Below are 113,158 nucleotides of genomic sequence, written 5' to 3'. Positions count from 1 at the left end.
GCATAGTATTACCGGGCGCCGCTGCCACGGGAGATCAGCGATGCGCCGCCGGTATCTACTGTGCATTCGCGACGACGCACGCCGACAGCTTGGACAGCGCGGAGCGGGCGGTCGAGATCGACAATTGATTACAATGCGCTCGGCATCGAGAATGACCTGCTCAACGAGCAGCTCGCGTGGGATGAGCGGCAGGATATGTTTGGGCATTGTTGGGTAAGGCTCCCTCTCTCTGGAGCCTCTGTGAAGCAACCAGATTCATGGTTCGTTCCCTGCCTGCGCCGAAATTGTGGGAGAACCCACATCTGAGGAAAGTTCGTTGCCCGTTGACACCGTCGCGGTGGGCCTTCGCCAGCATTGCCACCAGCGTTGCCGCGGTGACGAACTGGACCGAGTAGTTCTACCGGATCGCTTCGCGGTCCAAGGCTACCTTCAAGTGCGTCTTGCCGGTTCTAGGAGGCCCGAGGAACAGCGTCGTGTCGAAGTGCGCGATTCCAGCGGCACGTCACGAGTTCGCGGATCTGGCCAGGATTCGAGCGAAGGCTGAGCGTCGAACTCGAAGCGTCGATCTCGCGCACGAACGGGAACTGGGCAAGCTTGCTTGCAATGGAGATGCGGTGCTCGTCGCGACGCGCGATCTCTCGGGAGATAAAGAAGGCGAGCGCTTCGCGTAGGGTCATTTTCGAGCGCGCCGCTTCGTCGAGCAGCGTGTCGAGCTGGTCCCGGATCGCCGAGAGCTGGAGCCGGTCCAGCATCGCCAACCAGCGCCTCATGCTCCATCGCCGTCATCACCAGCCCCCCTCCGACCAGAGCCTCGTGCTAGGCGAGCGGTGCAGCAAGGCTGGCGACGGTATCGGCGGTGACGTCGCCGCACAGAAGGAGCCTGTGCCCACCAGACCCGCCATATGCGTCCGGTCGACGATCCGTTGCCGGCGCCCGTCGCACACAGGATGGTCGGCGACGACCTCGCCGACATGGCGTACGATGACTCGGCCGGCGAGAGCCACAACCTGGACGGTCTCTCCGGCCATGCGCCAGGGTACCGAGTAGCTGTGGGTGTCGAGGTCGATCGCACAGTCGGGCAGGACCTTGCGGATCAGGTCACGCGGCTGGCCGAACGGAGCACGGCCGCCGAGCGGCCGAAGGGCGCCGGCATCGTCGGCGATCCTTCACCACCACGTTGTCGAGCATCGCCTCGGCCAGCAGCTTCTTCAGCCTTGCATTCTCATCCTCGAGCGCGTGCAGCCGCCTGGCCTCGGGCACTTCCAGGCCGCCGAACTTGGCCTTATACTTGTAGAGGGTCGCCCGCTGATCCCATGGCGGCGGCATATCTTCGCCGACCGCCGTCGAAGGCAGCTGTGACTTTCTTCGTCTGACCGCTGGGAATCGAAATTAGCTTGAGATAACGCCGTGCATGGCGGATGTAGCACTTGGCATTTTCTGTCCCGGAGCAGGGACGGCTTAGATACCCAATTTCTTACGTTAGAACAGAGCTTTACGCTACTCCCGCCAACCCTTCAAATAACCCTGGACGCATAAAACGGGCTAGGAAACGTCGATCGTCATCGTTATATATATATTGGCATCGGTGCCTCCCATTTTCGCCTGATGATATGCCCGTGGCTCGTGGAGAACTCTCGCCGGCCGCATCCCCGACAGCCCCGCTACCGTATACGAACGGTAAAGACAAAGGCTTGATTTTGCTGCGTAGGGAGCCGATGGCAAGGCCCGATCCTAGCTCCTGAAACGTCCGGATTAAAGCGATGGGCTCTAACGTGCCGCGAATAGAATTTGGGCCTCCGGTCGTATATGTTGTGGATGATGATCGTGATTTTCGCGTTTCCGTTGTGACGCTTCTGTCCGCCGGAGGCGTGCAGGTGCGTCCGTTCGCGGAATCGCACGATCTACTCCGTGAGATCGACGAGCTCCCGCCTGGCTTCATACTCCTCGACATCCGGATGCCCTGTATTGGCGGCATTGATCTACTCGCTATGCTCCGCGAGCGCGATTGCCATTGGCCCGTCGCTATCATGACCGCGCACGGGGAGATTCCTCTTGCGGTTCAGGCAATGAGGCTCGGTGCGATAGATTTTCTGGAGAAGCCATTCACGGTCGAAGCCCTAGATGAAGTTCTTCGAGTCGCGTTCGAAAAGTTGCCGGATACTGTCGTTAAATCGCAACACAGAAAGGCAGGCCATCGTATTTTTTCATCATTAAGCCCCCGACAGAAGCAAGTATTTACCGGGGTTATAGAGGGGTTAACAAGTAAGGAGATGGCCATTCGATACGGCATCAGCTATAGAACCGTACAAAGCTACCGGATTGATATGATGAACAAGCTCGGTGCGAAAAATCTTGTTGATTTACTGGAAATAAACTATGCTATGCATGGTATGAACGCACGAAATTGATTTGACCCAACCGCCTTGAAGCCCCACTGAACTATTGGCGGCATATTAAAGAGCCCGGTCAATTAGCGTGCAGGAATGACGTTCGATGCAGGCTTGATGCGAGAAATTAAGTTCCACTGTCAAAACCCAATCTTCAGCTTGGTACGGCCGTCGTCAAGCCCCGCGGCCGAGGGCGGCATTCTCGCAAGGTCGACGCGCCTGGCAGCGTCAAAAGGCCGAACATGCCACTCATGCCTCTCGACGCGAGGAAAGCCTAAACGGTTCCCGGGCCACCCACGGATCGAAGCACCGGTTCGTTGCAGGTGTTGTCGCCTTACTGGAGGACTCTGGACAGTAGCAGGTAAAATGTCGAGTCGTAGCGACCGCTGGTGCGGACCTGCCCCGCAATAGGCTGATGGAAAAGGTGAGGTCGGCCTGGGTCAGAAGTTGCACTGACTAGGTTCGTTGGCCTCTGATCCTGCGCTTCAATAGCCTGGAGCGCGTCCGAGAACTGCCTTACCTTTGCGACACGAATTGTTTCAAGAGTTGCCCGGGGCGACATAGTTGGCGTGCTGCCATGACTCTACGGTAGTCACCATGCGGGGGCGCCTCGGTAAAACTTTGGTAAGGGGTGCGGCCTCACTCAAGTCGAGGCTGGCTTGGACCGGTGAGGTGGCGATGCGGACGATACCTAAAAGTGTGGAGCACGGGACACGCGGACCAATTAAGGCTCCTGATCGACGTCCAGCAGGCTACGGTGGCGCCGAATCGCGTTCCCGCGAGGCGCGCCTCGAAGTCGCTTTGCAAGGTCGCATGCAAACGGGCGAAAGCTGGGTGAACCTCTTGATATGCAATGTTTCCTCCCAAGGCCTCGGGGCACAATGCAGCGCGTCCCTTGAGCGGGGGCGCTATGTCGAGGTTCGCTGCGGCTCGCAGGTTTTGGTTGGCCGAGTCGTCTGGTGCGGCGGGGAACGGTTCGGCATCCGCACACGGGACATCATCGATGTGCCGCTTCTATTGGGGGAGCCGCCTCGGGCCGCCGCTAAACGCTCGAAGCCCGCTCGGGCACAGGCCCAGCCGCCAGGGCGGCGACCTGGAGAAAATTATCTAACGAATCGACATCTAGCGAGCGTGCTCCAATTTGCGTGGATCGCGAGCATAGCCCTGGCAGCCGCACTCTTTTTCGCCGACGAGGTACGCGGTCTCCTTGCTCGTCCGCTAGCATCCGCGGCAGCGGCGATGAACGGCGCCGCCCCGAACCCAACGCAAACTCTCTTCCTCCCCTCCTAGGATCGCGAGATTGGAATGCAACTACCTGGATCAGCAGAACTCAACGCCTGGATCGATTGCGCAGAGCCGGCGGGTCTGGAGGAGCTTGAACGCCTCGGTATAACCAATTTTCTGATATCGGCTCTGGAGGATGTGAAACTGGGAACGTGGCGGCTCGACAGGCTCACTGGCATAGCGACCTGGGACACTGTGACCAGCGTGATCGTTGGCGCGGAGGCGGTGCCTGTAACCTCCGGTGCTCTTTTGCCTGTTCATGAGGACGATCGAGAATGGTTGGCGGCGAGCATAGGGCGGAGCTTCGAAGAGGGGACGAACTATGACGCCGAGTTCCGCGCCGTGGGAACTGACGGGGATATCAGATGGCAGCGGAGTCTGGCGCGGCCGCTGTCGGCGAGCGAAGGTGAGGAAAGCTTTCTCGCCGGCATCGTTTTCGATGTCACCGGCCGCAAGCGTGCCCAAGGTGCCCTGGCCGAGAGCAAGCGCCAGCTGAGAGCAATTATCGACGCTCTTCCCGGCATTGTCTATCGCTGGGAGATCCAGCCACCCTGGCAGATGTCCTTGGTCAGCGAGGCGGCGATTTCGCTTACCGGCTATAGTCGGAGACACTTCGCTATGGGCCTAATCTCCTGGGAAGACGTTATCCATCCCGAAGACAGGCACCGTGCCATAGCCACCGTAGCCCGATCGGTCGCATCCAAGATACCCTACTCGCTTCGGTACCGCATCGTGCGTAGGACGGGCGAAATCCGGTGGGTCGAGGAGCGCGGCAAGGCGGCGTACAACGAAGGTGGAAAACCGCTTTGTCTCGAAGGTTTCATTGGAGACGTTCATGATCATGTATTGGCCGAGCAGCGCATTCGTGAGACCGAAGAGCGGTATCGACTGGCGACCAAGGCAACAATGGACCTAATCTGGGACTGGGACCTCGTCTCCGACCAGCTGATTTGGAACGAAGCGCTGCACACTTGTTTCGGGTACAAGGCGGAGATGGGGTCCACGGGGCGATGGTGGCAGGACAGGATTCATCCCGACGACCGGGACCGCATCGTCGCGGACGTTGAGGAGTTTTTTCGCAGCGGGTCCTCGCAATATGTGGGGGAGTATCGCTTTCAGCGGGCCGACGGGAGCTACGCGGAGATCTACTACCGTGGTTACCTCTTACGTGACCATGCCGGCGCGGCTGTTCGCATGGTAGGGGCGATGCAAGACCTCAGCGAACGCAAGAGTACTGAACGGCAACTGGTCTGGGCCGCGACCCGCGATCCGCTGACGCATCTACCTAATCGCTCCTTGTTCCAGCAATCACTCCAGGAAGCGCTGCAGGCATCAAAGCTTGAAGATGTGCAACTCGCGGTTTTGCTATTAGACTTAGACGACTTCAAGCAGGTCAACGACACACTAGGCCATGATGCTGGTGACGCTCTACTCAGGACATTTGCCGCCCGGCTGACCGACTGCGTATCGGATCAAGACCTTGTTGCCAGATTGGGCGGTGATGAGTTTGCCCTGATCTTGCACGACGTGATCGACGAACAGCAGCTCAAACTCCGTGCCAAACTGATTTTGAAGACGCTGAAACAGCCCTTTGTGCATGACGGAAGTATCCTGGATTTTCGCGTGAGCATTGGTTCTGCACTCTTTCCCGCCCATGGGTGCGAACCGCAAGAGTTGCTTAAGCATGCTGACATTGCCCTCAATGTTGCCAAAGGTTCGCATCGGGGCGATCTCGTAGTCTTCGAATCACAACACCGTGCAGACTTGCAAAAGCGCCTCTCCATGGTGGCGGCTGCAAGACGCGCGGTGCGGACCGATCAAATAATTCCCTACTATCAGCCGAAAGTCCGGCTCAAGGACGAATGCATATATGGGTTCGAAGCACTGCTCAGATGGAAACACGGCCGAGACGGTGCGGTTCACCTGCCGGGCAGTATTGCTGCAGCCTTTGATGATTTGGAAGTTGCCTGCGAGATCAGTGAGCGCATGATTGACCGCGTAATCAATGACGTACGTGGCTGGATGGATCGGGGAATTTCATTCGGACATGTGGCGATAAACGCTTCGGCAGCCGAGTTCCGTGGGGATCAGTTTGGCGAACGGCTCCTTGACCGTTTGCAGGCAGCCAAAGTGCCAACGAGCAAGATCCAGTTGGAAGTTACTGAAACGGTGTTTTTAGGGCGAGGCGCCGAATGTGTAGAGCGCGCCCTAAAGCTGCTGAGCGAAGAAGGCATTCGGATTGCGCTTGACGATTTTGGAACGGGCTATGCTTCGCTCCGTCATCTGAAACAGTTCCCAGTCGATGTCATCAAGATCGATCAGAGCTTTGTAGGAGGCATGGTCTCGGGGGGCGGCGACGCGGCCATCGTCGAAGCAGTTGTAAACCTCGGGCGCAGCTTGGACATCGAGGTTGTCGCAGAGGGTATCGAGAGCAAACTGCAAGAAGCAGTCCTGCTCTCCCTTGGATGCATATACGGACAAGGTTTCCTGTACTCCAAAGCATTACCAGCGAGCGGTGTTATTGACCTCGCGCAGTTCACGTCCGCTCCCAAGGTCAGCTTCGACAAAATGTCGACGTGCCCGCTTGGAAAGGCCAGGTGAACTGGCCGTCTCAGCATCTCCGCGAACAAGGCCGCTATCACACGCTTCATCGGCGCTAACCTTATTGAACAGTCCCACAAATGCTCCTCCCGACGGCATCAAGTCGGAAGCTAATGCTGGACCTGGACCACCAACCCCAAGCGCTTCGATACCTCCTCAACAAGGAAAATCCGTCGGAAAAACTATCATTGCAACTGGACCACTTCGCCCGTGTCACTTCCGGCGACGCCTATCGCGGCCCGCGCATTCACGACCTGCGCCACAGCTATGCGGTCGCCACGCTGCTGCGCTGGTATCGTGCCGGTGACGATGTCGAGCAGCGATTGCCTATCCTGTCGACCTATCTGGGGCACAGCCATACGAGCTGCACATACTGGTATCTCGGCCTGTCCCGAGCTGATGGGGCATGCTGCGCGGCGGCTCGATGCCCGGTGGGAGCAGGCGTCATGACCCGGTCCCCGCCCATTGCGCCGCTGATCGAGCGCTATTTTGCGCAGCGCCTCATGCATCAGCGCGGGGTCAGCCCGCACACCGTCGCCTCCTACCGCGACACGTTCCGGCTGCTGCTTTGCTTTGCCCAGCGCAGGCTCGGGAAGCCGCCTTCGGACCTCGATCTCGCCGATCTCGATGCCCCCTTCATCATCGCTTTCCTCGACGATCTCGAAGCGGACCGCGCGATCGGAACCTAGACCCGCGACCTCCGGCTCACCGCGATACGGGCCTTTTTCCGTTTTCTCGCCTTCGAGGAACCGGCAAGCAGTGGGCAGATACAGCGCATTCTCGCCATCCCCGGCAAGCTCACCAAGAAGCGTGAGGTCCATTTCCTGTCGCGCCCGGAGATCGACGCGATCCTCGCCGCACCAGACCGAACATGCTGGATCGGCCGCCGCGATCGTATGCTGCTGCTCTTCGCGATCCAGACGGGCCTGCGTCTTTCGGAGATTGCCAGCCTCGATCGCAGCGCCATCACGCTGGACACCGGCGCGCATGTCCGGTGCGTCGGCAAGGGCCGCAAGGAACGGTGCACCGCTCGCAGGTCAGGTTCGCGCGGCAATGCAGGGTTGGCTAAAGGAGCCCGCACGCAGCGGAGCATCAGCGCTGTTTCCAACCATCCACGGTGGCCGCCTCAGCCCCGATGCGATCCAGTATCTGCTCGCCAAGCACGTTCGGACGGCGCGCGCGCATTGCCCGTCGCTGCGCCACAAGCGGATATCGCCGCATGTCCTTCGGCATACCGCCGCGATGGAACAGCTCCAGGCGGGCGTCGATCTCTCGGTGATCGCGCTGCGGCTCGGGCATGAGTCGGTCCTGACGACGCAGACCTATCTCCATGCCCATATTGCGCTCAAGACCGCTGCACTCGCCAAGCTACAGCCGCATAATGGGAAGCGGCCGGCGCGGTTCGACCCGGAGGATCGGCTGCTGGCTTTCTCGATGCGCTCTAGCGGAGGGAACCTACATACTACGTTGGCCTGGACCTTGGCGCGTGGACTCGCCTCTGCTATCCTGTTGGAGCGCTGCGCAAAAGGCGGCGCCGGGGCGTGAGAACCCTGCCAGTGAAGCAACTCGGACACTTCGGTTTCCGGGGAGTCGTCGCGCATGTACAGGTCTTCGGACTAAAGGCGGCGGCGCATGTCACTGGCATGTTCTCACCCTCCGGCGGCTCCCGCGCCTAGCGTGCGGGAGTTCGGGACTGTTTCCGCATCCGTCTCGTCATCTTCCGCTTAACCGCATTGATGCGAACCGGAGGTGCCAATGGACAACCTTATCCCTGTCTCGCCACAAGGCAACCTGCCTCTCAGGCTGTCCCCGAGGGCTCATAATGGCGAGCTCGCGGCGTTATGGAGAATCTACGGTGGCGAGCCGTTCCACCTCTTGCGAACTCAGGAAGGGCGTGGCCTGAGCCGCGCTCGTTATCGACGCGCGCAAGAATTCCAGCGTTTGCTTGAACCCGGCGCACCGGGCGACTGGACCGACTTTCTCTACTTCACCGGCATCGTCGTCCAACTGGCTCTGTCATCGCATTTGCTTGACGTGGGCTTTTCCGACGCTTGGTGCGCCCGGCACATCGGACTCCATGTCGACAGATCCCTGGCCTATGCCAATGCCAGCGGCTTTGGCCGCAAATGCGACGAGACGGAACGCTTGGCCCAAGTCCTTTCACCCTACTGGAAATGGAACTGCCGACATCTGATCGACGGAACCCGACCTGACGATGGCGGCTTCACGCCGGACGACGTCAGGTCTCTCCTGCACGAACTGTTGGAGCATGTCGGTCAAGTAACCGGGCATGGACGTTCGCTTCGTCGAAAATGGTCATGACGCCCTCTTTCGGAACATCGTGCTCCTCTGGGCCATGAAACTATGCCGAGCCGAGCACCGCAAAGTTACCGGAATGCAGGGCCTTCGCGCGCCCACTCGGCATTGTGGGCCGCTCGGCATAATCCAAGCACTATCGGATCAGCGCGGAGGAACTGGCGTGGCTGGATGAGCGCGTCGAAATGCTGGGGCAGATCGTGCACGTCTCTACACCGGCGCGCGGGTGAGCGAAGTTCGAGACTTGCGCTGGGATTGGGTGCGGCCGCCACATCTCGCTTTGCCCGATAGCAAAACCGGCCCCAAAACCATCTGGCTGAACAGCCAGGCGCTGGCGATTTTGGAAGCGCAGCCCCGACACGAAAACTGCCCGTATGTATTCCCCAATGCGAGCGGGACCGCACCGCTCCGCCTGGACAACTGGTGGCCACATTTCAGGCGAATGTGTGCGCTGCCGGATTTGCGTATCCATGATTTGCGTCACAGTTTTGCGTCCGCCGCCATCATGGACAATGTTCCGTTGGCGACGATCGGCAAGCTTCTGGGGCATGTTCTGCCCGAGACGACCGCCAAGTATGCGCATCTCTCCGACGAGGTGATCGCCGACGCGGCAGTGAGAATCTCGGGCAACCTTGCTCAGGCGATAGGGCTGCGCCCATGACCGCCATTGCGTTAAAGCAGATCGTCACCGAGGCACTCGCGGAAGTTGGGGTCGATGTTGCCTCTATGCGGCTTCCTACGGGAAAGCCGCGCGAAACGACGTGGCTCGGCATCGAGCCTGGTTTTGGCGTTCGCCACTATGCCACCGGCCGCAACATCTACATCGTGCAGACGCGCATGGCGGGTCGGCTGCGCACCGTCACCATCGGCCCGGCGTCGGTCATAACGCGCCATCAGGCTACTGTCGTTGCACGGCGCGTACTGGCTTATGCGCGGGTCGGCCTCGATCCGGTGACCGAGCGCAAGCGTATCCGGAGTGCGCCCCGCTTCGACGACTTTCTTGAGGAATACTGGCAGCGCTGGTCGGGGCGCTGGAAGGCTTCGACCCTAGTGGCCAACGAGAAATACCGCAGGCTCTACCTCGATGATGCCTTTCCCGACATCTTCATCGATGCGCTGAACGAGGCGGACGTCACCAGATGGTTCGCAGACCTCAACAACCGGATGGGCCCTGGCGGAGCAAACCGGGTAGTCGCGATACTGAGCAGCCTGCTCAACAAGGCGGAGAGTTGGGGCTACCGCCTGGAAAACACCAATCCGTGCCGGGCCGTCCGTCCCAACCGCAAGCGCAAGTGCGAGCGGTTTTTGAGCCGCGCAGAACTGGAGCGGTTGGGCGAGGCGTTGGCTCGGGTGCGGTCGAGCGAAGACAAGGTGAGGCCGATCGCGGCGACGGCCATTGCCTTGCTGCTGCTGACGGGATGTCGGGCCGGTGAGATCACCAGCCTGCAATGGCAGGACTTACGGGGAAATCGATTGAAGTTAAGGGACAGCAAGACCGGCCCGCGCACGGTTTGGCTGGGGGACGAAGCGCGGGCGCTGATCGATGATCTCCCGAGGCTGAAGAACATTCCGTGGCTTTTCTGGAGCCCCCGCGTCACCGCGCCCTCGCTTGGCAATGCCGCAATTCTGATGAGCTTGAACCGAAGTTGACATCTCTACGAGCTCTTATGCTCTCCCCCATGGAGGTAAGCGGTCGGCGGATCGATGTCCCCCCTCGTATTTGGCTGCGCCTTTGCGGATAAAATTTCTGGTGAAGGTCGCCTCGTCGCTAATGCAATGTTGGCGGCCGAACATGCACTTTCTCAAGGAATTGCATGGCACGTTCACGAGCCGAGCCAGGACGAAGCAATTGACCGAGAAGTCTCGTTGCTTGGCGAACTGGATGAAGCGATTACCAAAGGCGATCTTCTTGCTCACTATCAACCGAAGCTCAACCTATAGACTGTGCAGATTTTGCAGCGTCGAGGCGTTAGTGCGCTGGCAACACGAAACACGGGGCCTGCTGCGCCCTGACCTCTTCATTCCACTCGCGGAACGTAATGACCGGATCGCGCGATTGACGCTCCACGTCCTACGGCAAACTATAGCAGATATCTCGAAATGGCAGTTAGCCGGACACAGCATAACGGCGGCGGTTAATGTGTCAGCCAAGCTGCTAACTTCGGAGGATTTTATTTCTCAGCTGCGCCTCATTGGCGCCGAAAGTATTATTGATCCTGTGATGCTGACCTTCGAGGTTACAGAATCCGCAGCTATGCACGATCCTCGAGCGGCGGGGGCCGCTCTGCGATCATTTCGTGATATGGGAATCGCTATTTCTATGGACGATTACGGAACGGGACAGCCTACGCTCACGTATCTTAAACAACTTCCCCTAGATGAACTTAAGATTGATCGAAGTTTCGTGCAGTTTGCTCACCGAAACCGGGCTGATGGCGTTTTGGTCCGCTCAACCGTTAATCTAGCACATGATCTGGGGCTAAAGGTGGTTGCAGAAGGTGTGGAAGATGCGGACTGTCTGGCTTTTCTACAAACGATTGCCTGCGATATGGCCCAGGGATATTACATCGGTCGACCTATGGAGACGGAAGATTTACAGCTTCTGTTAGGCCGGCCCTTCGTAATGGCGGCTTGAAAAAATCCGCTTGTCGCTCCGGGCTGACACTTGTGCCCGGACTAAAACGTCGGTCGCAAAGTCCGCGAACGGGCTCCAAGGAACGGTAAGAGGGTATTCCACTCGTCTGCGCGACATTGGCTAGAGTTAAAATATTTACCAAGTTAGTTCACTACCGTTAAAACACTTAGGCTCAATGATCGAGGCGGGAGAAATGTCATGACCGAAAGCTATGAAAAGAGACACAGGAGCCGGTCTCCGGTCGTGCTTGATGCACGCTGCCGAACCGATCGCGGCATTCGGGATTTTGTCGTCCTGGTTGATCTTACGACCGACGGCTGCTGTATCATGTCGAAACGACCTTTGTTGATCCAGGGTCAGACCGTCAACCTCCAACCCGAAACCCTGGCAGGATTTCGCGCCCAAGCCGTATGGACCCAAGACTGTCTAGCGGGCCTCAAATTCGAGATTCCACTCCACAGAGCGGTCTACGAACACATGGTCAGAACCTTTCCTAGTACGATCGATTGGAGCGGGTTCGGCGATGCCGTAACAGAAAATAGACAAAATTTGCTATCTTTGCCGGTTCGAAGGCAGTTACTTAACCGCATTCACCAGGCCGAACTAGAGAATTCAGCCCGCGAACACGCCCCTTCGCAACCCTATGCAAGAATTCAAAAATTGGCGTACCGGACCGGCATTAAAGTACAATCTACGAGCGAAAAAATTTTGCAGTTGTATCTTGGTTAGTGGACAGTTACATCGCGCAGCGATGGAACTCTACAAGCCGGCGTCGGCGGCTAGATTATTGCGCTCTGGCTTGCGCGCGATTACATCAAGGCGACCCGGGGCTAGGGTCAGAACCCGATCAGCCCGTTGAAGGCGGGCCGATTTCCTGATTCACGGCGCGCGTGAGGATAGAGTGGGTGAATGGCATTGTTCTGGTTGTTGGATGAGGCGTGGGCGGTGATCGAGCCGCATCTGCCGAAGAACCAGCCTGGAGCCGGCAGGTGGACGACCGCCGAGTGATTTCCGTCATTCCGCATTTGCTGAAGGTCGGCTGCCGCTGGTGTGATTGTCCGGCGGATTATGGCCTCTCGACGACCATCTACAACCGCTTCAATTGCTGGTCACGGCGGGGGTTCTGGTTGAAGCTGTTAGCCGCGTTAGTCGATGCAGGCGTGGTGACGAAGAGCACCGCGATCGACAGCACCTACATCAAAATCCAGCGCGCCGCATTTGGCGCAAACGTATGGCCCGCCCCGTCGGCAAGCGGTTTGCATCAGATGATCTAAGCAGTCTGCGAACGTATCCGGCATTTCGGCGCATTGCCGTTGGCCAAGATGGAGATCCGCGCGTCCTGGTCCTCAGAAAGGGGCCGGCATCGAAGTGCCATTTCGGGCCATAGGGTTCCAAGACACCGGTCGACTGTCAGGCCATCTTCTTCTCACCTCCTGCAGACATCATCCAGCGGATGCCAAGGGCATCGGCCGATCTCGTTCACGCCGCCAGCAATGTGGGTTCGAAGGTCCGTCCATGGCGTAGAAGTGCTCAGACGATCCGCGCCATTTTGGCCGCAAGAGCGACGACGACGGTGTTTTGTGCGCCCGCGAGAGCAGGCCGCGCACCCAGGCGCCCAGACGTGTGTCGCTCATGCTCATCGTCGGCAGCGACGAACGTGCACCCTGGATAAGGATCTTAGCAGGTATCGGCTGCCGCGTTTGTAATGCCGAGCACCCGAGGCTTGCCGCCGGTGGTGGCCTGACGCAGGACCAGGTCCAATCATGCAGCAAGATCGCGACCACGCGCAAAGGTCCGGGCATCGCCGACGGCAGCGACCAGTGCAGTCGCGTTGAGGGTGCCAATGCCGGGAATGGTCAGCAGGCGCTGCGTTCGCTCGTCGCACAGCGCTACTTGCGCGAACTCGGCGTCGAGGTCCGCAATCCTCTCGTCGAGCGCTACCCAGCGGGCGCGCATGTCGGTGACGAGCCGGTGAATACGAAACCCCAGAACGGGTTCTTCGGCTTCGAGCATCTCGCCGAGCGGAACCGCGAGCTTCGCACGCGCTTGCGCGACGATGTGCCCGCGCTCCAGCAGCAGACTCCTGATCTAATTCAGTGAGGTCCGCTCGCCGATGAGCTGGTCGCGAATCCGGTGCAGTGTCTGCATGTCCAGCTTCTCCTGGCTCTTCAGCTCCACGAACTGCATGGTCGGCCGTGTCGCCGTCTCTGCGATAGCTTCGGCGTCGCGATCGTCGTTCTTCTGGGCCTTCACGTATGGACGGACATATTCCGGCGACATCAACCGGACGGTTTGTCCATGCGCTGCCAGCGCACGGCCCATATGGTGAGCACCCAACAGGCCTCCATCGCCACAACGCCCCGCGCATTTCGAGGTCGTGAATGAAATTATGGTGCGAGGCGTCAGCGCCTCAACCGGATACAAGTGGATGCGCCCAGGTCGGCGCACGGCCGACCGGCGTACCATACTCGGCCTTCTTCCGCACGAAGGTGATCTGCGCCTCCGAAGACTTCGTCCTCTTCATCGCTTACTTCGTATCCTGGCCCTCCGATCATAACTGGAATTTTCCAGCTCAAAACGGCCCAGAATTCGGGATGCAGGTCACAATGCACCTGCGTTCGCTCGTACAGATTCCAGGATTGCTCAACCGCTCTATCGCTAACTTGATGGTGTTCAGCAGAGTGATCGCGGCGCGCAGCCTCTCTGGCAAATCTTTGAGCGAATGCGGCGAAGAAGCTTTATAATCGCCCTGCGCTCAGAGCGGCCGAGGGATCTGGCACGAGCTTCGTCGTACAGACGAGCAATCTGGGCAAGCTCGTGGACGAGCACCCGACTGTCCTATGACCCTTGGAAAAAGATAAGACGCTCAGAAACCAAAGTACCACTGAACGCCGCTGCGACCGGTCCAACCCCCATATCCGTTGTTCCATCCACCATAGTAGCCATCGTTGCGACGGTGCTGCCAGTAGTGCTCGCGATCCAACTGGCGGTGCTCCCGCGCATGCTCGCGGTCAAGCTGGCGGTGCAACTGGCGATGCTCCCATGGGCTTAGGCCTTCTTCGTGGGCCTCCCGGTGTACATCGTCGAGATAATCATGGTCAGCATCATGCTGGTCATCAAGCTGATCATGATCATAGTCGTGGGGGGGACTCATATTCGCCAGGATGCGCCAACGCAGGAGTGGCGATTCCGCCCACAAGCAGCGAACTGGTGATAATCATCATGCTAAGCCTGCGCATGTTCTTACTCCACTTTAGTCTTCGGACCTGGATAGCGCGATCAATTTGAACCGCCGCTGAATTGGGAAATTGTAATATGAATAGTTATTCACCCAAGCTCAGCTTGGCGAACACTGTGAAGCCCATCGGGTTGTTGCCATAGTAGGGATCCAGTGCAGCCGGCTTGGCGAATGCAGACACGGTTCCGCCCAGGGCCAGCCTCAACGGCGAGTCCGCAAAAGCCAGCCTATAGGCATAGCCGGCTTGGAACTTGGTTACGCGAAAAGTCTGGTCGTGGAGGGGATGACGAGGGTCCACGAACAGCTCGTCATTGGCGACATTTTCCATGCGGCCGAACAAGGTGTTATGGCGATCCACGTTCCAGTTCACCTCGCTCAACCAGGCTGTCAGCGCCCGGCCGGCCGACCGCTGCTTGGAGCTGAACGCAGCCATCGCCGAAACACCGCGGCCATTGTCGTAGTTGGCTGAGACGGTGGTGCGGTTCTCATTCTCGTTGGAGTGCAGTTCCTCTGGGCTCTTGAGGTGCCCATAGCTGGCCTGAAATGCCCAGGCCCGGGTAGGAGAAAAGGTCGCGCGAACGCTCCAACTGACGAGCTTTGGCGCTTCGATGTTCCAGCGAAATTCATCGGGCTCGCGACCGCGGAAGGCCGAACCTTCAAGCTGCCACTTGGGCGTCGAGATCCCTGCCGTCACCACCCCGTAAGTGATGTGAGTGCTATCGAACCAGTGGTGTGTGATCGGGGCTTCGGGATTATATCTTGCCGAGCCGCGGTGCATGAATGCGCTTGGGCCGAGGGCTGGTTCAGCGACGGGTCCGCCATAGACAAAAACTGTCGTGCCTTCCGCAATTTCTACGTCGAGGCGTGCCGCCAACTCCATGAACAAATCGTGCGGGTGTTGGCGGTCGACCAGCGGTTGACCGTAGGCGACCTCGCCAGTGGCGAAGAGGTTGGGGTAGCCATCGTGGCGCATTGCCGGCTCCAGGCTGCCCATGGCACGCAGCAGCAGGCGACCACCTTCAAAGGGATGCTCGTACTGAGCCATGCCCATGGACTGCGCATAGAGCTTGTCACCACCGCGCGGGCCGGTCTGATCAGTGAAGATGCCCCGAACGTAGCCGTGCAACATCAGGGAGTCGCCGCTGCCCAGGTCGAGATGGAGACCGTGGTTCATGGGCTCGTTGCCGGGCAGTCTTGCGGTGCCTGAGCCCTCAGCGAAGTCTCCGGGCATGGCCATATCGTGGGCCATCGCCGAATGGGCCATGGAGCTATGGTCCATTACCGCGCTCGCTGCCGACTGAGCTGAGCTTGGCTGGTCCATTGTCATCGGAGGCATTGCCATGCCGCTTGCATCTGGCGCTGGGGCCGCAGGAGAAGTCTGGGGTGGACTGGGCTCATTCTGCGGCGTCGATACCGGTGGCGGAGCCCCAGGCATCGCCATGTCGCCCATGGCATGCTGAGCCTTGGCGGGGGACCATGCAACCAGGGCGATAGTGGCACAGGCCGAGGCCAGGCGTGCTTGTGCAGTGGATTTAAGCAACATTCTTGCGGGTTCTCTTAGGGGCTATTGGGCAGCCGAGATTGGCGGTTCGAGGGTACCGAGCCAAGCGACCAAGCCAAAGATGGTTGCAGCGGCGGTCAGTTCGAGCACCAGGCTCAAGCGAAGTTGTGTTACCGCAGCTGGTCTCGGGCCGATAAGCGCGGCATGCTTTCGGCAGGAAGCCATAATGGCGGGGGAACTCGCCGAGCGTCCGGTTGTAGATGATGCGACCATCTTCATCCTCGCCGAGGACGGCCGTCTTCATGCGGTCGTAAGGGATTTCGCGCGGCACGCCGCCGATCGCCTCGAACGCCGCCCTGTGGCATGCCAATACGGTCTGCATCGTCTGGCGCTGAGCAAAGCGCCCCCAGATCAGCCGGGAGAAGCCCAGTACCATCGAGAACAGCCACACGATCTGAACGCTGTTCGGCGCGCTCGTAAATCGCACCCGGAACTGAGCGAAGTCGACCTGCGCCTGCTGCCCTTGCGGTGTCTCGAAGCGCACCGCAAAGGGGCTGCCGCCGCCTGCTGGTCGCAACGCGCGCACCGTGTCGCGCACGGTGCGACTAGCGCGGCGAGAAATGGCAAGTCAGTTTCACCGCTCTGGTCCCCGCCGCGTGTGTAACCACGTCGCGAACGGACCCTCATTCTGCCTGCGATTAATGTCAGACTGCGCGTCGCCTCGCGTCCATTTCGCCTCGACGATTGTCACCTCAATCGGTGGACCGAATGGCCTTAAACGACCTCTGTTCCCCCCCTTGGTGCACGCCGCTCATGCAGTGCTTCGTGCACGTTCAACGTTTTTTCAGCGCCTTCAAATGTCGAGAAATTTCGCATTGAGATCGCGCTCGAAGATAGGATGAGTTTCAGGCCTCCTGATGGCTATTTGGTCCCATATCCGGTCCAAAGCCAGAACATTGCCTGCCAGGCTGTCCAATGAGACAACATCTCCTGCGCGTGATCAGTTGCGCGCAAGTGCCTAACCGGAAAGCGAAAAACGAGCATTTTCGGCGGTTCAGGAGAAGCTCCGTGGATATAAAAATCGGCGGGATATTGACAGCACACCGTATGCACCGGTGGTGCGGGGCCTGGATAACCCTTTGCCAAGCAATATCGGGGATTTGAGCGGTCCTACTATCGCAAACATGGGGTTTGCGATCCAATGTCCACGCCGGATATATTATCGCAAACCTAATTGCAGCGAGTATTACGGCACAATGCGGCGATAAAAGCAGTCATAAGATCGCAAACGCCAGTCTTTTGGCGAACACGCCCGCTTGACAACTGGAGCCCTTCGGCTAGGTAGTTCGAACTCGCTTTTGCCTTGCGGAGTACCCGCCTCGACCCGCCCCTAGCGGTGAGGCAAATGGCTGTACTTTATTCACTGAAATTTCCGGAGGACGTTCTCGAACGTCTCACGGAATTCTCCGCCGGGACCGGCGTCACCAAGGCCGAGCACATTCGTGCGGCCGTGTTGCAATACCTCGATTTCCATGCGGGCAAGGCGGCGAACCTCCAGAGGCTCGCCGAGCTTAGCGAGTTCAACCAGCTCGTGCTCGACCAGCTGGTACGCCTGCAGTTTCCCGATCTGCGCGACAAGATTCTCGATGCCGTCGACGAGCGCATGGAGAAGTTCCATGGCAAATGAACAGGCCGGCAATCCGAGGCCACGCAATCCCAGGCCCTGGTCGGGGCACGGCGATGCCAAACGCAACGCCGGCCACTTCACCCGCGGCTCGCAGCTCATCGGTCATCAGTGGTCGATGTGGTTGCGGGGCGCGCGCGTACCATTCTTCGTCTGGGCCGGTCTATTCGCGCTCATCCTGTGGGCGCGCCTCACTGTCGTGCTCGACAATTACGAGTTCCAGATGATCAGCATGAAGGCGCTTGCCGGCGCCTGGGACTATATCGGGCTCTCGGATATGAAGCCCGTAAACGTGACGCTGAAGAGCGGCGCCGTGCTCCACACCTACATGGGTTACGTGCCCTATATTGCCGACGTCGAGATCGCGTGGGCCAAGCTCATCCGCTCGCTGATCGGCAGCTTCCTGTTCGCCTCTGCGCTGACCGGACCCTTCACATTGTGGTTCGTCAAATGGGCGCGTCATCGCGGCGAGGCGATCCTTGCCGATCACCACGAACGCGGCGTCGAACTCGTCGAGAGCGACGACCTCAGGCGCATGATCGAGCGCCACAATGCGGCGCGGCTGCGCGAGCGCGCGCATGACAATTGCCCTGATCTGAGCGTCACCGAAGCCAAGGCGCTACCGTGGCCCGACCGAAAGAAATACGGTCTCTTTCCCTCCTATTCGTTCGGCACGCTGCCCTTTCCGCTAGGACATGAGCAGAGCCATGCCATGGTCATCGGCACGACGGGTTCGGGCAAGACGACCGCGCTTCGCGGGCTCGTCAAACAGGCGTTCGAGCGCGGCGACAGCTGCGTCATTTTCGATCTAACCGGCCACTACATGGAGGCGTTCTACGAGCCTACACGCGACCACGTTCTCAACCTAAATGACGCCCGCTGCGAAACCTGGTCGGTCTTCAACGACTGCGACACGCAGAGCGAATTCGTCTCGGCGGCCTCCGCCCTGATCCCGCCCGAGCATGGTAGTGACGGCGGGTTCTGGGAGAAGGCGGCACGCATGCTCTTCGTCGAGATGTGCGTCAAATTGAAGGCGCAGGGGCTCGGCACCAACAAGGCGCTGTCCGACGAATTATTGAAAGCCAGCCTCAAGCGGATCTACGCACGGCTCAAGGGTACCGTCGCCGATCCGCTGACTTCTCCCGACGCGGCGCGGATGGCGCAGTCGATCCGCGCCGTGCTCAATGCCCACGGCGAGGCGCTGCGCTTCCTGCCCGAGAACGGCTCGCCGTTTTCGATCCGCGACTGGATCCGGCGTGAGGAAAAGGCGGGCTCGATCCTCTTCATCACGGCGCAATATGTGCATCTCGACATGACCCGTCCGCTGCTCACGCTGTGGATGAATATCGCCATCAATACGATGATGACGCTCAAGCACACGCGGACCTTGCGGACCTGGTTCGTGTTCGACGAACTCGGCGCGCTCCATCAGCTCCCAGCGCTCACGCGGGGCTTGCAAACCGCGCGCAGCTACGGCGGCGCTTTCGTGCTCGGCGTGCACAGTTTTGCCGGGCTACGCGAAGTCTACGGCGAGAACGGCGCGCGCAACATCATCAGCCTGACCGGCTCGAAGTTGATCCTCAGGACAAGCGACCGCGACACCGCAGAAGAGTGCTCGAAGCTCATCGGATTCCAGAAGGTGCGCACGATGGACGAGGCCTATTCCTATGGCGCCCACCAGACCCGCGATGCCTCGACCATCTCACCGACGACCAAGGAAGAGGCCCTGGTCATCGCCGACGACTTCACCAGCCTGATGAACCTCCACGGCTATGTCCGCTTCCCCGAGCGCTTTCCTTCGGCCCATATCAAGATGGACTACGTCCACTATCCGGTGATCGCCGAGGGGTTCGAGCCGGCCCCGCTGCCGCCGGTCGTTGCGCCTGGGTCCGGCGGTGATGGCGACGATGACGATGATGAGACCGCGGAGGAGGCGGGCGGCCGCGACGGTGCCGAGGCCAAGCTGCGCGAAGCCGACCTGCGTCTCGTCGACCTCGAGCAGGATGGCATCCTCTGGCGCCCGCGCGAGGAAGGAGCCTCCGAAGCCGAGCCGCGCATCGAGGAGGATCTTGCCCGACTCCCTGCAGGCAGCGAGCGGCCGGTAGCGACGCGAACCGACCGGCAGGATCCCCCGGCGAGGGCGGACGAGCTCCGTCAGGCCGATCGCGCCGGGCGGCCGCGTACCTCGCTGCGCGATAGCGGCGCCCTCGAAAACCAGCGTCGGCCTGGGTCCGACGCCGATCGCGAGCCCGCGCGGCAGAACGACCGCCCTGTTCAGGCCGGCACGAAGGCAGCGGCGAGGGAAGAGCGCTCCGGCGAACCAAGTTCTTCGGCCAAGCAGGTCCGGCGCGAGTTGCAGCTCGATTTTGGCGACGACGAACATCGCCGTGGGAGCGGGGCGGAGATCGACACCGAAACGCCCGATCTCGATGACGGCATGGACATCGAGCCGTGACCGTATCCATGGGCGCCGTCCGCTCGGCGGGCGGCGCCGCCAAATACTTCGCCTCGGACAATTACTACACCGCCCAGCAGTCCGAGGCGGCGTCCGAATGGTATGGCGGCGGCGCCGGCGAACTCGGGCTCGCGGGCGCGGTCGACCGTTCGGATTTCGAGAACCTGCTCGGCGGCAAGCTCCCCGGCGGTAAGCAGGTCGGCGAGGAGGAAAACCGCGCGCACGGCACCGACTTTACCTTCTCGATGCCGAAATCGGCATCGCTGCTTGCCTATGTTTCTGGCGACAAGCGCCTGCTCGCGGCCAACATGGCCGCGGTCAAGGAGACCATGGCCTGGGCTGAGGCGAACCTCGCGGAGGCCCGGATCAAGAAGGACGGCAAAGCCATCCCGATCCGCACGGGCAATCTCGTCTATGCGCTGTTCCCCCACGATACGAGCCGCTCGCTCGATCCGCAGGCGCATATCCATGCCGTCGTCGCCAACCTGACTCGGCTGCCCAAGCAGTTCCGCAATCCTGACCGATTGGGGGCAAATGGAGAGGTCATTCGCGACGATGGCTGGCGGGCATGGCACAATGGCGAGATGTGGAAGGCCAACGCCGTGCTGGCCGCGATCTATCATTCGGCCCTGCGTGATAAGATCGAGCAGCTCGGCTACACCACCCGCCTCGAGGGCAAGCATGGCGCCTTCGAGATCGTCGGCGTGAACCGCGAGGCGATCGATGGGTTCTCGAAGCGCCGCGAGGACATCAAGGCCAAGGCCGAAGCGCTCGGCATCAAGTCGCGCGAGGGCCTGCTCGAAGTCACATTGCGCACGCGCGATCCCAAGCTCGATGCCGGCGATCGCACGGCGCTTGGCGCGCGCTGGCGCGAAGAGGCCAAGTCCTACGACTACAATGGTGACAAGGTCTATGCCGCGTCGCTCGACCGTTCGCGCGAGCGGAGCGGCATGATCGAACGCGGCGCGATCGCTGTCGGCGCGGCCGTCGTTGATGCCCGGACGCGGCTCGTCGACTTCCTGCGCCGGCCGCATGACCCGCTCGTCGATCAGGGCCTCACCCGCATCACGCTGCTGCCTTCGACTGCGCGGACGCAATTCGCGGTTGCCAGCGCCATTCGTATTCTCGCCGAACGCGAAGCCGCATTTCGCAGCAATGACGTATTGAAGACCGCGCTCAATCTGGGCCTGAAGGGCGTGACCCATGAAAAGGTCGAGCGGCGCATGGCGCAGCTTGCCGAGAAGGGCGAACTGATCCCTGAAAAATCCGAACGCTACGACCGCGCGATCGATCTCGTCACCACGCGCGAAGCGCTGCGGCAGGAGCGGCGGATCCTGCTCGCGATGGATGCCGGCGTGGGGAAAGCGCGCCCCCCTGATGCCGGCCGATGTCGCGGGCGTCCGACTTCAGGAGCTCGCCGGGGAGCGGACGCTCAATCCCGAGCAACTGTCGGCGGCGATCCAGATGGTGTCGTCTGAGAATCGGATCGTGCTCGTGCAGGGTCGTGCCGGTGCGGGCAAATCGACGATGCTCCAGCCCGTCGCGAAAGCCGAGGCGCTCGATGCCGCGGCGCGGCTACTGGCGGTGGGCGGGAAGAAGGCCATGCTGCTCACCGCAGATATCAAAGGCGATGCGAAAGCGCTCGCGTTCCAGAACAAGATGGTCGCCGATCTGAAGGCTGACACGGGCCTTGAGGCGCTGACGGTGCACAGCTTCCTATTCCGCAACGAGAAGTTCCTGAGCGGCCAGGCTTCCGCCGGCGCGTTTGCCGCGCGCAAGGCCGAACTCCGGGGCACCTATCTCATCTTGGACGAGGCCTCGATGATCTCGAACGAGCAGATGGACAAGCTCACTGCCGTTGCCAATCTCATGGAGGTCGGCCGCCTCGCCATCGTCGGCGACCACAAGCAGCTTTCGGCGATCGAGGCCGGCAAATCCTTCGCGGTCATGCAGGCGCGGACTGCGCGTGACGAACTGCCGCTCACCACCGTCAACACCAACATGCGCCAGCAGACCCCGCTGATGCGCGCCGTCGCCGATCTCGCCGATGCGGGGCAGGTGCGCGCGGCGATCGAGCTCCTGGGCGAACGCGTGGTTCAGTCCGATGATCGGGTGCTCGATGCTGCCCAAGCCTGGCTGGCGCTTGTCCCGGAAGATCGGGCGACGACGACGCTATTGCCGTCGAGCCGGGAAGGGCGGGGCCGCGCCAACGAGATCATCCAGGATGGGCTAAGATCAGAAGGAACGCTCACCGGTGAGGGCCGCGTGCTTACGGTGCGTGAGCAAGTCAACGTTGCCCACGAGGAGCTGCGCTATGCGCATTTCTGGAAGGACGCGCGCATTCTTGAGGTAGGGGATTCCCGGAATGGCCTGGGCCTGGATCGTGGCGATTACCGGATCGAGCGCATCTACGCGAACGGTAGGATTGGTCTTCGCGATGATCGCGGCCGGCGGCACCGCATCGATCCGGCCAAGATCGATCCCACAAACCGGCGTGATGGCTTGCAGCTCAGCAACGACAAGTCCATTCGCGTCCATGATGGCGAGACGATCCGTTGGACCGCGAACGACCGAACCCGCGAGATGTGGAACGCGACAATTGCGCGCGTGGAGAAGGTCGAACGCGATGTCGTGATCGTTCGTCTCGCCAATGGCGACCAGCAGACCCTGAGCGCCGGCGACCCCATGCTCAAACGAATCGATCTGGCCTACGCAATCAACACCCACATGGCGCAGGGCATCACCAACGAGACGGTGTTCGCCGTCATGGGCGCGGCCGAGCGCAATCTGTCGAACGCGCGATCGTTTCTCGTGAACCTGACGCGGCAGAAGTCCGACGTGAGGCTCTTCACTGACGACGCGCACAAGCTCGCCCGGCAGCTGGAGAACAACCGCGGAAACAAGTCGTCCGCGCTCGAGACCGTCGGCGAACTGCGGGTTGAAGCTCTGTTGTCGGGGCGCGGCCAGGCCTTCCATCCCGGGCCGCTGCCTGACGATCTCGGAATGCCGGGAGACAAGCGCAATGATGATCCGCTGCGATCAAGCTCCGCGGCTTCGTTTTCGTATCAGGTCGCCGGCAAGGGTGCCGACCGCGCCGGAGCAGCAGACCGTGACCATGGTCGTAACGATCTTGGCCTGGGGCCGGATAGTAGGGGAGCGCCCACCGGGCCGAAGACGCCGTCGCGCGATCAGCCGGAGCTCGATCGCTCGAAAGGGCTTGAGCTTTAGCGCGGCGCGAGGCTCTCCGTTGTTAAAAGTCGTCGGGCGGGATTTCGTCGGGATAGAAGGCGTCGTCTGGATCTTCCTTGCGAAGTACTGCTTTGGGCGTTGGCTCGGGAAGGGTCAGCATTTCGCCTGGAAAGCCCACGCGGATGAGTGCGCCGCCATTGACCCTGGCCTGGAACACAGCACGGAAGTCCTCGCCGTCACGCAGTTTGGCGCAGATCCAACCGCACCGTTCTGCGCTGAGATAGCCGATCAGTATCCCGCGCAGGCTCACCGACGAGCAGCGCTACTTCATGTCGGAAGTCACGGTTAACCGGCTACCCGAAGCCCATGATCTGATCACCAGCCCGGGCTATGTCGTGATCAAGGCCGCCGATGAGTTCCACACCAAGGCCATCCGGCCGAACGAGATTTGGAAGACCGACTTCACCTACTTCAAGATCATCGGCTGAGCTGGATGTATCTGTCGACCCTTCTCGACAACTTCTCGCGCTACATTCATCGCCTGGAAGCTGTGCATCAACATGCGCGCTGAGGACGTGACCGACACGCTGGACCTTGTCCTGGCGGCTTACGGCTGCGCCAGCGGCACGGTGCTGCACAAGCCGCGGCTACTCAGCACCACGGCCCGGGTTACATCGCCGGCGAACTGGCCGAATAAATCGAGGCCGATAAGATGAGCCACGTCCGCGGCGCCCCGAGGCATCCCCAGACCCAGGGCAAGATCGAGCGCTGGCGCTAGACCCTCAAAAACTGCCTCCTGCTGGAAAGCTACTTCCTTCCCGGTGACCTCGAAGCCCCGATCGAGGCCTTCGTCGAGCACTACAACCACCAGCGCTACCACGAGAGCCTGGCCAATGTGACACCCGCCGACGCCTACTTCGGCAGCGCTCCGGCCATCATCCAAGAGCGCGAAAGGATCAAGCGACAAACCATCGAACATCGGTGCTTGCAGCACCGCAAGCTCGCCGCTTAACATCAACCTCAAGACGAGGCTCGAAATCCGCTAATCTACGCAGCGAGTTGGGCCAAATGTTCTGGCGACGGACATGCGATACCTGCTCGGCGATAAGGGCTATTACGCCGACAGCCTGCGCGATGCAGGTGCTACGCACGTGATCTCAGGACGCTGCAACCGTAAATGCGCCGTCCGCTACGACAAGCAGCGATACCGTGGGCGGCACCTCATCGAAAACGCCTTCTGGCTTCAAATGAATCCGAGCCTTCGTATAGATACACTTTAATAAAGCAGACGATCTCCGAAGTGGGGGCTTCTCAAATTACGCAATCAGCACATGTGCAATGGCGGTGCCCCAGCTATTGTAATGCATTATTGTCCCATTGTCGTATTCGTTAGAAATAAAGAAGGCATTGGCCATACTCGGATCAGCAACGGCTGTCGAATAATCGCCCCAACGGCTCACTGCCGAGTGGGAAGGGTCGACATAATAATGCGCACTGTTCTGATAATCCACGACGGACGAGGGATTCAAGTTAATGTCGACGATACCGCCTTGTGCCTTCCATACCGCATAGACATCCGCGGGCAGCATGTTCTTGCCACTCACATTGAAGTTCGCCAGCAGATCGCCATTGCCGTCGAGTGCAAGCGAGGCGTTAAACGTCGCGCTACCCGCAAGTTGGGCGGCGCTAAGGCCGGATACACCATGCGAGATGAGCGCATTCAGAGATACGGCTGAAACGAGTAACGGCGCGCTCGGATTCGTAACGTCGATCTTCACGAGCTCGTCGGTCGGTACGGTGCTTCCGGAGGTCGGCAGAACTTCCATGACAGCATAGACGACGTGGTTGGTTGCATCGAGGATCGCGCTGGTGATGCGACCGTCTCCCGCATCGAGTCTGCCGCTTGTTCCAGACTGGGCAACGGCATAGCCGGCCTGCGTCCCGTAATCCTGGATCAGAGCCGTTCCGCTCACCGTAACGCCCGATATATGATTGCCCGACTGGGTACCCGCTATCAGCGCACTTCCCGAAAAGGCGATCAGGCTAAGTGAGGCGTTCGAGCCATCGCTGCCGTAGGCAAGAAAGAACTGCGGTCCGCTGAGGCCGTGCTCAACGGTCGCCGGCTGGAATGAGAAGTCGTTCGGCCCTCCGAGCTGGTAGGAAAGCGTCGATGGCGTCCCTGTATTGGGCAGTGAATTGGCGACGAGGGTAAGCCAGTTCCCTTCGAAAGCGTCGGCGGAGGTAAACTGGTTGGAGTCGATGTATAGCCAGCCGCCGTTCTCGGCGATCAACGGCTGATCGGCAAATGTCGATCCTGCGCTGGACGTCTCGGTGGTCTCAATTTCGGTTCGCGTCCAGCCGCTCGAAAGGCTCGTAGGCGAGGCATTGGCAGATACTTCGTAGACGAGATAGCTCTGGCCGGTGCTGACATTGATTTCATCGATCGACGCGATGAAGCGCTGCGACCCTGAATCGAACAGAATCTTGGGATCCGTGTAAGAATAGCCCGATCGCGGGGTGCCGAAAAAAGCGGTCGCTGAAACGTAGTTGGTCGTACCCACGCCCTTTGAAAAGGTCGTCAACTCGACGGCTCCGTTTTCGGCAGACATCACGGATTGGGCGCCCAACAGGTTGATCGGCCCCGCCGCTAGCGCGTTATCGGGAGGATAGTAGCCGCCGCTCTGCGCGAACGTGATGCCGGTCCACTCGCTCGAATTGCTCGTGGACGTTCCGGCGCTAGCCTTGATCAGCGTTGGCGTAGTGGTGGTCGCCAGATCGCCGCCAAAGAGTGGACCGGTGCCTTGTAGGGCGCCTAGCAAGGCGACCTGCACGAGATCGCCCTCATCATCGGACGTAGAGAAACTTCCAAAGGCCGGATTGAATACGGAATCGCCCAGCGGGCTGACTTTTTTCGGTGTCGGCATGTTGTCCTTTCCCCACTTTGATCAAAGCAACTCATTGTGGGCGTGATCGCCAATGAGGTTCGATGATTGTATTGAATAAATGTCGAACAATTGCCAAAAATCATGAAAAAGATAGACATATAGGGGGTCGTAAGATGAGTATTGAAACTCGATTCTCGCAATGTTATATTCATCAAATCAGTTTTTGCCGCGAGGCTTGGGATATTTCGATAATCTGTTAATTTATTGTCGATGAGGGGCCTGTCATTGTGCGCATGCTCCCAATGTGCGCCCAAAAGACGCTCCGAATTCAGAATACCTTATCCTTTATCGGTCGTTGCATTGTTATTTCGCAAGATTCATGAACGCGCCGGAATGGCACAAACGCAAGTGGGGGCACTGCGTGAAAGGGAAGGAAGTATGATCGCGGTCTCTGGGGATGTGGGCTAACGCGGGAAAAGCGACGAGGTCGCCATGGGTGTAGCAACCCACTAATCACCAGGCGGCCACATGCCGACCTCGAGGAGAAGCGAGGGCCTTGTGAGGGAGCACCGGTTATCCCAACCTGCACTGGCGTTCCTGCCTGAAGCAGGTCGGGTGCCCGCGGTCCGCCGTCGTAAGTTGGCAGGAAAGGAACTGGATCTATGGCAGTCGGAGCGATGGCGCGTTGTTACGGTGGAGATCTCCACCGACTGGTGCGATGGGTCCGGCAACGATATCGTGCATGATGCAGCACCCCGCGCGCTAGTAGCGGCGCGGGGCCGCAGCTGTTCCCTATCTAGGAATTCAAAGATCAGACGCCGGCCGAGAGCGACTGGGATTGATCTTGGAGCATTCAGAGGGGCCGCAAGCCGCCTTGATCGGCTTTGGGGCCCGCCTCCGCGGCATCGACGTCGAGCTCGCTTGCCTACTCTTTGCTTATGGCATGCTGAGCTATTCAAAAACCCCGCCCGGACGTGCCAAGATGGAGGCGTTTTGAAGGCTCAAGTCAAGACGTCACGATATTGAAAGCATCCGTTCGCTTAGAGCCTTCACGTGCTACCTTTCGCGACGGCCGCAGGCGCGCTGCGTTATCAGAAACTTTTTGTCCCGCCCGGATGGGCAGCGCCTTCTTGGAAAATCAAAGTACAAAATCGCTCTTTGAAAGAGCAGCTATGTTATGTACGAGAATTTGAAAGTCGGGAGATCCGTCCCCGTTGACGTCACCCGACACCATGATCCCATCGCCGTAAGGCTTGGCTTGCAGCTCTCCACTGGAGTGGTGGAAGTCTTGCGCGCCAATTAGCTTGAATGCGTTATTTCCTCTGGCATTTATGTTTGCATCAATCGCGCTGAGGTCGATTTTATCTACGCCTCTTTCGAAACCAAAAATTTCATCAGAGTCATGTGCTTTTACGCTTTCATCGCGAAATATAAATTTATCGGCACCGGCATCCCCCCACATCTTGTCGTTGCCGACGCCGCCTTCAATAATGTCGTTTCCAGCACCGCCATGCAATTGATCGTCACCGGGACCACCCTTAAGCGTGTCGTTGCCGTCATCGCCAAAGAGGATATCATTTCCTGCACCGCCTTGGAGCACATCATTACCAGCCAGGCCGTGAAGCAGATCGCCAGAATCGTTCCCGAATATCTGATTGTCCAGCTCATTGCCGGAACCATTGAGCGCCGTGCCGACAAGGGTAAGTCGCTCGATATTTGCCCCTAAGGTGTAATCGATCGAAGAAAAGACCTGATCGAGCCCTTCACCCGACTTCTCGACCGCCAGGTCACCCGCACTTCGGATATAATACGTATCGTCGCCCGTGCCGCCGTTGAGCACTGCTCCACTGCCCTTCCCGTAAAGAATGTCATTGCCGGCACCGCCATAAATGATGTCAGCGTTCAGCGCTTGGGCGTCGAGGACGTCTGCTCCATCTGACCCGTAATAAACAACGGGCGCGTGGAGGGTGGTATCACTAAAAAGTGAAGTGCTTGCGCTTAGTGTCGGAATATTCAAAGAAAAGCCCAATTCAGCTGACATCACCGCTGTTGAACCATCGAAAAAAGCGGGCAGCGCGTGCGCTGCATACCAGTTAGACAGCACGTAGGCGCCACAATCGAGTGGCGCAGTTGCGAGCGAGTTATCAGGAGGTACCGCGTTGCCGTACGCGCCGGTGACGTAGGCTGTCGCCGAGTTACCCGCCACCGTCACCGGCGAGGAATCCATGCGCAAGAATGCCAGCATATCGGGATACCCGAGGACCGTGTTGTTTGTGATCGTTCCGCTCGTTGCCCCGGTGAGCATGATAGCATTCCACATCGTGCCGATCAGCAGATTGTCCGTGATCGACACATTCTGAAATGTCGTTCCTGCCTCGTCGGTAATGAAGATACCTTGGGCTGCATCACCAGTTCCCCGAGCCACCACGTTACCGGAGATCGAAATGTCGGTAGTTGGTCCGGCTTGGCCTGATGTGAAAATCTGGATTGCATCGGGATGATCACCGCTCTGCGGATGGAAGTCAGTGAAGAAGTTGTCAGATACGCTCAGGTGAGATGTGTTGGAGCTTTGAACGCCATCCGATTGCAAATCGTGAAATGCGTTACCAGAGACGATCACGCCATTACTATTGTAGGCAAATATGCCGTTTTGCAGCTCGGTAAATTCGCTATTGGTGACGCTAATACCGCTGCTGCCTCTGATGTAGAGTCCGAACATCTTCTCGCCGCCGGAGCCGAGAGCGGGGCCACTAACGCTGACATGGTCGAACGAGATATTGGAGGATCCGAGAACGCCGAAATCGTAAATCTTGCCGTCTGCCTGGCCAGCCAAGCCCAGATTGGTGAACGCAAGATTGCTGCTACCTTGGACATTTAGGCCTGTCAAAACAGCAGGATTGTTCGGGTCAGTCGAGGTGATCGTCACAGTGGACGAAAAATTAAGCCCGTCCAACCAAAGCGCCGAGTAGGTTCCGCTCGCCAGGCTGATGACGTCGCCGGCCTTTGCCGACACGGACGCTGCGGACAAGTCCGCACTGGTCGAAACGTAGAACACACTCATGCTGGAAAGCCCCTATGCCGTCGAGGGCCATAATCGGCTCAAATGATTAAGTTCGGGTGTCACGCGAAGGTTAGCAAAGTTAATACTTCGCGGCGACGCCTCGGTGGATGGGTCTCACCCAGACAGGGACGCGGCCGTCGGGCCGCCTTGTTGGCCCAAAAGCTTTGTCGCAGGCGGTGATGACACCTAGCGGCTCCTCAGACAGAATTGCACCGGCCGGCAAGGTGGCGTAGGGGCGGGTGGCCAGGTAGGCTTTCCGCTTCTTCCATTCATCGCCGGAGGTAATCCGCTTCGTTGTCATGATGTACGTCCACTGACGTGATGTGGTGGACGACCTCCGCACCAGCGTAGCTGTGCGATGATGTGGTCGTTGTAGGTCCACGTCTAGGAGTCGTTCCATGGAGCAGGAGGTTGTCACCGTCGGATTGGATCTGGCGAAGAGTGTGTTTCAGGTACACGCCATTGCCGCCGATGGCGCAGTGCTGATCCGGCGCAAGCTGCGCCGTTCCGAGGTTATCCGGTTTTTCGCTGAGCTATCCCCTTGCCTGGTTGGCATGGAAGCCTGCGCTTCAGCGCATCACTGGGCGCGCGAGTTGATGGCGATCGGGCATGAGGTGCGCCTGATGCCGCCGGCCTATGTTAAGCCGTACGTGAAGCGCGGGAAGACCGATGCGGCCGATGCCGAAGCAATCTGCGAAGCGGTTACCCGACCGACTATGCGCTTCGTCGCTGTGAAGTCGGTTGAGCAGCAAGCGGTCCTGATGCTTCACAAGAGTCGCGACTTGATGGTCCGGCAGCGCACCATGCTGATCAACGCACTTCGCGGCCACTTAGCTGAGTACGGGATCGTGACGGGTTTGGGGGCGGGCGGCGTAGCAGCTTCCCTGAAGGCCCTGAACGAAGAGCAGGACAGGTTTCCCGCTCACGCGCGTTCAGCCCTTCATGGCATTGCCGCTCAGTTGAGGGCGCTCGCCACCGAGATCGACCGCCTGGAAGCGCAGATCCTGGCATGGCATCGCAACGATGAGACCAGCCGGCGGCTGGCGACCATCCCGGGCATTGGCCCGATTACGGCCTCGGCCATTGCGGCAGCGGTCCCGACGCCTCTCTGTTCCGGTCAGGCCGGCAGTTCGCCGCCTGGCTGGGGCTCACACCTCGACCGCAAAGTTCAGGCGGCAAGGAGCGACTGGGCGGAATAACCAAGCAGGGCGACGGCTATCTTCGCCGGCTGCTCGTCGTCCGTGCGACAGCGGTGATGCGGATGGCGCGTAAGAACGCCGCTCGCCAACCGTGGATGGCGCGCCTGCTCGAGCGCAAGCCTACGAAGATCGCGACAGTGGCGCTCGCCAACAAAACGGCCCGGATCGCCTGGGCCGTGATGACGCGGAAGGAGGTCTACGCCGTTGCCGCAAAAGGAGATCCCGATCGCTCGATAGACGCGTGATGGGATGCGTTGGAGCAGCTCAGTAGTGATGACGAACCGGTCAGACCGGGGGTTGGTGAAACCCAGGGGGTCACAGCGCTTCGAGCGCGATGACGTGATTAGGGAGCCAGCCTGCGGACTTCATCAGGGCCAGCAGCCATGCGGTGCTGCGCGAACAGATCCCATGATTGGCGGCGCAAGCAGGTTAGGCTGCGCCATCTCAAGCAGTGGGAGTCCTTGTCATGCCGGAGTCGCGTATCGCCGAAACTCTCCATTACGATAGCACGCTTGTTTTCGCTATCGAACTGAGCAGCAAGTCTTGGGTGCTAGCAGCACAGGTGCCTGGCCTGCCTAGGACAAAGGCCAAGCGAACCATCGATCCGGACAAGATGGCGCTGCAGTCCGCGATCGATGGTTATCGAGACCGGCAATGACAGCTGGCGGCTCAGGAACCGGAGTTAAAAACCCTCCCCCCGGACCCCCCACCCGGCGGTTGACCCGGTGGGTCCACAGGAACCTCCCACGGCCGTCACCGCCAGCGCTTGGGGGGGGCGCGCGGCGCCGGCCGTGGGTCCCTCCTATGGACTACCGGGACAACCGCCCAGAACTCTCTAAGGGGGTCACTATTGCACGCTGATATGGGGTCCCGGATCGACGCCTATTTACAATCTGTCAGCCGCTACTTGACCAATAGTTGATCACGGTGGCATTTTCTGCCAAAGATCAGCTGTTTTACCTGGGCGCGATAGTCGGAAACCGCATCAAATATGAAGGCGAGAGTCACTGTGTGAGCGGCGATGCCGCGGCCATCAGGAAACCCATCCTTGGACTACTCGTCAGTCAGGTGGCTAAGCTTGGCCTGCTCGCTCCTCGCGCTCCGGCGCGCCTTCGCCTTCGCCTTCGCCTTCGTGGCGACAGCTTTCAGCCCCTTAGCTTTCAAGATCTCGCACCGGCAGGGAGCCCATAAATAAGAGGGCTTTTAGAATTGCGATCCCGGGATCTCCTTGGCCATATAACGCCGTGGCGCCGAACACGCCCCAGATATGGCTGAAAAAGACACTTCCGCCGAAGTCGAGGCAAGTCGGCTCAGCGCCAGCCAACGGCTTTGAGCCGAGTTTCTTCCGCTTTGGTAAGCGGTTCGCCCTTAATCCTTCGGTCTACCTCCGCCATTACCTGCGACGGTATCTCTCCGCTTGCCAGCTGGTACTCGGTGGGTGCCTTCTGCGCAGAGACGGCACTAACAATCACCGGCAAACGCCACTGTGCGCCCTCACGACAGCCAAGCCCGCTGAGACCTTGTGTTGTTCGGAATGTTCGGCAAATACCAGTCGCCGTCCGGAACGAGACGCCAATGAGGACAGCTCCCTGTTCTCCTGCTAATTGGTTTGACAGGCCCGTAGCTAGCACTCCGCTGGCCGTCACTTGCCCATCAGGCCCAGGGATCAATGATGTGTCCGGCATCAACAGCCTTTGTCCGACGAATATGCCGACCACGAGACTCGCGGCGAGCGCGGCAAAGCGGGCCGTCCACACGACTCCACGCCGTGCAGTGAGGTGAACAAAGCCAGGAATTACAGCAACACTGTCATTGCCCAGCCCGAGGCGTGCGATCAAAGTTTCATCGACACCTTCTTCGGGCGGCGGCCCATAAGCGGCCACAATTTGCCGAGCCATCCAGCGGTGGGAGGAGACGCGTTCGGCAAGCACCGGATCTTCTGCCAGCTTCGCCTCAAACGCGGCTACTGCTTCACCGTCCATGCACCCATCAACATATGCGATGACAGTTTCTTCCACAGGGTCGCTCATTACCGTGTTCCACCGCCTTGATAATGGCGAAGCAATGCCGCCCGGCCACGCGCGAGGCGGCTGGTCAACGTGCCTTCTGGGATTTCCAGAATGGAGGCTGCCTCAGTGTACGAGTAATGCCCGAGGAGTACGAGCTTTACAGCCATGCGCTGTTCGTCGGGCAGGGCGTCAACCCGAGCCTTGATTCTCGCCAGTTCCATTGCATCCAGCAGGGCATCAGCCGCGGCGCCCCGGTCGTCGATCTCGTCTGAATCGGGCAAACTCTCGACGAGCCGGCCCCAGCGGTTGCGAGTTCTGATTTCATCGATCCAAAGGTTCTTCATAATTCTGAAAATCCACAGGTCGAGCCGCGTACCCGGCACCCAACTGTCGCTTCGAGCAAGCGCCCGCTCGATGGTCATTTGCAGCAGATCGTCACTATCCTGATCATTTCTCGCAATGACCCAGGCCAGTCGGCGCAGACGCGGGAGCAAAGCAACAATTTGGCGTCTCACGTCGGACAATATCTGCTTCCTTGTGGAAGGAACGTCTGGGCCCGGTCGTTTATTCCTTTGAGGGCGCTGCTGCATCGAAAATATTTTGCTGATTATACAAGTTTGGCCGATGGGGATGGGATGAGAATGACAAGCGCTATGCGCCTGCCCATATTGCTGGCAATCCCGCTGATTGCCCAAGTCGCTTTTGCCGGGGTCGCTCAGGGGCAAGGGCGAGGCGTGCCCCGTGAGATACCCATGCCGCGGGACATGCCTATGCACGGCCCCCCCGAATGGGCTGGCAATGCATCAAGCCGTGCCGCAGCCGGCCAGGAACAGGTCGAAGCGGTCCAGAATCAACGATTGTCTAGGCAGCAGACTGATCGGGCTGCCACTATCGCCAAACAGGCGCCCGCAGATTTTGAGCTTGACCGTAACGGTGCGCTGGCTATCCGCGGCGAGGTTCTGAGCACCGGTCTGGATGCAGTTCGCCTGGCGCGGATTGAAAGAGCCGGGTTCTCTATCCTCCGGCAGAACGATGTGCCCGATTTCGGCATTTCGCTGACGGTCATCGAACATGAAGGTATGTCGGCGAAGCGGGCGCTGGAACGGCTACGCCGCATCGACCCTGGCGGGGACTATGATCTCAATCACGTGTTCTTCCAAAGCGGTTTGCGTGGCACGCCACAATCGACAACTCCAGCGGTTTCCGGGCCGAGCGAGTCTGGAACATCGTTGGTCGGACTGATCGACGCTGGTGTTGCAGGAACAGTAGAGTCCTGGCCGCGAATCCGCATCATGCGCCGAAATTTCGCGCCGAGTGAAAGCATCGCCAGCTTACACGGGACCGCTGTTGCCAGCCTGCTTGCGCGCAAGCCCGGACGAGTGACCATCTTCGCCGCCGATATCTTCGGCGCGGGTCCACGCGGCGGTACCACGGAACTGCTGGTGCGGGCTTTGGGTTGGATGGCAAGCCAGAAAGTGCCGGTCATCAATGTAAGCATGGTAGGCCCTGCCAACGGCCTGGTTGCGACAGTCACGGGCGTGATGATTGGCAAAGGGTTCACCATCGTCGCGCCGGTCGGCAATGATGGCGCCGCGGCTAGGCTGCTTTTCCCGGCTTCCTATCCAGGCGTAATCGCGGTTTCGGGAGCCGATGCGGATGGTCGGCTACTACCAGAGGCCAGCCGGGTGAAACGCGTTGATTTTGTCGGCCCCGGGATTGCAACAGTGCCCGACCTATCGGGACGGGCAACTATTGTCCGCGGAACCTCTTTCGCCGCCCCAGTCATCAGCCGGCAGATTGCGGACTATGTTCGGATGCCTGATCCCTTGTCAGCGCAGCAGGCAGTTTCCCGACTTTCGCAAACGGCTGTTCACCCCCGATTGGAAAGGCAATCGTTCGGTCATGGTTTGGTCGGAGTGGAGGCTTCCGCAAATCCGAAAAGATGAATCTGGGTGCGGAATGCTCGCCGGATAAACACCTTACCGCGAAAATTCCCTTGGACGAAAGTGTCTCCACCAGACGTTCTATGTCTGGTTCCGAGACATAGTAACCCAAGGAGAATGACGTGAACTCGGTCAGATATTTGTCAACTTCGCTGTGTTTCGCGGCTGGTGAGGCATCGCCTGCGGCCACACAGGTCGATTTCTCGGTTCAGCCGTGAATGGCTGCATTGCCGCGGTGAGCCCAAAAGTTGTATTCGAGGGGGACTTCGCAACCGTGAATAGCGAGGCCGCTCACCAGCTCGCCTCCCTTCACGGATCGATTCAGGACCTCGCTCGGTTGGGTCCTAGCACAATGCGCGAAGGCATCGCGCTTTTGGCGTGCTGCGAGCAACAGGTCAGGAAGCTGGCCTCAAGCCAAGGCGATATGGGAGGGCGCTGAAACGTGAAAACGCTTCAGCCGCGAGGCCTGTGATGCGTTGGAGCACAGTACAAATCTACGGAGTGACGGCCAATACACCGTTAACGATGGGGTCAGCGGGATGACAAGGCCGCGGCCTAACCTAAGTCAGCGCGGCAAGCGGTCTTCCGGCTTTCAACGCTGTTCACAATTGAACAGGTAATGGTTCGATTAGCGGGGCCGCGTCCGAGTTTTCGACAAGACGAGCTAAGAGCGTGATGGTTGACGCCGAATTAACCAAAAAACGATAAAAGGCAGTAAAATCATCGGGATGGAACTCCCTCCGTCAGACGTTCAATGTTTGGTTGAGAGACATCAATCATCCTAGGAGAGACACATGAACTCGATCAGATATCTGTCACCCGCCCTGCTTTTCGCAGGCGTCATGGCACCGCTCGCGATCGCGAAGGCAGCCGATCAGCCCTCGACGCACGGCATCGGCGCCGATGTATCGGTAATGGCCAGGGCGTCGGGTCATAAGGGCCTCGGAACCGAAGTGTCGGCCGAGGCCAAGGCTCAACACACCCAAGACTCTGATAGCGAAACGACGCATGTTGCGACGAGCACCGACGCCGCCGCGAACAGTGATCTCGCTTCAGAGAAGTCGGCGGTTGCGGATGCCGCGCTTGTTGCCAAGGCGCGCGGTGACAACCGCTCGATCAAGGATGGCACAGGCGCGGTAGCCGACCTGGTGGCAACCCGTTCGGCCGCCGCTGACGTTCGCCAAAACGGCGCTGATGCGCGCTCGACAGCGGCGGACGTTCGCGCATCTGTCTCGGATGCCAGTTCCAATGCTGCAGATGCCCGCACAACTGCGACAGATGCACGCACAGCAGCTGCTGAAGTTCGCGCGTCAGCCAGCGATGCTCGCACCGGTGCAGCCGACGTTCGGACCAATGCACAGGCCATCCGCGACGTGGTTGCGGCCGCACGTCCGGGTCGCGGCAATTAAAACAGAGAGATGATGTATTCCAGCTTTGTGGGTCTCGCGAAAGCGAGGCCCACACTGTTACGTGGGGGAAATATGAAGAAATCGATTTTGCTTGGCTTGGCCATGACTGCAGCCGCCTTCTACACCCCAGCATTTGCCGAAAGCGCTCCCAGCCTGAGTGCGACCACAGGTGTGGATTATTCGAGCGGCGACTACGGAACCGGCGCCAACACCGACATTTTGGTCGTGCCTTTCAGTCTTCGACTGAAGAAGGGCGACCTTCGCTTGACTGCGAGCGCGCCTTGGCTGCGCATTGACGGCTCGTCTGCCATTGTGGGCGGCGATGGGGCGATCATTGTTGATCCAAATGCCCCCCGCACCGTGCGCAGTGGCATTGGCGACGTCTCGCTCGGCGCAGCCTATATGATCCCGGAAACTGTTCTTGGTTTTGGGCTCGACCTTTCGGGACGAGTCAAGATTCCGACCGCCTCAAGGAGCAAAGGCCTCGGCACCGGCAAGGCGGACGTCGCAGTCAAGGCTGAGGTATCAAAAACCTTTGGCCCGATCACGCCGTTCGCCAGCGTCGGATATCGCGTGCTTGGTAAACCTACCGGATTGGTGTTGCACAATGCCTGGACCGCTTCGGCCGGCGCAAGTGTGGCGATAGGCCGCTCGGTGCTGATCGGCTCCTATGATTATCGCGAATCGACAAGCGCATTTTCTCGCGACAGCCATGAGGTGTTCGGTGCCTTCAATACTCCAGTTAGCAAAGCGCTCAACGTGACGCTCTATGGAACAGGGGGCCTGAGCAAAGGCGCAGCTGACTATGGTCTTGGCGCAATGCTGACGTACAAGTTGTTCTGAGCGGCGTGCGCCTTCGTCAGACTTGCATCGGGATGCTGAAAATGGCTGCTTACGCTTAGATCTTGGCCAACTACTGCCGCACGGCGAATTTCCTTTTCTGTTGCACTAGATCCGAAGCAACGCGGGCTTTGATTCATTCCCGAAGGCTGCTTCGGATTTTTCGTCATGGTCACGATCATGCTGTTGTGACCACGGAATAACGAATGGCGAAAAGTTGGTGTTTTTTGCCGAAATCTGCCTTTGCCATGCCGCTCGATATACTCGCGCGTTGCCTCCATGTGGGCGAAGTTGCACGCACTCGACCATCTTCAGGTGCATGAGCTCGCTGGTCGCATCGTCGATGTAGACGAGCAGCGTGCACTGCGGCCTGCGATCCTCAAACCATATGTGGACATCCGGTAATCGCGGCGCGCGATGAGTCGCTGATAGTGTCGCGGTCCGGGCGTGTTCGCCCGGTGGTGTGACCATCGGAGGCTATCATGATCCAGTATGTCGGTTTGGACGTGTCGCAGAAGATGACGGCGATCTGCGCCGTCGATGCGCAGGGGCAAAGGCTCTGGCGGGACCAGTGCGGCTCGACACCTGAGCAGATTGATGCGGCGGTGCGCCGTCGGGCCGGCATTGAAGCGCGTCTCGGCATCGAGACAGGTCCCATGACGCCGTGGCTGGTTCACGAGCTGCGCGGCCGCGGATTCGATATCGTGTGCCTCGATGCTCGCCATGCACGCGCTGCCCTCAAAATGCAGCTCAACAAAACGGACCAGAATGATGCCGAAGGACTGGCGCAGATCATGCGCACAGGCTGGTATCGATCGGTTCACGTGAAGTCGTTCGACACTCACCGCGACGGGCCTTGCTCGGCGCCCGCGCCCAACTTGTCGGCATGACGACGCGGTTGTCGAACCATATTCGCGGAGTGCTGAAGACGTTTGGTCTGTTGCCGGGCGCGATGCGCGGTCTGCCATTCGACCGGCGAGTTGAAGCCTTGCTTGCCGATCGTTCGGATGTAGCTCCGGTCGTTCAACCCATGCTCGCCGCCTGGCGCCAGTTGCGGGAGCAGATCACTGTGTTCGACAAGGCCGTGCGCGTATTGGTCAAGGCGAGTCCAGTCTGCAGGCTGCTAATGAGCGTGCCTGGCATCGGTGTATTATCGGTGCTCGCCTACGTAAGCACTGTCGAGGATCCGGCTCGGTTCCGGCGATCTCGGTCTGTTGGCGCGCATTGCGGGCTGACACCCCGACAATATCAGTCAGGCGAGGTCGATCGCAGCGGGCGAATATCGAAGTGCGGCGACATTCTCACCCGAACGCTGCTGTATGAAGCCGCTGTCGTGATCCTGGCGCGGATCAAGCGCGCCTCCGCCCTCAAGGAATGGGCGGAGGCCATCGCCAGGCGGTCAGGCAATGGCAAGGCACGGGTGGCGTTGGCACGCAAGCTGTCGGTCATTCTCCACAGCATCTGGCGCTCGGGCGAGCCGTTCCGTTGGCCTGAGGATCCTGCGACCGCCTGACGCTGCCTGTGTGATTCCATTCGGTCGCTTTGCCGAATGGGATGCTTGCCCAATGGGGCGAGGATGTAGGTGACTGCGCAAGAGGGCCTTGGGCCTCTCGATCATCAAGAGAGCCCGTTGTGGACCTTGCAGAACCTCGGCTTCGTACCAGATGTTGCGGCGGCATTGCCGACCGCGGAGAGAACCGTGACCCCGGGCAGGCAGGATGCGAGATACAGATTGACGGCGGAGGCGCGATTAGAGAACGCCCCCCCGATGGCAAGAGCTTTTGCAATGATCCGCGAGTCGAGTGCTTCCATATGTCCGGCCTACTTTTGCGATCGCTAGGCGTCGCTGGCCTTGATGCAGTCCGCGAACCTGATCCCAATCACCAGTGCGGGCTGCTATGCCCTAGGTTCGAGCGGGGTTTTCAAGTTCCGGGTCGACCGCTTCACATCACATTGCCTCTCCCACCATCCTCAGCCCTTCCAAGGAAGCGCCGAGACTATCGTCACGCCGCTATCGGCGCCGGCGCTATGTATACCTGCTCGCGTGCTAACACTGCCCAGACGACGCGCGCCGTCTTGTTGGCCATCGCCACCGAAACCTGGTGGGCTGGGCGCCGCGCAAGCAGCCCGTTGATCCAATCAGCGTTTCCGCCGGCCCTGTTGCGAGCAAAGCGAAGGACCGATGTCGAGCCCAGCACCAATAGGGTACGCAGATAGGAATCGCCCATTCGGGATATCCTTCCAACGCGCTCCTTACCGCCGCTCGAGTTCGCGCGGGGTGTCAGGCCCAACCATGCGGCAAATTGACGGCCATTCTTAAAATGCGAGGGATCTCCAACCGCCGCGGTCAAAGCTGTCGCAGTAATAAATCCCACCCCTGGAATGGTCTCGAGGCGGCGACTGACTTTGCTTTGGCGGTGCCAGGCGAGCAGCTCCATTTCGACGGATCGGATCTGTGTGGCGAGTTCAGCGATCTGCTTCACCAAGGGCAGGAGGGCAGCGCGGACTAGGTCGGGGATGACCGACTGGTCGGGCGGGGCGAGGCTCCCCTCGACGATTTTGGCAAGATTTGCGGAGCCTTGGGCTGCAACGATTCCGAATTCGGACAGATGACCTCGCAGAGCATTCATGACCATCGTGCGTTGCCGAACCAGCGTCGATCGAACGCGATGCAGCATGAACACCGCCTGCTGTTCGCTGTTCTTGATCGGCACAAAACGCATAGTGGGACGTGTCACAGCCTCGCAGATCGCTTCGGCGTCGGCGGCGTCGGTCTTGCCGCGTTTGACATAGGGTTTGACGTAGGCTGGCGGCATCATCCTCACGGCGTGGCCGAGCGCTGTCAGCTCACGCGCCCAGAAGTGGGCCGATCCGCAAGCTTCCATACCTACGAGGCATGGTGGCAATTCCTTGAAGAATGGCAGAACTTGCGACCGCCGGAGAGCCTTTCGAACAACTGGTACACCATCGGTATCAATGGCGTGAACCTGGAAGACGTTCTTGGCGAGGTCGAGACCGATCGTAGTAATCTGCATGACTGATTTTCCCTCTGATGCTGGCCCTCTGCATTGCCTGGCGCTGCTCTGCAGAATTAAGCTCTGAAGCAGGGGGCGTCCACCTCATCACCAGTGCTTCGAGCCATCGAGCTGGATCAGCTCGCCGCGACAATCCCGCCGGTAGCGCGGCTGATACGGATGTACTGAGCGCCTTGAGGTCCTTACACCAGGATGGGCTGAAATCGGAAGGAACTCTCACCGGCGAGGGCCGCGTCCTCACCGTGCGGGAGCGCGTCAACGTGGCTCACGAGGAGCTGCGATATGCGCATTTCTGGAAGGACGCGCGCTTTCTTGAGGTCGGCGATTCCCGGAATGGCCTGGGCCTCGATCGTGGCGATTACCGGATCGAGCGCATTTACGCGAACGGCAGGATCGGTCTTCGCGATGATCTTGGCCGCTGGCGCCGTATTGATCTGTCCAAGATCGATCCAACAAACCGGTGCGATGGCTTGCAGCTTAGCAACGACAAGACTATCGGTGCCTACGGCGGCGAGACCATCCGCTGGACCGCAAACGTCCGAAATCGCGAGATGTGGAACGCGACAATTGCGCGCGTGGAGACGGTCGAACGCGATGCCGTGATCGTCCGTCTCGCTAATGGCGATCACCAGACCCTGCCCGCCGGCGACCCCATGCTCAAACGCACTGATCTTGCCTACGCCAAGGACGCCCGCCGTAATGTATCCAGGTCCAGGCGTATTCGCCTGCCTTACCAGGCTGTAGTCCAGCCCCGTTCCTGGCGCACGAATATGTAACGGCATCGTGAGATGAGGATCGCCTGCTCGGGGTTCGCGAAGAGATGCCTTTGCCTATCTGCCCGACTTCCGCATCAAATAGACGTCCATGATCCAGCGGTGTCGTTGGCGGAGCGCCGCGCGGATTTCCACAATTGTATCGGCAACTTCGGTCAGGGCGCCCTGGATCAGCGCTTCCTGCGGCATCGCCAGATAGGCGCCCCACCAGATCGTGATCTGTTCGGGCTCGATCGCCCGGAAGGCGCAGTTGCCATCGAGCATGACGACCAGGGTGTCCGCCGCGTCGGGCCATCCGTCTTCGCACAGGCGCCTGCCGGTCGTGATGAGTACCGGCGAGGCGAGTGTATTGAGCGGAATCCCGTGGGCGGCAGTCAGGGCCTGGATGCTGGTGATGCCGGGAACAACGTGGGTTCGCAATGCCATGCCGTTGACCCGCAGGCGCTCGGTGATCCGCAGGGTGCTGTCGTAGAGCGAGGGGTCGCCCCAGACGAGCAGGGCCAGCTTGCCGCCGCCGGGCAGGTGCGCGGCGATCTGGGCGGCCCAAGCCTCGGCGATCGCGTCGTGCCAGCCGTGGACCGCGTCGATATAGGGGAGGTCTGCCGAGCGCTCGGGCAGGTCGAATTCGACCACGCGGGTCGCGCTGGTGAGCGCGATGCCGCAGATCAGGCGGCGCAGATCGATCAGGTCGGATTTCCGATCGCCCTTGCGCGGCAGGAGAATCAGGTCGGCGGCATTCATCGCCTTGATCGCGGCCAGCGTCAGATGATCTGGATTGCCCGTGCCGATGCCAATCAGGTGAAGGTCGATCATGACGGGTCCGGTGCGATCAGGTGGAAGAATGTGCCGGCGACATGGCCGCGATGCGAACCGGTCTTGGCCAGGATCGCGCCTTCGGCATCGGTGACCTCCGCCAGCGGCGCATCGGGCTGCGCGACGATCGTCGAATAGTGAAACTCGTGACCGCGCAACTGCCTATCCCGCGCGAAGCCAGCGGCGGGCGCCAGCAGGCGCGCCTGCCGGTAGCCGAGATGCAGCCGCCGATCGGCATGGCTGGTGACGAGCCCGAGCAGCCCCGCCATGCGGTGCCGCGTGCCGCCGCGATCGATCAGGCCCTGGCCGAGCACCATGTAGCCGCCGCATTCGCCGTAGACCGGCCGCTGCGCCGCGTGGGCGGCAAGGCCTGCATGGAAGCGCTCGGCCGCCGCGAGGCGCCCGGCGTGAAGCTCGGGATAGCCGCCCGGCAGCCAGACCAGGTCGGCATCGGGCGCGGGCGCTTCGTCGGCCAGCGGGGAGAAGGGCCGCACTTCCGCGCCGCCCTGACGCCATGCCGCCAGCAGATGCGGGTAGCTGAAGGAGAAGGCTGCGTCTTGTGCCAGGGCGATCCGCTGCGCAGGCGGTTTCATGGCCGCCAAGGAAGCGGTTGGGCGTCGGATACCCCTTGCGGCCTGCCGAAGCGCAGGGAGGTCGACGTGCTCGCGCACGAGTGCGGCGTAGTCTGACAGCAAAGCGTCGAGCCCCGCATGCTCGATCGCCTGCACGAGCCCCAAGTGGCGTTCGGACAGCGCGAGGTCGGGACGCCGGGGCAGGGCGCCGAACACGCGGATGCCAGCGACTTCCATGCCGCTGCGCACAAGGCGTTCGTGCCGGGGACTGGCGACCCGGTTGAGGATGACACCGGCGAAAGGCAGCTCCGCATCGAAAGCCCGGAAGCCGTGCGCGACGGCCGCCGCCGATTGCGCCTGGCCCGAGGCATCGATCACCAGCACGACCGGCCAGCCCATCAGGCGGGCAAGGTCGGCGCTGGCGCCCTGGCCGCTTGCCCCGCGCTGCGCGGCACCGTCGAACAGGCCCATCGCGCCCTCGGCGAGCAGCATGTCGGCGTTCTCGCCTTGCGCGACGATCGTATCGAGCAGCGCCTCCGGCATCGCCCAGCTATCGAGATTGAACGAGGCGCGGCCGCAGGCGGCGTGGTGGAACGCGGGGTCGATGTAGTCCGGTCCGCTCTTGAACGGCTGCACGGCGACGCCGGCTTCTGCCAGGGCGCGCAGGAGGCCCAGCGACACGGTGGTCTTGCCCGTGCCCGACGCCGGCGCCGAGATCAGCAGGCCCGGAGTAGCCATATGCGGTCTGTTCATTCGTCCCGACCGGCGAAGCGCGAGTCCGCGGTCTGCGGACGAAAGCGGCGGTCATAGTCCGCGGCGTAGAGGCTGCTCTCGGCGAAGCTGTCGCTGCCGAGCACGCGGCCGACGAGGATGAGCGCGGTCCGTTCGATCGAGCCGGCGACGGCCTCCTCGACCGTCGCGAGCGTGGTGCGGACGATGCGCTGGTCGGGCCAGCTCGCGCGGTAGACCACCGCTACCGGGCAGTCGCGGCCGTAGCCGGGCAGCAGGTCGCCGACGACCCCGGCGAGGTTGTGGATCGACAGGTGGATGGCCAGTGTCGCCCCGGTTTCGGCGAAGTTCGTCAGGCTCTCGGCCGGCGGCATCGTGCTGGCGCGTCCGGGGGTGCGGGTCAGGACGACCGACTGCGCGATCGTCGGCAGGGTGAGTTCGGCTTCCAATGCGGCGGCGGCGGCAGCGAAGGCGGGGACGCCCGGGGTGACGGTGAAGGGGATGCCCAGCCCGCGCAGCCGGCGCAGTTGTTCGCCCATGGCCGACCAAACGGAGAGGTCACCCGAATGCAGCCGAGCGACGTCGTGCCCGGCTTCGTGTGCCTCCTGGATTGCGGCGATGATGTCGTCGAGCGCCATCGGCGCCGTGTTCACGATCCGGGCGCCGGGCGGGCAGTGGCCGAGCACGGCTTCGGGCACGAGCGATCCGGCATAGAGGCAGACCGGGCTGCTCGCGATCAGGTCGCGGCCGCGCAGGGTCAGCAGGTCGGGCGCGCCGGGGCCGGCGCCGATGAAGTGAACGGTCATGACGGTGTTCCTTGGGCGATGGCGCAGGTTGCCATGCGATCGGGCGAGATTTGGCGCGGACCCAGCAGGCGCGCGCCGGAGCCTGCGGCGGCGAGCGCGGCGGCTTCGGCGACGCTGCCTGTCCGACGTGAGGCGAGGCTGGCTTGCGAGCGCGTGATCGTTGCCTGCGCTTCGAGGGCGGACGCGGCGACGGCGATCAGCGGCAGGTTCAGGGCCTCTGCGAGCGGCGACAGGTATCGAGCCTTGTCGCCTGGCGCCGCCAGCGCCTCGACCGTCGGCTGGCCCGCCTGGGCGACGTCGAGCGCGGCCCGCAGTGCCGCCAGGCCGGCGCCCCGGCGGAAGCCGAAACCCGCGACGATCACAGCGTCACGCTCCACTGCACGATCGGATAGCTGGCCTGCCAGCCGCGACGCGTGCCGAGCGGCGCGGCCTGGGCCAGGTCGATCCGCAGCAGCGATCCGCCCCGGTCTGCATGCCATTGCGCCAGCAGCGCTTCGGATTCGAGCGTGACGGCATTGGCCACCAGCCGTGTGCCGGCATCGAGGCGTTCGAACAGGAACTGCAGCAGTTCGGCGCTGAGGCCGCCACCGATGAACACGGCGTCGGGCGAGGGGTGATCGGCAAGCACCTCGGGTGCCGTGCCCCCGATCACGCGCAGGCGATCTGCACCGAGCGCGGCGGCATTGGCGCGCGCGCGGGCGGCGCGATCGGTATTCGCCTCGAAACCGATCGCCTGGGTAGTGGGGTGGGCGAGAAGCCACTCGATGGCGATCGAGCCCGATCCCGTGCCGATGTCCCACAGCGCCTCGCCCGGGCGGGGAGCCAGAGCCGCGAGCGTCAGCGCGCGGACCGGGCGCTTGCTGATCTGGCCGTCGTGCTCGAACCAGAGATCGGGCAGCCCCGACGCCGCGGGCAGGGTCGCGCCACTCCCGGCGAAGGCGATGCCGACTGCCGCCGGATGCGCGATGTCGCCGAAGGCCGCCGTCGTCGCAGTGGCCTGGCGCACACGCTCGCGCGGCCCGCCGAGCGCTTCAAGCACCGTGATCGCCGATGCGCCGAAGCCCTGATCGCCGAGATAGCGGCAGAGCTCGGCCACGGCATCGCCATCGCGCACCAGGACCAGGGCTCGCCGGCCTGGCGCCAGGTGCGGCCGCAGCCGCTGCAGCGGCGCGGCGTGGAGGCCGAGGCACAAGGTGTCCTCGATCGGCCAGCCCAGCCGGGCCGCGGCAAGGCCGAAGGTCGAAGGCGCCGGGTGGGCCGTCCATTCCCAGGGTGCGAGGTGGCGCGCGATCACGCTGCCCGCGCCGAACCAGAAAGGGTCACCCGACGCGAGCATGACCACGCGCCTGCCCCTTTGCGTCAGCAGCGGCGCAATGCCGTCGGCAAAGGGCACTGGCCATGGCAGCCGCTCGCACCTAAGGTCGGGCACGAGGGCGAGATGGCGCGCGGAGCCGGTGACCACCTCGGCCTGTGCCAGGGCTTTGCGGCTCGCGTCGGACAGGCCGGCAAGACCGTCCTCGCCGATGCCGACGATCGTCAGCCATGCCCGTTCAGGAGTCTGCGACATTACCAATATCCTGATCCTGGGCGGGACGACCGAGGCCAGCGCCCTGGCAGGCGTGCTCGCCGATCGCAGGGCGAGGGCCACCCTCAGCTACGCGGGCCGGGTGGCGAACCCGCGCGTGCAGCCGCTGCCGACACGGGTCGGCGGTTTCGGTGGGGTCGCCGGACTGGCGCGCTATCTGCGCGAGCAGGAGGTCACCCATCTGGTCGATGCGACCCACCCCTTCGCCGCGACGATGAGCGCTCACGCCGTCGCAGCCGCGCGGGAGCAGGGCATCGCGCATATCGCCCTGACCCGCCCGGCATGGGAGCCGGCGGCGGGCGATCGCTGGCAGAGCGTGGCCAGCGTCGAAGCCGCCGTTGCCGCGCTGGTCGGGCCTCGGCGCCGGGTGATGCTCGCGCTGGGTAGGATGCATGTCAGCGCCTTTGCGGCCCAGCCGCAGCACCGCTATCTGCTGCGCTTCGTCGATGCGCCCCAGGAGCCGCCGGCGCTGCCGGATCACGCTCTCGTGATCGATCGTGGGCCTTTCTCGGTCGATGGCGACGTGGATTTGATGCAGAGCCATGCGATCGATCTCGTCGTCTGCAAGAACGCCGGGGGCAGCGGTGCCGAGGCCAAGCTGATCGCGGCGCGCCGGCTCGGGCTGCCCGTCCTGATGATCGATCGGCCGGCCTTGCCCGAAAGGCGCGCGGTGCACGATGTCGAGGCGGTGCTGCATTGGCTCGATCACTCGGCAGACCGCGGCGTGTAGAGGATCGGCGCGCCCGGCCGTTCGATCAACCGCGTGCGGCTGGAACCGACGATGACCATGGTCCGCATGTCGGCCATCTCGGGTCGGGCATCGCGGAGCGCGACGATCCGCAGCACTTCTTCGGGCGTGCAGACCGCACGGGCGAAAAGCACCGGTCGCTCGCCGCCGCAGGCCTCGCGCAGGACGTCCAGCGCCCGGCCGAAGCCTTCGGGCCGCGCTTTCGAGCGGGGATTGTAGAAGGCCATCGCGAAATCGGCTTCGGCCGCCAGCCGCAGCCGGCGTTCGATGAGGTCCCAGGGCTTCAGGTTGTCGGACAGGTTGATCGCGCAGAAATCGTGCCCCAGCGGCGCGCCCGCCCGGGCGCTCGCGGCCAGCATCGCCGTGATGCCGGGCAGCACGCGAATGTCGAGTTCCCGCCAGTCGGGATGACCCTCCTCTAGCGCCTCGAAGACCGCAGCGGCCATGGCGAAGACGCCGGGGTCGCCCGACGAGACCACGACCACGCGCCGGCCCGCCGCCGCCAGCTCCAGCGCCTGCGCGGCTCGTTCGAGCTCGACCCGGTTGTCCGAGGCGTGCAGCGTCAGGTCGGCGCGGGCGGCGACCCGCGCCACATAGGAGGCATAGCCGACCACGTCGGTCGCCTGCGCCAGCGCGGCCGTCACCTCGGGCGTGATCAGCGCCGCGTCGCCCGGCCCCATGCCGGCGATGGCGATCCAGCCGGTCACGGCCGGCGCCCCTGGCCGTGGATCAGCAGGATCGAGAAATAGGGCGTCACGCTTTCCGCCTCGCGCAGGGGTGTCACCCGTTGGTCGGCCATCGCGGCATATTCGACGAGATAGGCTTCGTCCTGCCGCCCCACCGCCGTGACCGCGCGGCGCAGCTTGGCGAGGTTGCGGCCGATCTTCATCACCACGAGCGCATCGGTATCGCGGATGCGGCGCGTCAGTTCTTCCTCGGGCATCGTCGCCATGATGACGGTGAGAACGTCGTCGCCCCAGGTCATCGGTTGGCCGCAGGCGGTCCAGGCACCCGACATGCCGGTGATGCCGGGGACGACGCCGATCGACACCTGACCGGATAGCCGTGTGTAAAGGTGCATGAAAGATCCGTAGAAGAACGGATCACCCTCGCAGAGGACGACGACGTCCTCGCCCGTGCCCGTCAGCGCGGCCAGGCGCTGGGTGCACTCGGCATAGAAGGCTGCGAGCAGGGCGTTGTAGCGCGGATCTGCTACCGGGATCTCGGTGGTGACGGGATATTCCATCGGCAGCTCGATCACATCGTCGCGCAGCATCCCCTCGACGATGCGGCGGGCCTGCCCGGGCTTGCCGGCCTTGCGGAAGTAGGCGACGTGGCGCGCGCTGCGCACCAGCCGGTCGGCGCGCACGCTGAGCAGGTCCTGCGCGCCCGGCCCCAGGCCGACGCCGTGGATCGTCCCGGTCTTCATTCGATCGGACTCGCCAGCGCGTTGATTGCGGCGACGGCGATCGCGCTGCCGCCCAGTCGCCCTTCGACGATGCCGCAGGGCACCGGCCGGGCTTCCCAGAGCGCAGCCTTCGATTCCATGGCGCCGACGAAGCCGACCGGACAGCCGACGATCGCAGCCGGGCGCGGGCAGGCCGGGTTTTCGAGCATGTTGAGCAGGTGGAACAGCGCGGTGGGGGCATTGCCGATCGCTACGACCGCGCCGCCAAGGTACGGGCGCCAGAGTTCGAGGGCTGCGGCCGAGCGTGTGTTGGTCATGGCCTTCGCTCGGTCTGGAACGGTCGGATCGTGCAGCGTGCAGACGATCGCATTGTCCGCGGGCAGTCGCGATCGTGTGATCCCCTCGGCGACCATGCGCGCGTCGCACAGGATTGGCGCACCTGCGGCCAGAGCCTTTGCGGCGACTGTCGCGAAAGTCGGCGAGAAGCGGATATGCGCGGCGAGCTCGACCATGCCCGCGGCGTGGATCATGCGGACCGCCACGCGTTCCTCGTCGGACGTGAAGCGGGAGAGTTCGGCTTCGGCACGGATCGTGGCAAAGGACTGGCGGTAGATGGCCTGGCCATCGGTTTCATAGACGTGGGGCATCAAGCGGCTCCGAAAGCGGCGAGCAGTTCGGTGGCGGTAAGCCCGGAGCGCGTCGGTGGATCTGCGGGGCGGGCGGCGAAGGCCAGGTCGAACCGGCCGCCGCGTCCGGTCACGGTGACGTCGGCCATGCCGGGATGCGCGCATCCCTTGGCGCAGCCCGACAGATGCAGCCGGCCCGTGACCAGGGAAGCAAGTCGCAGCGAAAGAGCGCGGGTTTCCACCGTCGCCTGGGGACATGCGGGCGCACCGGGACAGGCCGCGGCGCGCATCGCCGGATGGCCGGGCGCGTCGACGAAGCCCTCGACACGAACCGGCCGAGCCTCTTCGAGCAGCAGCCTGCGCCAGGGCGTGAGGCGCAGCGCAGAGGCACCGCTCCGCTCGGCCAAGTCGCGCAGCGCCGACGCCTCCATACTGCCGAACGGCACTCCCCAGACGTGACCGAGCGGATGAGGGCCGGGAAGGGGCGGCGCGCGGGGAGTGGCCGGACGCAGATCAGCCCGCGCCCAGGCCGGCAGCGGCGCGGCGTGACGCGCGACCCGTCCGGTCTCGGATCCGCCGGTCTCGACGAACCAGTGCGCCAGCGCGATGAGTGCGTCCACGGCCGTGTCGGGCGCCACCGGTGTGCCGCCCGCTCGCCCGTCCGCGCGCAGCAGCAGGGTGCCGTCTCCGCTCCGCTCGATCCTGAAGTCCGCCGGCGCGTCTGTCAGCATCGGGGCGTTTCCGGCATCGATCGCGAAGCCGACCTTCGAGGGCAGCGTCGGCAGGGCGGAAAGGCGTGAGGCCAAGGCCTCTGCCAACCGCGCGTTATGGTCGGCAGCCTGCCAATCGGGCGCGACGAGAATGTTGCGCCGCGTCTCGAGATCGGCGGCCGGATCGACCAGGTCGAGTGCGATCAGCGCGTCGACCACGACATGCCATTTGTCGTCGATCACCCCCCGAATTTGCAGATTGGCGCGATTGGTCAGGTCGATCAGGCCGTTGCCGAAACGCGCGGAGGCATCGCACAGGCCCCGGACCTGATCTGGGCCCATGCGGCCGAGGCGCGGCTTTATGCGAACGAGCAGGCCGTCGCCCGCTGCCATCGGACGCCAGGCGTCCGGGCACCAGCCGCGGATGCGATGGTTCACGCACGTCCCTCCAGCAGGCGGTCGGCCGGATTCCGTGCGCCGGGTGGCAAACATTGCGATATCAAATTCAAGCCCACTCCGTTCACACCGAGCAACGATGGATGGGCTTGCCGATGTCCAGTCGGCCGATGCGCAACGGCGGGGGTGCAAGAAGCGCCGCTCGTCACGCACCGATGCAGCCCAGCCGCAAAGGTTCGTCGCCCGGACGGAGTACACCGTGCCTCGGCCATCCCCTGGGCCAGGGCAAGAGCGACCAGACGCTGGCAGGTCTCCTGGCTCGCGGGTCAAAGCGTGCTGCATGGCCTTCCCAGGCAACGGACGATGGTCCGGCCCAGTGGCTGCCTCCCCGTCTCAGAGGAAGCGATATGCCTCACGCTCGCCGCTTACAGTTGCAGGGACAGCCTCGGATTGAGGTGGCAAGACCACCCGCACCGCGTTCCCTATTAAGTCCCTTACGGGACACCGGCGCGATCTAGTTCGGCTCGCTTATGCGAACCGACTGGATATCCCCTATAGGCTTACGCCGACCTTCGCAACTCATCGCTGAATTCTCTTCAGCGGGCGTTTGCGAGGGAGGGCAGTGCGCATTTGCGACAAAGGAAGAGCGGGCAAAGCTGAGCTGTCCTTCAGACGGATCGACGCCGAGGATCTCCGCGGGAGCACGGTGCTCCGCTAGCAATTGGGTGCTTGAGCACGGCAACCGCATCATCACGATAGTTGCGCCATTCGTCATCGACTTCGAGGGAAACCGAGGGATTATATCCGTCGGCGTTTATGCTGAGACGTTGGGCCGCGATTACTCGCGAAATCCGCTCGATGGCGCTGAGTTGGGACACCGGCATGAATCACCCTTTCAGAAGCTGCGCGGCGGCGTTGCGCGCCTCGCGGCTGTTGCCAACGCGGTCGATAAGCTCTTGGGCCTGCGTGACCAAGAGCCCGAGCTTCTCGGTGAAATGACGAAGCTCGTGCCCCTCTCCTCCCGCCACGAACTGACGATCGCGTCCCGGTTTGGTTGTGTCGCTGACCATGGTCATCTCCTTACGACCTCAACACCCGCCCAGTCGCGCGGTTCCCCGGGACTGAGGGTGCGTCGAGATGCCCGCGCGTCGGCAAAGGTTTTTCTGTCAGAGGGGATTCATTTTAGCCGTCTGATATCGGCGCTTCCCAGGTCATCATAGGACCCGCTTCGAAGTTCGACGAGGCCGCGGATGACGAGTTCACGCAAAACCTCAGCCCAGGTTTCGATCGAAAGCTGCGTCATGTTCTCCACGCCTTCCTTGGCGAGTCCTAACATGTCCTGGTCAAAAGCTAGGAGCTGCTCATTGGTCAGAAGGGTTGCGTCGATCATCGCACGGACAGGTTTTGATTAGCGCGCATATTCAATCAACTCTGCAGGGGATAAGCGGCGTGCCAAGCCCGAAGCCTGCAAGCATCGCATTAATTTTCGATCGCCAAAAAGTCTTTCTGGTGCGGCTACTGGCGGCCGTGCCGACGATCGTGACATCCCGACTGCGAGTAGGGGCTGGCTTGGACGTGGTGGATACGACGATGCTTTACCCCTGCCATCGCCACCCGCTCGTCGGTGATGGTCGTCAGTTTGATCCAACTGTGTCCATGTAGATCGCAGCGTCGGGCCCCTGCCATAAACCAATGCTCGGGCAGTTCGTCGATGTCGGCTACCGATTCTGTGATCTGGACAAACGAGGCCGGCGCTTCGCGTTCGCGCATAAAGCGCTCTCCCATGTGTCCCTCCTTTCGCTAGAAGCGATGGAATGGGTACTTTTATCTACTAGCGGGCCGGGCATGCTCTGGCATCCTCTCCTCGCTCACCCGGCCCTAGACGGACTCCTCGCACAAAGGCTGAACCCGACTGTTGCCAAGGTACTACACCCACGGATGAGAGCCCTATAACTTTGGAGGGGCTGGAAAAAGGGGCCCGATCGTTGCCGATCAGGCCCTGACAGTTTTGGGAGAGGATGCCTGTAAGGCGTCTCGGTTGTGAGCTTCAGCGAAATATGCTGCAAGTGCGAATAACTGATGTCTGATTGAGGAAAACTCGATTGCCGGCGCCAGCGCTGAGCTTTAGACCTCAGCGAGTTTTGAGTGGAGAGAGTCTCCTTGCGCTGGGGCGATGGCACGTTGGTGCAGATCCTCGCTCCTCTCCAGCTTTTTGTAGATCGTTGAGCGACCTACGCAGAGCCGGCTGTCCGTCGTCAGAACATTTGGCGCAGATCGCGGCGTAGATTAGCGGAGTGCGGGCCTCGTCTGGGGATTGATGTTAGGCGGCGAGCTTGCGGTGCTACAAGCGCCGATGTTCGATGGTCTGTCGCTTGATCCTTTCGCGCTGTTGGATGATGGCCGGCGCCCTGCCGCAGTAGGCATCGGCGGGCGTCACGTTGTTCAGGCTCTCGTGGTAACGCTGGTGGTTGTAGTGCTCGACGAAGGCCTCGATCTGGGCCTCGAGGTCGCCGGGCAGGAAGTAGTTCTCCAGCAGGATGCGGTTCTTCAGGGTCTGGTGCCAGCGCTCGATCTTGCCCTGGGTCTGGGGATGACACGGTGCGCCGCGCACATGGCTCATCTTCCGGGCCTCGATGTATTCAGCCAGTTGGCCGGCGATGTAGCTGGGGCCGTTATCGCTGAGCAGCCTGGGCTTGTGCAGCACCGTGGCGTGATCGCAGCCCGAGGCCTTGAGGGCGAGGTCCAGCGTGTCGGTGACGTCCTCGGCTCGCATGTTGGTGCACAGCTTCCAGGCGATGATGTAGCGCGAGAAGTCGTCGAGCACGGTCGACAGGTACATCCAACCCCACCCGATGATCTTAAAGTAGGTGAAGTCAGTCTGCCACATCTCGTTCGGCCGCGTGGTCCTGGTGTGGAACTGGTCGGCCGCCTTGATCACGACGTAGGCCGGGCTGGTGATCAGGTCGTGGGCCTTGAGCAGCCGGTACACCGTAGATTCCGACACGAAGTAGCGCTGCTCGTCGGTGAAGCGCACGGCCAGCTCGCGGGGGCTCAGCTCGGACTGTTCCAGCGCCAGCTCGATAATCTGGTCGTGGATGCCCGCCGGGATGCGGTTCCACACCCGGCTCGGCGCCGAAGGCCGATCTTCCAACGCCTCCGGCCCGCCTTCAAGGTAACGGTCATACCAGCGATAGAACGTCCGGCGGGCGATGCCGAGTTGGTCCAGCGTGCGCTTGGCGGGCAGGTGCGACTGTTCGACGATCCTGATGATCTCAAGCTTCTCGCATGCGGGATACCTCATTCGTCGTCGCCCCCATCCGCGATCATGCTTTTTTGAGCAACTGGTTTTCCAGCGTCAGATCGGCCACGCATTCCTTCAGCGCGCGGGCTTCGCGGCGCAGATCCTGCACCTCGCCGATGGTCGCGACCCGGGCGGTATCCCCCGCCAGGCGGCGCTTGCCCGCTTCCATGAACTCCTTCGGCCCGGTGTAGTACAGGCTCTGGGCGATCCCTTCCTTGCGGCACAGCTCGGCGATGCTGTCCTCGCCGCGCAGGCCTTCCAGTACGATGCGGATCTTGTCTTCGGCCGAGAAGTGGCGACGGGTCTGCCGCCGGATGTCCTTCACCACCTGCTCCGCAGGGGCCTTCGCCGGCAATTTTTCATTGGAGGATCTGGGCTTCATCTTCGTTCCTTCGTCACTGCGACGAAGCCCAGATCCTCCTTAAATCACAACCTCAAATCTGTGCCATTGGCGCTGACGGCGGACAGGACTGTTCAATCCCTCGGTCTGTTGATCAGTGCCCGAGTCCAAGGAGAAAGCGGCACACCGACCTAACGCCGCGGACGCGCTAAGTATCTGGGATATAAAGAAACGCCCGCCGAAGCGAGGGCCCAAGGTGCGTAGGGAGTTTTGTCGGGCGGCAAAAGGTATGAGGGGGAGGCGCTTGAGAGCGGGTCCGACACCCAGAGAGGCCCAGCACCCTCCGAAGTATCCCGGAGCGAAAAAGCACCCCCGCCGAAGCGAGGCCCTAGTAGAGGGATCCTGTGTGTTTTTTTGCCGGTGTTCCCGCACCAGCGGGCACGGCTTAACACGAGCCACCTGTCGGGCATCGTTGCGAATCTGCAATGAACCAAAGAGGCCGCAGGCGGGGGCCAACGACCTCTAGGTTGTGTGGACTCTTAGGATTCCCATTTTTGGCAAAGTCTGATTCAAGGCTGTCTTTTGGAGGCGGCTTTGGGTGTGATGGACCGATTGGTGTTGAGCGATGCGGCGTGGGAGCGGATGGCTCCTTTGATCATCGGACGCCCTGATCAGAAGGGCTCGACCGGCCGGGACAACCGCATGTTCGTCGAGGCAGTTCTCTGGATCGTGCGGACGGGTTCGCCCTGGCGCGACCTTCCTGAGGTGTTCGGAGACTGGAACAGCGTGTTCCGGCGCTTCAGCCGATGGAGCGCGAAGGGTGTCTGGTGGCGGATATTCGAGGCGATGTCCGATGATCCGGACTTCGAGTATCTGATCGTAGATTCCACCGTGGTTCGCGCTCACCAACATGCAGCGGGGGCCAAAAAGGGGGTCTGAAGATCAAGCCATGGGCCGTTCCCGCGGCGGCTTGAGCACCAAGATCCACCTTGCGGTTCGCGGTCTGGGCTGCCCAGTACGGTTTGCTCTTACCGCCGGTCATCGCGGCGATGTGCCGCAAGCCGCACCGCTGATCGGAGGGCTCCCCGCCAAGGTCGTCATGGCCGATACCGCCTACGATGCCGACCACTTCCGTCAGGCCATCGCGGCAAAGGGCGCTGTCGCTGTCATACCCAGTAACCCGTCGCGCGCCCGCAAGCATCCGCTCGACAAGCATCTCTACGCGCAACGCCATCTCGTCGAATGCTGCTTCAGCAAGCTCAAGCAGTTCCGTCGGGTCGCCACTCGCTTCGAGAAAACCGCTCGAAACTATCGCGCCGTCGTCACCCTCGCCGCAATCGTCCTATGGCTCAGATAAGTGTCCACACAACCTAAGGTTAATTACTGCCGTGAGCGACCCGGCTAGTTGAATCCTAGAACGGCCTGGCGTCGCAATTTTGTATAGCTGACGTCGGAAAAGTACCTCCGCGGGACTTTGCGACCGGCTCCCGAGGCGCTTCCGAGGACCGATACCCTTGTGGCGCGGCCCTGCTACCATCAGCGAACGCCCTAACTCCTAAAGGGTTTCGTCGCACGACACGGGTTCAGGGTACGACGAACCTCCGCGGGGTTCACCGTGAAACAAAGCACCTTTGCGCGCGCTATACATTCGACTGCCGTCGTTGCTCCGTGACTGTCCCGTTACGAAACCTCCTGGAGCGAGTGACGGCGGCAGTCACCTCGGTCTTACCGGTCCCGGGGACGTGAATGAAGCGACCCCATCACTAACAAGCAATACGGTCCACTCGGTGGCCCGATCAAGTGCGCGCGGGGCGGCGACGTTGGGCGTTTGGCCGAAGCATGTCAAACCGTCAACGGTGCCCTCAAATAGTGGGATGTCGTGGTGTCACCCGTCCAGGGTGACAAAGGTGCGCCGACCATGCTCGTCGCGATCGCTCGCGACGTGACCGAACGCAGACGATCGGATGAACTGCTTCTTTTGGCTGCTACTCGAGACCCATTGACCGGCCTGGCCAACCGCGCATGCTTCCATGACGGATTGAACCGAGCTTTTTCGCATGCCAATCTAGCTCATATACCGCTGGGTTTGATGGTTTTGGACCTCGATGATTTCAAGCAGGTCAACGACAGCCTCGGCCACGATGCCGGCGACGCGCTTTTGCAATCCGTGGCCTCAAGGCTCAGCGAAGCGGCGCCCGGGAGCGCGGGCGTGGCCCGCCTCGGCGGCGATGAATTTGCCGTACTCGTACTCGAAGTATCACACGCTGAAATGCTGAGCACGATGTCCGAAGATATTCTGGCGCATCTGCGGGCGCCGCTGATCTTCAAGGACCGTATTCTTGATTATGGAGTTACGATCGGCGCCGCGCTTTTCCCGGGGCATGGAAGCACACCGGATGCTGTCCTCAAAAGTGCGGATATTGCGCTATATGCTGCAAAAGCCGACCGCCGGGGCGGCTCGATGCTATTTCAATCGCGCCACAGGACGGAGATGCATCAACACCAGACGCTGCTCTCTTTAGCCAGGTCGGCGATACGCGAAGACGGTATCACCCCTTTCTATCAGCCAAAGGTAGCGCTGGCGAACCAGCGGATTTACGGTTTCGAGGCCTTGCTCCGCTGGCGGCACCTTGGTGGGGAATTCAGCTTCCGGGCAAAATTGCCGCGGGTTTCAACGATCTCGAGGTAGCGACCGCAATCAGCGACGAGATGATAAAGCAGGTCGTCGCCGACATGCGCGTTTGGCTGGATCGCGGGCTCGATTTTGGCCATGTTGCCATCATGCGGCCGCGGCTGAGTTTCGCAAAGATGATTTTGGCGAGACGTTGCTGGAACGGCTCCACCGTGCGGGCATATCCCCACGTCTTTTACAGCTCGAGGTTACCGAGACGGTGTTCCTTGGCCGTGATCGGACTACGTTGAGCGCGCGCTCAAGCTTCTCAGCGCTGCTGGCGTGAGCATAGCGCTTGGTGATTTTGGAACTGGCTATGCCTCGCTAAGGCATCTAAAGCAGTTTCCCGTTCATCTAAAGCAGTTTCCCGTTGATGTGATAAAACTCGACCAAAGCTTCGTGCGGGGTATGGAATCCGACTTGGACGACGCTGCAATCATAGCCGCGGTCATTGGACTTGGTCTCAGCCTCGACATAGATGTCATTGCAGAAGGTATTGAGCATCGAGAACAAGAACGCATGCTGCGGCAACTTGGTTGCCGTTACGGTCAAGTTTTCTGTACTCGCAGGCTGTTTCAGCGGATGCAGTCGCGGCTATGATCGGCCTAGGAAAATCTTCAATGATCCATGGCCATTAGAAAGATTAAGAGATTTCCGAATCTGAAATATCCCAATAGGTATCTTCAATTCGCGCTAGAACTGATTATTTAGGCCAGCTTGTCCTAGGATTTGATTACATTTTGCGGTGACAACAAATCGTTATTGCTATCATACCGAGAAGGCGTCGGGGCAAAATTAATTCGTTGTGACGGAGGCACGGACACCCATTCTCAACCGGTGTCGCGATCATCCGTCCCAAAGGGTGGCAACGACGCTTCGATTGCGACACGTATGGCCTCAGCGCTATGTTTCGCGCCGATTTTGAAAAGCAGGTTTGCACGGTGAAGTTCGACCGTTCGCGGACTGATCGCGAGATTCTCGCCGATCAACCGGTTGCTCAGCCCTTCGACCATGCCGGCCAGGATCTCGCGCTCGCGCTTCGAAAGATTCTTGATTCGACTGAGTGCAATGCCCTGACGTGATCCTGCCGCGACTGTCGCGGCGGAGCTCGCACCTGCTTTGTGAACGGCTCGGATAAGCGCGTCCCCGCTCCCTGGCCAAGCAGTGTATCCGACGGCGCCGGCGAGCACGGCAGCAACGATTCTTGCCGGGTCGGGATTCTCCGAGTAGGCAACGACTGGCAGCCAAGTATGGCGGCTGTAAATTTCCTGCAACAACGAGGAAACAGCACTACCTTCATCGTAAAGCAGGAAGACGCCAGCCGTAGGCCATCGTCGGACGAACTCTTCGATCATCTCGAAGGGCTCGGTATGAATGCCGTGACCATTGAGGAAATAAGAAATGGAAGCCCGACGCTTCACGTCCTGATCAATTGCAAATACATCATACATCTTGAGAACCCGATTTATAATTACTTTTTTATGTTGTTGCCCAAGGTAACGATTGATTTAGGAATTTGGAGAGGTTTCAGTTATCCTGATGATACTTTAGGCATTTGGTCGCGGATTTGAGGTTTTGGCCAGACGGGCCGAGCGCCGCCAGAAACCAAGCCTTTCATTGGCGAGGGATGGTTAACACTGCGTGACGCAGCCATGGGAAAACTACGTGGCGCTCCGTCGTGTACAGGCTTTTGCGACGTTGAAGCATGCTCATGGGCTCAAGCCCGCGAGCCGCATTCCAGATGCTCGCACGTTGGTCAACAGGGAGGCCCTTGGTGCAATCATATGCGAGGGTTACTGAACCGCCCCGGGATTGTCGGAGGCCCCAACTCCTGAAAGGAAGGGTCTACGATGAGCAAGACGACGAACAAGTTTGCACCGGAGGTTCGTGAACGAGCGGTCCGCATGGTGCTGGATCACGAAGGCGACCATCCGTCCCGCTGGGCGGCGATCACATCCATCGCCGAGAAGATCGGTTGTTCGGGGCACACGCTGCTAGAGTGGGTGAAGAAGGCCGAGGTAAACAGCGGCAAGCGAGCCGGCGTGCCCACCGATGTGGCTGACAAGCTCAAGGCGCTTGAGCGCGAGAACCGCGAGCTGCGACAGGCCAACGAGATCCTGCGCAAGGCGTCGGCATATTTTGCCCAGGCGGAGCTCGACCGCCCGTTCAAGCGATGATCGCGTTCATCGACGATCACCGCGATACCTATGGGGTCGAGCCGATCTGCCGGATTCTGCCGATCGCCCCATCCACCTACCATGAGCACCTGGCGCAGCGGCGCGATCCCTCGCGGTTATCGTCGCGTGCCCAGCGTGATCGGGCGCTGAAGCCAGAGGTGATGCGGGTCTTTACCGAGAACTTCGGCGTCTACGGCGTGCGCAAGGTGTGGCGACAGATGCGGCGCGAAGGCTTCGACATAGCCCGATGTACGGTGGAGCGGCTGAGTGCGCGATCTTGGCTTGCAGGGCGTAATCCGCGGCAAGCCGGTGCGCACGACGATGAGCGACAAGGCCGCGCCTTGCCCGCTCGACCAGGTGAACCGGCAATTCCATGCGCCGGCGCCGGACATGCTGTGGGTCTCGGACTTCACCTACGTCGCAACGTGGTCGGGGTTCGTCTACGTCGCCTTCGTGATCGACGTCTATGCCCGCTATATCGTGGGCTGGCGGGTGAGCAGGACGGCGCATGCCAGCTTCGTGCTGGATGCCCTCGAGCAGGCGATCCATGATCGGCGCCCTGTCCATCGTGGCGGCCTGATCCACCACAGCGACCGCGGCAGCCAATACGTCTCGATCAAGTATACCGAGCGCCTTGCCGAAGCTGGGATCGAGCCATCGGTGGGCAGTGTTGGCGACAGCTACGACAACGCTTTGGCCGAGACGATCAACGGCCTTTACAAGGCCGAGGTGATCCACCGGCGAGGTCCGTGGCGGTCGTTCGAAGCCGTTGAATACGCCACGCCGGAATGGGTGGACTGGTTCAACAACCGCCGGCTCCTCGCGCCCATCGGCAATATACCACCTGCCGAAGCCGAGGAACGCTACTACGCCATGCTGGACGACACTCCCATGGCCGCATAACTTAAGCCGAATGGCCTCCGGCAATCCCGGGGCGGTTCAGCATCCCCGCTTCGTGCTCCTTCAAGATCGCGATGATCTGCTCTTCGCTGAACCTGCTGCGCTTCATTCCGTCCGATTCCTTTGCGTCGGACTCTACTCAAAATCGGTCACATTTCAGGAGAGCACGTCAAAGCGATTGAGATCGTCGAGATCGCAGCCGAGGTGAAGATCGAGGTAGCGGAGGCGTTAGGCGACTTACCAGCCAGATGCGCAAGTCGCTCGCCCTTCTGAACGCAATCATCTCCAGCCTGAAGCTCGATAGCTGACGCCCCAGGAGGCAACGATCCTGCAGTCGAGAATGACGGCTAGCGTGAGAGCGTGTCCAGGCTTTTGAGATATGCTGCTATATCAGAACGCTGCCGCGCGTCGGCAAGATAGAATGGATGGGGTGCAGTTCGACCTCGCCGCTGATCGAATAGAGCCTCAATACCTGCAACGCTATTATCGTGCAGGAAAACGGGTTTTCGAGCGAGATCGAGAAGCAACGGCATCGCGATGCCCCGCTTTTCTCCCCTGATACTAGCGTTCACGACCGCCATCTTGTCATCGAAGAAACTGCCTGCGGTATCCTGAATGGGACTCAGCGGCGGAGTCCTCTGGGCAAGAATTGTGGGGCGATCACCGGGGAAAATGCGCGTCATAGACTGTATTGTCGTCGGAACAGGCCGCGCCTGGCTGACGTTGTGGCAGCCAGTGCATCCGGTCGATTGGAACAGCATCCGTCCGCGCATCATCGATGCCTGATCGCCCTTCGTCCCTGCCGGGGCGGGAAGCGACGCGAGATAGGCATTGAGTGCCAGAAGCTTGGCGTTGTCGACGCGAAAACCGATCGGCGTGGGCAGCGTGCCCACCGTTCCGCCGCGGCGCGCTGTAACATACGGGTAGCCTGTGACCCCGGTGTCGGCGAGAATCTTGACATAGTCGTCAATCATTTCATCGCCCGCGGCACCAGCGAGTTTATGGACAAACGCACGCCCGCCGGGGGTCGTGAGCATCGTCTGGTCGAACAATGTGGTGAAGACGAGGTTGCTGAAATCATCGAGTTTTGTCATCAACCCTTCGCTGCCATAAGGCGCCGCCAGATCCTGCCGGAACAGCGGCGTATTGTGCATCGGGTCCCCGTTGCCGTCGAACGTATCGTCGAACATGCCGATCGGGTAGAATTGCGGGTTGCTGAAATAGGCGTCGAATTCCGCCTCACTCGATTTCTCGGTTAGACCCTGCGGCGCTCGGCCAAGCGTCTTGCCGTGATTTGCCGTGAGCTGCGTCTGGGCGATAGTGTAAAGCGCCCTGGTGTTAGCGGCGGTCGCGAAGATTGCGCCTAGATTGAGATCGTGGTTGGCGAGCCCATCAATCCGGCTGCCGATTGAACCACCCTTAGGAGATCTGAAAACCGATGCGTCGGTCATCGTATGGCATAGGGCGCACGAGACCCCTACCTTTCCGCCCCTAGCGGACATGCCAATCACCGCATTCGCCTTGACCAGCGACATCGTCACATTGGGATCGTTGAGGAGTTTTGAAGTTCGCCCAGACGGATCGGCATTCAGCTCTGTACCAAGTTGGGCTTTGGTTTTCGGATCTATAGCGTCTGCGTCGATCTGAAGGCCAAGGTCCAAAGCCTGCAACGGAGTGACACCGGCGGCCATGATGCCTGCCGGGAGTCTAACGGCGTCTGTCCAAAAGCCTTCATTACCGAAAGTTTCAAACCTAAAAACGTCCCGACCGCTAGCTGCGTTGCCCATCGTTTGGCGCAGCGGTGGACCCTGGTCGGCCGGACCGGCACTTGCCGACATCGCAGGGGTCGGTTGGGATTTGGCTTGCAGGGAATAGCCGGCGGATAGTGCGGCGAGCGCAGCGGTTGCACTCAATGCAGCGACAAAGCGGGTCGAAGTAAAGCGGGGCATCCTGAAGCTCCTCCCAAAACTCGCTGCACGGTTAGCGCTCGGGTCAATCAATCAACATGAATCCCCCATAATCGTTCCCTAAAAACAAACAATTAGTTGAACTGGTATTGATGGGCCCCATCCGATCACGCACCTGGACAACCAACCTTCGCGCTTGCCCAAAAAAATCATCAACTATGGATTATAACAATCTATATTAAAACCGAGAAAGGCCACTTAAATATTATTTCGAAACCCGTCGAAACAAACGCCTTCGTTAAATTTGAGCAATCCACATGTTGCGGCGCTATGCCGTTCGGTATCCAGCATCGTGGGCAACACACAGCAGCTCGGCTAGAGAATGGACATTAAGGCGTTCCATCAGGTGCGCGCGATGAACCTCTACAGTGCGAGGGCTAATGTTGAGGTGGCGAGCAATACTTTTATTTGTTCCTCCCCCTACAAGACCGAGCAGCACCTCACGTTCACGTCGAGGTAGTCCCGCCATCCGATTTGCAAATTCAATCTGCTTGGGATCTGGGGCACTTTTTCGACCAGGGAGCCCAGCAGAAGCAGCCTCGATCGAACGCGTAAGCGCCCCCGGCAACAGCGGTTCAAGCAGAAAGTCCTTCGCTCCAGCCTTCATAGCCGTAATCACATGATGTGCCGGCGTGTCGGCAGGGCCTACCAAAATGATCTGAAGGTCGTCCGGTCTTTCCTGTAAAACACCGGCAACCAGGTCAATATTGGTATAGCTTCCTCTAAGGTCGACCACGACGCAGCCCGCGTGGAGAACCTCCGCAAGCGAGACCACGTTGTCCTGCGCGGAGAAGACTTTAACCTGTGTCCCACTGGTCGCCAATTCGAGGGCTAGATCAGAAACCGAGTGTCCGTCACCTTGAACGAGATAGACCTGAAGCTCTGGTGAAATATCTTCTACGATTGCGCCGATACCGTCGGCCGCTCCGGTTTCTCCTGGAATCGAGAAGCAGGCTTCGCGCAGATGCCGCATCGTGATGCCGGCGTCGTCTACAATTCGGTACTGAAATCGCTGAGAGTCCCCGTTGGCAACCGCTCTCCGGCGCTCGATTACCTGAAGACGGTCGTCAGGATGGACACTCTCGAGCCATTCTTCGGCAGTCGCTATCTGCCGGCGCCCAGACCACAGACGCAATGCTGTCGGACTCATATATTCAATCTCGTCGGTTTCGCGATTTATAATCAAGATGGCATTGGTGCTGTAATCGGCAAAACGACGAATATTGCTTAAGTCCAAATTGGAAACTAACTCTTTCGTTTGACGGTTGCTCACGTCCTTCACAATGACCAAGGCGCCCGTGACGTCGCCATCATCACTGATCAGGGGAACGGCGCTAACGCCGACCAGGCGCTCCATGCCGCATTCAAACTTGCGGATGAAATCGACCATAGGTGTTCCCAGTTTGCCGTTGAGCGCCCGGTGAAGCGGCCAACCCTCCTCGTTGCACTCAGTCTCAGGGTCGGAGATCACATGCCAAGATTCCCGGTTCATCGCACGAATGGATGGGATTGGGCCGCCTGCGACATTCTCAAAATGCCGGTTCGCATGCAGGAGCTCACCAGACCGGTCGAATAGTCCGATACCGACCGGCATTTGATCGAGAATCGATGCCACCTGCAAGTTGGAGGCATCGTGACCTGATAGCGCCCATTGTGTCATTCGAGATATTTTATCCAAGTGCCCAGCCTCCATGTGCAACATAGATCATGTTTTCTTGGCAAAATGTGCGGCTTTCTGGTCCGCGGATTAGAAAAGGAACGCGATGGCCAGCGATAAGGTTCCGTAAGGATTGTTCCTGAGGAACCAACCGGAATGGCTTAAAAAACCGAGCCGGATCAAGCCATGGCCGCTGACCCGGATCCGCCAATCATCGGATGCGCATCGGTCGGTGCAACCGGAGAATTGGTCATGGATGACGACAGGAAAATCATCGAGCAGTTGCACGAGCTCGGCGACCGCAGGCGAGAGCGCAGGGAGTTCTTCCGTGCGCTGGTCAGCGTTGCGGGTGTTACGGGAGCGATGCAAATGGCGCTCACGGTCACGCCGGCGAATGCCCAAAGCGCACCTAGCGATGCCGATGTTCTCAATTTCGCTCTGAACCTCGAATATCTCGAAGCGCAGTTCTACTCGTTCGCCGTCAACGGAACTGGCCTTGCTGCGAGCGACCTCACCGGATCGGGCACCCAGGGGACCGTCACCGGCGGCCGCAAGGTCAATTTCACCGACCCCATAGTCGAGCAATACGCCCGGGAGATCGCGGGCGATGAAGTGGCCCACGTAAAGTTTCTTCGCGCGCAGCTCGGCGGCTCTGCGGTTTCGCAACCAGCTATCGATATTGGCACCGATCCGAACGGCGCTTTTTCCTCCGCCGCGCGGGCCGCAGGTCTCGTGGGGGCCGGCCAATCATTCGACCCCTATGCGAGTGATGAAAACTTTTTGCTCGGCGCGTTCATTTTCGAGGATGTCGGCGTGACGGCCTACAAGGGCGCTGCTCCGCTCATATCGAATACGACCTATCTTGAGGCCGCTGCCGGTATCCTCGCGGTCGAAGCCTACCACGCCGGCATCATTCGAACGACGCTTTACGGGAAGGGCATCGATACACCTAGTCTGCGGACTTCGGCCGACAAGATTTCGGACGCTCGCGATTCGCTCGACGGTACAAGCGACCTCGATCAGGGAATCTCGCCGACCGGTGACGTTTCGAACATCGTCCCCTTGGACGCTAACGGCCTCGCGTTCAGCCGGACGACCGGTCAGGTGCTCAACATCGCCTATCTCACGAAACTGGCAGCCAATTCCGGCGGGTTTTTCCCGTCCGGAGTGAATGGGACCATCCGCACCAGCGCCGCGAACTGACGCGAACCATCCACACGGAGACAAGATCATGGACAAGAACGAAGCCATCATGGCGGCTTTCGAAGCGCGCGCCAAAAGGCGCGAGGAACGCAGGCATTTTCTCAAGGTAAGCGGAGCGACCGCGGTCGTCCTATCTTCCTCGACGCTGCTGGCTGGCTGCTTCGGCGACGACAACAACTCGAACGGAACACCGATGCCCACACCAAGTCCGACCGGCACGCCAACGCCCGGAGCACTGACCGATGCCGACGTTCTGAACTTCGCCCTGAATCTCGAATATCTCGAGGCGCAGTTCTATTCCTACGCTGCCACCGGCGCGGGCTTGCCCGCCAACATGCTGTCAGGAACGGGAACAGCGGGTGCGGTAATCGGTGGGCGGAAGGTTACCTTTACCGATCCGGTGGTTCGCCAGTATGCTAACGAGATTGCCGCCGACGAGATTGCGCACGTCAAGTTTTTGCGTGATCAACTTGGCTCTTCCGCGGTTGCACAGCCGGCAATCGATGTCAGCGCGAACGTCAACGGGGCTTTCTCTGCTGCCGCGCGCGCTGCTGGGCTCGTACCTGCGGGCCAAGCATTCGACCCTTACGCGAGCGATGAAAACTTCCTTCTGGGAGCGTTCATTTTCGAGGACGTTGGCGTGACGGCCTATAAGGGCGCGGCGCCTCTGCTGAAGAGCAAGACCTACATCGAGGCATCGGCCGGCATTTTGGCGGCTGAGGCCTACCATGCGGGGTTGGTGCGCACCGTGCTGTACCGCAAGGGCCTCGCGGCGCCTACGCTAAGGACCTCGGCGGACAAGATATCGGACGCGCGTGATAGCCTAGATGGTGCAAGCGACAAGGACCAAGGCATCACGGGTACGGCAACGATGTCGAACATCGTTCCCACTGACGCGGATGGCCTCGCGTTCAGCCGAACCACGGGGCAGGTCCTCAATATCGTCTATCTGACCGGCTCCGCTGCCGTCGCCGGTGGGTTTTTCCCCTCCGGTGTCAATGGCAACATCAAGTCTGCCGCCGCAGGCTGAATTCACTACAGTCGTGGAGTTGAACTATGGCCCCGCCGCCTGCCGCAGATATGGTATCAGAGCTTCCATCGTCTCCGTTTTTGCCGAGCCTTCCGGAAGTTCATGGCTCGATCAGCGTGCCTGGCGGCGTGGGCAAGTTCTGGCGAAAGCTCGCTGCTTTCGCCGGGCCGGGCTATCTCGTCGCAGTTGGTTACATGGATCCCGGGAACTGGGCTACGGACCTCGCTGGCGGCTCTGCTTTCGGCTATACCTTGCTCTCAGTCGTCTTGTTTTCCAACCTCATGGCAATGCTCCTCCAGGCGCTTGCCGCGAAACTGGGTATCGTAGCGGGCCTGGATCTCGCCCAGGCATGCCGCGCTGAATATACCCGGCCGACCCGCATCGCATTGTGGCTCCTATGCGAAATCGCGATCGCAGCCTGCGACCTTGCCGAAGTGATCGGCACCGCGATTGCGCTTCAGCTGCTTTTCGGATTGCCGCTGGTCGCCGGCATCTGCCTCACTGCTTTCGACGTCCTGCTCATCCTCATGCTTCACCAGCGCGGATTCCGGCAGTTGGAGGCGTTGATCGTTGCTTTGCTCATCGTCATTGCCGGATGCTTCGCCGTTGAGCTGATCATGGCGCGACCGGATCTGGCAGCAGTGGCGAAGGGGTTCATTCCAACCGACCAGGTCGCGACCAACCCTGCAATGCTCTACATCGCTATCGGCATCTTGGGTGCGACAGTGATGCCGCACAACTTGTACCTGCACTCGGCACTGGTCCAGACCCGCAAATACGAGCGCACCCAGCGCGGGTTAAAGGAAGCGGTCAAATTCGCGACTATCGACAGCACGATCGCGCTGTTCTTCGCCTTCTTCATCAATGCGGCGATTCTGATCCTGGCGGCATCGGCGTTCCATGCGCACGGACGCACCGACGTTGCCGACATCCACCAGGCTTACGACTTGCTGACACCAATGCTCGGTGCTTCGGTCGCCAGCGTTCTGTTTGCCACTGCGCTGCTCGCCTCCGGCCAGAACTCGACAATCACCGCAACGCTCGCAGGCCAGATCGTGATGGAAGGCTTTGTCGACATCAAGATTGCGCCGTGGGCGCGGCGGATCGTGACGAGGCTTATTGCGATCGTTCCAGCGGTTATCGTTGCGCTGCTGTACGGTCAGAGCGGGACAACGAAGCTCCTCATTCTCAGCCAGGTTATCCTGAGCTTACAGCTGCCCTTTGCGGTTGTGCCGTTAGTCAAATTCACCAGTGACAAGGCTCTCATGGGGAACTTTGCAAACGGGCCTTGGCTGATGGCTGCCGCCTGGATGGTCTCAGCCATCATTATCTTCCTCAACCTCAAGCTGCTGCTTGAATTCATCTGAAAACCGAAAGGAGAAACAACTTGGATTTCATTCAAAGACATTGCGGCGTTTCCCTCTGGAAACTTACGAGCCCATCTAAGCTCATCTTCGGTATGTGCATCATGCTGAGCGGATCGGTACTCGCAGCTCAGGATTTGATGTTCCGCTAACCGAACCGCTCACGCCACGTACGCGATCAATTTGGAGCAGAAAAAATGGGATTTGGATCACTCTGGCATTGGGCCATCGTATTGATTGTGGTGCTCATTTTCTTCGGCCGAGGGCGCATCTCAGAGATCATGGGAGACTTCGGTAGCGGCATAAAAAATTTCAAGCAGGGCATGGACGATGATGGTCCCCAAAGTGCTCCGCCGCCGGTCAGAATTGCCGCGTCCGAAACAGTGGCGTCGCCGGCATCAACCGAAACGCCGGCCGGCGCCTCGCGAGATTAAAGCCATGTTCGACATAGACGCTTCCGAATTTCTGGTGATCGCCGTTGTGGCTGTCGTCGCGATTGGTCCCAAGGATTTGCCGCGTGCATTTCGCACGGCAGGTCGATGGATCGGAACCATGCGCCGCGTTTCAGGTCACTTTCGCGCCGGCGTGGAGACGATGATCCGAGATGCAGAACTTCACGAACAGATGGAGCGGAGTGAGGCGGCTGCTCCTGCAGCGGATCATGCTTCGCTCAAGCCCGAAGGCGAAGGCGTCAAGCCCGCGGAAGTGGCAGGCGCCGGAACACAGCCAAGCGTAGCACGAGAGATCCATCATGGAGCATAGGTGCATGTGTAAGCGATTATCCCGAAATCCGGGATTGCTGCCAGGTGCGCTGCCAAGGTTCGCACACGCCCGGGTTGTGCATGCTGGCCACCCTGCGATCGCGAAGCCAATCATTGCAATGGGGCCCTGGCTGCGGGGCACAGCATTAGAATCTTTGACGACCGCCCTCGGTTTCATGAGGCAGATCGGATGCAAGCCCCAGTTCCGAGGCAGCTTTTCGTTGGGGTTTGCTGCGGCATTTGGCTTCGTCGCAATTCCGTCGATCGCTTCGGCGGATGTGATGGAAATTGGGCTGCAAGGCTATACTTGGGTCGCCGGTGGGCCGGAAGACCGAATGCCGCAGCCTACCGATATTGCGATTGCTGCGGAAAGCTCCTTGGGACCCGGCGCCGAGCCGCATGTCGCCTCGCTCACCGAAATAAGTGCCAGCGCGGGCCCGCCGCAATGGCAGCCGCGTGTGGCCGAACTTGCCGCCAAGTACGACATAAGCCCGATTTTGCTCGAAGCCGTGGTCTGGCAGGAGAGCCGCTGGAACACCGGCGCGGTCTCGCCCGTCGGCGCACGCGGCCTTTCCCAGCTCATGCCGGGGACGGCGCGGCAGATGGGAATTGATCCTCGCGATCCCAGCGCCAATCTCGAAGGCGGCGCGCGTTATCTGCGGCTTCAACTCGATGCCTTCGGTGGCGATCTCGAAAAGGCGCTAGCCGCCTACAACGCCGGGCCAGCGCGCGTTCAGCGCGCGGGGGGCATTCCCGCAATCCGCGAGACGCAAGCTTACGTATCGTCGATCCTGTCGCGCCTTCTTCGCCAATGTGGAAATAGGAAATGCTATGAGTAGACCACCTTTATTCCTGCCGCTTCTCGTTCTTTCGGTTTTGGGTCCCGTTCCCGCATCGGCCCAAGCCATGGGACGCGCCGACCCCGCGGGCTCGGGACCGATCGTCGCAGCGCTGGGTTGGCTACAGGGCACGCTGCTCGGCAATGTCGCGACCGCGGTTGCGGTCATGGCCGTAGCCGCCGTGGGCTTTATGATGCTGACCGGCCGACTCAACTGGCGCTTCGGCGCGACCGTCATCGTTGGCTGCTTCATCCTGTTCGGCGCCGGCGCGATCGTTACAGGCATCCAATCCGCCTCAGGTATGGGTTAAGCCGATGGACCTCGTCCGCCACCCCGTCCACCGCGCCCTGACCCGGCCGCAGATGTTCGCCGGCGTCACTTACAGCTTCTTCGTCATTAACATGGCGGTCACGACCGAGCTTTTCCTGATGACCAAGAGCTTCTGGGCCCTGCCTGCCGCCGCCCTGATCCACGGCGCCGGCTACCTCGCCTGCCTGCGCGAGCCGCGGGTGTTCGATCTGTGGATCACCAAAGTATCGCGCTGCCCGCGGGTGCCGAACTGGCGCCACTGGGGCTGCAACAGCTACGCGGTTTGAAAGTAGGGCGATGGCGAAACTGAAGCTTTCACTGCCCTGGGCCTCGAAAGAAGCCATGGCGGGCGACCGTCTGCCTTACCGGGCACTGGTCGATGATAACGTCGTGCTGCTGCGCGACGGTTCGGTGATGTGCTCGCTGCTGGTGCCCGGCATCAGCTTCGAGACGGCGGATGCCGACGAACTCAACGCCCATGCCGCGGTGCGCGAGGTGCTGCTGCGCGCGAGCCTCGATGCGCGTTTCGTGCTCTATCACCACGTCGTGCGGCGCCGCGTGCATGTCGAGCTGGCGGGCGCTTTCGAGGATCCGCTTGCCGGCCATATCGACGCGCGCTGGCGCGAGCGGCTCGGTTCGGGCGCGCTCTATGTGAACGACCAGTTCGTCACGCTGGTGCGCCGTCCGGCGCGCGGCAAGGCGGGCTGGGCCGAACGGCTGGGTCGGATGGTCCGCAACCGTGGACAGGAAGCGGTCGAGGCCGAGCCGGCAGATGTGCGTGCGCTGCGCGCTGCGGCCTCGGCGATGCTGGCGGCATTGGGCGCTTACGGTGCGCGGCTGCTAGGTGACTATGAAGGCGCCGGCGGTGCCTGCTCCGAAGTGCTCGAACTGCTCTCGGCACTCTACAACGGCGAGATGCGCCCGGTGCGGCGTCCCGTCGAGGGAATCGATGTCGGCCAGATGCTGCCCTATCGCCGGGTGAGCTTCGGGCTCGACGCGATGGAGCTCAAAGGCGCGCAGGGCACGACTTTCGCCGCGCTGGTCAGCCTCAAGGACTATCCCGATCGACCGGCCCCGGCCTGACCGACGCGTTGCTGCGGTTGCCGCAGGAACTGACGCTGACCGAAAGCTATGCGCCGTCGGACCGCCAGGTCTCGCGCGAACGGATCGATCTCGCCATCCGCCGGCTCAAGAGCGCAGACGAGGAAGCCCTGGCCGAACGCCGCGAGATGATGGCCGCGCGCGACGCGCTGGGCACCGGCGCGGCGGCATTCGGTGACCACCACCTGTCGGTGCAGGTGCGCTCGGATCGGCTCGACACGCTCGACGATGCCGTGGCGGCCTGCGCTGCGGCGCTTGCGGACGCCGGCGCGGTTGCGGTGCGCGAGGACGTGAACCTCGAGCCGGGCTTCTGGGGCCAGCTTCCCGGCAACGAGACCTATCTGGTTCGCCGCTCGCTGATCTCCTCGGCCAACATGGCCTGCTTCGCCTCGCTCCACGGCTTCGCCATGGGCCAGGCCAGCGGCAACCACTGGGGCGAGGCGGTGACGCTGCTCACCACGACCAGCGCGACGCCGTTCTTCTTCAATTTCCACAACGGCGACCTCGGCAATTTCACCGTCATCGGCCCGTCGGGTTCGGGCAAGACCGTGGTGATGAACTTCCTCGCCGCGCAGGCGCAAAAGTTCTCGCCCCGCCTCGTGCTGTTCGACAAGGACCGCGGCGCCGAAGTGTTCATCCGCGCGATCGGCGGCACCTATTCGCGCATTGCGGCGGGTCACCCGACCGGGTTCAACCCGCTGGCGCTGCCCGACACGCCGGTGAACCGCGCCTTCCTGCGCGACTGGCTCGGCGTACTGCTCGAAGCGAGCGGCCCCGAGGAGCTGGCGACGATCACCGCCGCGGTCGACGCCGCCTACGCCAACGACGCGCGCCTGCGCCGCCTGACCCATTTCCGCGAGCTGCTCGCCGGCAGCCGCCGGCCGGAGCCGGGCGACCTTGCCGGCCGGCTCGACGCCTGGATCGGACACGGTGAGCACGGCTGGCTGTTCGACAACGAGGAAGACCGGCTCGACCTGTCGTCGATGACGCTGGGCTTCGACATGACCGCGCTGCTCGAAACGCCGCGTTTGCGCACCCCGGTCATGATGTACCTGTTTCACCGGATCGAGGAACGGCTTGACGGCGAGCCGACGATGATCCTGATCGACGAGGGTTGGAAAGCGCTCGACGATCCGGTCTTCGCCGCGCGGATCCGCGATTGGCTCAAGACGCTGCGCAAGCGCAACGCGCTGGTCGGTTTCGCCACCCAGTCGGCGCGCGACGCGCTGGAAAGCCGAATCTCGGCGGCGCTGGTCGAGCAGACCGCGACGATGATCTTCATGCCCAATTCGCGCGCGCGCGAAGAGGACTATTGCGGCGGCTTCGGCCTGACTTATCACGAGCTCGAGCTGATCCGTACGCTGCCGGCGCAGAGCCGCTGCTTCCTGATCCGCCAGCCCGATGCCTCGGTGGTGGTGCGGCTCGATCTTGCGGGCATGCCCGAAGTGCTGACCGTGCTGTCGGGCCGCGAGAGCACGGTGCGCAAGCTCGATACGCTGCGCGAGATCTATGGCGACGCGCCCGCTGCCTGGTATCCGGCGCTGACCGGCCAGGTCTGGCCCGGCGATGCCGAAAACGACGATCCGCTGTGGACGGAAGCGGCGGAATGAGCGCCTGCGAAGTCCTTTCGGCCGAAGCCTCCGGCGGCGTCGCCGCGGCGCTGCGCGCTGTCGATTGCCTGGCCGGCGAGACGGTGGCTGCTTCCTTCGCGCGGCTGTTCGGCAATTCGTCGGGCGGCGGCGCGCTGCTGCCGGCGCTGACGATCGGTCTGACGCTCTACATCGCCTTCTTCGCGATCGGGCTGCTCACCGGCCGTAGCCGGATCGGCATCTCGGCGCTGACGCCGCGGATGCTGACGCTCGGCCTCGTGCTGACTTTCGCGACGAGCTGGGTCGCCTACAGCCAGGTTGTCTGGAATCTGGCCACCGGGGCGCCCGACGAGATCGCCTTGATACTCACGGGCACGCCCAATGGATCTGGGGGCTCCGCCACGCAGATCTTCGGCGACCGCGTGGATTTGGTCTTTGCGGCGATCGCCGACGCCGCTGAGGCGGGCAAGCAACCGGGCGACGCGCCGCCTCCGCAACCGGGCCAAGCCGTGCAGCAAGGAGCGCAAGCCGCGGGTGCTGCCGCATCGGGCAACTTTACTCCGGCCAACGTCATGTGGCTCGGCGCGCTGCTGTTACTGCTCGGCACCGTTGGCGTGTTAGTGACGGCGCGGATCGCGCTGGCCGTACTGCTCGCGGTCGGCCCGATCTTCATAATATTCGCTTTGTTTAGCGGTACCCGGGGACTGTTCGTCGGCTGGCTTCGCGGCCTGACCATGACCGCCGTGACGCCGCTGTTCGTGGTCGTCGGCGGCGGTGTCGTGCTGGAATTGCTGGTGCCGGTGGTGGCTTCGCTCAATGGAGTGGAAGGCGTCAACGGCCGCGCCGCCCTGGCGCTGTTCGTCATCGCTTGTGTCCACGTCGCGCTGATGGCGATGATGCTGAAAGTCGCGGGCACGATGGTCTCGGCTTGGCAGGTGTTCGGGCTCGCTCGGCGCGATAGCGATCGCGAGAGCCCCTCGGCCGCGCCGGCGGCTGCGATGGCCCCCGCCGTGGCGCCGGTGATGCCCGGCTCCGCGGCCATGGCATCGGGCGGACGCGCGGCGCTGGTTTCGCCGATGAACGTCGAAGTTGTCGCCGCCGGATCGGGACCGTCCGGCGGCGGCGCAACCACCACCAGCCGCACGGCCATTACCCAGGTTTCGGGCGGAAGTTCCGCCGCCGGCTTGCCGCCGATGCCGCGCAGCCGCGCCCGCGGGATCGGCAGCCGTTTCGCCGCGCCCCAAGCTTCCAGCCGGGCAGGAGGAGTCATCCGATGAACAGCCTTAGTCTTCCCCTGGCGCTGATGGGCTCCGTCCTCGCCGCAGCCCCCGCGCAGGCCGGCGACGCACGCCTGACCAAGCGGCTCTACAGTGCCGACGAAGTCGTCCACATCGACGGCAAGCTGGGCGTGCAAGCCACGGTCGCCTTCGCCGATGACGAGCACATCGAAAATGTCGCGGTGGGCGATGCCGAGTCCTGGCAGATCACACCCAACAAGCGGGCCAACCTGCTGTTCGTCAAACCGCTGGCGGCGGCTGCGCATACCAATATGACCGTGGTGACCGATCGCCATACCTATTACTTCGACCTGATTGCCTCGGCACGGGCAACGCCAGTCTATGCGTTGAGTTTCAGCTACCCGGCCGCGCCGAAGAAAGCGGCTGCAGGCCAGCCTGGAATGCCCCTGACAAATGCTGAACGCGCCGCGTTGAACGCCGAGGCGCCGGTCGACCCGGCGCAGCTCAATTTCGCCTGGAGCACGAAGGGCCCTCGCAAGCTGATCCCGCAGCGGCTCTATGACGACGGTGAATCAACCTATGCCGTATGGGCGACGGGTGTGCCGATCCCAGCGATCCTGATGACCAACGAAAAAGGCGATGAAGGGCCGGTAAACTTCGCAGTGCGCGGCGACACGATCGTCATCGATGGTGTCCCGTCGCGCATCGTTTTACGCGTGGGGCGCGAGCGCGCCCAACTCGACTACAAGGGGACTGGTCTCCAACCGCGCGCCACCGCGCCTGCAACTCCCCCGACAGTGGCGCCCGCGGTCGTCGCAATTCCCGCCATCACCGCCCGAAGCGATTAGGAGTAAGCGACGATGAACAGTCAGTTCGGCACGCGCCGCGATCTGGAAGAGCTTAGAGATCCGCGCGATCAGGGCGGGGCCGAGGTCATCGATCTCGCTACTCGCTCGGTCCTGCCGCAGGTCGCAGCCGCCAAGGGGCGCTCGGACGGTCTCGGTCTAGCAGCGGGCGTCGCAATCGTCGCGCTGCTCGGCGGGGTCACGTTGTGGAGCATGAACGCCGCGCGCGACAGTAGCCGTCTGCCGCCACATGTAGAGCAGTCACAAGTCTCTGCCGCGCCAACGCTGCCTCCGCGATTGAGTATCGTTCCTTCCCCCACCCCACTCACCAGCCCTGGGCCTGCTCCGCTGCTCGCCGCACCGCCGCAGGCAACCATGGCGCTTGCCCCGCGCGCCAATCCGGCCGCTTCGCCCGCGGTCGTATTCGATGCGTCGGCTATGCCCCAATCGCTGGCGGGCCCCGCTGTGCCCGGGGTGCCCGGGGGCTCGGGTAACAGTAATGACGATTTTGCCGCGCGGCTCGGCGCGACCGGCGGCAACGGAATGGCAACTGCCACCGCGATGATCAATCCTAAGACCACGGTCACTCAAGGCACCTTGATCCCGGCGATCCTCGAGACTGCCATCGACACCGACGTGCCTGGTTATGTCCGTGCCATCGTATCGGCGGATGTCCGCTCGTTCGACGGTAGCCGCGTGCTGGTCCCGCGTTCGTCGCGGCTGATTGGCCAGTACAAGTCCGGTCTGCAGGCCGGGCAGAAGCGTGCCTATGTCATCTGGACGCGGCTGATCCGGCCCGACGGTGTCTCGGTGAATATCGCCTCGCCGGCGGTGACCTTCTCGGGCGAGACGGGCCTCGCCGGCAAGGTCAACTCACACTTCTTCGCGCGCTTCGGATCTGCGATGCTGCTCAGCGTCATCGGCGGGCTCTCGGCGATCGGCGGCAATGCCGGCGTCATTATCGGCGGAAGCGGACAATCCGCGGCGGCGGCTGCCGTCGGGCAATCGGGACAAATCGGGCCCACCGTCCGCGTCCGGCAGGGGGAACCCATTCGTGTTTTCACCGCCAAAGACCTCGATTTCTCGAAGGTTGAAACTCTGTGACGAGGTTGGTTTCGTGACCGGAGTTATTGTCCCAATTCACGAAGGCGACCGCGGCGCGCACCGGGTCCTGGCGCCGCGCAGCGTCTATCTTGACGCATACCTTGCGCCATTGCGCCCTTGGCTCGAACGGGAGACCGTAACCGAGATCCTGGTCAATCGGCCTGGCGAGCTGTGGATCGAAGATGCGGCAAAGCCGGGAATGCAGCGCGTTACGCTCGAGGCAATCGATGACGAACTGCTCAAGCGCCTTGCCGAACAGGTTGCGCGGATCAGCCACCAGGGGATCAACCGCGAACATCCATTGCTTGCCGCCACCCTCCCGGATGGCGCGCGCATCCAACTGGTCGGCCCACCGGCAACGCGGGGGCACTGGGCGCTTGCCATCCGCCGCCACCGGCGGCTCGACCTACCACTCGACGCCTACGATCGTGGTCCAATCACCACAACCACCGAGACACCAATGCCCGATGCGCAAGCGCAACCGATCGCCTTCCTGCGCGAGGCTATAGCGCGGCGGCGAACGATCCTGATCTCGGGCGGCACTTCGACAGGCAAGACTACCTTCCTCAACGCCATGCTAAGGGAAATCCCGGCCGACGAACGCGTTGTCCTGGTGGAGGACACCGCCGAGCTTCGCCTGCCTGGTGACAACGGCGTCGGTTTGATCGCGGTCAAGGGCGAGCTGGGTGAGGCCAAGGTTTCGGCAAACGACCTTTTGCAGTCGGCGCTTCGCCTCAGGCCAGACCGCATCGTTCTGGGCGAGCTGCGCGGGACGGAGACAGTGAGCTTCCTGCGCGCAATCAACACGGGCCATCCGGGTTCGTTCTCGACTGTCCACGCCAACAGCCCGCGCGGCGCGCTGGAGCAAATCGCGCTTATGGCGATGCAGACCGGGCTCGGTCTCACCCGCGCCGAAACGCTCGAATACGCCGCCTCGGTGATTGACGTAGTCGTCCAGCTCGACCGTATTGAAGGGAGACGAGGCATCGCCGGGATCGCGCAAACGCCAGCGCTCATAAAAGTGGACTGATCGATCGTTGGAGTAGCTTGAGGGAAGCGAAGCAGCATCAGCGCGGATCATGACTCCAGTTGTCCCGGTGACACTTTACCCCTGATACAAAACGCCCTTTTTAAATCCGCCAGCTTTCACGCTGCCGGAATGGGTAAGGTGGCGAGAGGGGCGTGATCGCTGCCCTTGAAAAAAAGATGCTTTGACGACACTTTACCTCGGGCAAAGTGTCACCCCCGACAATGCGAAGAAAAGCGCAGAAATGCGGGAAAACATGACAATTTGGGATTCACACGATTCATGATCTGTGCTCAATTTATCCCTGTTATGTTTGCCACCAGGATTCAGCCCGCCCCCAGGCAAAACAGCGATCTTTCGCTGCTGCTCGACGAGCTTTCCAAGGTCAGCACGCGGCCCCGTTACGCCTTCATGCTGCTCACCCTGATCGCAGATGTCGCGCATGCCAATGGTAGTGCTGGTCCCTATGTCCGCAGCGAATGCGCACTTGTTCCCCTGCGTGATTGGCTTAGCGATGCGCTGACGCCAATCGGCGCCCGGGACACGAAGCGGAAGGCGCTTGCGGTGCGGGTAAAGGCCGAGCTTGAAAGCGAGGGCCGACTACCCACCGATCCTGGAGAAGCGCTCGCAATGGTAGAAGAGGAAGTGCGTGACAGGATCCGCAGTTCTGGGAAGACCAATCTCAGCCGCGCCGTAACCGAGCTGGTCAAAGCAGGCCTGCTACGCCGACACTATCAGGGCTTCGCTGTCGATCATCTTAACCGCGGTGCACAGCGCCATGCGGTTTATACGCTCATGGGACGAGCCAAATGCCTGCTCGGCCGGCAGGCGCCCAAATCTGCTCGCGCGGCGCGGCAGGGTGAACTCTTGCTCTAGCTCCCGGCAATCCCCTTACTATGAAGCTGCGCTGATGGATGATCGACGCGCAAAATGCCGGCGATCTGAACTACATCGTCGAAAGTTGGCCGCGTGCCGGCGGGAATGCGCAGCGTCAGATAGCCTGCCGTCGCGGTCATGGCATCGCGGGCTCGGTCCTTGACGGGGTCTTGACTTCGGCCATCGACCTCTAGGAGCGCTACGACCTGTCCGGTGGCAGGATCCTCGACGACAAAGTCGATGATCTTCTGAGCGAAGGCGTTGCGATCGGATGGCAGCGGACGCCGACCCGGAATGGCTGGCGCCTTCAGAAGAGCGCCCATCGCAACCTGGGCGTGGATCCGATACGCGGGAAGAATGCGCTCGAGCTGGGAAAGCATGGCGCGCTAACGCTGTGTCATGAGCGGCTTGGCTGTGGGCGCAGGTGGACGGGAGCGTGCGATATCCCCACCGAGCCAGGTCACAAGGATAGCGGCCGAGCCGCCTCTGACGATCATCAGCAGCGCGCTGCTGAGATACGAAGTGAGCAACTGCATGACGAATGAAGTCACCGGAACCTGGAAACGACGAGCGACGATTGGCGTGTGGCTGGCGGCGTCAGCAGCGTGGACGCAGGTGTTGCCTTGAATTCGAGCGTTCGCCAATTGGTCAGGATCTGACGCACGTAGTTTTGCGTCTCGGTAAGCCGGGGAATGCTCCAGGACTTTCGTACCCTGGCTGGACCGGCGTTGTATGCCGCCAAAGCTAGGGGCACTTGCCTAAACTCATCGATGTGTTGTCGCAGGTAGCGCGCCGCGCCCGTAAGATTCCCGCGCAGATCATAGCGATCGACGCCAAGCTGGTCCGCGGTCCCGGGCATCAATTGCCCCAAGCCGAACGCTCCCTTGGGGCTCGTAGCCAGCGGATTGTAACGGCTTTCCTGGATCAGCATCGCGTCCATCAGGCCTATCGGTAGGCCGGCTTCGCAGGCCACACTGCGAACCACGGGATAGAGAATTCGGCGGCGCTCCTCTGCGCTTCGTCCCAGCAGGCTCGATGGGACGTAGGGGCGCGGAGCACAGTCGCCGGCCATCGCCGGCACGTTTCCTGAAACGCCCGGAATGTCAGCACGTCGCGCACCGCGCATCCACGCTGGGATGCGCACGGTGGGAGTGCGAAGAAACGATGCGGGATCGCGGCCGGTGCTATTGGAGTTGGCGGTTCTGTCGCCGCCCAAAACGGCGAATTGCTCTTCCAACTGCGGTTCCAGTCCCGCATCGCGGGCCGGCTGTGGATCAGGAGCCGGCTCCGTGCCGAACTGCGCCAGTAATATTCGCGGCCGGGCAGGGTGATCCCCGGCGCAGGCTGGCGACCCGGCCGCGACGCACGCGGTGCTCATGGCAAGAACGATCAAATTCGTTGAACGGAGCATCGGGTCGACGATCATAGCCGCGGCAGATCAGTAAGCCGATCACGCCTGTCGTAGATCTGCTCTTGATTGCGAATGACAATGTCGGCGATCCAGCTCGCGAGCTGCTTCTGCGCCGCGTTCGTCAATGGTTCGATCGCCGCGGTGGCGCTTTCGTTGATCCGGTTCACCACGGGTTTGATCAGGCTGAGCGTTACTTGCAGGGTTACGTCATAGTAGAACTGCCAATTGCCCATGCATTCGATGGCAAAGGTGGCCACCATCCGGTCGACACCGATCGCACCGCAGATCGCGATGATATCGCGCGCGCGCAGTTCTTGGGCGCCCGTGATCATGCGCTTGAGGCTCCGGCGATTGTAGCCGGTTTCCTTGGCCAGAGCCGTTATGGTGAGCTTTCTGCATTCGATCTCGTGAGCGATGAGCTGCCGATACGAGCCTAGAAGGTGCCCCTCCATCATGCATACTTTTGTATGGAGCGAGCCAACAAGTTGACCAGCGTCGAGCATATAATCCCCCTTTGCAAAGATCCGGCGCGGCCTTTCAGGGGAGGGGGCATGTCCTTGTCAAGAAGGCGAAAAGCCGGGACTTGGACCATTTTGGAGGCGTTACTCGCCAGTCACTATAAAGATGCAGACCCGCATGGCTTCGGCCACGCTGACCGGACGACCAAGCTGCGCTTCGGCATGCTCGCGAAATTCGCGGAGCAGGTCATTGTGGCGCGATTCAATCCGAACTGTCAGATGGATACCACCGCTCACTTCATCGGGATTGCACAGGCGATCAAGAATCGCAGCATCTGCGCGATAAACCGGGGGCCTCGGGCTTGCTAATACATGTGTCAGCAGACGCCTAAAAGAATACAAATCGGACGTTCGGATCGACAGTTCAGAAATGGCACCGCACAAGGCGCGAAAGAACGCCTTGCTGACTCTTATATGGTGCGTCGCCGAGCGACTCTGATCGCGTTCCTCTTCTGCACTCATCCCAACAACCCAACATCGCGAGGGCGTTTTGTTGTCGCACTTGGGCGGCGAGCAACCTTTTTGGGCCCAGGCTCGCGCCGCCGTGGGCGGTATTCGCCCAAGCTTGGGCGCGATTGGCCCGCCTGTCATCACAATTGACAGTAATGTTCACATTTTCAGGTTCTGACGGCCGATTTCGCCCGTCGCTCGGAACCTTCAGCTTGAGTGGAGGCGGGTCATCCGCCGAATTCCCTCTCGGTGCTCGCCAGGAGCGCCGACAAACGAAAGGGAACCATTCATGGCCACGACGATGGAAAGGGACGCGCGCCTCGCTGTGCTGCTTCCCTATCTTCTGCTCGCCGCAGTCGCACTGCTTGTGCTCGCCGGACCCGCCTTCGCCGGCACCGACACGACGTTCGATACCGCATTCCAGAAATTCAGCGGCTTCCTCGAAGGCTCGGGCGGCAAGATCATCACCCTGATCTCGCTTGCGGGCGGTCTCGTCGGCCTGGCGTCGGGCCGCTTCAGCCTCGCGCAGATCGCGATTCCCGTCGGCGTGGGCGTCGGTGTCGGCACAGGAATTCCGATCGTCACCTCCGTGATCACAGCGGTGATCTGACCAAATTGATCTGAGCATCAGGCCGCCGCGCGCACCGTCCGTTGGGACCTTGCCGCGGCGATCAGAGGGGTTGGGGCGGTGATGGATCGCTACGTCATACCGGGCAAGTTGGATGAGCCCGAGAGGATCGGCCTTTGGACCATGGACGAGTTCATCGCCATGGCCGGGCCCTTCGTCATCGGCATTCTGACGCAGCATATCCTGTTTGGAATCGTGTTCGGAACCTTGGGTTGGTGGGTCCTTCGTAAGGCAAAAGCGGGGCGCGCCGGATCTTGGCTTCTTCACATGGCCTACTGGCATCTGCCGCCCGGCGTGACCGGCGTCCGCACCGTCCCGCCTTCGCATCTTCGCTTGATGGCGGGGTAGGGCCATGGAAGTCGGTTATAGCCAGGCGCAGGCGCAGCGTGTCCTCAAGCAGCGGAACATGCTCGTTGTCGCCTGCGCGAGCCTCGGCGTCATCGCGCTCTTCGCCCTTGTCGGCGCTGCGTCGAAGGACCGCGAAGTCGTCCTGCAGCCGGTTCTGACCAATCCGCTCACCATCTCGAGCCAGGGCGTCAGCCGGCAGTACCTCGAGCTCGTCACGCGCGATGCCTCGGTGCTCATGTTCAACCGTACGCCGCAGAACCTCGAGTACTGGATCGAATCCGTTCTCAAGATCACGCACCCCTCGGCCTATGGCAAGCTCAAGGGCGAGCTGCTCAAGATCGCCAATGACCAGCGCGGATCGAGCGTCGCCCAGTATTTTACGATCGAGGGGATGAAGGTTGATCCGGCTGGTCTGACCTCGGAGGTGACCGGCGTTCTCCATACATTGGTCGGCCGCCAGGAAGTCTCGGCGATCAAACGGACGTTCCGTTTCGACTGGACTTATTCGGGCGTCGAGCTGCGCCTCGTTGGCTTCGGCGCGGTCGTGCCGCCCGGCGAGGTGAGCAAGTCAGCCGCTCCCACACCCACAGAATCCACGGAAGCGTTGCAATGATCACGGGCTTCATCATGCCGGTGCCGGCCTCCGCGTGGCTTGCCGCGGCCTCTGCCCTGCAGGCGTCGGGCTTGCTCAATCTTCGGGGACGGCTGCTCGGCGGCGCGCTGCTGACGGCAACTATCGCTGCGGCGGCCACTCCGGCCTATGCCGATCAAACCCTCATGGTCGAGGATAACGCGCGCGTCGATTGCACAGCCTCGGCCAAGGACCTGACCCGGATCAGCCTGGTCGGCGACGAGTTCGCCAGCGTGTCCAAAGTCCAGGCGGCAAGCGAACTCGACGACTTCAACGTCGTCAACGAGCCCACACGCGGCGACATCTATATCGCGGTGCCCGAAACCTACCGGGCCAAAACGCTCTCGTTTTTCGGCACGACCAAGAAGGGCTTCGTCTACAAGTTCGCCTGCCGGGTCGAGGCCGTAGAAGCGCAGCAGGTATTCCTGTCGAACAAGGCGGCGGTCGCGAAAGCCGAGAGCCCGACCGACGAAGAAGCGCCCGATGGTGACGAGACTGCGGTCCGCCTCGTCCAGGCCATGGCTTCGCAGAAGGTCGTGCCCGGCTACCACATGGCGCGCAGCGCGCTCGTACCGGTGCGTTCGGGCGACCTCTCGGTTCAGCTCGTCTCCGAATATCAGGGGCTCGATTACGTTGGCCGGGTCATTCGCATCGAGAACCTTGGGTCCAAGGCAGCTCAACTTTCGGAAAGCTTGATCGCGCCGGCCGCCTCGGTCGCAGTCAGCATCGCCAACCCTGAGCTGCAGCCGCGCCAGGTCACTGCGGCCTACGTCGTGCTGCGCAAGCAAGGAGTGAGGCCCTGATGGCCGGCTTGAGCCAAATCTTCCGCCGCAAGCGATCCGTTGATGCCGCCGATGGAAGCGCCGCGGCGCCGGCGCTCGACCTTGGCGACAACGACGAGGTCCTGAGGAAGCAGCGCCTTGCGCTTTACGCGGGCGGCTCGGTGCTGCTCGCCGGCGCCGTCTGGTGGATCTTCAGCGAGAGTCCCAAGCCCGACAAGATGGACGGCGCCGCGCCGACCTCGCAGGAGATCAAGGTTTCGACCGATGATCTCGGTTCCCGCAATCTCTCCGAAAAAGAGTGGATCGCGATGTCGGAGAACCGGCTCCAGTCGCAGGACAACCAGATCCGCCGCATGTCGGGGCAGGGCGACCAGATCCAGCAGCTCCAGTCGCAGATCGACGCGCTGCGCGCCGAGAACCAGTCGATGGCTTCGGACGGCTCGCGGGTGCTGTCGGCCTATGAGGACGAGAATCGCACGCTCAAGAACCAGCTCGCCGCCGCGCAATCCGCGCCAGCGACAGCCGCCGGTCCGCGCGCACTTTACGGCGCTGGGGGTCCTGCGGCCTATCAGGGCGCTGGCGGGCTCCCAGGCAAACCCTTGTCGCGCGCCGACCTCAAGGTCATCAATTTCACGACTGGCTCCGGCGCAGCTGGGCCCGGCGCTGGCGGCGGCCCCAAACCTGCCGATCGCGGCAACACCGTCTTCACGGACAGCCCCAATTACCTGCCGGCGAACAGTTTTGCCACCGCGCGCGTGATCGTCGGCGTCGATGCGTCGTCGAACGTCCAGTCGCAGGCAGATCCGCTTCCCGTCGTGCTGCGCATCACGGGGCCCGCGCGATCAGTCGCCGATAATGGCCGCGTGCTCACGACCAGGCTCCAGGGCTGTCTGGTCAACGGCGCGGCGCGCGGGGATCTTTCCTCGGAGAAAGTCTATGTGCGCCTCGCCAAGATGACCTGCCCGCAGCCGGGCGGGCGCTATGCCGAGAGCGAGGTCAAAGGCTTCATCGCGTTTGGCGGCAAGACCGGGGTGCGGGGGCGCGTCGTCAGCCGCGAAGGCAGTCTTGCTACCCAGGCCTTCATGGCGGGTCTGGTCGGCGGTATCGGCCGCGGTTTCTCGGCGAACGCCAACAGCTATTTCACTGCGCCGACCACCGTCGTGAACGGCCAGCGCGAGAAGATCTCGACGAGCGACATCGTGAAGGGCGGCCTCGGCGAAGGCGTGTCCGCGGCGGGCGACAAGGTCTCGCAGTACCTCATCGAACGCGCCGAGCAGTACCAGCCCGTTATCGAGATGCCGACCGGCATCGATGTCGAGATTGTGTTCCTCGAGGGCGCCTTCATCCGCAATTGACAGTCAAAGGGTTCATTCGATGAAATGGAAAATTGCGGGTCTCGCCGCCCTTGTTGCCACGTCAGCTTCTGTCGCTGTCCTGGCCGCCGCCCCGGTCGACGGCGCGCGCGTCGGCCAGCTCCTCAAGGCCCGGCTGCCCAAGACCAAGGTCAGCGCGGTCGACTGCAGCAAGATCGATGGCCTTTGCGAAGTCGTCGCCGGCAAGACCTTGTTCTACACCGACGCTGGCGCGCGCTATCTCTTCGTCGGCCGGCTCTACGACATGGAGACGCGCCAGGACCTGACCGCGGCCAAGCTCCTCGAGATCAATCCTGACATGCTGCTCGGCGGAGCAGCTGCGAGTGCGCAGCAGGCAGGGCGCGAAGAGAGCGATGCGCCGCAGCTCACCCGCGAGGCAAAGGCTCGGCCGACAGTGCCCGCGAAGGTCGATCTCGCCGGGCTCGGCAATTCGGGCGCGATCGTCTGGGGCAAGCCGGCGGGGCGGACCGTCACCGTCTTCACCGACTTTCGCTGCGGCTATTGCCGGGCGCTCGCGAGCACGCTCGAGCAGATGGACGTGCGCGTGATTGAGCGGCCGATCTCGGTGCTCGGCAGCCGCGATCTCGCCAACCGGGTCTATTGCGCGCGCGACAAGGCCAGGGCGGTGCGCGCCGCCTATGCCGGCGAGAACCTGCCCGGCGCGAGCTGCGACACCTCGGGCCTCGACGCCAACGAGCGCTTCGCCCGCGAGAAAGGCTTTACCGGCACGCCGGTCATCGTTCGCGATGACGGCGCGGTGCTCGAAGGGTTCCGCCCGCGCGACTTTCTCGAGCAGTGGATCAAGGGAGGCAGCTGATGGCCACCTGGTCTCCGGCCAGCGCGCGCAAATCATTCGCTGTCTTCGCCGCGCTCGACCTTGGCTTCCTCTTCGCGCTGTCGAGCGAGGCGGTCCGCGAGGCGCGCCAGGCCGACCCGGAAGGATTGCTCTCCCTATTCGCAGCGATGCAGGCGGTGGCCGTCTGCGGCCTGCTGTTGCTCGCGCTCTGGTTGCTAGCCGCCGCGGTCCGCGAGCCCATCCAATCTGGGCTGCGCTGGTGTCGGCGCCACACATCCATGCGGGAGACTTCCCATGTCCAAGGCTAGATGGACGGTCGGGATCGGCGCGCTTGCAGCGCTCGCGGGATGCGCCACCTTCGGCGGCAACGTCAAAGGCAATTTCCGCTGCGAGGCGCCGGGCGGCATATGCGCGCCGACCACCAAGATCGACGACCAGGCGCTGGCGCTGATTTCCGGCGACGCCGGGCAGGGCGGCGATGTGCCGACGTCCGCCGCGGTGACCAAGGGGTTGTCGGCGTCCACGCAGCATTCGCCGCGCGCGCTGAAGATCGTCCTGCCGGCGCGCCAGGATCGCTTCGGTCGTTGGCGCGAGCCGACCATCGTTTATGCCGAGCTCGACGACGAAGGCCCCGTCATGCTGACCGGAGGCGACCGGCCATCCGCTACGCAGACCAGGCTCAGCCTCGCCGATCTGGCGGCCGGCGCACCTGAATTGCCGACACTCGCCCCAGTCGGGGCCGCGCCTCCACCCGCGCAGGCTACAAAGCCGGCGAGCCGCGAGGAGATCGCCGATGCCGTGAAGCAGCGGCTGCAGCCGGGGAAAGCGGCTTTGCCAGCTACCGCGCCGCGTCCAGTGGACAAGCCGTCCGCTGAGAAGCCGGTGGCTGGGGCGAGCCCGTCCGTGTCGGCGCCAAGCTTTCCGGCGAGCGACGCTGCCGGGCGGGAGAAATAGACGATGTCGCTGATCGATCGGATCGTTGCAGACATTTTCGGCGGACCGCGCCGGCTAGAAAAGGCGCCGCCCGAGGCCGCCGTGCCGATGCTATCGCACTGGCTGCCCTATCGCAGCTACGATCCCAAGAAGGGGCTCTACCACAACAGCGCCTCGCGCGGCTTCGTGATCGAGGTCGCGCCGCTGGTCGGCGCCGACGAGCGCACCAGCGAGATCATCGCGCAGTTTCTTTCGGAAGGTATCCCGCAGGGCACCTGCATCCAGATCATGCACTGGATGAGCCCGCGGCTCGCCGACAGGTTCGGCCAGTGGTTCATGCCGCGCTACGAGGTCGGCGGGGTCTACGAGTGCATGGCGCGCCACCGCGCCGATCATCTCGCTGGCGGCGTGTGGCAGAGCCTCTCGAAAGACGCGCCGTTTCATCTGCGTTCGCACCGCGTGATCATCTCGGTCGGCGTTCCCGAAAGTACGAAGGTCAGCGAGGACGAGCTCGTCACGCTGCGCGACAGCATGATCTCGATGCTCCGCTCGATCGAGGTCCACGCGCACGCGATCGATCCGATCGGTCTGCTCGCGCTTATCGACGATCTGACCTCGCCTACCACCTCGTCGGACGAGGATCCCAAGGAGTACAACCCCTTCGATCCGATCGCCGACCAGGCGGTGCGCCGCGACATGGAAATGCAGGTCGAGGCCGACCGCATCCACTTCCGCACCGAGCGCTTCCGCGCGACCGGCGTCTTCGTAGACGGCGCGCCCGAGATCGGCGAGATTCATCCCGACCGCTTCGACGTCCGCTCCTACGCAGTTCGCAACCTGCCGCCGCGCTGGGCCCCCTGGGACACCGCCCGGCTCATCGGCGATCCCTTCACCGACAAGCTGCGCATGCCGTGTCCCGTCGCGACCGTGCTTTGCATCGAATATCCCGACGAGCAGGCGGCCAACACCCGCGCCGGCTTCAAGTTCATGCGCACGACCAGCCTCGCCGATTCCCGCTCGGCCCGGTACATGCCGCAGCTGCGCGACCAGTCGCGTGAATGGGAATATGTCCAGGAACAGCTGCGCCAGGGCCAGAAGCTGGTCCGCGTGTTCTACGGCGTCACCAGCTTCTCGCCCCACGGGCAGGGTGACACCCACGAGCGCAGCCTCAAGGCAATCTACAAGGCTTCGGGCTGGGAGCTTCAGGACGAGCGCCACATGCAGATGTTCGGCTTCCTCTCGGTGATGCCGATGACGATGGCGAACGGGCTATCTCGCGATTTCGAACGCATGAAGCGCATGCGCACGATGCTCACCACCACGGTCGCCAACATCGCGCCGCTTCAGGGCGAGTATCTCGGCAATACGATTCCGCACCTGCTGCTCGTCGGCCGGCGCGGGCAACCCTTCTTCTGGTCCCCGTTCGAGAATGCCGCCGGCAACCACAACGTCGCGGTCTTCGGCAAGTCCGGCTCGGGCAAGTCGGTGACCTTGCAGGAGATCACCGCCGCACTTGTCGGCGCCGGCGCCAAGGTCATCGTCATCGACGACGGCCGCTCGTTCGAGCACAGCTGCAAGCTGCAGAACGGCGACTTCGTCGAGTTCACGATGAGCTCGGGCTTCTGCCTCAACCCGTTCTCGATGATCGACGCCGCCCAGGCTGCAGCCGACGACGATTACCGGCTCGACTGCATGGGCATGCTGAAGTCCATCATCGGCCAGATGGGCCGGCACATGGACCGGCTCGACGACACCGAGCGCGGACTGATCGATGGCGCAGTCAACGCCGAGTGGGAGCGCCATGGCAGCGAGGGCTCGATCGACGGCGTGATCGAGGAATTGAAGGCCGCCGGTCATCCGCAGGGCATCGCGCTCTCGATCGCCATGCGGCCGTTCTCGATCGCCGGCACTTACGGGCGTTTCTTCCAGGGGAAGGCGAGCCTCAGCATCCACGCGCGGCTTACCGTATTCGAACTCTCCGATCTTTCCGCGCGCGAGGAGCTGCGCTCGGTCGTGCTGACTGCGATCATGTTCCTTTCGAGCCAGGCCATGCGCGCCGACCGCGCGACGAGAAAGGCGCTACTGCTCGACGAGGCCTGGCAACTCCTCAAGGGCGGCTCGATGGCCGATTTCGTCGAGACCTACGCGCGTACCTGCCGCAAGTACGGTGCCTCGCTGATCACTGCGACGCAGTCCTTGAACGACTACTACAAGTCGGAAGGCTCGATTGCCGCGCTCGAGAACAGCGACTGGTTCGTCATCCTCCAGCAGAAGCCCGAGACGATCTCGGACTTTTCGAAGCTCGGCCGCTTCGAAATGTCGCCCGGCACCGATGCGCTGATGCGCAGCCTCAAGCGCAACGGCACCGAATATTCCGACATCATGATCAAGGGCCCCGAGACGCTTGCGGTCGGGCGGCTCGTCCTCGACCCCTATTCGGGCACGGTCTTTTCCTCGAGCCCGCAGGTTTTTGCCGACGTCGATCGCCTGGTCGAGCGCGGCCTGCCGATGGACGCCGCAATCGAGCGCATCGCCTTTCCCAATGACCGGACAAAATGGACCAACGCTGCCAACCGGCCGAGCGACGACGCGTCAGAGGCGGCTGAATGAACCGGCGGGGCTCTCCATCGATGAAGCCTTCGGAGGGGCGCGGCGCCGCGGCGGCTTATTGGATCGTCACGGTTTGGGCCTGGTGCGCGCTGAACGGCCTCGCCGCGCTGGGCCTACTCGCACTGTTCTTCATCCTGTTCGCCAACGCCAGTTTCGAGGGGTTCTTCCGCGAAGGCTGCAACCTGGCGGAGCATTACCTCGCCGCGTCGCCCGCCGCGCGCGCCTCGTTCCAGCACATCATCGCATGGCTCTTTGCGGGCGCATTCGTGCCGCTCGCCGCGATGCGCGCCCGCGCGCTGGCCGCGGATCTGCGCGCGAGTGCCGCGACCAGGCCGTCCAACCCCACCGTTACCGCCACCTGAGGGCTGACCAATGCAGGACCTGTTTGGACATGTTGAGGATCCGCCGGCATCGCCTCTGCCGGCAAAGCGGCGACCCGGTTTCGCCGGCTATTCCTGGACCGGGATCGCGATCGGCGCCGTGCTCATCGGCACCTCGGTCTGGGGCGCCTGGATCACGCGCGAGGTGATCAAGCTCAAATCGCGGCGGATCGTTGCGGTCAGCCTCTCGGCGATGATCAACGATTTCGTCATGGCCGAGGCGCGCTCGGGCAACAGTCCCGAGCAGGTCGAGCGCGATACGCGCCATTTCATGGCACTGCTCCAGGATGTGCTCAAGAAGCGGGCGCAGGACGGAACGACGATCCTGGTGGGCGAGGCCGTGGTGTCGGGATCGGTGCCCGACGTCACCGCCGACGTGCGCGGCGAGGTCGGCAAGCTCATCACCGCGAACGGGCCTGCCGCGGTACCGACGCTCGGCGCCGCCCCGCGGCCGCTCGCGCCGATGCCCAGTTCCGAGGTCGCGCCCGCGCGGCGGGGTGTGGCCGCGCTGCTTGGACCGGCAAATGGCCAAGAACGATGAGCGCAACGGTGAGAGCCCCGATGAGCCGGGCCGCCAGCGCGGCGGCGTCCTACGGCATTGGGCCATCGCCGGCTTTGCCTTGCTGGGGCTCCTGGGCTGGAAAGCTCTCGACGACGCAGCGTCGCAGCGCCTGTTCCTCGTCAACCGATCGCCCTCGCTGCCCAACTGGGCCTTTCTCGTGAAGCGCGGCGAACTGCCGATCCGCGGAGACACGGTCTTTTTCGCGCCGCCCGCCACGCCGCTGGTTACGCGGCACTTTGGCGTGCGTCCCGCGCCCTTCGGCAAGATAGTCTACGGCATACCTGGCGACGTCGTTGAGCACGAGGGCGCCGACGTCTTTGTCCGGGCGGCGAACGGGCAGGGCGCCCGTCGCCCCGTCGCGACGATGAAGCCGCGCTCACGGCTTGGCGAGGCGCTCGAAGCAGGACCGGTCGGGATCATTCCGGCCGGTTGCTACTATGTCGGCAGTCCGCACAAGGACGGCTTCGACAGCCGCTACGCCGCGATAGGCTTCATCTGCCGCTCTCGCATCATCGGCACGGCCGAAGCGAGCGTGCTGTGAGGACGGCTCCTATTATCCTGGCCGCAGGACTTGCCGCCTTGCCCGTGCCCAGCATGGCACGCGACTACGGCCAGCAGGGCACGGTCTTCGCGCTGCTCGAGCCCGACCTGCTGCGCACGATCGAGACCAAACTGGCGACGCTGCAGGCGAACGGCGGAATCGACCGGATGAACCGCGAGCTGGCGGAGCGTACCGAGCGCAAGGTCCGCCGGCCCGATCCCGTCTTCGGCATGGCGCCGGCCTTGAAGCCTCGGAGCTGGGCCTATGATCCCGCCATCGCGATCGACCATGACGTGTCCGATACCAAGGGCAATCTGATCGCCCGCGCCGGCCAGCGCATCAATCCGCTAGATTTCGTAACCGTGCGCCAGGCGCTCGTCTTCATCGATGGCGACGACGCGGCGCAGATGAGCTGGGCACTCGCGCGTTATACCGACCTCTCCGCCAAGATCATCATGGTGAAGGGCGCGCCGCTCGAGGCGATGACGCGCTACCAGCGCCGCTTCTATTTCGACCAGGGCGGCTACCTGACCGATCGCTTCGGCATCCGCGCGGTGCCCGCCGTCGTCGAGCAGGCGGGCAAGACGATGCGCGTCAGCGAAATTCCCGCGTCGCTGCAGAGGGGCGGGTGATGGCGCGGCGAGCATGGCGATTGAGATCTGGCGTCGTGGCGTCAGCCGCGCTCGTCCTGTCGCTGTTTGCTTCGGCTCCGACCGCCGCGCAAACTCCGGTGCAGAATGCTACGACGACAGCCTCGGGCGGCGGCGTTCCCGGCTCCTGCACGGGCAAGTTCGTCAATCCGGTCACGGATGTGTGCTGGTCATGCCTGTTCCCGCTCTCAGTCGGCGGGCTCCACATCTTTCCCTCGCTCGCCGGGCGGCCCGACACCGGTAACCCGGCGCTGCCGATATGCCTGTGCGGCTCGCCGATCCCGCGCATCGGCATCGCCATGGGCTTCTGGGAGCCGGTCCGCCTCGCCGACGTCTCGGTCAAGCCGTGGTGCTTCGTCAATCTCGGCGGCAAGCGCATCGCGCCCGGGTTCGACATCGGTTACGGCAAGGCCCGTCGCACCCCCGATGGGCCCAACACCGGCTCGAAGTGGCACGTCCACTGGTACATGTACCCGCTCCTCTACTGGATGGAGGTGCTGACCGACATGGCCTGTCTCGAGCAGGCCTCGTTCGACATCGCCTATGTCACCGAGATCGATCCGCTGTGGCAGGACGATACGCTGACCGCGCTGATCAACCCCGAAGTCGCGATCTTCGCCAATCCGATCGCCCAGGCCGCCTGCGCCGCCGACTGCGCTAGCGCGACGGTCCACCTGCCGCTCGATCCGCTATTCTGGTGCGCCGGCTGCCAGGGACCGATGTACCCGATGAACGGCAATGTCTCGGCGCACATCGGCCATGTCCAGGCGAGCCGGCTCGCGCTCTCGCGCTTCTCCTACAAGATGCACCGGATGGGCATCGCCTGGGGGACGATGGGCGGCGAGGGCCTCTGCAAGAAATACCTCATGCCGATCATGAAAAAGCAGCAGTACCGCTTCCAGGCGGTGAACCCGAGCCCCATGGTGAAGGGCCGCTGGGCCTGTCCGCCGATCGGATCTTCAGACCTCAAGCCAGGTTCAGGTAATACATATCCCGCCGTCGGCGAGGACATGGGCTACCTTGTCTGGCGCAAACGCAACTGCTGCGTCCTGTGAAGCGCCGGCGCTTCCTCATCCCAGTGGCCGTGCTCGCTCTCGCCGGCACGACCTATGCGATCGCCCAAACTGTGGATGGTCTGGACCTCCAGGCGGTCATGGGCCGCAAGGCCGAAAACGGCGAGGAGGCCTCCGCGCTTGCCAGCGAAGTCGCGCGCCGCGGCGATGCCCTGCGCAACGATGCGCTCGAGGCCGCGCGCGGCGGCGAGGCGAATTTGAACCACGCCGCGCGGACCTTGAAGGTCGGGTCCGACGGCCAAATCGACTTCGACGAGATCCTGAGTGCTGCCGGCGACAACCAGGGCGAGCGCGGCAAGGCGCCGCAGCTCATGGTTTTCGCCTCGCTGTCGATGCCGCCGGACAGCCTGAAGCCGCTGATCCGCGATACCGCCAAGGCCGGCGGGGTCGTCGTGTTCAACGGCTTTCCCGGCAATTCGATGAAGGCCTTCCAGGAAGGCATCGTCCGGGTCGTCGACAACCAGGCGAGCTACAACAATATCGGCATCGATCCGCGGCTGTTGCGCGCCTTTCATGTGACCTCGGTGCCGGTCTTTGTCGTCGTGACCTCGGATTTCGATCCCTGCGACGGGTTCGACTGCGTGACCGCGGTGCCGCCGCATGATCGGCTGAGCGGCAACGTGACCCTGGGTCATGCGCTCGAGACATTCGTGGACGGCAAGGGGCCGGGTGCGGCGATCGCCGCCGGTGCCCTGCGGCGCCTCCAGGGCACAGCGCAGTGACGATACGCGGCGCCATACTTTCGGCCTGCTGCGCGCCTGTTGCCATGATGATCATGGCCGCGCCGGCGTTTGGCCAGACTGCTGGCGAAATGGACGCCGCGCACAAGGACGGCATCGATACGGGCAAGACGATGCGGAGCGAAGCGAGCTCGCTCCCCGATCAGCAGCCGACCAGCGATACGATTCCAGGCTTCCAAGGGACGCCAGACAATCTCGGCAATCTATTCGGCAGCGACGACAAGGTGCTGAGCGCGGCGGCGGGCGGCGCATCGTCGGTCGCTGAGTACGGCGTCGTCCGGCAGGGCGATGCCAACAAGAGCCGGATCCCAAGCGACCAACTGACGAGCATTCGCACGCGCGGCGACGAAATCAACGCCGAGCCTGCGGCCTTCGCGCTCGGTATCGATGCCAGTGGCCAGACCGGGACCTGCCGCGAGATCACCACCGAGACCTCGCCGACGGAGTTCTACGAAGCTACGTGCAATGTCGGGGCCAAGGTCGAGGACGTTACCCGGACCTGCTCTATCACGATGGTGTCCGAAGTCAGCAGCACCGCGGCTTACAAATACTACGTCGTGCCCGACAGCGCCTACGGAACCCCTTTCGCTCGCTATGCGTCGATCGCGCCTTACATCTCCTCGGGCGTCTGCAAGCCGACGGGCGTCAGCAAAATGGCCTGCGCCGCTCATGTCGACTATGGCTGGACCCCGGCGAACAACAAGTACTGCGACGACTACAGCGCCACCGAGTACGAGTGCACCGCCGATCTCGACATCGCGGCAGCCCCCAGCCCAAAGACAGGCAAATCGTGGCATGTGCAAAGCAGCACGACCACGGTCACGACCAAAAGAGTCGACGGCTGCGGCGCTCTCGCCGGCGACACGATGTGCACGCAGCAGTCCGCCGAGGATATCTGCACCGAAGGCCCCGAAACCCGGATCATAAATGGCGTGCCGGTGACGGAAGCCTGCTGGGCCTGGCAGCGCTCCTATGCCTGCCACCAGATCACCCAGGCCACCGACTGCGGCGATTTCGAAGCCGATCCCAAATGCACCTTCCTGCGCGACGACTGCCTCGATGAGGATCCGTCGGGCGGCGCCTGCAAGACCTCCGAGCGGATCTACAGCTGCCCGGTGCCGGTGAGCACCGCCCCGCAGAAGGAATACGTCTGCGGCGGCGACATCTACTGCGTGAACGGCGTTTGCCAGGAAATCGAGCGCGATGCCTCCGATGAACTCAAGGACGCGCTCGTCGCCATGGGCGCGATGGATCAGGCGCAGAAGGAGTTCGATCCCGATAACCTCAGCCTGTTCAAGGGCGCGCGCGAGACCTGCCACCAACCTATCTTCGGCCTCGTCAACTGCTGCGCGGGCAAGGTGTCGGGACTCCTGACGACCGCCGCCGGGCTCAGCGCTCTCGCCGGCGGCCCCGCGGTGCTCGCGGGCGTTGCGACCCAGTTCCTCACTCTGTTCCTGTGCTCAACCGAGGAGAAGATGCTCGACGTCAAGGACCGCATGGGTCTGTGCCATTTCGTCGGCAGCTATTGCTCGTCGAGCTTCCTCGGCATCTGCAGCACCAAGCGGAAGACCTATTGCTGCTTCCAGTCGAAGCTGACGCGGATCCTCCAGGAGCAAGGCCGGCCTCAGATCGGAAAGCCTTGGGACAAGCCCAAAACAGAGCAGTGTCTCGGCTTCACCATCGACGAGTTCTCGCGGCTCGATCTCTCGAAGATGGATTTCACCGAGATCTACGCGGAGTTCCTCGAGGCGGCCAAGCTGCCCGACGAAGCGCAGATGGCGGCCGACATCCAGGAGAAGATCCGGGCCTATTACCGGGAGAACGCGGCCGCGAGCACGGGAGAAAGATGATAAGATGGCGCGCCAACCCTCTCAGAGCGGGGCAGCGATCAGGCGTCTGTTCCAGACGGATTGCTGCTGCGACCGCGACGAACTCACGCCCCAGCAGCTCGATGCGATCGCGGGCGCACATTCGGGTCTCGCCGAGGTCGTCATCCAGGAATGGGCGATCCTGCTGCGCTGTAGGGGAGGCTGCCCCGTCGCCACGGCAGAGCTCGTCCATAGTCTGCTGCATTGGTTTTCCTGTCCGCTCTCCGCGCCAGAACTCTCGGATTTTCTCGAGCGTCTCATCGCTCGCGATTGGCTGGTTTGCATCGACGACGGGCGTGCATTTCACACGACTGGGCTCGGCGAAGAGGTCCTCGCGCAAACCGAGCCGGCGCTCGTGCGCGGCACGCTCTGGAACCTGCTCAGCGGCCCCAATTCCAGCGGAGGATCCCGGTGAAGTTCATATTGGCAACCGTCCTGCTCGTCGCTGGCCTACCTGCCGCTGTGGCCGGCCAGGACGTCGCGGAGCCTATGCCAGCAGACCGATCGCAGGCTACGCCCTCAGCCGCCGCATCTCCGGCCGGCGACGAATTCTATTGCCGGCAGCGCAAGCTCGGCACCTGGTTCTATTGCGACCGCCCGAAACCGTCCTCGCCGGATCGCTCGCCATCATCGCCGACAGCGCCCGCGGCCCAGCAGCTCGCGGCGATCGGACGAGAGCTCGATGAGCTCAAGGCCAGGGCGATTCTCGAGCCCAGCGAAGAGAACGTCACGGCCTACATCCGCTTCCAGCGCGAGCAGCTCGACCGCGCCTCGACCTTCTCAGACCAGTGGCAGCGCACGATCTGGCAGAACCCCGATCTCGACTACACGCTGCAGCGTCCGGTTTCGACACTCGGCAAGCGCGCTTGGCTCGATAACCGCTCGGCTGAAGAGGATCAGGCGCTGGCCCGCCTGTCCGAGCGCTACGGCATCTTCTACTTCTACGCGCAGTCCTGCGGTGCTTGCGACATCTTCGCGCCGATCCTGAAGGCGCTCGCCGACAAAAGTGGATTTAGTGTCGTCGCGGTGTCGATGGACGGCGGTCCCAACAAGACCTTTCCGAACTACGTCGTCGACGTCGGCCAGCACGAGCGCATGGGCCTGAAGAACCGAGCCACGCCTGCGCTCGTCCTCTTCGATACCGCGACAAAGAGGCCGATCCCGATCGGCACCGGCATCCTCACGGCCGACGAGATCCGCGATCGGATATTCACCCTCACCAACACCAAAGTCGGGAGCGACTTCTGATGGCTCTGGCTTCGCCTCGTTCGAAATATGCGCGCGCGCTCTTCGGAGCCACGACCGCCCTCGCCGTGGTCGCGGCGAGCCTGACGCCAGCGTCGGCGAACGTCGGCAGCGATATGAATTCGTTCTTCTCCGACATGGGCGGGGCGGCCAATGCCAGCGGGCCGACCGCCTATCAGGGCCAGTCGGCGGGCTACTACACGCTCGGCTCGGTCTGGACCCGCTTTCCGCAAAAGACGGTCTACCCCGCCAATCTGCAGCTGCCGAAGGTCAGGGCGGGCTGCGGGGGCATCGACATCTTCGCCGGCTCCTTCTCCTTCATCAATGCCAGCGAATTTGTCGCTATGCTCAAGGCGGTCGCCAACAACGCGATCGGCTTCGCCTTCAAGCTCGCGATCGATTCCATCTCGCCGCAGATCGGCGGGGTCATCGACGAGATGCAGGACATCGCCAATAAGATAAACCAGTTCAATATGAACAGCTGCGAGCAGGCCGCCGCACTCGTTGGCAATGTCTGGCCGCAGGAGGACCTGGCTTCTCAAAGCATCTGCGAGGCCATCGGCACCTCGCAGGGCATATTTTCCGATACCGCACGCGCCAGGCATGGCTGCGGGCAGGGCGGACAGCGTACCTCGACGATCAACGGTGCGAGCGACCCGGCGCTCAAGGCGCTCGCGCCGGGCCCGAAAAACTATGCCTGGGACATGATCGAGCAGTCGCCGCTCGCATCGCAAAGCGAACCGACCCGCGAGCTGCTGATGACGCTGATTGGTACGATCATCGTACCCCAGCGCGCGAGCGACGACGATCAGCCCAACATCCAGTACATCGGCGGGCAGGTCGGGCCGATCCTCGATGCGCTGCTCGACGGCACCCAGTCTGTGACGATCCTCAATTGCAGCGACACCGACAAATGCCTCTCGACCGGAACGCAGACACTCAGTCCCCTGGGCAACGACGCGTTGACCCCGCATGTCCGCCGGCTGATCATCTCGATTTCGGACAAGATCCAGGCCGACCAGGCGCTGACCAACGAGGAGCAGCAGCTCCTCGGGCTCGCCAGCATCCCGCTCTACAAGGTGCTGGCAGTCCAGGCCGCCTCGGGCTTCCGCCTCAGCGCCGGCGAAATCGACTCCCTCGCCGAGATCACCTCGATCGATCTCCTGAACGCGATCATGAGCGAGCTGCTCGACCAGGTTGCGGCCGCCCGCGGCGGCCTCGTCAACCAGGGCGATGCGGCCAGGATCGAGCAGTTCATGGTCCAGCTGCGCGATGTTCGCCAGCGCGTCGGCGAGCGCGATGCCAAGGTCTCCGACCGGGTGGGCCGGACGCTCGAGATCGTGAACCGCGCGATGATGATCGAGTCCACCCTGCAGAACAAGATGGCGCCGGGCATGGCCGCATCGCTCAGCTTTTCGCGCGCGCTCTCCGCGCAGGGCATGCGCCCCTAGTTCCCAAGGAATTCTGCGCATGCTCGAGGTGTTCACGACCGGCGGCGGCGAGTTCGTCGTCAACACTTTCAATGCCGTCGCGGCCTGGTCGGGCGGGGGCGGCTACCGCTCGCTCCTGCGCGTCGTCATGGTCATCGGCTTCGCCTATGCCCTGCTTGCCATGGCCTGGAACATGGACCCCAAGGTCCTCTTCCGCTGGTTCATGCAATCGACGCTCATGTATCTAGTCATGATGGTGCCGACGGTGAGCGTGAAGGTCACCGACCGCGCCAACCCCGGGCTCGCGCCCGCGACCGTTGCGAACGTGCCGATGGGCCTGGGGCTCATGGCGAGCTTCACCAGCCAGGTCGGCGACTATCTGACCCGCTCGGCCGAGACGGTCTTCGTCATGCCAAATGCGCTGGGCTACTCGACAAACGGCATCATCTACGGCGCCAAGCTTATGGAGGCGACGCAGGGGCTGCGAATCTCCGACCCGCGGCTCGCGACCAATTTGAACGAGCATTTCAAGCAATGTGTGTTTTACGACGTGCTGCTGGGGCGAAAGACCTTCGACGACATTGCCCGCGCGAGCGACATCATGGCGTCAATCGGCCCGGGCTCGGTTTCGCTGTCGCAGACCTGGATCGCGGCCGACGGCAGTTCGAGCATTGTCACTTGCCGCGAGGCCTACACCAATCTCCAGAACGAGTGGCAGACCTACTACAATGCCGATGCCGTTCGCATTGCTCAGCAGTTCTTCCCGGGCCTCGATAGCGGCGCTGCCCAGGCCAAGTTCAATACCGACGTCGCTGGGGTCGGCAGCGCGGGGCTTGGGGGAGGGGGCACCGGTTCGGCCCAGCTCGTGCGCCAAGCCATGTTCATCAATGCCCTCATGCAGGCGCGCGACAGCTTCGGCAGCTCGAGCGCTCAGACCTCGATCGACGCCTTCGCGACGACCCGCGCGGACATCCAGACGCGCAACACCTATTCGACGATCGCCGCCGGCGCCATGAAATGGGTGCCCCTGCTCAACATCGTCCTCACCGTCGTGTTCTACGCGATGTTCCCGGTGCTGTTCCTGCTCATGCTGATGCCCAACACGGGGCCGGGCATCGCCAAGGGCTACCTGACCGGGTTCTTCTATCTGGCGAGCTGGGGACCGCTGTTCGTCGTTCTCAACATGATCTTTATGAGCCGCTGGCAGGCCGCGCTTGTGCCCTGGCAAAGCGGCGGGCTGACCGCCTGGAATTTCTCAGGCGTGAGCGCGATCAACCAGGATGCCGGCGCGCTCGCCGGGTACATGATCATGTCGGTGCCGTTCATTGCCGCCGGCATGGCCCGAGGCGCCATGTCGATCGCCTCGCATTCCGCTAGCTTCCTGGCTCCCAGCCAGAACGCAGCCGAGCAGGCTGCAGCCGAGATCACGACGGGCAACTATTCCTACGGCAACGTCAGCCTGGCGAACCGAACGATCAACACGGCCTCGAGCGACCAGTTCAATACGGCTGCCAACTACAACACGGGTTCGGGCCTCGTGTCGGTCCGCAATCCGGACGGCGGGCTCTCGCAGCACGCAGCGAACGGGTCGACGATCTACAAGTCGCCGCCGGGCATGTCCGAGCTGCCGTTCGGGCTCACCCATTCCGAAGGTTATCAGTCCGAGGTTCGCAAGGCGCTGTCTGAGGGCTTTGGCCACGTCGAACAGACCCGCGAGGCTGCCAGCCAGTCCTGGACTGCGGCGCGGTCGAACGCGACCCAGCTATTCGAGACGGCACAGCGTTCGGCGAGCTCGGGAACCGAGGAGGGCAGGGCGCTCACCTCGTCGATTTCTCGGATGCAGGATCTCTCGCTATCGATGTCCGAGAACCTCCAGAACCGTTTCGGCTTGGACAAACAGACGTCGGATTCGCTGGCGCGAACTGCCATCATGAGCGGCGACATCTCCGGATCGGCCGGGGCGAACCTCGTTGTGGCTGCTCTCAACGGAAGCACTAGGCTGGGCAGCTCTGCCGAACGCCGAACCGGCGGGGACATCAGAGCATCCGATGGTTTCTCTGAAGTGTTCGACTACGTGCGCAGGGAAGCTTCTTCGGACGCAGCCCGCAGCGCTCGCGAGAGCTTCACGCGCGCGACCACCTCGTCATCTAACAGCGATCTGCGCGGGATGTCCGAACGCTTTGATGCGAGCCTCAGCGAGGCTCGCGGCCGCTCTGTCGAGGCTTCGAACGCCGAAGAGACGTTCAATCGCTACAGTCGCGACTTTGCCCAGGCGGAATCGCACGGCTTCCAGTTTTCGCAGAACGAGACGCAGGCGCTGGCCGATTTCATGCGGCACGAACTCGACCGGCCTGAGAATTGGCCGCTGCAGGCGACCGGATACTACCCGGGCCTCGTCAGCCCGAACGCGCAACAGTCCGCGGTTCGCGACACGCTGATCCGCAAGTTCGTCGACGAGAAAGTGGGCGCAATGCGCGAGGAGCTTGGCGTCGTGCCTGATGCGCCGGGCCGTTCGATAGCCGGGCCCGCCTCCCGCAGCGTCGGCGACATCCAGGCTTGGGGCCATAGTAATCAGGCCAATCTGCAAAGCCGCGCGCCGGCGGTCCATGTCGCCGGCGCGGCTCGCGACCGCGAGGTGGAGGGTCTCGTATCGGCGCGCGTCGACGACAGCCGCGGTCGACTCGACCAGGAAGGCCGAGAAATGCACAATACGGGCGTAATGGCGCACGACGAGGCCGACCGCGTGCGAGGTGATGTAGATCGCCGGCAGCACTCGAGTCTCGGCGGTACCCTGCCGATCGTCGGCAACATCATCGACAAGGTCGGCGTACGCGGAACGCCTGGCAATCCCTTCGAAGGCGGCTTCAACGCGAGGGTAGTGGCACGTGAGGCCGGGGCCGAGATCAAGCAGGGGGTCAATCTGTCTGGCACTGACCGCTCGATGTCGTCAGTGTTCGGTGCGGTCACCCTCAGCGGCCGTGAATTGGGCCTACCTGGCGCGGTGGTCACCTCCGGTCAGGATGGGCGCCACAAGCACGACAGCCTGCATCCCGAGGGGAAGGCTCTCGACTTCAGGGGCAACAACATCTCGGTCGCGCAGGGTCGCGCGTGGGCCGGCGGCGTGAAATCGCGCTTGGGTGCCGATTACGACGTGATCTTCGAGACGTTTCCGCGCGATCCGGAGCGAAACCATCTGCACGTTGAGCACGATCCGAAAAGTCCACGAGGACGTTGATCGCGCGGCCAACTCCTGCCGTCGCTAGCTAGCGGGGTAAGTTGAGAAGGTAAGGCGACACCGCAGCCGATATCACGAAGACCGCGGCAGCCCACGCCGCGAGAAGCAGTTTGGCCCTGGGCGTAATATGCCTACCGTTCCAAGCCTTGCTGGAGCCCCTAGAGGCTCGCATTTCATCGGCATCATGCATTTGGCGCGCTGCCGAATCGCCGAACAAGCCCACTGCTCTCGGATCGCCCATCAGAGCGTCAAACGATGTCGGAGAAGAAGGCTCGTGCGGATCCGCCATAGTGCGATCTTGATAGTTGAAATCAGTCAGAATCTCAACCTTCGCGTCAGGCATGTATGGTCGTGCCGCACGGGCCCGTTTCCATTCAGCCGGCGTCAGCTGCCTTGGCTACAGCCGCGGCTTTGGGCGAGGCAGGCGCCTTCGCCGTGGTCGGCTTTTGGCCCGGCTTGCGGCCCAGACCGATGCTTTTCGCGAGGGTGCTTCGCTTCTCGGCATAGTCGGGCGCGACCATGGGGTAGTCGGCGGGAAGGTTCCATTTTGCGCGATAGTCCGCCGGGGTCATCTGATAGCGGGTCATCAGATGGCGCTTGAGCATCTTGAGTTTCTTACCATCTTCAAGGCAGACGATGTGGTCGGGCTTGACCGAAGCACGAATCGAGACGGCCGGAACGAGCGGCTCCGCCGCCGGCGTCTTCGCGACGCCCAGACCCGCCAATGCGCCATGTACGTTCTCTATCAGGCGGGGAAGGTCGGCAACGGCGACGTTGTTGTTTTGAACGTGGGCCGCGACGATGTCGGCGGTCAGCGTGATAAGAGTATTTTCGGCTTCGATGGCGTCCGACATGCGACTTATCCTTGTTATACCTGCGCACCAGGCTTGGCGCACTAGTGGCCACAAGGCCGTGTGGGAATACCGGTTTTCTACGTGGCGGTCGCTGGACGCGACGAGACCACGATGGTGCCAGCGAATTGCGGCGAAAGTGACCTTCGCCCTTTTAGCAGCGCGACCTGAACATCGGCCATGACATCGGCCAGTTTAGGCCATTCAAAAGCAGGAATATGAGGAATTCAGCCATTTTCTGGCGAGCCGTGATCGGCCAAAGTGGGTACTGGGCTAGCGCCCTAGTACCCGTAGCGCCTTGGATTTGTGATGATCGTGTCGACAAACCAAGTCGCCTCCGCCCATTCGACTTCGCCGAGCAGCCGAACCATCTCGCTGCGACTACGTGAATGGGCTGCAGCGTCAAAATCCGCTCGGAGGCCCGCTGCTTCCAGCCGCTCGAAGGCACTGACGCCAGCGTATCGACTCTCCGCGGTCATCCTCAGAATTCTAGCAGGTGGAGCTGCGCGCGCATAGCGCGCAGGCCTCTGGCCGATGTTCAGATCCTTGTCCGCCGGTTCCACAGTTTAACCGCCTCTTCGTGCGAAGCGCGGCGCGGTCCTTCGGCGCCGCATAGCTTGCACATCACGGCAAAGAGCTGGGCGTAGACGTGCTCGTAGAAACCCACGTTGGTTGAGGCACAGAAGGGGCATGCTTCGAGTTCGGTGGCTGGATCCATGTCCATCTGGCGGCGGGAACCGTCTCCCGTCATGGTGATGTTCGGCCCGTCGGACATCCAACTTTCCCCAAATTGCGCCGCTTTAGCTGTCCGAAATATGTAGACGGATTTCGGACACAATAGGAACCAGCATCACGATTGCGTTCCAGTCTTCGTTTGCCTGAACGGCGAGGGAGCGATGCCGACGCACCTCTCTAACCTCGCCTTAATACAGCTTGGCCTATCTGTCCGCTCCTGCCGGGGAGGATGCCATGCGCGAAAATCAGAAAATTCGCCCATCGGTCGTTATCGGTCCGCTCGGCGAACCGCTATCGCTAGCAACTCTTCCGCCGCCTAATACAGCTCGATGGGTAGTGCGCCGCAAAGCGGAGGTCGTCGCTGCGGTGGACGGCGGGCTTCTGACAATCGACGAAGCCTGCCAGTGGTATAACCTGACACTAGAGGAGTTTGCTTCGTGGCAACGCGGCGTCGAGCGCTCGGGCCTGGACGGCCTCAGGATTACCCGCTTGCAGCACTATCGCGATAAATACGAACGCTTGCAGCGTTTCTGATGACCGGTCTGCTTCCGGCTATCCTGATCGCGGAATGAGTAGGTTGCATGGCAGGTGGGCGAGCAGGCGAATGCCGGCCGAAGACTGGATCCATCGTGCCAAAGAACGCTTGTCAGCGTGGGCGATGACACAAAGATCTGCGTCGATCCGAATGGCATATGTCACGATCTCGGTGGCTGGATCGCCCTCTCTGAAGGCGGTTGTGACGTTCATTCCGCGCCCTGTGAGCACCTCCGCCGCCGCATCGACTGTTTGGGCAATCGTGCTTCGTTGCCTTTCGAGAAGCTCGTTTGTTCCCCCAGCTTCTGCCAGCTCAATGGCTTTGGCAGTCGCGGTAAGGCCTAAAATATGGAGGTGGGCGCCTGTGAACCTCGCTAGTTCCGCTGCGTGCCGGGCAGCAAACGTGCTGTCGGCGAAGCCATTGTAGGCAAGTAGGATGCGTTGATACACTTGGTCGCCCTCCCATATTATCGGAGGAAGCTGGCATAACTTATGATCACATCAAAGTAGAAAAATTACAGAAAATTGCTCATTTGACTGACGTGACGTAATTAATGAAGCAAGGCAACGCGCCAGGGAAGGCGCTCGAAGATTGGCTCGACGAAAAGGGTAGCTATGGGAGCGCATAAAGGCGGAACGTTCCTGCGGCGTCGACTTCCAGAGCATGATTGACCATAACGTCGCCAGGTTCACCAAGGCTCTCAAGATACAATATCGCCGCGTTGAGGAGGGCCAGTGACGCATCACGTGCGACGCTCGGTAGAACAATCAGCCCTGGATGAATTTCCTGACGAGCCACAAGCTTTCGAAAGTCGACCGCGTTCTCCGTGACGATGACACGGTCTTCGTCGAGGCAGCGTGCGAGCACCTCGTCATCGCGCTCGCCTAGGCGACCATAATCGCGTGGATGCATGGCATCGTGGTCCCCCGTCTCGTTGAGTTTGTGTGCGAGAAGAGGAGACAGGCACTCATCGATAAACAGTCTCAAGCGGCAGTTTTCCAAGGCTTCCCGCCTGGACGCCCAACGAGCGGATGGCTGCGCGCATATAGGACGGCTGTCCCGATCGCCTCGCGGTCCAGATGGGGATAATCCTCCATCACCGCATCTATGGTGTCTCCACCGTCAATCCGGCCCAACAGTGCGTAAACGCTAAGCCGAGTGCCCTTGATTACAGGTGTGCCGCCCAAAACGTCAGGGTTCTCTTCGATGTTTGCATCACGCGATGCGGCGTAACCGGACGCCCGTTCGGCCATATCGGCTCCAATCAGACGAGCGATATCGACGGACACTGCCGGTGCGATCTCCAGCGGATCACTGGTCATGTTCGCAGTGGGACGCGCCGCGAGCTCGCGTGCGAGCTTTCGTTTTTCAGCCAAGCCGAGCGTCAGCGGCAGCCGCTTCACGATCGCGGCATAGGGAACTGCATGAAGCGGCAGCATGCGACGCTTCTTGCCGCGGTACGTGATGCTGCGAATGCCTGTGAGCACATTCTCTTCGACCGCCTTGTCGATGACGCGGATAGGAACATCGGCCAGGACGGCCGCTTCGCGTGTAGTGAACTCATCAAGCATGCTAATATCTCCCGAGCTAGGGAGATATATTCCGTGTTCGCGCTTTGCGCAAGATGGCCGTGCCTGCGGGATGGTAAGTGGGCAAGAGGAGGTATGGGCGGGGCTTGGATGTTTTCAGCAGGAGCGCTACATTGGCGGTGGAGACAGTGACATGCGCTTGAACACCGCCAAATCGTTGAGGCTTGCCCGAAGGGTGAAAGGGCGCTTTGGCACCTGGCAAGCCGTCCGCAATGCGGCGCGGGTCGAGAACGGCGTTTATGTCGTTGAAACTCAGGATACGGAGAATGTCCCCGCTCCAAGACAGCCGATGCGCCCTGCGAGAGCATAGTCCGCTTTGGCATTCAGCTACTCGCTCTTTCTCGCACTGCTGCTTCTCTTTCCCGGATTTTGCTTCTGGGCGGGATGGCGGGTGGGCCAGTGGACGGATTTCCTGAGTCCGGCTCCAGACGAGCCGAATTCAACCTTTACCCTGTTCATGATCGTGTTCGGTACATTGTTCGGGCACCTGCTCGGAACCGCATTTTTTGCCGTACAGGGCGTCTGGTGCCGCATAACCGACTGGTGCTTCGTCACAGGGTTCGATCCGAATATCTACAGGGCATTACTCCGAGGCACAGCTGGGGCGAGCGCGGTGCCAGACTTGGCCTTCGAAGTCTGGCTGTTCTCTATGTTGCTCATCGGTGCATCCACTGGCGTCTTTGCACATTGGATATCGAGGCGCGAAGCCGTTCACGCAAAGGCGGATCCCATTACTTTTGGTTGGCTCGCGCCCGCGGTAGCGGCAGTCAAACGAGGTGATTCATTCGTCGTCGCCTACGTGCTGACCAAAACCAGCCACGATGGAATCTCCGTCGCTTACGAAGGTACTGTCCAGCAGATCGCGCTTGATGGCGACCAGTCGATCAAGCTCGTGGTCCTCAACGACGTCGACCGCTTCTTGGTTCGCATCTCTGATGCAGGCTTAGTTCGACTTGAAACCGAAGCGACGCCGATCAGCCAACTGCAGATCACCGCGGCCGAGATCGCGAACGTTGCCCTGGAGGTTGTTCAGGCCTCAGCGGAGGATTTGGCGGCGGTGCAGCATCTCGATAAATAGCGGCCAGAAGCAGGCCCTAAGTTTATGATATTTAACATAATCTTTGTTATCAATCTGACCTTCTGTAAGCGCAACTTAGAGATGTCACACCCCGCAATTTAGAGATGTCACAACGCTGGGACGTCTCGCGGTCCCGGTGGCATGGTCCTCCTCCTGGCTGGGAGGACGCGCTTATGTCGGTGGTGGCGATGAGCCATGGCGAGCTTTCACGATACGATACGCTGCGTCGTTTCGAGCGCGGCGAACTGCGGATCGAAGACGCCGCGATGTTGCTCGGCGTGTGTCGTCGCCAGGTTTACCGGCTGCTCGATCGGCTGCGCGCCGACGGTCCCGAGGCGCTGATTTCCTGGAAGCGCGGACGGCGGAGCAACCGGGATTTCGGCGATGCGTTCCGGCTCCAGGTGCTTGACCTGGTGCGCGAGCACTATCACGATTTCGGGCCGACGCTGATCAGCGAGTACCTCGCCGAACGGCACGGCATCACCCTTTCGCACGAGACGTTGCGCAAGTGGATGATCCATGCCGGCATGTGGAAGGACCGCGAAGCTCGCCGGCCGCGTCCCTATCAGCCGCGTTACCGGCGGGATTGTCGCGGCGAGCTGATCCAGATCGATGGCTCGAAGCACTGGTGGTTCGAGGATCGCGGGCCGCAGTGCACGCTGCTCGTCTTCATCGACGATGCGACCAGCGAGCTCATGCACCTGAAGATTGTCGAGAGCGAGAGTACTTTCGCCTATATGGAGGCGACGCGCGAGTATATCGAGCGGCATGGCAAGCCGGTGGCGTTCTACTCGGACAAGCACTCGGTGTTCCGCAACAACACCGCCTCGGCCAAGGGCGACGGGATGACCCACTTCGGGCGGGCGCTCGAGGCGCTCGCCATCGAGATCATCTGCGCGCACTCCCCGCAGGCCAAGGGCCGGGTCGAGCGGGCGAACGGCACGCTGCAAGACCGCCTGGTCAAGGCGATGCGGCTCGAGGGCATCGCGACGATCGCCGAGGCCAACGCGTTCCTGCCCGGCTACATGGCGCGTCACAACGCGCGCTTTGCCAAGGCGCCGTTCGATCCGCGCGACCTGCATCGCCCCCTCGCCCTGCACGATGATCTACGTGCCGAGATGGTCTGGCGCGAGCATCGCACGGTGACCGCGGCGCTGACGCTGCACTACAACAAGGCGCTGTTCATTCTCGATCCGACCGAGATCAGCCGGCCGCTGGTGGGCAAGCGGGTCGAGGTTTGCGAGTATCCCGATGGCCGGCTCGAGATCCGGCATGGGACGCATGCCCTTCCCTACCGGATGTTCGACAAGATCGGCCAGGTGAACCAGGCGGCGATCGTCGACAACAAGCACCTCGATGCGGCGCTGGCGATGGCGAAAGCGATGCAGGAGCTGCTGCCGCCGCGCAAACGCAACAACAACGAGCCGTGCCGGCGTTCGCAGGGCAGTCACCTGTTCCCCTCGCCCGAGCCCGCGGAAGAAGCCCCGGTGAAGCGCAAGCGCGGGCGCCCTCCCCTTCGCCGGCTCACCCCGATCAAGGCGGCGCAGCGGCTGCTCGAGAGCTGTTGAGGGAGCCCACTGCCTGCGCAGCGGGTCCGGGGTGCATCCTCGCCAAACCAGCGCACCAGCAGGGTCTGCGCTGCGCAATGCCGAAGGGCTACGCACAGCCCCTGCTGCATCGAGCCGTGACATCTCTATCTGGCGGAAATAGTGTCTTCTCTAAATTGCAGGAACACCTTCTGTAAGCGGGTGGATCCTATCTTGAAACGCGAATTCCGAGGATTTTCGGGGCACCGGCCCCATTCTCGGAGGAACGCCCATGTCGCACTGCTACCGTCAGCTCCGCTTGCCCGAGCGCGAAGCGCTCTTTCGGATGAAGGCCGCCAAGCTTCCGGTCCGGAAGATAGCTGCCGAGCTCGGCCGGCATCCTTCGACGATTTACCGCGAGCTGCGGCGGAACTATTTCTTTGATGAGGACGCGTATTTTCGCGGCTACTTTCCGAGCGTTGCGCATAAGCTGGCGCGCGACCGGCGCGTTCCAGGGCGTAAGCTCGAGCGGAATCCGGAGCTGGCGAACTACGTGATCGATCGGTTGCGGAGCTGTTGGTCGCCCGAAGAGATCGCCGGCCGATTGCGCTTGGCCGGAGATAGCGGCTTCCGGGTGAGCCACGAGACGATCTACCGCTATGTCAACGGCGCCGCAGGCAAGCAGCAGGACCTCTACCGGCTGCTGCCATGGTCTCGCCGGCGCCGGCGTCCCCGCGGCGGCCGGAAACCCCATGGGCTGAAAATTCCGCTGACCAACAGCATTGGTCAGCGCCCGATGGCAATTGCCCGCCGCGACGAGTTTGGCCACTGGGAAGGCGATCTCGTCGCGTTCCGGCAGGTCTACGGCAAATCCACCTCACATCGCTGGTTGAGCGGAAAAGCCGGTTTGCCGTACTCTGGCGCAATCCGAGCCGAACTTCAGCCGGCGTCATGGCTGGGATCTGCGGACAACTCGGCCCCCTTCCCTGTGCCCTGCGCCAGTCGGTCACGTTCGATCGGGGAACCGAGTTTGCCGCCTTCCCGACGCTGCGATCCGAACTGGGAATGAGCAGCTCCTATTCCTAGGTGCCCGTGCTCGCGCGCACCGCCGTAATGGACCAAGGCCAAAGCCCAGGCGGAAAAAGCCGCGGCGACGATTGCAGCCGTCATCATGGTCTGACGCGGGATCGATCGAGCCTGTTCCTCTACTCGCGCGCTATTTCGCCGTCCTGGAATGCGCACGTCGGCTTGCGACATGACATCGCGCACCTACGCCGTCGTCGGTGTCGAGGGGATCGCTCCCTACTGGTTCCATGTGACGGGGCAGCTTTTCCTTTCGGACAAAGGCGATCTTCGAGCCCGCCTCGAAGGCAGCTATGACGAGCGCATTACACAGCGGCTTATTTTTCAACCGCGAGCCGAGTTCAATTTCTCCGCGCAGGACATACCTGCGATCGGCATGGTCTGGGTCTTTCAAGCTTCGACCTGGGTGCGCGGCTGCGATACGAGATGCGCAAGGAGTTTGCGCCGTACATTGGGGTCGAGTGGTCCAAGAAGACCGGCGATACTGCAAGCTTGGCGCGAGCTGCAGGCGAGGATTCTGACACGGCGAATTTTGTGGCTGGCATAAGGTTCTGGTTTTGAAACGTAGGCAGATCGCGGTGATCTACCCAGCGCACAGATTGTCTGGCGCACCTCATTCCTGCTCGCGTGGGGTCCACGTTCCAATAGCGACATAACTGCCATATTGGCTGTTTGCACCTGCCACCTCTTTACTGCCCCCCGCCATAGGGGTAGGGGGTATGCCTATGGCACCTTTCCCACACCAATATCGATCTCGTAGCGCGCGTCCGCCGAATAGCGGGTCAGGTCGGCGCTGTTGAGCGCGCGCTACAGTCGGACGCAGGTTGCAGTGAGGTTTTGCATCTAGTGGCGGCAGTGCGCGGCGCCGTGAATGGCCTTTTGGATCAGATCATCGCCGAGCATCTGGAAGCTCATGTTTCGGCGCCCGGCCTCACGGATAAGGAACGCGCTGAAGGTGCCGAAGAATTGCTGGCGGTGATCCGCCGCTACGCGAAATAGGAATGAGCATGACGACGCTGCCCGACATTGACGGCCACACTCATAATCACGTGTTTCTCGGCTCATCACACGACGAGAATGCGCGCCGCACGCGCTGGGTGGTACTCCTCACCACGGTGATGATGATTGGCGAGATAATTGCCGGCTATACGACAGGCTCGATGGCGCTTCTGGCCGACGGCTTTCACATGGCAACGCACGCGGGCGCATTGTCGGTTGCCGCGGCCGCCTATGCCTACGCGAAGCGGCACGCACGCAGCCCAACCTACAGCTTCGGAACGGGCAAGGTTGGCGATCTAGCAGGATTCGCGTCGGCGATGGTGCTCGGCCTGATCGCGCTGTGGATCGGGGTTGAATCCGTTCTCCGCCTGCTCCAGCCGACTGCTGTTGCGTTCGGGGAAGCGACTATCATCGCTATCGTTGGGCTCGCGGTGAACATCGCTAGCGCCTTCCTGCTCTCGGGCGGGCTTGGGCACGATCACCATGATCACGGACATCATGACCATGGGCATGCAGCTCATCGCGGCGACAACAATATGCGGTCGGCCTATGTCCACGTTCTTGCCGACGCCCTAACCTCGATTCTGGCCATCGCGGCGCTGCTCACGGGCCGCTATCTTGGATGGGTCTGGATGGACCCGGTAATGGGGATCGTCGGCGCGGTCGTCATCGCGCGCTGGTCCTGGAGCCTGATGCGTGACACGGCCGCCGTTCTGCTCGACCGGACAGACGATCATGTGGCTGACGAGGTGCGCGAGCTCGTCGAGACGCCCGGCGATGCCCGGATTGCGGATTTGCATGTCTGGCGCGTGGGGCCGGATGCCCATGCAGCCATTGTCAGCGTCGTTGCCGATCGCGGTGTCACGGGGGCGGTTATTCGCAGCAGGCTAGTGTCCGTTCACGAGCTTGCGCATCTGACGGTAGAATGCCGATTGGCATGACGGTTTGAGGCTTCCGACGGCTAATAGTGTGCTGCCAGGAAGCCTCGACAAAGGAGCCGTAGGAGCTCCCTGGCTATCCCAAGGTCCTCGTCGCAGTATGAATCACTTAAGCCGCTGTCACGAACACGAGTCGATTTCAGCATTGATTTGGTTCTTTACCTGCGCCAGATTGTGTTTTGACAGGGCGATGAGGTGTCGACGCAACCTGCTGAATTTAAACCATTATGAGCAGCCAAGTCGGCGTAGGCCGCCGAAAGACGGCTTCTTCCATGAGCGGGCGTTGGCGCAATCGCGGACACTTACATTGTCGAACGAGCTAAACTGACCGACCGCTTGCTAGCAGCGAAGCTCGTAAAGGTGTCGGTATTTTCGGAAGCCAACAGGACCGAAATTAACGAATCCGTCGGATTAGCGACAAACCAGTTCCTCAGCTCACCCTATGCCGTGACGCCTTGCTAAACCGCCCGAACGCAAGCGCGAGCGTCGGCAGGACAAACAGGTTGAGCACCATTGAGGTCATCAAATCCGCCGAGGATCACGACCGCCATCGGCCCTTCGACCTCGCGACCGGGATCACCCATGCCAATCGCGAGCGGGAGCAGTCCGAGAGCGGTGACGAGGGATGTCATGACGATTGGCACCAGCCGGTCGCTCGCACCTTCCATGGCCGTGGCCGCGTTCCAGTCGCGGCCATCGATCGCAACCAGATGCTCAAAGTGCGAAATCATCATGATCGAGTTGCGTAGCGTGATACCGGCCAGTGTCACGAACCCGATCAGCGCACCGAGCGATAATTGCCCGCCAGTTAGCAGCACCGCCACCACGCCGCCGACCATTGCGAATGGGAGGTTGGCGAGCACCAGCAATAGATTGCGCCAGTTTCGGGTCACGACCAATAGCAGGAGGACGATGCCAACGGCCGCGATCAGCGTGTTGATCAGGAGTTCTCGGCGTGCGTCCGTCTGGCCTTGGGCGGTTCCGGCGAACGCGACATAGGTTCCGGCCGGAAGCGTGACCTTGGCGGCAACCAGCGCCTTGGCTGTCGCGACAAGGCCAGTGGTATCGCTGTCAGCGACGTTGGCGGTCACAGTCTGGACGCGGCGCGCGCCCTCGTGGCGCACGACCGCATCGTCGACCACCTCGCCGATCGCAATGGCGAGACCGCCCAGCGTCATCGTGTTGAGCGTGATTCCGAATACAGCAGCAAGGTTGCTGTCAGCAGCGACAGCGGGATGGCGGTGCAGGCGATCGCCGCGGTGCGCAGGTTGAACAGGAACAGGAAGAGGACGACGACAACCAGGATGCCGCCGAGCAGCAGCGAGTGCTGGATGTTCGAGAGCGCGGTTCCGATGAAATTGGCGGGGCGGAACAAGTTCTCGTGCAGCACGATGCCCTGCGCTGTCAGCGCCGGCTTGAGGTCCGCCAGCGCGGCGTCGACCGCGTTGGTTACGGTCAGCGTATCGGCGCCATATTGCTGGGTGACGGTGATGATGACCCCGGACTTGCCCATGATGCCTGCGGCACCGATTGGTGGTTGGGGCGCTTCGACGACATCGGCGACGTCGCCCAGCGTCACCCGGCCCGTTGGCGACGACGACACGATCGTGCGCGCAAGGCCCTGCGGGTCAAGGACCTGGCCGTCGCTCGCCAGAACGATCCGCTGATTCCTGGTGTCGATCACGCCCGCACCGCGCAGGCCGGTCGCGTTACGGGCAGCCGCCAGCACATCGTTGGTCGCAACACCGTAGCGGAGCAATCGATCGGGATGGAGCTGGATTTGGATCGAGCGCGTCTCGCCGCCGAACACGGCCGCGTCGGCGACGCCTGGCACCGCGAGCAGGCTGCGGCGGATCGTCCATTCCGCACTGGTGTGGAGCGCCATCAGCGATTGCCGCTCCGACGTCAGCCCGAAGACGAGGATCGTCGCGGTCGATGTGGTCAGCGGCGTCAGTGTCGGGGCGGCAACGCCCTGGGGAAGCGACTGCGCCGCCGATGCCAGTCGCTCGGAGGCGAGCTGCCGGTCGAGATAGATGTCGCTGCCCGGCGCGAACACCAGGGTGATCGCCGACAGTCCCTGAATCGAGTTCGACCGGACCGCCTGGACGCCGGGAAGGCCGGCGACAACGGCCTCGATCGGCCGTGTGACGAGCAACTCGACCTGCTCAAACGATAGCCCGGGCGCTTCGGTCTGGATGCCGACCTGGGGCGGCGCGAACTCGGGGTAAAAACTTGGAGGCAGCGTGCGAGACGACAGCCATCACATCACCAACAGAACGTTGAAGCAAATCAACGATCGCAACATCGGACGCCCGCGGGCGTCAGGGGCCGGTAGTAGTGTTCCCGATAGCCTGGAATTTGATGTGGGCGCGAAAGCCGGTAACCCTCGCATATGATTGCACCAAGGGCCTCCCTGTTGACCAACGTCGAGCATCTGGAACGCGGCTCGCGGGCTTGAGCCCATGAGCATGCTTCAACGTGGCAAAAGCCTGTACACGACGGAGCGCCACGTAGTTTTCCCATGGCTGCGTCACGCAGCGTTAACCATCCCTCGCCAATGAAAGGCTTGGTTTCTGGCGGCGCTCGGCCCGTCCGTCCGAAAACTCATATCCGCGACCAAATGCCTAAAGTGATCTGCCCCCTTCTGAGTGGCCCATCGACTATCATAGTCTGGACCACGAAGGAGGAATGGAATGGCTCGCAAGCACAAGCCCGAGGAGATCATTGGCAAGCTGCGTGAAACGGAGATCGTGCTGGCGCAGGGCGGGACGGTGGCCGATGCCTGCCGCCGGATCGGCGTCACCGAACAAAGCTACTACCGCTGGCGCAAGGAATATGGTGGCCTGAAGATGGACCAGGCGCGGCGGATGAAGGACCTGGAGCGGGAGAACGCCCGGTTGCGGCAGGCAGTGTCGGACCTGACGCTGGACAAGCTGATCCTGCAGGAGGCTGCGCGGGGAAACTACTGAGCCCCGCTCGGCGGCGACGCTTCATCGATCACATCAAGGCAATGATGCCGGTGTCCGAGCGGCGGGTGTGCCGTGTGCTCGGGCAACACCGATCGACGCAGCGCAAACCGCCGCGCGGGGCAGATGACGAAGCTGCCTTGACCTATGACATTATCGCTCTCGCCCGCCAATATGGCCGGTACGGCTATCGGCGTGTAACGATCTTGCTGCGCGATGCCGGCTGGCATTTGAACCGCAAGCGGGTCGAGCGCATCTGGCGACGCGAGGGGTTGAAGGTGCCACAAAAGCAGCCGAAGCGCTCACGGCTCTGGCTGAATGACGGATCGTGTATCCGGCTACGACCCGAGTATCCCGGGCACGTGTGGTCCTACGACTTCGTCGAGGGCCGCACCCATGATGGACGCAAGTTCCGCATCCTGTCGATCATCGACGAAGCCAGCCGGGAATGCCTGGCACTGCCGGTGGCGCGGCGGCTCAGGAGCGAGGATGTGCTGGCCGCCCTTGCCGAGCTGTTCGTCACGCGCGGCCCACCAGCGCATATACGGTCGGACAACGGCCCTGAATTTATCGCCAAGGCCGTGCAGCAGTGGTTGGCGAAAATCGGTGTGAAGACGCTCTACATCACACCCGCAGTCCATGGGAGAACGGCTACTGCGAGTCCTTCAACGGGTCGATGCGCGACGAACTGCTCAACGGCGAGATCTTCTACACCTTGGCCGAAGCCCGTATCCTGATCGAAGCCTGGAGACGGCACTATAACGAGTGCCGTCCTCACACCTCCCTGGGCTGGCTTACGCCAGCCGAATTTGCCTCATCTGCCGGGGTTAACCCCGGCAGATGAGGGCCGGAAGCTCACATAATACCCGGACGCGAAACCGGGGGACCCTCAAGGCAACAATGCACTAACAATCAACACGGACCACTCGGTGGGGGCCGATCAGCCATCGGTCGTAATCGGGCCACTCGGCGAACCGCTGTCGCTGGCAACACTGCCATCGCCCAACACCGTTCGATGGGTCGTGCGGCGCAAAGCTGAGGTCGTCGCAGCTGTGGATGCGGACTTCTGACGATCGAGGAAGCCGGTGAGCGCTATGATCTGACTCTTAATCAGCGGGTCCTAGGTTCGAGCCCTAGTGCGTCCACCAAATTCTCCATATTTCACAAAACCTTACGACAGCGCCCGTTCGACAGCGCGTGTGCGAAAATTAGGCTAGGTAGCTCTCTAGGTAGCAACCAGAAAATATGATGATTGCCGGGGGTGAAGTTGCGCCCTAGGCCATGTGGCACATCCGATTTGCCCTCAAGGCGCGAGTCTGTCCTCGAATCGAGAGCGCCGCTTGGGTGCAATGTTCGGCAAGGCGGATTTACAGCTTGGGTCCCAAATAATCTGCACGGCCGGCCTAAGCTCGATCAGTATGCCTGCTCGCTTCGGGCTCTGAACATAGACAGGCCCAGCGCCAGCAAGCCGAATACGCCGCCCGCGATGAACGTACCGGAGGAGCCCACCGAATCCCACAATACGCCGGCGAGTACACTCGCGATGAGCATCGCGACGCCGGTGACGAGGTTAAACAGTCCGAATGCCGTTCCGCGTAACCGTTCGGGCGACCAGTCGGCAACCAGCTTTGCAAGCAATCCTTGGGTAAGCGCCATGTGCGCTCCCCAAAATGCAATACCGGCAAATATGGGCAGCAGGCCCGATCCGAATGCCAATAGGGCATCCGCCAAGATGAGGTTTAGCAGTCCCCATCTGAGCAAGACTTTCGCCGAAATCCTGTCAGACAATATGCCGGCAGGATAGGCACCCAATGAGTAGATCACGTTCATCGCCACCAGCACGAGCGGCGCGAGCGCGATGGGAAGTCCACTCTCTTTAGCTTTGAGGATCAGGAAGGCTTCGCTGAACCGGGATAGGGTGAAGATCACGCCGATACCCACCACACCCCAAAAGCCCTGTTCGAGTTCCCCTATTTCGCGCAGACGCAACGGTGGGCGGGCGGCCTGCGCGCCATGGTCCACCGGCTCCCGAACCCAGATCAGCACGATCATCGCCGAAATTACCGCTGGAATCACGGCAACCCAGAACACGGCGCGCATGTCGTCCTGGAAAAGCACCATCAGGCCGATAGCCAGAAGCGGTCCCAGGAACGCTCCGATCGTATCCATCGACTGCCTTAGGCCGAACGCCCTTCCTCGGATCTCTTCGGGCGTAACATCGGCGACAAGTGCATCGCGCGCAGCTCCGCGCACTCCTTTTCCGATCCGGTCAGCGAACCGGGCGCCCAGCACCACGCCGGCGGTCTGTGCGATCGCAAACAACGGCTTTGTAAGCGCCGCCATTCCATACCCCATCAAGATAAGCGACTTGCGGCGTCCAATTCGGTCCGAGACATAGCCGGAAAAGATTTTTGAAATCGAGGCGGTTGCCTCTGCGATACCGTCGATCACGCCAACGACCACGACGCTTGCTCCAAGTGTCGTGGTCAAGAATATCGGCAACAGCGCGTGGATGATCTCGGACGACAGGTCCATGAACAGGCTGACGAAGCCCAGCGCCATAACCGTCCGCGGAATTGCGATGTTGGCGTTTGGCTGTGCCATCTAGTTCACCTTTTTCATTTGCTGATAGCCAGCGAGAGCCGCCTGAGAGGATTCGCATCCCGATGCTTGCTGGCGATATGTACATGCCCTCTCTCGCAAATGGATTTCCATCGCGAAGCGTTCACTCTATGCTTATTTCGTGTTCCGTGCGCGCAGCCATCCTCGCCGTCCAAGCGTATTCGACCGATTAGGGTCGTGGCTTCTCGCGTTGGCGGCGATCACGCTGCTGTCTTACCAACCGCTAGACTCGGTGGGGCATGTGGCTGCGGAGGCCTACGAGGCGGGCAACCACAGCATGATTGTGCGGCTGGGTGCGGCATTCGATGTCCTCGACGACACGCTCGATCACGCGCCTGACCGCGACCATGCGCCGACAGCACAACAGCAAGTCATAGTTGGTTTGCCTTGCTGTGCGAAAGCAGAGGCAACGGCGTTTGTGGCCGAAGCGGGCACCTGGGCCATCGCGGATTTCATCCTTCCGCCCAATCAGATTCTGTCAGAGCTGTTTCGACCTCCTCGGGGCTGAACGACGCCGTCACCGGTGTTGTTTCAACCTGAGGAATTCACGCAATGGCACCCTCGTTCGCGGTGCGCGGCAGCTCTGGTGCCGCGCCGACGAAATTCAATAGAGCGCATGCGCGCAGCGTTCTCACCCGCCAGATAACCGGCGTCCTGCTGATACTCGGCCTGGGCAGCTGCGTAAGCTATGCGCCTGCCCCGAAGCCGCTGGGAGAGATCGCCGACCAGTTCGCGACGCGTAGCGCGTCGTGGACGGCTGCAGTGCAGACCTGCCAGCGACTGGCGCCGTCGGCACCCTGCGACCCCACTCGACCAGATCGGCTCCTGCTCTTCGCGCTGCTGATCGAGAACAATCCGGATGTCGCCGCAGCCCGCGCCCATCTTCACAGCGTCGA

Annotated in this window: 106 protein-coding genes, 1 tRNA gene, 14 pseudogenes, 1 riboswitch and 1 other annotated feature (2 of these 123 cut by a window edge); of the genes and pseudogenes, 77 read left to right on the top strand and 44 right to left on the bottom strand. The window is 61.9% G+C overall.

The features are described from left to right. The 4 genes and pseudogenes from KRR38_RS38045 to KRR38_RS32870 all read right to left on the bottom strand — a co-directional run. Positions 1-207, bottom strand: the beginning of a protein-coding gene (locus KRR38_RS38045) for a transposase family protein (protein WP_375293494.1). The gene continues 231 nt to the left of window position 1, outside the view; the window shows 207 of its 438 coding nt (coding positions 1-207); its start codon is at positions 205-207; the stop codon falls past the left edge of the window. 242 nt (positions 208-449) lie between these two features. Further along, a complete protein-coding gene (locus KRR38_RS37230) occupies positions 450-752 on the bottom strand; it encodes an ATP-binding protein (RefSeq protein WP_305800865.1) in 303 nt (100 codons plus the stop codon). Positions 753-898: 146 nt separating this feature from the next. Continuing rightward, positions 899-1,166: pseudogene (locus KRR38_RS32875) on the bottom strand (IS21 family transposase); the annotation flags it as partial. Then, positions 1,162-1,337 (bottom strand): annotated as a pseudogene (locus tag KRR38_RS32870) (transposase); the annotation flags it as partial. The pseudogenes KRR38_RS32870 and KRR38_RS32875, both read right to left, overlap by 5 nt. A 423-nt stretch (positions 1,338-1,760) precedes the next feature. On the opposite strand from KRR38_RS32870, the gene KRR38_RS32865 reads away from it, so the two are divergent. From KRR38_RS32865 to KRR38_RS32820, 11 genes and pseudogenes are all read left to right on the top strand, one after another. After that, on the top strand, positions 1,761-2,408 hold the full coding sequence (locus KRR38_RS32865) for a response regulator transcription factor (RefSeq protein WP_217408004.1): 648 nt from the start codon (positions 1,761-1,763) through the stop codon (positions 2,406-2,408). 1,284 nt (positions 2,409-3,692) lie between these two features. Further along, entirely contained in the window at positions 3,693-6,272 is a 2,580-nt protein-coding gene (locus KRR38_RS32860; RefSeq protein WP_217408003.1) for an EAL domain-containing protein, read from the top strand. A gap of 188 nt (positions 6,273-6,460) precedes the next feature. After that, entirely contained in the window at positions 6,461-6,961 is a 501-nt protein-coding gene (locus tag KRR38_RS36745; RefSeq protein ID WP_254515859.1) for a hypothetical protein, read from the top strand. Positions 6,962-6,985: 24 nt separating this feature from the next. Further along, a pseudogene (locus KRR38_RS32855) lies at positions 6,986-7,817 on the top strand (tyrosine-type recombinase/integrase). Positions 7,818-8,027: 210 nt separating this feature from the next. Further along, positions 8,028-8,594: a hypothetical protein gene (locus tag KRR38_RS32850; RefSeq protein ID WP_217408002.1), complete on the top strand. Its 567-nt coding sequence runs from the start codon at positions 8,028-8,030 to the stop codon at positions 8,592-8,594. Between the two features lie 220 nt (positions 8,595-8,814). Further along, complete coding sequence (locus KRR38_RS32845; protein WP_217408001.1) at positions 8,815-9,249, top strand: site-specific integrase; 435 nt, start codon at positions 8,815-8,817, stop codon at positions 9,247-9,249. Next, complete coding sequence (locus KRR38_RS32840) at positions 9,246-10,238, top strand: site-specific integrase (protein ID WP_217408000.1); 993 nt, start codon at positions 9,246-9,248, stop codon at positions 10,236-10,238. Before KRR38_RS32845 ends, KRR38_RS32840 begins: the two co-directional genes overlap by 4 nt. A 54-nt stretch (positions 10,239-10,292) precedes the next feature. Further along, positions 10,293-10,529 (top strand): hypothetical protein, encoded by a 237-nt coding sequence (locus KRR38_RS32835; RefSeq protein WP_217407999.1) that lies wholly within the window; start codon positions 10,293-10,295, stop codon positions 10,527-10,529. Then, positions 10,498-11,223 carry an EAL domain-containing protein gene (locus KRR38_RS32830; protein WP_217407998.1) on the top strand — a complete coding sequence of 242 codons (726 nt, stop codon included), beginning with the start codon at positions 10,498-10,500 and terminating at the stop codon, positions 11,221-11,223. Before KRR38_RS32835 ends, KRR38_RS32830 begins: the two co-directional genes overlap by 32 nt. A gap of 198 nt (positions 11,224-11,421) precedes the next feature. Next, positions 11,422-11,952, top strand: a complete 531-nt coding sequence (locus KRR38_RS32825) for a hypothetical protein (protein ID WP_217407997.1) — start codon at positions 11,422-11,424, stop codon at positions 11,950-11,952. A 180-nt stretch (positions 11,953-12,132) separates the two neighbouring features. Then, a pseudogene (locus KRR38_RS32820) lies at positions 12,133-12,446 on the top strand (transposase); the annotation flags it as partial. 307 nt (positions 12,447-12,753) lie between these two features. On the opposite strand, the pseudogene KRR38_RS32815 reads toward KRR38_RS32820, so the two are convergent. Further along, positions 12,754-13,580 (bottom strand): annotated as a pseudogene (locus KRR38_RS32815) (IS110 family transposase); the annotation flags it as partial. A 24-nt stretch (positions 13,581-13,604) separates the two neighbouring features. On the opposite strand from KRR38_RS32815, the gene KRR38_RS32810 reads away from it, so the two are divergent. Next, complete coding sequence (locus KRR38_RS32810; RefSeq protein ID WP_217407995.1) at positions 13,605-13,967, top strand: hypothetical protein; 363 nt, start codon at positions 13,605-13,607, stop codon at positions 13,965-13,967. A 122-nt stretch (positions 13,968-14,089) separates the two neighbouring features. On the opposite strand, the gene KRR38_RS32805 is transcribed toward KRR38_RS32810, so the two are convergent. The 3 genes and pseudogenes from KRR38_RS32805 to KRR38_RS36740 form a co-directional block, all read right to left on the bottom strand. Then, complete coding sequence (locus KRR38_RS32805; protein ID WP_217407994.1) at positions 14,090-14,377, bottom strand: hypothetical protein; 288 nt, start codon at positions 14,375-14,377, stop codon at positions 14,090-14,092. Positions 14,378-14,546: 169 nt separating this feature from the next. After that, entirely contained in the window at positions 14,547-15,725 is a 1,179-nt protein-coding gene (locus KRR38_RS32800) for a hypothetical protein (protein ID WP_254515858.1), read from the bottom strand. A 418-nt stretch (positions 15,726-16,143) separates the two neighbouring features. Next, positions 16,144-16,560, bottom strand: a pseudogene (locus KRR38_RS36740) (DDE-type integrase/transposase/recombinase); the annotation flags it as partial. A gap of 807 nt (positions 16,561-17,367) precedes the next feature. On the opposite strand from KRR38_RS36740, the gene KRR38_RS32790 reads away from it, so the two are divergent. From KRR38_RS32790 to KRR38_RS32775, 4 genes are read left to right on the top strand one after another with little or no spacing between them, the layout of a single operon-like run. Beyond that, entirely contained in the window at positions 17,368-17,649 is a 282-nt protein-coding gene (locus KRR38_RS32790; RefSeq protein WP_217407992.1) for a CopG family transcriptional regulator, read from the top strand. Beyond that, the gene (locus KRR38_RS32785; protein WP_217407991.1) at positions 17,639-20,101 is read left to right on the top strand and encodes a type IV secretion system DNA-binding domain-containing protein; all 2,463 of its coding nucleotides are present in this window, start codon (positions 17,639-17,641) and stop codon (positions 20,099-20,101) included. Before KRR38_RS32790 ends, KRR38_RS32785 begins: the two co-directional genes overlap by 11 nt. Further along, positions 20,098-21,579: a MobF family relaxase gene (gene mobF / locus KRR38_RS32780; protein ID WP_217407990.1), complete on the top strand. Its 1,482-nt coding sequence runs from the start codon at positions 20,098-20,100 to the stop codon at positions 21,577-21,579. The genes KRR38_RS32785 and mobF overlap by 4 nt, the downstream gene beginning before the upstream one ends. After that, positions 21,479-23,329 carry an AAA family ATPase gene (locus KRR38_RS32775; RefSeq protein ID WP_217407989.1) on the top strand — a complete coding sequence of 617 codons (1,851 nt, stop codon included), beginning with the start codon at positions 21,479-21,481 and terminating at the stop codon, positions 23,327-23,329. The genes mobF and KRR38_RS32775 overlap by 101 nt, the downstream gene beginning before the upstream one ends. Before the next feature lie 22 nt (positions 23,330-23,351). Here the strand turns inward: KRR38_RS32775 and KRR38_RS32770 are convergent, their stop codons facing one another. Next, positions 23,352-23,600, bottom strand: a complete 249-nt coding sequence (locus tag KRR38_RS32770) for a hypothetical protein (protein ID WP_217407988.1) — start codon at positions 23,598-23,600, stop codon at positions 23,352-23,354. Between KRR38_RS32770 and KRR38_RS32765 the strand changes: the two are divergent. Beyond that, positions 23,593-24,302: pseudogene (locus KRR38_RS32765) on the top strand (transposase); the annotation flags it as partial. The gene KRR38_RS32770 and the pseudogene KRR38_RS32765 overlap by 8 nt on opposite strands. A 73-nt stretch (positions 24,303-24,375) precedes the next feature. Then, on the top strand, positions 24,376-24,570 hold the full coding sequence (locus KRR38_RS32760; protein ID WP_217407987.1) for a hypothetical protein: 195 nt from the start codon (positions 24,376-24,378) through the stop codon (positions 24,568-24,570). Between the two features lie 36 nt (positions 24,571-24,606). Here the strand turns inward: KRR38_RS32760 and KRR38_RS32755 are convergent, their stop codons facing one another. Continuing rightward, a complete protein-coding gene (locus KRR38_RS32755) occupies positions 24,607-26,214 on the bottom strand; it encodes a hypothetical protein (RefSeq protein ID WP_217407986.1) in 1,608 nt (535 codons plus the stop codon). Between the two features lie 1,099 nt (positions 26,215-27,313). Beyond that, a complete protein-coding gene (locus KRR38_RS32750; RefSeq protein WP_217407985.1) occupies positions 27,314-29,236 on the bottom strand; it encodes a right-handed parallel beta-helix repeat-containing protein in 1,923 nt (640 codons plus the stop codon). 398 nt (positions 29,237-29,634) lie between these two features. On the opposite strand from KRR38_RS32750, the pseudogene KRR38_RS32745 reads away from it, so the two are divergent. After that, a pseudogene (locus KRR38_RS32745) lies at positions 29,635-30,680 on the top strand (IS110 family transposase). Positions 30,681-30,901: 221 nt separating this feature from the next. Then, positions 30,902-31,087, top strand: a pseudogene (locus tag KRR38_RS32740) (IS110 family transposase); the annotation flags it as partial. 658 nt (positions 31,088-31,745) lie between these two features. Here KRR38_RS32740 and KRR38_RS32735 read toward each other — a convergent pair. Both KRR38_RS32735 and KRR38_RS32730 read right to left on the bottom strand, forming a co-directional pair. Next, the gene (locus KRR38_RS32735; protein ID WP_217407983.1) at positions 31,746-32,465 is read right to left on the bottom strand and encodes an anti-sigma factor; all 720 of its coding nucleotides are present in this window, start codon (positions 32,463-32,465) and stop codon (positions 31,746-31,748) included. Continuing rightward, positions 32,465-32,959 (bottom strand): RNA polymerase sigma factor, encoded by a 495-nt coding sequence (locus tag KRR38_RS32730; RefSeq protein ID WP_309141239.1) that lies wholly within the window; start codon positions 32,957-32,959, stop codon positions 32,465-32,467. The genes KRR38_RS32735 and KRR38_RS32730 overlap by 1 nt, the downstream gene beginning before the upstream one ends. Here KRR38_RS32730 and KRR38_RS32725 point away from each other — a divergent pair. From KRR38_RS32725 to KRR38_RS32715, 3 genes are all read left to right on the top strand, one after another. Further along, positions 32,867-34,390 (top strand): S8 family serine peptidase, encoded by a 1,524-nt coding sequence (locus tag KRR38_RS32725; RefSeq protein WP_254515856.1) that lies wholly within the window; start codon positions 32,867-32,869, stop codon positions 34,388-34,390. The genes KRR38_RS32730 and KRR38_RS32725 overlap by 93 nt on opposite strands. A 791-nt stretch (positions 34,391-35,181) precedes the next feature. Continuing rightward, complete coding sequence (locus tag KRR38_RS32720; protein ID WP_217407980.1) at positions 35,182-35,796, top strand: hypothetical protein; 615 nt, start codon at positions 35,182-35,184, stop codon at positions 35,794-35,796. Positions 35,797-35,868: 72 nt separating this feature from the next. Further along, positions 35,869-36,639, top strand: a complete 771-nt coding sequence (locus KRR38_RS32715) for a transporter (protein WP_217407979.1) — start codon at positions 35,869-35,871, stop codon at positions 36,637-36,639. 105 nt (positions 36,640-36,744) lie between these two features. On the opposite strand, the gene KRR38_RS38040 is transcribed toward KRR38_RS32715, so the two are convergent. Beyond that, positions 36,745-37,107: a hypothetical protein gene (locus KRR38_RS38040; RefSeq protein WP_375293493.1), complete on the bottom strand. Its 363-nt coding sequence runs from the start codon at positions 37,105-37,107 to the stop codon at positions 36,745-36,747. Between the two features lie 11 nt (positions 37,108-37,118). On the opposite strand from KRR38_RS38040, the gene KRR38_RS36735 reads away from it, so the two are divergent. Further along, entirely contained in the window at positions 37,119-37,526 is a 408-nt protein-coding gene (locus KRR38_RS36735; protein WP_254515855.1) for a transposase, read from the top strand. Beyond that, positions 37,493-38,149: an IS110 family transposase gene (locus KRR38_RS36730; protein ID WP_254515854.1), complete on the top strand. Its 657-nt coding sequence runs from the start codon at positions 37,493-37,495 to the stop codon at positions 38,147-38,149. The genes KRR38_RS36735 and KRR38_RS36730 overlap by 34 nt, the downstream gene beginning before the upstream one ends. A 104-nt stretch (positions 38,150-38,253) precedes the next feature. Here the strand turns inward: KRR38_RS36730 and KRR38_RS32700 are convergent, their stop codons facing one another. Beyond that, positions 38,254-38,448 (bottom strand): hypothetical protein, encoded by a 195-nt coding sequence (locus tag KRR38_RS32700; protein WP_217407978.1) that lies wholly within the window; start codon positions 38,446-38,448, stop codon positions 38,254-38,256. A 191-nt stretch (positions 38,449-38,639) separates the two neighbouring features. Beyond that, on the bottom strand, positions 38,640-39,671 hold the full coding sequence (locus tag KRR38_RS32695; RefSeq protein WP_217407977.1) for an IS110 family transposase: 1,032 nt from the start codon (positions 39,669-39,671) through the stop codon (positions 38,640-38,642). 17 nt (positions 39,672-39,688) lie between these two features. On the opposite strand from KRR38_RS32695, the gene KRR38_RS32690 reads away from it, so the two are divergent. Next, entirely contained in the window at positions 39,689-40,447 is a 759-nt protein-coding gene (locus KRR38_RS32690) for a hypothetical protein (protein WP_217407976.1), read from the top strand. A gap of 54 nt (positions 40,448-40,501) precedes the next feature. Here KRR38_RS32690 and cobF read toward each other — a convergent pair whose 3' ends face one another. The 5 genes from cobF to cbiE are packed head-to-tail and all read right to left on the bottom strand — an operon-like array spanning position 40,502 to position 44,931. Further along, entirely contained in the window at positions 40,502-41,257 is a 756-nt protein-coding gene (cobF, locus tag KRR38_RS32685) for a precorrin-6A synthase (deacetylating) (protein ID WP_217407975.1), read from the bottom strand. Beyond that, entirely contained in the window at positions 41,254-42,567 is a 1,314-nt protein-coding gene (locus tag KRR38_RS32680; RefSeq protein WP_217407974.1) for a cobyrinate a,c-diamide synthase, read from the bottom strand. The genes cobF and KRR38_RS32680 overlap by 4 nt, the downstream gene beginning before the upstream one ends. 11 nt (positions 42,568-42,578) lie before the next feature. Then, a complete protein-coding gene (cobM, locus tag KRR38_RS32675) occupies positions 42,579-43,364 on the bottom strand; it encodes a precorrin-4 C(11)-methyltransferase (RefSeq protein ID WP_217407973.1) in 786 nt (261 codons plus the stop codon). Beyond that, the gene (locus tag KRR38_RS32670) at positions 43,361-43,726 is read right to left on the bottom strand and encodes a cobalamin biosynthesis protein (protein WP_217408126.1); all 366 of its coding nucleotides are present in this window, start codon (positions 43,724-43,726) and stop codon (positions 43,361-43,363) included. Before KRR38_RS32670 ends, cobM begins: the two co-directional genes overlap by 4 nt. Further along, positions 43,723-44,931, bottom strand: coding sequence for a precorrin-6y C5,15-methyltransferase (decarboxylating) subunit CbiE (gene cbiE / locus KRR38_RS32665; protein WP_217407972.1), 1,209 nt, complete (start codon positions 44,929-44,931; stop codon positions 43,723-43,725). The genes KRR38_RS32670 and cbiE overlap by 4 nt, the downstream gene beginning before the upstream one ends. Here cbiE and KRR38_RS32660 point away from each other — a divergent pair. After that, positions 44,930-45,679, top strand: a complete 750-nt coding sequence (locus KRR38_RS32660; protein ID WP_217408125.1) for a cobalt-precorrin-6A reductase — start codon at positions 44,930-44,932, stop codon at positions 45,677-45,679. The two genes, cbiE and KRR38_RS32660, sit on opposite strands and share 2 nt — an antisense overlap. On the opposite strand, the gene cobJ is transcribed toward KRR38_RS32660, so the two are convergent. The 8 genes from cobJ to KRR38_RS32620 form a co-directional block, all read right to left on the bottom strand. Then, entirely contained in the window at positions 45,655-46,404 is a 750-nt protein-coding gene (cobJ, locus tag KRR38_RS32655) for a precorrin-3B C(17)-methyltransferase (RefSeq protein ID WP_217407971.1), read from the bottom strand. The two genes, KRR38_RS32660 and cobJ, sit on opposite strands and share 25 nt — an antisense overlap. Further along, complete coding sequence (locus tag KRR38_RS32650) at positions 46,401-47,126, bottom strand: precorrin-2 C(20)-methyltransferase (protein WP_217407970.1); 726 nt, start codon at positions 47,124-47,126, stop codon at positions 46,401-46,403. The genes cobJ and KRR38_RS32650 overlap by 4 nt, the downstream gene beginning before the upstream one ends. Beyond that, positions 47,123-47,752, bottom strand: a complete 630-nt coding sequence (locus KRR38_RS32645) for a precorrin-8X methylmutase (RefSeq protein WP_217407969.1) — start codon at positions 47,750-47,752, stop codon at positions 47,123-47,125. The genes KRR38_RS32650 and KRR38_RS32645 overlap by 4 nt, the downstream gene beginning before the upstream one ends. Continuing rightward, entirely contained in the window at positions 47,752-48,879 is a 1,128-nt protein-coding gene (locus KRR38_RS32640) for a cobalamin biosynthesis protein CobG (RefSeq protein ID WP_309141238.1), read from the bottom strand. Before KRR38_RS32640 ends, KRR38_RS32645 begins: the two co-directional genes overlap by 1 nt. 244 nt (positions 48,880-49,123) lie before the next feature. Further along, positions 49,124-49,361, bottom strand: a riboswitch (cobalamin riboswitch). Positions 49,362-49,724: 363 nt separating this feature from the next. After that, positions 49,725-49,907, bottom strand: coding sequence for a DUF3606 domain-containing protein (locus KRR38_RS32635; protein ID WP_217407968.1), 183 nt, complete (start codon positions 49,905-49,907; stop codon positions 49,725-49,727). A gap of 107 nt (positions 49,908-50,014) precedes the next feature. Next, entirely contained in the window at positions 50,015-50,227 is a 213-nt protein-coding gene (locus KRR38_RS32630) for a hypothetical protein (RefSeq protein ID WP_217407967.1), read from the bottom strand. Between the two features lie 125 nt (positions 50,228-50,352). Then, a complete protein-coding gene (locus tag KRR38_RS32625) occupies positions 50,353-50,622 on the bottom strand; it encodes a hypothetical protein (RefSeq protein ID WP_217407966.1) in 270 nt (89 codons plus the stop codon). A 556-nt stretch (positions 50,623-51,178) separates the two neighbouring features. Continuing rightward, a protein-coding gene (locus KRR38_RS32620) for an IS3 family transposase (RefSeq protein WP_375293492.1) occupies positions 51,179-52,520 on the bottom strand; the annotation gives its coding sequence in 2 pieces (ribosomal slippage) (positions 51,179-52,171 and positions 52,173-52,520; 1,341 coding nt in all). 552 nt (positions 52,521-53,072) lie between these two features. Here KRR38_RS32620 and KRR38_RS32615 point away from each other — a divergent pair. From KRR38_RS32615 to KRR38_RS32605, 3 genes and pseudogenes are all read left to right on the top strand, one after another. Then, a protein-coding gene (locus KRR38_RS32615) for an IS5 family transposase (RefSeq protein WP_217407964.1) occupies positions 53,073-53,835 on the top strand; the annotation gives its coding sequence in 2 pieces (ribosomal slippage) (positions 53,073-53,408 and positions 53,410-53,835; 762 coding nt in all). Positions 53,836-54,396: 561 nt separating this feature from the next. Then, on the top strand, positions 54,397-55,167 hold the full coding sequence (locus tag KRR38_RS32610) for a GGDEF domain-containing protein (protein WP_217407963.1): 771 nt from the start codon (positions 54,397-54,399) through the stop codon (positions 55,165-55,167). Between the two features lie 246 nt (positions 55,168-55,413). Continuing rightward, positions 55,414-55,749: pseudogene (locus KRR38_RS32605) on the top strand (EAL domain-containing protein); the annotation flags it as partial. A gap of 230 nt (positions 55,750-55,979) precedes the next feature. Here the strand turns inward: KRR38_RS32605 and KRR38_RS32600 are convergent. Next, entirely contained in the window at positions 55,980-56,600 is a 621-nt protein-coding gene (locus tag KRR38_RS32600; RefSeq protein WP_217407961.1) for a response regulator transcription factor, read from the bottom strand. A gap of 399 nt (positions 56,601-56,999) precedes the next feature. Between KRR38_RS32600 and KRR38_RS32595 the strand changes: the two are divergent. Further along, a pseudogene (locus tag KRR38_RS32595) lies at positions 57,000-58,229 on the top strand (IS3 family transposase). After that, positions 57,281-57,397 (top strand) — a sequence feature (AL1L pseudoknot). (Overlaps the previous pseudogene by 117 nt.) A gap of 344 nt (positions 58,230-58,573) precedes the next feature. Here the strand turns inward: KRR38_RS32595 and KRR38_RS32590 are convergent. Both KRR38_RS32590 and KRR38_RS32585 read right to left on the bottom strand, forming a co-directional pair. Then, positions 58,574-60,175 (bottom strand): hypothetical protein, encoded by a 1,602-nt coding sequence (locus tag KRR38_RS32590; protein WP_217407960.1) that lies wholly within the window; start codon positions 60,173-60,175, stop codon positions 58,574-58,576. Between the two features lie 286 nt (positions 60,176-60,461). Continuing rightward, complete coding sequence (locus KRR38_RS32585) at positions 60,462-61,853, bottom strand: LuxR C-terminal-related transcriptional regulator (RefSeq protein WP_217407959.1); 1,392 nt, start codon at positions 61,851-61,853, stop codon at positions 60,462-60,464. Between the two features lie 249 nt (positions 61,854-62,102). Here KRR38_RS32585 and KRR38_RS32580 point away from each other — a divergent pair, with 249 nt between their 5' ends. The 14 genes and pseudogenes from KRR38_RS32580 to KRR38_RS32515 all read left to right on the top strand — a co-directional run bounded on the left by KRR38_RS32580 (position 62,103) and on the right by KRR38_RS32515 (position 75,136). After that, the gene (locus KRR38_RS32580; RefSeq protein WP_217407958.1) at positions 62,103-63,053 is read left to right on the top strand and encodes a ferritin-like domain-containing protein; all 951 of its coding nucleotides are present in this window, start codon (positions 62,103-62,105) and stop codon (positions 63,051-63,053) included. Between the two features lie 28 nt (positions 63,054-63,081). Beyond that, a complete protein-coding gene (locus KRR38_RS32575; protein ID WP_217407957.1) occupies positions 63,082-64,083 on the top strand; it encodes a ferritin-like domain-containing protein in 1,002 nt (333 codons plus the stop codon). A gap of 26 nt (positions 64,084-64,109) precedes the next feature. Beyond that, entirely contained in the window at positions 64,110-65,450 is a 1,341-nt protein-coding gene (locus tag KRR38_RS32570; protein WP_217407956.1) for an Nramp family divalent metal transporter, read from the top strand. Positions 65,451-65,644: 194 nt separating this feature from the next. Beyond that, positions 65,645-65,881, top strand: a complete 237-nt coding sequence (locus KRR38_RS32565; RefSeq protein WP_217407955.1) for a twin-arginine translocase TatA/TatE family subunit — start codon at positions 65,645-65,647, stop codon at positions 65,879-65,881. Between the two features lie 4 nt (positions 65,882-65,885). Beyond that, complete coding sequence (tatB, locus tag KRR38_RS37170) at positions 65,886-66,209, top strand: Sec-independent protein translocase protein TatB (RefSeq protein ID WP_217407954.1); 324 nt, start codon at positions 65,886-65,888, stop codon at positions 66,207-66,209. 175 nt (positions 66,210-66,384) lie between these two features. Beyond that, entirely contained in the window at positions 66,385-67,047 is a 663-nt protein-coding gene (locus tag KRR38_RS32555) for a lytic transglycosylase domain-containing protein (RefSeq protein ID WP_375293491.1), read from the top strand. Continuing rightward, the gene (locus KRR38_RS32550; protein WP_217407952.1) at positions 67,040-67,357 is read left to right on the top strand and encodes a TrbC/VirB2 family protein; all 318 of its coding nucleotides are present in this window, start codon (positions 67,040-67,042) and stop codon (positions 67,355-67,357) included. Before KRR38_RS32555 ends, KRR38_RS32550 begins: the two co-directional genes overlap by 8 nt. 4 nt (positions 67,358-67,361) lie before the next feature. Next, on the top strand, positions 67,362-67,643 hold the full coding sequence (locus KRR38_RS32545; RefSeq protein WP_217407951.1) for a type IV secretion system protein VirB3: 282 nt from the start codon (positions 67,362-67,364) through the stop codon (positions 67,641-67,643). A gap of 10 nt (positions 67,644-67,653) precedes the next feature. Beyond that, a pseudogene (locus KRR38_RS32540) lies at positions 67,654-70,067 on the top strand (VirB4 family type IV secretion/conjugal transfer ATPase). Next, on the top strand, positions 70,064-71,323 hold the full coding sequence (locus KRR38_RS32535) for a type IV secretion system protein (RefSeq protein WP_217407950.1): 1,260 nt from the start codon (positions 70,064-70,066) through the stop codon (positions 71,321-71,323). Before KRR38_RS32540 ends, KRR38_RS32535 begins: the two are co-directional and overlap by 4 nt. Beyond that, positions 71,320-72,132, top strand: coding sequence for a TrbG/VirB9 family P-type conjugative transfer protein (locus KRR38_RS32530; RefSeq protein WP_254515852.1), 813 nt, complete (start codon positions 71,320-71,322; stop codon positions 72,130-72,132). Before KRR38_RS32535 ends, KRR38_RS32530 begins: the two co-directional genes overlap by 4 nt. A gap of 12 nt (positions 72,133-72,144) precedes the next feature. Beyond that, positions 72,145-73,233: a TrbI/VirB10 family protein gene (locus KRR38_RS32525; RefSeq protein ID WP_217407949.1), complete on the top strand. Its 1,089-nt coding sequence runs from the start codon at positions 72,145-72,147 to the stop codon at positions 73,231-73,233. A gap of 25 nt (positions 73,234-73,258) precedes the next feature. Beyond that, positions 73,259-74,263 (top strand): P-type DNA transfer ATPase VirB11, encoded by a 1,005-nt coding sequence (virB11, locus tag KRR38_RS32520; protein WP_309141251.1) that lies wholly within the window; start codon positions 73,259-73,261, stop codon positions 74,261-74,263. Positions 74,264-74,569: 306 nt separating this feature from the next. Then, entirely contained in the window at positions 74,570-75,136 is a 567-nt protein-coding gene (locus KRR38_RS32515; protein WP_217408122.1) for a hypothetical protein, read from the top strand. On the opposite strand, the gene KRR38_RS32510 is transcribed toward KRR38_RS32515, so the two are convergent. The 4 genes from KRR38_RS32510 to KRR38_RS32495 form a co-directional block, all read right to left on the bottom strand. Then, positions 75,133-75,516 (bottom strand): DUF2726 domain-containing protein, encoded by a 384-nt coding sequence (locus KRR38_RS32510; RefSeq protein ID WP_254515851.1) that lies wholly within the window; start codon positions 75,514-75,516, stop codon positions 75,133-75,135. The two genes, KRR38_RS32515 and KRR38_RS32510, sit on opposite strands and share 4 nt — an antisense overlap. Positions 75,517-75,683: 167 nt before the next feature. Beyond that, positions 75,684-76,562: a lytic transglycosylase domain-containing protein gene (locus KRR38_RS32505; protein ID WP_217407947.1), complete on the bottom strand. Its 879-nt coding sequence runs from the start codon at positions 76,560-76,562 to the stop codon at positions 75,684-75,686. Continuing rightward, positions 76,559-77,050: a helix-turn-helix transcriptional regulator gene (locus KRR38_RS32500; RefSeq protein WP_217407946.1), complete on the bottom strand. Its 492-nt coding sequence runs from the start codon at positions 77,048-77,050 to the stop codon at positions 76,559-76,561. The genes KRR38_RS32505 and KRR38_RS32500 overlap by 4 nt, the downstream gene beginning before the upstream one ends. A gap of 99 nt (positions 77,051-77,149) precedes the next feature. After that, complete coding sequence (locus tag KRR38_RS32495) at positions 77,150-77,527, bottom strand: hypothetical protein (protein ID WP_217408136.1); 378 nt, start codon at positions 77,525-77,527, stop codon at positions 77,150-77,152. 277 nt (positions 77,528-77,804) lie between these two features. On the opposite strand from KRR38_RS32495, the gene KRR38_RS32490 reads away from it, so the two are divergent. From KRR38_RS32490 to KRR38_RS32395, 20 genes are all read left to right on the top strand, one after another. Continuing rightward, on the top strand, positions 77,805-78,125 hold the full coding sequence (locus KRR38_RS32490; RefSeq protein WP_217407945.1) for a TrbC/VirB2 family protein: 321 nt from the start codon (positions 77,805-77,807) through the stop codon (positions 78,123-78,125). 81 nt (positions 78,126-78,206) lie between these two features. Continuing rightward, complete coding sequence (gene traL / locus KRR38_RS32485; RefSeq protein WP_217408121.1) at positions 78,207-78,491, top strand: type IV conjugative transfer system protein TraL; 285 nt, start codon at positions 78,207-78,209, stop codon at positions 78,489-78,491. 4 nt (positions 78,492-78,495) lie between these two features. Next, the gene (locus KRR38_RS32480; RefSeq protein ID WP_217407944.1) at positions 78,496-79,104 is read left to right on the top strand and encodes a type IV conjugative transfer system protein TraE; all 609 of its coding nucleotides are present in this window, start codon (positions 78,496-78,498) and stop codon (positions 79,102-79,104) included. Continuing rightward, complete coding sequence (locus KRR38_RS32475; protein ID WP_254515850.1) at positions 79,101-79,925, top strand: type-F conjugative transfer system secretin TraK; 825 nt, start codon at positions 79,101-79,103, stop codon at positions 79,923-79,925. Before KRR38_RS32480 ends, KRR38_RS32475 begins: the two co-directional genes overlap by 4 nt. Next, positions 79,925-81,259 carry a TraB/VirB10 family protein gene (locus KRR38_RS32470; protein WP_217407943.1) on the top strand — a complete coding sequence of 445 codons (1,335 nt, stop codon included), beginning with the start codon at positions 79,925-79,927 and terminating at the stop codon, positions 81,257-81,259. Before KRR38_RS32475 ends, KRR38_RS32470 begins: the two co-directional genes overlap by 1 nt. 19 nt (positions 81,260-81,278) lie before the next feature. Further along, positions 81,279-82,094, top strand: coding sequence for a DsbC family protein (locus KRR38_RS32465; protein ID WP_217407942.1), 816 nt, complete (start codon positions 81,279-81,281; stop codon positions 82,092-82,094). Beyond that, the gene (locus tag KRR38_RS32460; protein ID WP_217407941.1) at positions 82,094-82,381 is read left to right on the top strand and encodes a hypothetical protein; all 288 of its coding nucleotides are present in this window, start codon (positions 82,094-82,096) and stop codon (positions 82,379-82,381) included. The genes KRR38_RS32465 and KRR38_RS32460 overlap by 1 nt, the downstream gene beginning before the upstream one ends. Further along, positions 82,368-83,027, top strand: coding sequence for a hypothetical protein (locus KRR38_RS32455; RefSeq protein WP_217407940.1), 660 nt, complete (start codon positions 82,368-82,370; stop codon positions 83,025-83,027). Before KRR38_RS32460 ends, KRR38_RS32455 begins: the two co-directional genes overlap by 14 nt. 3 nt (positions 83,028-83,030) lie before the next feature. Then, complete coding sequence (gene traC / locus KRR38_RS32450) at positions 83,031-85,616, top strand: type IV secretion system protein TraC (protein ID WP_217407939.1); 2,586 nt, start codon at positions 83,031-83,033, stop codon at positions 85,614-85,616. A gap of 20 nt (positions 85,617-85,636) precedes the next feature. Continuing rightward, the gene (locus tag KRR38_RS32445) at positions 85,637-85,978 is read left to right on the top strand and encodes a hypothetical protein (protein ID WP_217407938.1); all 342 of its coding nucleotides are present in this window, start codon (positions 85,637-85,639) and stop codon (positions 85,976-85,978) included. A 10-nt stretch (positions 85,979-85,988) separates the two neighbouring features. After that, positions 85,989-86,537 carry a TrbI F-type domain-containing protein gene (locus KRR38_RS32440; RefSeq protein WP_217407937.1) on the top strand — a complete coding sequence of 183 codons (549 nt, stop codon included), beginning with the start codon at positions 85,989-85,991 and terminating at the stop codon, positions 86,535-86,537. Further along, a complete protein-coding gene (locus tag KRR38_RS32435) occupies positions 86,521-87,099 on the top strand; it encodes a S26 family signal peptidase (RefSeq protein ID WP_217407936.1) in 579 nt (192 codons plus the stop codon). Before KRR38_RS32440 ends, KRR38_RS32435 begins: the two co-directional genes overlap by 17 nt. Further along, entirely contained in the window at positions 87,096-87,731 is a 636-nt protein-coding gene (traW, locus tag KRR38_RS32430) for a type-F conjugative transfer system protein TraW (protein WP_309141236.1), read from the top strand. The genes KRR38_RS32435 and traW overlap by 4 nt, the downstream gene beginning before the upstream one ends. Further along, a complete protein-coding gene (gene traU, locus KRR38_RS32425; RefSeq protein WP_217407935.1) occupies positions 87,731-88,804 on the top strand; it encodes a conjugal transfer pilus assembly protein TraU in 1,074 nt (357 codons plus the stop codon). Before traW ends, traU begins: the two co-directional genes overlap by 1 nt. Next, the gene (gene trbC / locus KRR38_RS32420; protein WP_309141235.1) at positions 88,801-89,544 is read left to right on the top strand and encodes a type-F conjugative transfer system pilin assembly protein TrbC; all 744 of its coding nucleotides are present in this window, start codon (positions 88,801-88,803) and stop codon (positions 89,542-89,544) included. Before traU ends, trbC begins: the two co-directional genes overlap by 4 nt. Further along, positions 89,541-91,412, top strand: a complete 1,872-nt coding sequence (locus KRR38_RS32415; RefSeq protein WP_309141234.1) for a conjugal transfer protein TraN — start codon at positions 89,541-89,543, stop codon at positions 91,410-91,412. The genes trbC and KRR38_RS32415 overlap by 4 nt, the downstream gene beginning before the upstream one ends. 4 nt (positions 91,413-91,416) lie before the next feature. Next, positions 91,417-91,845, top strand: coding sequence for a hypothetical protein (locus tag KRR38_RS32410; protein WP_217407934.1), 429 nt, complete (start codon positions 91,417-91,419; stop codon positions 91,843-91,845). A 74-nt stretch (positions 91,846-91,919) separates the two neighbouring features. After that, positions 91,920-92,678 carry a conjugal transfer protein TraF gene (locus KRR38_RS32405; RefSeq protein ID WP_217408116.1) on the top strand — a complete coding sequence of 253 codons (759 nt, stop codon included), beginning with the start codon at positions 91,920-91,922 and terminating at the stop codon, positions 92,676-92,678. Next, positions 92,678-94,126: a conjugal transfer protein TraH gene (locus tag KRR38_RS32400; protein ID WP_254515849.1), complete on the top strand. Its 1,449-nt coding sequence runs from the start codon at positions 92,678-92,680 to the stop codon at positions 94,124-94,126. Before KRR38_RS32405 ends, KRR38_RS32400 begins: the two co-directional genes overlap by 1 nt. 19 nt (positions 94,127-94,145) lie before the next feature. Next, on the top strand, positions 94,146-97,340 hold the full coding sequence (locus tag KRR38_RS32395) for a conjugal transfer protein TraG N-terminal domain-containing protein (RefSeq protein ID WP_217407933.1): 3,195 nt from the start codon (positions 94,146-94,148) through the stop codon (positions 97,338-97,340). A gap of 374 nt (positions 97,341-97,714) precedes the next feature. Here KRR38_RS32395 and KRR38_RS32390 read toward each other — a convergent pair whose 3' ends face one another. Together KRR38_RS32390 and KRR38_RS32385 are read right to left on the bottom strand one after the other, a co-directional pair. Next, entirely contained in the window at positions 97,715-98,194 is a 480-nt protein-coding gene (locus KRR38_RS32390; protein ID WP_217407932.1) for a MucR family transcriptional regulator, read from the bottom strand. A 535-nt stretch (positions 98,195-98,729) separates the two neighbouring features. After that, positions 98,730-98,966, bottom strand: a complete 237-nt coding sequence (locus KRR38_RS32385) for a Lar family restriction alleviation protein (RefSeq protein WP_217407931.1) — start codon at positions 98,964-98,966, stop codon at positions 98,730-98,732. A gap of 194 nt (positions 98,967-99,160) precedes the next feature. Between KRR38_RS32385 and KRR38_RS32380 the strand changes: the two genes are divergently transcribed. Next, positions 99,161-99,460, top strand: coding sequence for a DUF1153 domain-containing protein (locus KRR38_RS32380; protein WP_217407930.1), 300 nt, complete (start codon positions 99,161-99,163; stop codon positions 99,458-99,460). A gap of 18 nt (positions 99,461-99,478) precedes the next feature. Here KRR38_RS32380 and KRR38_RS32375 read toward each other — a convergent pair whose 3' ends face one another. From KRR38_RS32375 to KRR38_RS32365, 3 genes are all read right to left on the bottom strand, one after another. Further along, positions 99,479-99,910 carry a universal stress protein gene (locus KRR38_RS32375; RefSeq protein ID WP_217407929.1) on the bottom strand — a complete coding sequence of 144 codons (432 nt, stop codon included), beginning with the start codon at positions 99,908-99,910 and terminating at the stop codon, positions 99,479-99,481. 163 nt (positions 99,911-100,073) lie between these two features. Beyond that, on the bottom strand, positions 100,074-100,448 hold the full coding sequence (locus KRR38_RS32370) for a DUF5615 family PIN-like protein (RefSeq protein ID WP_217407928.1): 375 nt from the start codon (positions 100,446-100,448) through the stop codon (positions 100,074-100,076). After that, the gene (locus KRR38_RS32365; protein ID WP_217407927.1) at positions 100,445-101,032 is read right to left on the bottom strand and encodes a DUF433 domain-containing protein; all 588 of its coding nucleotides are present in this window, start codon (positions 101,030-101,032) and stop codon (positions 100,445-100,447) included. Before KRR38_RS32365 ends, KRR38_RS32370 begins: the two co-directional genes overlap by 4 nt. Before the next feature lie 334 nt (positions 101,033-101,366). On the opposite strand from KRR38_RS32365, the gene KRR38_RS32360 reads away from it, so the two are divergent. The 6 genes and pseudogenes from KRR38_RS32360 to dmeF all read left to right on the top strand — a co-directional run bounded on the left by KRR38_RS32360 (position 101,367) and on the right by dmeF (position 106,677). Continuing rightward, on the top strand, positions 101,367-102,128 hold the full coding sequence (locus KRR38_RS32360) for a hypothetical protein (RefSeq protein ID WP_217407926.1): 762 nt from the start codon (positions 101,367-101,369) through the stop codon (positions 102,126-102,128). 173 nt (positions 102,129-102,301) lie between these two features. After that, a complete protein-coding gene (locus KRR38_RS32355) occupies positions 102,302-103,696 on the top strand; it encodes an ISNCY family transposase (RefSeq protein WP_217407925.1) in 1,395 nt (464 codons plus the stop codon). Positions 103,697-103,946: 250 nt separating this feature from the next. Then, a complete protein-coding gene (locus tag KRR38_RS32350) occupies positions 103,947-104,723 on the top strand; it encodes an IS30 family transposase (RefSeq protein ID WP_217407924.1) in 777 nt (258 codons plus the stop codon). A gap of 134 nt (positions 104,724-104,857) precedes the next feature. Beyond that, a pseudogene (locus KRR38_RS32345) lies at positions 104,858-105,298 on the top strand (copper resistance protein B); the annotation flags it as partial. A gap of 186 nt (positions 105,299-105,484) precedes the next feature. Continuing rightward, entirely contained in the window at positions 105,485-105,736 is a 252-nt protein-coding gene (locus KRR38_RS32340) for a metal/formaldehyde-sensitive transcriptional repressor (RefSeq protein WP_217408114.1), read from the top strand. A gap of 8 nt (positions 105,737-105,744) precedes the next feature. Continuing rightward, complete coding sequence (dmeF, locus tag KRR38_RS32335; RefSeq protein WP_217407923.1) at positions 105,745-106,677, top strand: CDF family Co(II)/Ni(II) efflux transporter DmeF; 933 nt, start codon at positions 105,745-105,747, stop codon at positions 106,675-106,677. Between the two features lie 455 nt (positions 106,678-107,132). Here the strand turns inward: dmeF and KRR38_RS32330 are convergent, their stop codons facing one another. Next, positions 107,133-107,852 carry an efflux RND transporter permease subunit gene (locus KRR38_RS32330; protein WP_217407922.1) on the bottom strand — a complete coding sequence of 240 codons (720 nt, stop codon included), beginning with the start codon at positions 107,850-107,852 and terminating at the stop codon, positions 107,133-107,135. Next, positions 107,849-108,931 (bottom strand): efflux RND transporter permease subunit, encoded by a 1,083-nt coding sequence (locus KRR38_RS32325; protein ID WP_217408113.1) that lies wholly within the window; start codon positions 108,929-108,931, stop codon positions 107,849-107,851. Before KRR38_RS32325 ends, KRR38_RS32330 begins: the two co-directional genes overlap by 4 nt. Before the next feature lie 436 nt (positions 108,932-109,367). Here KRR38_RS32325 and KRR38_RS32320 point away from each other — a divergent pair. The 3 genes and pseudogenes from KRR38_RS32320 to KRR38_RS32310 all read left to right on the top strand — a co-directional run bounded on the left by KRR38_RS32320 (position 109,368) and on the right by KRR38_RS32310 (position 110,788). Beyond that, positions 109,368-110,484 (top strand): annotated as a pseudogene (locus KRR38_RS32320) (IS3 family transposase). Between the two features lie 85 nt (positions 110,485-110,569). Further along, positions 110,570-110,710 carry a DUF1153 domain-containing protein gene (locus KRR38_RS38035; protein ID WP_217407921.1) on the top strand — a complete coding sequence of 47 codons (141 nt, stop codon included), beginning with the start codon at positions 110,570-110,572 and terminating at the stop codon, positions 110,708-110,710. After that, positions 110,695-110,788: transfer RNA gene (locus KRR38_RS32310), tRNA-Lys, on the top strand. Before KRR38_RS38035 ends, KRR38_RS32310 begins: the two co-directional genes overlap by 16 nt. Positions 110,789-111,053: 265 nt before the next feature. Here the strand turns inward: KRR38_RS32310 and KRR38_RS32305 are convergent. Continuing rightward, positions 111,054-112,244 carry an MFS transporter gene (locus KRR38_RS32305; protein ID WP_217407920.1) on the bottom strand — a complete coding sequence of 397 codons (1,191 nt, stop codon included), beginning with the start codon at positions 112,242-112,244 and terminating at the stop codon, positions 111,054-111,056. Between the two features lie 208 nt (positions 112,245-112,452). Between KRR38_RS32305 and KRR38_RS32300 the strand changes: the two genes are divergently transcribed. Further along, a complete protein-coding gene (locus tag KRR38_RS32300) occupies positions 112,453-112,770 on the top strand; it encodes a hypothetical protein (RefSeq protein ID WP_217407919.1) in 318 nt (105 codons plus the stop codon). 44 nt (positions 112,771-112,814) lie between these two features. Continuing rightward, on the top strand, positions 112,815-113,158 hold the start of the coding sequence (locus KRR38_RS32295; RefSeq protein WP_217407918.1) for a TolC family protein. 1,114 nt of this gene lie beyond the right edge of the window; only the first 344 of its 1,458 coding nucleotides appear in the window; its start codon is at positions 112,815-112,817; its stop codon lies beyond the right edge, outside the window.

It is taken from the genome of Novosphingobium sp. G106, assembly GCF_019075875.1.
Lineage (GTDB): Bacteria > Pseudomonadota > Alphaproteobacteria > Sphingomonadales > Sphingomonadaceae > Novosphingobium.
This window is presented reverse-complemented; position numbering and strand designations above follow the sequence as displayed.

Coding starts and splice junctions, on each gene's coding strand:
- KRR38_RS38040 (WP_375293493.1), bottom strand. CDS start 37,107: ATGGTCACACCACCGGGCGAACACGCCCGGACCGCGACACTATCAGCG.
- KRR38_RS32445 (WP_217407938.1), top strand. CDS start 85,637: ATGAAGCCTTCGGAGGGGCGCGGCGCCGCGGCGGCTTATTGGATCGTC.
- KRR38_RS32365 (WP_217407927.1), bottom strand. CDS start 101,032: ATGCTTGATGAGTTCACTACACGCGAAGCGGCCGTCCTGGCCGATGTT.
- KRR38_RS32840 (WP_217408000.1), top strand. CDS start 9,246: ATGACCGCCATTGCGTTAAAGCAGATCGTCACCGAGGCACTCGCGGAA.
- KRR38_RS32645 (WP_217407969.1), bottom strand. CDS start 47,752: ATGCCCCACGTCTATGAAACCGATGGCCAGGCCATCTACCGCCAGTCC.
- cbiE (WP_217407972.1), bottom strand. CDS start 44,931: ATGTCGCAGACTCCTGAACGGGCATGGCTGACGATCGTCGGCATCGGC.
- KRR38_RS32305 (WP_217407920.1), bottom strand. CDS start 112,244: ATGGCACAGCCAAACGCCAACATCGCAATTCCGCGGACGGTTATGGCG.
- traU (WP_217407935.1), top strand. CDS start 87,731: ATGGCGCGGCGAGCATGGCGATTGAGATCTGGCGTCGTGGCGTCAGCC.
- KRR38_RS32530 (WP_254515852.1), top strand. CDS start 71,320: ATGAACAGCCTTAGTCTTCCCCTGGCGCTGATGGGCTCCGTCCTCGCC.
- KRR38_RS32480 (WP_217407944.1), top strand. CDS start 78,496: ATGGAAGTCGGTTATAGCCAGGCGCAGGCGCAGCGTGTCCTCAAGCAG.
- KRR38_RS32805 (WP_217407994.1), bottom strand. CDS start 14,377: ATGAGTCCCCCCCACGACTATGATCATGATCAGCTTGATGACCAGCAT.
- KRR38_RS32455 (WP_217407940.1), top strand. CDS start 82,368: ATGTCCAAGGCTAGATGGACGGTCGGGATCGGCGCGCTTGCAGCGCTC.
- traC (WP_217407939.1), top strand. CDS start 83,031: ATGTCGCTGATCGATCGGATCGTTGCAGACATTTTCGGCGGACCGCGC.
- KRR38_RS32515 (WP_217408122.1), top strand. CDS start 74,570: ATGTTTGCCACCAGGATTCAGCCCGCCCCCAGGCAAAACAGCGATCTT.
- KRR38_RS32700 (WP_217407978.1), bottom strand. CDS start 38,448: ATGGAAGCACTCGACTCGCGGATCATTGCAAAAGCTCTTGCCATCGGG.
- KRR38_RS32650 (WP_217407970.1), bottom strand. CDS start 47,126: ATGAAGACCGGGACGATCCACGGCGTCGGCCTGGGGCCGGGCGCGCAG.
- KRR38_RS32405 (WP_217408116.1), top strand. CDS start 91,920: ATGCCAGCAGACCGATCGCAGGCTACGCCCTCAGCCGCCGCATCTCCG.
- cobM (WP_217407973.1), bottom strand. CDS start 43,364: ATGACCGTTCACTTCATCGGCGCCGGCCCCGGCGCGCCCGACCTGCTG.
- KRR38_RS32330 (WP_217407922.1), bottom strand. CDS start 107,852: ATGACGCTGGGCGGTCTCGCCATTGCGATCGGCGAGGTGGTCGACGAT.
- cobF (WP_217407975.1), bottom strand. CDS start 41,257: ATGATCGACCTTCACCTGATTGGCATCGGCACGGGCAATCCAGATCAT.
- KRR38_RS32380 (WP_217407930.1), top strand. CDS start 99,161: ATGCGCGAAAATCAGAAAATTCGCCCATCGGTCGTTATCGGTCCGCTC.
- KRR38_RS32600 (WP_217407961.1), bottom strand. CDS start 56,600: ATGTATGATGTATTTGCAATTGATCAGGACGTGAAGCGTCGGGCTTCC.
- KRR38_RS32715 (WP_217407979.1), top strand. CDS start 35,869: ATGAAGAAATCGATTTTGCTTGGCTTGGCCATGACTGCAGCCGCCTTC.
- KRR38_RS32510 (WP_254515851.1), bottom strand. CDS start 75,516: ATGCTTTCCCAGCTCGAGCGCATTCTTCCCGCGTATCGGATCCACGCC.
- KRR38_RS32465 (WP_217407942.1), top strand. CDS start 81,279: ATGAAATGGAAAATTGCGGGTCTCGCCGCCCTTGTTGCCACGTCAGCT.
- KRR38_RS32790 (WP_217407992.1), top strand. CDS start 17,368: ATGGCTGTACTTTATTCACTGAAATTTCCGGAGGACGTTCTCGAACGT.
- KRR38_RS37230 (WP_305800865.1), bottom strand. CDS start 752: ATGCTGGACCGGCTCCAGCTCTCGGCGATCCGGGACCAGCTCGACACG.
- KRR38_RS32490 (WP_217407945.1), top strand. CDS start 77,805: ATGGCCACGACGATGGAAAGGGACGCGCGCCTCGCTGTGCTGCTTCCC.
- KRR38_RS32535 (WP_217407950.1), top strand. CDS start 70,064: ATGAGCGCCTGCGAAGTCCTTTCGGCCGAAGCCTCCGGCGGCGTCGCC.
- KRR38_RS32575 (WP_217407957.1), top strand. CDS start 63,082: ATGGACAAGAACGAAGCCATCATGGCGGCTTTCGAAGCGCGCGCCAAA.
- KRR38_RS32735 (WP_217407983.1), bottom strand. CDS start 32,465: ATGAGCGACCCTGTGGAAGAAACTGTCATCGCATATGTTGATGGGTGC.
- KRR38_RS32580 (WP_217407958.1), top strand. CDS start 62,103: ATGGATGACGACAGGAAAATCATCGAGCAGTTGCACGAGCTCGGCGAC.
- KRR38_RS32545 (WP_217407951.1), top strand. CDS start 67,362: ATGGACCTCGTCCGCCACCCCGTCCACCGCGCCCTGACCCGGCCGCAG.
- KRR38_RS32835 (WP_217407999.1), top strand. CDS start 10,293: ATGTCCCCCCTCGTATTTGGCTGCGCCTTTGCGGATAAAATTTCTGGT.
- KRR38_RS32505 (WP_217407947.1), bottom strand. CDS start 76,562: ATGATCGTCGACCCGATGCTCCGTTCAACGAATTTGATCGTTCTTGCC.
- KRR38_RS32590 (WP_217407960.1), bottom strand. CDS start 60,175: ATGCCCCGCTTTACTTCGACCCGCTTTGTCGCTGCATTGAGTGCAACC.
- KRR38_RS32400 (WP_254515849.1), top strand. CDS start 92,678: ATGGCTCTGGCTTCGCCTCGTTCGAAATATGCGCGCGCGCTCTTCGGA.
- KRR38_RS32850 (WP_217408002.1), top strand. CDS start 8,028: ATGGACAACCTTATCCCTGTCTCGCCACAAGGCAACCTGCCTCTCAGG.
- KRR38_RS32630 (WP_217407967.1), bottom strand. CDS start 50,227: ATGATCGACGCAACCCTTCTGACCAATGAGCAGCTCCTAGCTTTTGAC.
- KRR38_RS32525 (WP_217407949.1), top strand. CDS start 72,145: ATGAACAGTCAGTTCGGCACGCGCCGCGATCTGGAAGAGCTTAGAGAT.
- KRR38_RS32690 (WP_217407976.1), top strand. CDS start 39,689: ATGCTGGCCCTCTGCATTGCCTGGCGCTGCTCTGCAGAATTAAGCTCT.
- KRR38_RS32720 (WP_217407980.1), top strand. CDS start 35,182: ATGAACTCGATCAGATATCTGTCACCCGCCCTGCTTTTCGCAGGCGTC.
- KRR38_RS32495 (WP_217408136.1), bottom strand. CDS start 77,527: ATGAGTGCAGAAGAGGAACGCGATCAGAGTCGCTCGGCGACGCACCAT.
- KRR38_RS32385 (WP_217407931.1), bottom strand. CDS start 98,966: ATGTCCGACGGGCCGAACATCACCATGACGGGAGACGGTTCCCGCCGC.
- KRR38_RS32350 (WP_217407924.1), top strand. CDS start 103,947: ATGTCGCACTGCTACCGTCAGCTCCGCTTGCCCGAGCGCGAAGCGCTC.
- KRR38_RS32760 (WP_217407987.1), top strand. CDS start 24,376: ATGCGATACCTGCTCGGCGATAAGGGCTATTACGCCGACAGCCTGCGC.
- KRR38_RS32475 (WP_254515850.1), top strand. CDS start 79,101: ATGATCACGGGCTTCATCATGCCGGTGCCGGCCTCCGCGTGGCTTGCC.
- KRR38_RS32610 (WP_217407963.1), top strand. CDS start 54,397: ATGCTCGTCGCGATCGCTCGCGACGTGACCGAACGCAGACGATCGGAT.
- KRR38_RS32435 (WP_217407936.1), top strand. CDS start 86,521: ATGGCCAAGAACGATGAGCGCAACGGTGAGAGCCCCGATGAGCCGGGC.
- KRR38_RS32395 (WP_217407933.1), top strand. CDS start 94,146: ATGCTCGAGGTGTTCACGACCGGCGGCGGCGAGTTCGTCGTCAACACT.
- KRR38_RS32755 (WP_217407986.1), bottom strand. CDS start 26,214: ATGCCGACACCGAAAAAAGTCAGCCCGCTGGGCGATTCCGTATTCAAT.
- KRR38_RS32470 (WP_217407943.1), top strand. CDS start 79,925: ATGGCCGGCTTGAGCCAAATCTTCCGCCGCAAGCGATCCGTTGATGCC.
- KRR38_RS32800 (WP_254515858.1), bottom strand. CDS start 15,725: ATGGCCCATTCGGCGATGGCCCACGATATGGCCATGCCCGGAGACTTC.
- KRR38_RS32635 (WP_217407968.1), bottom strand. CDS start 49,907: ATGGTCAGCGACACAACCAAACCGGGACGCGATCGTCAGTTCGTGGCG.
- KRR38_RS32785 (WP_217407991.1), top strand. CDS start 17,639: ATGGCAAATGAACAGGCCGGCAATCCGAGGCCACGCAATCCCAGGCCC.
- dmeF (WP_217407923.1), top strand. CDS start 105,745: ATGACGACGCTGCCCGACATTGACGGCCACACTCATAATCACGTGTTT.
- KRR38_RS32825 (WP_217407997.1), top strand. CDS start 11,422: ATGACCGAAAGCTATGAAAAGAGACACAGGAGCCGGTCTCCGGTCGTG.
- KRR38_RS32460 (WP_217407941.1), top strand. CDS start 82,094: ATGGCCACCTGGTCTCCGGCCAGCGCGCGCAAATCATTCGCTGTCTTC.
- tatB (WP_217407954.1), top strand. CDS start 65,886: ATGTTCGACATAGACGCTTCCGAATTTCTGGTGATCGCCGTTGTGGCT.
- KRR38_RS36735 (WP_254515855.1), top strand. CDS start 37,119: ATGATCCAGTATGTCGGTTTGGACGTGTCGCAGAAGATGACGGCGATC.
- KRR38_RS32500 (WP_217407946.1), bottom strand. CDS start 77,050: ATGCTCGACGCTGGTCAACTTGTTGGCTCGCTCCATACAAAAGTATGC.
- KRR38_RS32695 (WP_217407977.1), bottom strand. CDS start 39,671: ATGCAGATTACTACGATCGGTCTCGACCTCGCCAAGAACGTCTTCCAG.
- KRR38_RS32860 (WP_217408003.1), top strand. CDS start 3,693: ATGCAACTACCTGGATCAGCAGAACTCAACGCCTGGATCGATTGCGCA.
- KRR38_RS32410 (WP_217407934.1), top strand. CDS start 91,417: ATGGCGCGCCAACCCTCTCAGAGCGGGGCAGCGATCAGGCGTCTGTTC.
- KRR38_RS32585 (WP_217407959.1), bottom strand. CDS start 61,853: ATGACACAATGGGCGCTATCAGGTCACGATGCCTCCAACTTGCAGGTG.
- KRR38_RS32550 (WP_217407952.1), top strand. CDS start 67,040: ATGAGTAGACCACCTTTATTCCTGCCGCTTCTCGTTCTTTCGGTTTTG.
- KRR38_RS32390 (WP_217407932.1), bottom strand. CDS start 98,194: ATGTCGGACGCCATCGAAGCCGAAAATACTCTTATCACGCTGACCGCC.
- KRR38_RS32355 (WP_217407925.1), top strand. CDS start 102,302: ATGTCGGTGGTGGCGATGAGCCATGGCGAGCTTTCACGATACGATACG.
- KRR38_RS32555 (WP_375293491.1), top strand. CDS start 66,385: ATGAGGCAGATCGGATGCAAGCCCCAGTTCCGAGGCAGCTTTTCGTTG.
- KRR38_RS32440 (WP_217407937.1), top strand. CDS start 85,989: ATGCAGGACCTGTTTGGACATGTTGAGGATCCGCCGGCATCGCCTCTG.
- traL (WP_217408121.1), top strand. CDS start 78,207: ATGGATCGCTACGTCATACCGGGCAAGTTGGATGAGCCCGAGAGGATC.
- KRR38_RS32565 (WP_217407955.1), top strand. CDS start 65,645: ATGGGATTTGGATCACTCTGGCATTGGGCCATCGTATTGATTGTGGTG.
- KRR38_RS32810 (WP_217407995.1), top strand. CDS start 13,605: ATGAAATTATGGTGCGAGGCGTCAGCGCCTCAACCGGATACAAGTGGA.
- KRR38_RS32570 (WP_217407956.1), top strand. CDS start 64,110: ATGGCCCCGCCGCCTGCCGCAGATATGGTATCAGAGCTTCCATCGTCT.
- KRR38_RS32775 (WP_217407989.1), top strand. CDS start 21,479: ATGCCGGCCGATGTCGCGGGCGTCCGACTTCAGGAGCTCGCCGGGGAG.
- KRR38_RS32865 (WP_217408004.1), top strand. CDS start 1,761: ATGGGCTCTAACGTGCCGCGAATAGAATTTGGGCCTCCGGTCGTATAT.
- KRR38_RS32750 (WP_217407985.1), bottom strand. CDS start 29,236: ATGAGTGTGTTCTACGTTTCGACCAGTGCGGACTTGTCCGCAGCGTCC.
- KRR38_RS32680 (WP_217407974.1), bottom strand. CDS start 42,567: ATGGCTACTCCGGGCCTGCTGATCTCGGCGCCGGCGTCGGGCACGGGC.
- KRR38_RS32625 (WP_217407966.1), bottom strand. CDS start 50,622: ATGGGAGAGCGCTTTATGCGCGAACGCGAAGCGCCGGCCTCGTTTGTC.